Origin of the sequence: Sphingomonas sp. 2378 (assembly GCF_038084995.1) — a bacterium.
Classification (GTDB): Bacteria; Pseudomonadota; Alphaproteobacteria; order Sphingomonadales; family Sphingomonadaceae; genus Sphingomonas.
This window is the reverse complement of record NZ_JAXCMJ010000005.1, coordinates 55,656-166,504: the sequence shown is the minus strand read 5'-3', so window position 1 is coordinate 166,504 and position 110,849 is coordinate 55,656. Positions and strand designations below refer to the sequence as shown.

98 protein-coding genes, 2 tRNA genes and 2 other RNA genes are annotated in these 110,849 nt (G+C 67.4%); 53 read left to right on the top strand and 49 right to left on the bottom strand.

Annotated elements, in window-relative coordinates; translation table 11 throughout:
- Window positions 1–165: 165 nt before the first annotated feature.
- Window positions 166–621 carry a GreA/GreB family elongation factor gene (locus SM191_RS04730; protein WP_341505193.1) on the bottom strand — a complete coding sequence of 152 codons (456 nt, stop codon included), beginning with the start codon at window positions 619–621 and terminating at the stop codon, window positions 166–168.
- Window positions 622–831: 210 nt separating this feature from the next.
- On the opposite strand from SM191_RS04730, the gene SM191_RS04725 reads away from it, so the two are divergent.
- The gene (locus SM191_RS04725; RefSeq protein WP_341505192.1) at window positions 832–2,574 is read left to right on the top strand and encodes a DEAD/DEAH box helicase; all 1,743 of its coding nucleotides are present in this window, start codon (window positions 832–834) and stop codon (window positions 2,572–2,574) included.
- A 154-nt stretch (window positions 2,575–2,728) separates the two neighbouring features.
- On the opposite strand, the gene SM191_RS04720 is transcribed toward SM191_RS04725, so the two are convergent.
- The 4 genes from SM191_RS04720 to SM191_RS04705 form a co-directional block, all read right to left on the bottom strand.
- Window positions 2,729–3,946, bottom strand: coding sequence for a dihydroorotase (locus tag SM191_RS04720; RefSeq protein ID WP_341505191.1), 1,218 nt, complete (start codon window positions 3,944–3,946; stop codon window positions 2,729–2,731).
- Window positions 3,943–4,926 (bottom strand): aspartate carbamoyltransferase catalytic subunit, encoded by a 984-nt coding sequence (locus SM191_RS04715; protein WP_341505190.1) that lies wholly within the window; start codon window positions 4,924–4,926, stop codon window positions 3,943–3,945. The genes SM191_RS04720 and SM191_RS04715 overlap by 4 nt, the downstream gene beginning before the upstream one ends.
- 190 nt (window positions 4,927–5,116) lie before the next feature.
- Window positions 5,117–5,581: a Holliday junction resolvase RuvX gene (ruvX, locus tag SM191_RS04710; protein WP_306999446.1), complete on the bottom strand. Its 465-nt coding sequence runs from the start codon at window positions 5,579–5,581 to the stop codon at window positions 5,117–5,119.
- A complete protein-coding gene (locus tag SM191_RS04705) occupies window positions 5,578–6,684 on the bottom strand; it encodes a DUF3089 domain-containing protein (RefSeq protein WP_341505189.1) in 1,107 nt (368 codons plus the stop codon). Before SM191_RS04705 ends, ruvX begins: the two co-directional genes overlap by 4 nt.
- A gap of 138 nt (window positions 6,685–6,822) precedes the next feature.
- Between SM191_RS04705 and gatC the strand changes: the two genes are divergently transcribed.
- The 4 genes from gatC to gatB are packed head-to-tail and all read left to right on the top strand — an operon-like array spanning window position 6,823 to window position 10,479.
- On the top strand, window positions 6,823–7,110 hold the full coding sequence (gene gatC / locus SM191_RS04700) for an Asp-tRNA(Asn)/Glu-tRNA(Gln) amidotransferase subunit GatC (RefSeq protein WP_037568622.1): 288 nt from the start codon (window positions 6,823–6,825) through the stop codon (window positions 7,108–7,110).
- Entirely contained in the window at window positions 7,110–8,591 is a 1,482-nt protein-coding gene (gatA, locus tag SM191_RS04695; RefSeq protein WP_341505188.1) for an Asp-tRNA(Asn)/Glu-tRNA(Gln) amidotransferase subunit GatA, read from the top strand. The genes gatC and gatA overlap by 1 nt, the downstream gene beginning before the upstream one ends.
- Window positions 8,585–9,001, top strand: coding sequence for a hypothetical protein (locus SM191_RS04690; protein WP_306999452.1), 417 nt, complete (start codon window positions 8,585–8,587; stop codon window positions 8,999–9,001). Before gatA ends, SM191_RS04690 begins: the two co-directional genes overlap by 7 nt.
- Window positions 8,998–10,479 (top strand): Asp-tRNA(Asn)/Glu-tRNA(Gln) amidotransferase subunit GatB, encoded by a 1,482-nt coding sequence (gatB, locus tag SM191_RS04685; RefSeq protein WP_341505187.1) that lies wholly within the window; start codon window positions 8,998–9,000, stop codon window positions 10,477–10,479. The genes SM191_RS04690 and gatB overlap by 4 nt, the downstream gene beginning before the upstream one ends.
- Window positions 10,480–10,823: 344 nt before the next feature.
- Here the strand turns inward: gatB and SM191_RS04680 are convergent, their stop codons facing one another.
- The gene (locus SM191_RS04680) at window positions 10,824–11,066 is read right to left on the bottom strand and encodes a hypothetical protein (RefSeq protein ID WP_341505186.1); all 243 of its coding nucleotides are present in this window, start codon (window positions 11,064–11,066) and stop codon (window positions 10,824–10,826) included.
- Window positions 11,067–11,077: 11 nt separating this feature from the next.
- Window positions 11,078–11,236 carry a hypothetical protein gene (locus SM191_RS04675; protein WP_341505185.1) on the bottom strand — a complete coding sequence of 53 codons (159 nt, stop codon included), beginning with the start codon at window positions 11,234–11,236 and terminating at the stop codon, window positions 11,078–11,080.
- 122 nt (window positions 11,237–11,358) lie between these two features.
- Between SM191_RS04675 and SM191_RS04670 the strand changes: the two genes are divergently transcribed.
- The 7 genes from SM191_RS04670 (at window position 11,359) to SM191_RS04640 (ending at window position 18,531) form a co-directional block, all read left to right on the top strand.
- Window positions 11,359–11,443 (top strand) — tRNA-Leu (locus SM191_RS04670).
- 60 nt (window positions 11,444–11,503) lie between these two features.
- Window positions 11,504–13,162: a trigger factor gene (gene tig / locus SM191_RS04665; RefSeq protein ID WP_341505184.1), complete on the top strand. Its 1,659-nt coding sequence runs from the start codon at window positions 11,504–11,506 to the stop codon at window positions 13,160–13,162.
- Between the two features lie 296 nt (window positions 13,163–13,458).
- Entirely contained in the window at window positions 13,459–14,391 is a 933-nt protein-coding gene (locus tag SM191_RS04660; protein WP_341505183.1) for a glycosyltransferase family 2 protein, read from the top strand.
- A gap of 122 nt (window positions 14,392–14,513) precedes the next feature.
- Window positions 14,514–15,203, top strand: coding sequence for an ATP-dependent Clp endopeptidase proteolytic subunit ClpP (clpP, locus tag SM191_RS04655; protein ID WP_306999463.1), 690 nt, complete (start codon window positions 14,514–14,516; stop codon window positions 15,201–15,203).
- 111 nt (window positions 15,204–15,314) lie between these two features.
- A complete protein-coding gene (clpX, locus tag SM191_RS04650; protein ID WP_306999465.1) occupies window positions 15,315–16,586 on the top strand; it encodes an ATP-dependent Clp protease ATP-binding subunit ClpX in 1,272 nt (423 codons plus the stop codon).
- A gap of 93 nt (window positions 16,587–16,679) precedes the next feature.
- Entirely contained in the window at window positions 16,680–17,276 is a 597-nt protein-coding gene (locus SM191_RS04645; RefSeq protein WP_341505182.1) for a GNAT family N-acetyltransferase, read from the top strand.
- 127 nt (window positions 17,277–17,403) lie between these two features.
- Window positions 17,404–18,531 (top strand): calcium:proton antiporter, encoded by a 1,128-nt coding sequence (locus SM191_RS04640; protein WP_341505181.1) that lies wholly within the window; start codon window positions 17,404–17,406, stop codon window positions 18,529–18,531.
- Between the two features lie 178 nt (window positions 18,532–18,709).
- Here the strand turns inward: SM191_RS04640 and SM191_RS04635 are convergent, their stop codons facing one another.
- Window positions 18,710–20,467, bottom strand: a complete 1,758-nt coding sequence (locus SM191_RS04635) for a M1 family metallopeptidase (RefSeq protein WP_341505180.1) — start codon at window positions 20,465–20,467, stop codon at window positions 18,710–18,712.
- 135 nt (window positions 20,468–20,602) lie between these two features.
- Here SM191_RS04635 and lon point away from each other — a divergent pair, with 135 nt between their 5' ends.
- From lon to SM191_RS04620, 3 genes are all read left to right on the top strand, one after another.
- The gene (gene lon / locus SM191_RS04630; protein WP_341505179.1) at window positions 20,603–23,032 is read left to right on the top strand and encodes an endopeptidase La; all 2,430 of its coding nucleotides are present in this window, start codon (window positions 20,603–20,605) and stop codon (window positions 23,030–23,032) included.
- A 211-nt stretch (window positions 23,033–23,243) separates the two neighbouring features.
- Window positions 23,244–23,516, top strand: a complete 273-nt coding sequence (locus SM191_RS04625; protein ID WP_267435307.1) for an HU family DNA-binding protein — start codon at window positions 23,244–23,246, stop codon at window positions 23,514–23,516.
- Window positions 23,517–23,577: 61 nt separating this feature from the next.
- A tRNA-Val gene (locus SM191_RS04620) sits at window positions 23,578–23,652 on the top strand.
- 516 nt (window positions 23,653–24,168) lie between these two features.
- Here the strand turns inward: SM191_RS04620 and SM191_RS04615 are convergent.
- The 6 genes from SM191_RS04615 to SM191_RS04590 all read right to left on the bottom strand — a co-directional run bounded on the left by SM191_RS04615 (window position 24,169) and on the right by SM191_RS04590 (window position 30,211).
- Entirely contained in the window at window positions 24,169–25,206 is a 1,038-nt protein-coding gene (locus SM191_RS04615) for a c-type cytochrome (protein ID WP_341505178.1), read from the bottom strand.
- Entirely contained in the window at window positions 25,203–25,781 is a 579-nt protein-coding gene (locus tag SM191_RS04610) for a cytochrome c oxidase assembly protein (protein ID WP_341505177.1), read from the bottom strand. Before SM191_RS04610 ends, SM191_RS04615 begins: the two co-directional genes overlap by 4 nt.
- Window positions 25,778–26,155: a hypothetical protein gene (locus SM191_RS04605; protein ID WP_306999479.1), complete on the bottom strand. Its 378-nt coding sequence runs from the start codon at window positions 26,153–26,155 to the stop codon at window positions 25,778–25,780. Before SM191_RS04605 ends, SM191_RS04610 begins: the two co-directional genes overlap by 4 nt.
- A complete protein-coding gene (gene ctaD / locus SM191_RS04600; RefSeq protein WP_341505176.1) occupies window positions 26,152–28,662 on the bottom strand; it encodes a cytochrome c oxidase subunit I in 2,511 nt (836 codons plus the stop codon). The genes SM191_RS04605 and ctaD overlap by 4 nt, the downstream gene beginning before the upstream one ends.
- Complete coding sequence (gene coxB, locus SM191_RS04595) at window positions 28,659–29,627, bottom strand: cytochrome c oxidase subunit II (RefSeq protein WP_445949806.1); 969 nt, start codon at window positions 29,625–29,627, stop codon at window positions 28,659–28,661. The genes ctaD and coxB overlap by 4 nt, the downstream gene beginning before the upstream one ends.
- Before the next feature lie 71 nt (window positions 29,628–29,698).
- Window positions 29,699–30,211: a TspO/MBR family protein gene (locus SM191_RS04590; RefSeq protein WP_341505174.1), complete on the bottom strand. Its 513-nt coding sequence runs from the start codon at window positions 30,209–30,211 to the stop codon at window positions 29,699–29,701.
- A 258-nt stretch (window positions 30,212–30,469) separates the two neighbouring features.
- Between SM191_RS04590 and SM191_RS04585 the strand changes: the two genes are divergently transcribed.
- From SM191_RS04585 to SM191_RS04575, 3 genes are read left to right on the top strand one after another with little or no spacing between them, the layout of a single operon-like run.
- Window positions 30,470–33,058, top strand: coding sequence for a PAS domain-containing hybrid sensor histidine kinase/response regulator (locus tag SM191_RS04585; RefSeq protein ID WP_341505173.1), 2,589 nt, complete (start codon window positions 30,470–30,472; stop codon window positions 33,056–33,058).
- Window positions 33,059–33,097: 39 nt separating this feature from the next.
- Window positions 33,098–33,838 carry a hypothetical protein gene (locus SM191_RS04580; RefSeq protein ID WP_341505172.1) on the top strand — a complete coding sequence of 247 codons (741 nt, stop codon included), beginning with the start codon at window positions 33,098–33,100 and terminating at the stop codon, window positions 33,836–33,838.
- A 32-nt stretch (window positions 33,839–33,870) separates the two neighbouring features.
- Window positions 33,871–34,566, top strand: a complete 696-nt coding sequence (locus SM191_RS04575; protein WP_306999492.1) for an HAD family hydrolase — start codon at window positions 33,871–33,873, stop codon at window positions 34,564–34,566.
- Between the two features lie 25 nt (window positions 34,567–34,591).
- On the opposite strand, the gene SM191_RS04570 is transcribed toward SM191_RS04575, so the two are convergent.
- Entirely contained in the window at window positions 34,592–35,527 is a 936-nt protein-coding gene (locus SM191_RS04570; RefSeq protein ID WP_306999494.1) for a cell wall hydrolase, read from the bottom strand.
- Between the two features lie 114 nt (window positions 35,528–35,641).
- Entirely contained in the window at window positions 35,642–38,065 is a 2,424-nt protein-coding gene (locus SM191_RS04565; protein ID WP_341505171.1) for a TonB-dependent receptor, read from the bottom strand.
- Window positions 38,066–38,239: 174 nt separating this feature from the next.
- Here SM191_RS04565 and SM191_RS04560 point away from each other — a divergent pair, with 174 nt between their 5' ends.
- Complete coding sequence (locus SM191_RS04560; RefSeq protein WP_341505170.1) at window positions 38,240–39,910, top strand: alkaline phosphatase D family protein; 1,671 nt, start codon at window positions 38,240–38,242, stop codon at window positions 39,908–39,910.
- A gap of 21 nt (window positions 39,911–39,931) precedes the next feature.
- Here SM191_RS04560 and SM191_RS04555 read toward each other — a convergent pair whose 3' ends face one another.
- Window positions 39,932–40,681 carry an AcvB/VirJ family lysyl-phosphatidylglycerol hydrolase gene (locus tag SM191_RS04555; protein ID WP_341505169.1) on the bottom strand — a complete coding sequence of 250 codons (750 nt, stop codon included), beginning with the start codon at window positions 40,679–40,681 and terminating at the stop codon, window positions 39,932–39,934.
- Between the two features lie 440 nt (window positions 40,682–41,121).
- Here SM191_RS04555 and SM191_RS04550 point away from each other — a divergent pair, with 440 nt between their 5' ends.
- Entirely contained in the window at window positions 41,122–44,424 is a 3,303-nt protein-coding gene (locus SM191_RS04550) for a glycosyltransferase (protein ID WP_341505168.1), read from the top strand.
- A 141-nt stretch (window positions 44,425–44,565) separates the two neighbouring features.
- Here SM191_RS04550 and SM191_RS04545 read toward each other — a convergent pair whose 3' ends face one another.
- The 3 genes from SM191_RS04545 to SM191_RS04535 are packed head-to-tail and all read right to left on the bottom strand — an operon-like array spanning window position 44,566 to window position 46,986.
- On the bottom strand, window positions 44,566–45,891 hold the full coding sequence (locus SM191_RS04545; protein ID WP_341505167.1) for a sensor histidine kinase: 1,326 nt from the start codon (window positions 45,889–45,891) through the stop codon (window positions 44,566–44,568).
- Window positions 45,892–45,899: 8 nt separating this feature from the next.
- Complete coding sequence (locus SM191_RS04540) at window positions 45,900–46,589, bottom strand: winged helix-turn-helix domain-containing protein (protein ID WP_267435591.1); 690 nt, start codon at window positions 46,587–46,589, stop codon at window positions 45,900–45,902.
- Window positions 46,558–46,986 (bottom strand): hypothetical protein, encoded by a 429-nt coding sequence (locus tag SM191_RS04535; RefSeq protein WP_341505166.1) that lies wholly within the window; start codon window positions 46,984–46,986, stop codon window positions 46,558–46,560. The genes SM191_RS04540 and SM191_RS04535 overlap by 32 nt, the downstream gene beginning before the upstream one ends.
- 322 nt (window positions 46,987–47,308) lie before the next feature.
- Here SM191_RS04535 and mprF point away from each other — a divergent pair, with 322 nt between their 5' ends.
- A complete protein-coding gene (mprF, locus tag SM191_RS04530) occupies window positions 47,309–49,891 on the top strand; it encodes a bifunctional lysylphosphatidylglycerol flippase/synthetase MprF (RefSeq protein ID WP_341505165.1) in 2,583 nt (860 codons plus the stop codon).
- Window positions 49,892–50,023: 132 nt separating this feature from the next.
- On the opposite strand, the gene SM191_RS04525 is transcribed toward mprF, so the two are convergent.
- A complete protein-coding gene (locus tag SM191_RS04525; protein ID WP_341505164.1) occupies window positions 50,024–51,055 on the bottom strand; it encodes a N(4)-(beta-N-acetylglucosaminyl)-L-asparaginase in 1,032 nt (343 codons plus the stop codon).
- Between the two features lie 353 nt (window positions 51,056–51,408).
- Here SM191_RS04525 and SM191_RS04520 point away from each other — a divergent pair, with 353 nt between their 5' ends.
- The gene (locus SM191_RS04520) at window positions 51,409–54,504 is read left to right on the top strand and encodes a TonB-dependent receptor plug domain-containing protein (protein WP_341505163.1); all 3,096 of its coding nucleotides are present in this window, start codon (window positions 51,409–51,411) and stop codon (window positions 54,502–54,504) included.
- Between the two features lie 189 nt (window positions 54,505–54,693).
- On the opposite strand, the gene SM191_RS04515 is transcribed toward SM191_RS04520, so the two are convergent.
- From SM191_RS04515 to SM191_RS04505, 3 genes are read right to left on the bottom strand one after another with little or no spacing between them, the layout of a single operon-like run.
- Window positions 54,694–55,635, bottom strand: coding sequence for a Gfo/Idh/MocA family protein (locus SM191_RS04515; protein WP_341505162.1), 942 nt, complete (start codon window positions 55,633–55,635; stop codon window positions 54,694–54,696).
- 5 nt (window positions 55,636–55,640) lie between these two features.
- Window positions 55,641–56,270, bottom strand: coding sequence for a 2-dehydro-3-deoxy-6-phosphogalactonate aldolase (locus SM191_RS04510; protein WP_341505161.1), 630 nt, complete (start codon window positions 56,268–56,270; stop codon window positions 55,641–55,643).
- Window positions 56,267–57,157, bottom strand: coding sequence for a 2-dehydro-3-deoxygalactonokinase (locus SM191_RS04505; protein WP_341505160.1), 891 nt, complete (start codon window positions 57,155–57,157; stop codon window positions 56,267–56,269). The genes SM191_RS04510 and SM191_RS04505 overlap by 4 nt, the downstream gene beginning before the upstream one ends.
- Before the next feature lie 435 nt (window positions 57,158–57,592).
- Between SM191_RS04505 and mqo the strand changes: the two genes are divergently transcribed.
- The 3 genes from mqo (at window position 57,593) to SM191_RS04490 (ending at window position 61,355) form a co-directional block, all read left to right on the top strand.
- The gene (gene mqo, locus SM191_RS04500; RefSeq protein ID WP_341505159.1) at window positions 57,593–59,308 is read left to right on the top strand and encodes a malate dehydrogenase (quinone); all 1,716 of its coding nucleotides are present in this window, start codon (window positions 57,593–57,595) and stop codon (window positions 59,306–59,308) included.
- A gap of 412 nt (window positions 59,309–59,720) precedes the next feature.
- Window positions 59,721–60,215: a GAF domain-containing protein gene (locus SM191_RS04495; protein WP_306999524.1), complete on the top strand. Its 495-nt coding sequence runs from the start codon at window positions 59,721–59,723 to the stop codon at window positions 60,213–60,215.
- Between the two features lie 144 nt (window positions 60,216–60,359).
- A complete protein-coding gene (locus SM191_RS04490) occupies window positions 60,360–61,355 on the top strand; it encodes an RcnB family protein (RefSeq protein ID WP_341505158.1) in 996 nt (331 codons plus the stop codon).
- A gap of 112 nt (window positions 61,356–61,467) precedes the next feature.
- On the opposite strand, the gene SM191_RS04485 is transcribed toward SM191_RS04490, so the two are convergent.
- Entirely contained in the window at window positions 61,468–62,730 is a 1,263-nt protein-coding gene (locus SM191_RS04485) for a M20/M25/M40 family metallo-hydrolase (RefSeq protein WP_341505157.1), read from the bottom strand.
- A gap of 169 nt (window positions 62,731–62,899) precedes the next feature.
- Here SM191_RS04485 and SM191_RS04480 point away from each other — a divergent pair, with 169 nt between their 5' ends.
- Complete coding sequence (locus SM191_RS04480) at window positions 62,900–63,157, top strand: hypothetical protein (protein ID WP_341505156.1); 258 nt, start codon at window positions 62,900–62,902, stop codon at window positions 63,155–63,157.
- Window positions 63,158–63,340: 183 nt separating this feature from the next.
- On the opposite strand, the gene SM191_RS04475 is transcribed toward SM191_RS04480, so the two are convergent.
- The 6 genes from SM191_RS04475 to SM191_RS04450 form a co-directional block, all read right to left on the bottom strand.
- The gene (locus SM191_RS04475; RefSeq protein ID WP_341505155.1) at window positions 63,341–64,201 is read right to left on the bottom strand and encodes a manganese catalase family protein; all 861 of its coding nucleotides are present in this window, start codon (window positions 64,199–64,201) and stop codon (window positions 63,341–63,343) included.
- 31 nt (window positions 64,202–64,232) lie between these two features.
- A complete protein-coding gene (locus SM191_RS04470; protein WP_306999534.1) occupies window positions 64,233–64,754 on the bottom strand; it encodes a ferritin-like domain-containing protein in 522 nt (173 codons plus the stop codon).
- A 26-nt stretch (window positions 64,755–64,780) separates the two neighbouring features.
- Window positions 64,781–65,638, bottom strand: a complete 858-nt coding sequence (locus tag SM191_RS04465) for an SDR family oxidoreductase (RefSeq protein WP_306999536.1) — start codon at window positions 65,636–65,638, stop codon at window positions 64,781–64,783.
- A gap of 75 nt (window positions 65,639–65,713) precedes the next feature.
- Entirely contained in the window at window positions 65,714–66,538 is an 825-nt protein-coding gene (locus SM191_RS04460) for a hydrolase 1, exosortase A system-associated (protein ID WP_341505154.1), read from the bottom strand.
- Window positions 66,526–67,221, bottom strand: a complete 696-nt coding sequence (locus SM191_RS04455; protein ID WP_341505153.1) for a hypothetical protein — start codon at window positions 67,219–67,221, stop codon at window positions 66,526–66,528. Before SM191_RS04455 ends, SM191_RS04460 begins: the two co-directional genes overlap by 13 nt.
- Window positions 67,218–67,466, bottom strand: coding sequence for an acyl carrier protein (locus tag SM191_RS04450; protein WP_341505152.1), 249 nt, complete (start codon window positions 67,464–67,466; stop codon window positions 67,218–67,220). Before SM191_RS04450 ends, SM191_RS04455 begins: the two co-directional genes overlap by 4 nt.
- Before the next feature lie 424 nt (window positions 67,467–67,890).
- On the opposite strand from SM191_RS04450, the gene SM191_RS04445 reads away from it, so the two are divergent.
- The 12 genes from SM191_RS04445 to SM191_RS04390 all read left to right on the top strand — a co-directional run bounded on the left by SM191_RS04445 (window position 67,891) and on the right by SM191_RS04390 (window position 83,423).
- The gene (locus SM191_RS04445) at window positions 67,891–69,381 is read left to right on the top strand and encodes an AMP-binding protein (RefSeq protein WP_341505151.1); all 1,491 of its coding nucleotides are present in this window, start codon (window positions 67,891–67,893) and stop codon (window positions 69,379–69,381) included.
- Complete coding sequence (locus SM191_RS04440) at window positions 69,378–70,604, top strand: pyridoxal-dependent decarboxylase, exosortase A system-associated (protein WP_341505150.1); 1,227 nt, start codon at window positions 69,378–69,380, stop codon at window positions 70,602–70,604. The genes SM191_RS04445 and SM191_RS04440 overlap by 4 nt, the downstream gene beginning before the upstream one ends.
- A gap of 90 nt (window positions 70,605–70,694) precedes the next feature.
- Complete coding sequence (locus tag SM191_RS04435; RefSeq protein WP_267435567.1) at window positions 70,695–71,333, top strand: XrtA/PEP-CTERM system exopolysaccharide export protein; 639 nt, start codon at window positions 70,695–70,697, stop codon at window positions 71,331–71,333.
- A 12-nt stretch (window positions 71,334–71,345) separates the two neighbouring features.
- Window positions 71,346–72,857, top strand: a complete 1,512-nt coding sequence (locus SM191_RS04430) for an XrtA system polysaccharide chain length determinant (protein ID WP_341505149.1) — start codon at window positions 71,346–71,348, stop codon at window positions 72,855–72,857.
- A gap of 62 nt (window positions 72,858–72,919) precedes the next feature.
- Window positions 72,920–73,888, top strand: coding sequence for an AAA family ATPase (locus SM191_RS04425; RefSeq protein ID WP_306999553.1), 969 nt, complete (start codon window positions 72,920–72,922; stop codon window positions 73,886–73,888).
- Window positions 73,885–75,603, top strand: a complete 1,719-nt coding sequence (locus SM191_RS04420) for a hypothetical protein (RefSeq protein WP_341505148.1) — start codon at window positions 73,885–73,887, stop codon at window positions 75,601–75,603. Before SM191_RS04425 ends, SM191_RS04420 begins: the two co-directional genes overlap by 4 nt.
- Window positions 75,604–75,622: 19 nt before the next feature.
- Window positions 75,623–76,978 carry an ExeA family protein gene (locus tag SM191_RS04415; RefSeq protein ID WP_341505147.1) on the top strand — a complete coding sequence of 452 codons (1,356 nt, stop codon included), beginning with the start codon at window positions 75,623–75,625 and terminating at the stop codon, window positions 76,976–76,978.
- Between the two features lie 4 nt (window positions 76,979–76,982).
- Entirely contained in the window at window positions 76,983–77,840 is an 858-nt protein-coding gene (locus tag SM191_RS04410) for an XrtA system polysaccharide deacetylase (protein WP_341505146.1), read from the top strand.
- Window positions 77,837–78,874, top strand: coding sequence for a FemAB family XrtA/PEP-CTERM system-associated protein (locus SM191_RS04405; RefSeq protein WP_341505145.1), 1,038 nt, complete (start codon window positions 77,837–77,839; stop codon window positions 78,872–78,874). Before SM191_RS04410 ends, SM191_RS04405 begins: the two co-directional genes overlap by 4 nt.
- Entirely contained in the window at window positions 78,871–80,031 is a 1,161-nt protein-coding gene (locus SM191_RS04400) for a TIGR03087 family PEP-CTERM/XrtA system glycosyltransferase (RefSeq protein ID WP_341505144.1), read from the top strand. The genes SM191_RS04405 and SM191_RS04400 overlap by 4 nt, the downstream gene beginning before the upstream one ends.
- Window positions 80,028–81,533, top strand: coding sequence for an exosortase A (xrtA, locus tag SM191_RS04395; protein WP_341505143.1), 1,506 nt, complete (start codon window positions 80,028–80,030; stop codon window positions 81,531–81,533). The genes SM191_RS04400 and xrtA overlap by 4 nt, the downstream gene beginning before the upstream one ends.
- A gap of 6 nt (window positions 81,534–81,539) precedes the next feature.
- Window positions 81,540–83,423, top strand: a complete 1,884-nt coding sequence (locus SM191_RS04390; protein WP_341505142.1) for an XrtA/PEP-CTERM system amidotransferase — start codon at window positions 81,540–81,542, stop codon at window positions 83,421–83,423.
- A gap of 52 nt (window positions 83,424–83,475) precedes the next feature.
- Here SM191_RS04390 and SM191_RS04385 read toward each other — a convergent pair whose 3' ends face one another.
- From SM191_RS04385 to SM191_RS04370, 4 genes are all read right to left on the bottom strand, one after another.
- Window positions 83,476–84,462, bottom strand: coding sequence for an alpha/beta hydrolase (locus SM191_RS04385; RefSeq protein WP_341505141.1), 987 nt, complete (start codon window positions 84,460–84,462; stop codon window positions 83,476–83,478).
- Window positions 84,463–84,570: 108 nt separating this feature from the next.
- Window positions 84,571–84,717: a hypothetical protein gene (locus SM191_RS04380; RefSeq protein ID WP_306999568.1), complete on the bottom strand. Its 147-nt coding sequence runs from the start codon at window positions 84,715–84,717 to the stop codon at window positions 84,571–84,573.
- Entirely contained in the window at window positions 84,717–85,766 is a 1,050-nt protein-coding gene (locus SM191_RS04375; protein WP_341505140.1) for a 1,9-bis(guanidino)-5-aza-nonane synthase, read from the bottom strand. Before SM191_RS04375 ends, SM191_RS04380 begins: the two co-directional genes overlap by 1 nt.
- A gap of 184 nt (window positions 85,767–85,950) precedes the next feature.
- Window positions 85,951–87,186, bottom strand: coding sequence for a type III PLP-dependent enzyme (locus SM191_RS04370; RefSeq protein ID WP_341505139.1), 1,236 nt, complete (start codon window positions 87,184–87,186; stop codon window positions 85,951–85,953).
- A 195-nt stretch (window positions 87,187–87,381) separates the two neighbouring features.
- Here SM191_RS04370 and SM191_RS04365 point away from each other — a divergent pair, with 195 nt between their 5' ends.
- The 3 genes from SM191_RS04365 (at window position 87,382) to mtgA (ending at window position 89,308) form a co-directional block, all read left to right on the top strand.
- Complete coding sequence (locus tag SM191_RS04365) at window positions 87,382–88,290, top strand: threonine ammonia-lyase (protein WP_445949808.1); 909 nt, start codon at window positions 87,382–87,384, stop codon at window positions 88,288–88,290.
- The gene (locus tag SM191_RS04360) at window positions 88,290–88,454 is read left to right on the top strand and encodes a hypothetical protein (RefSeq protein WP_341505137.1); all 165 of its coding nucleotides are present in this window, start codon (window positions 88,290–88,292) and stop codon (window positions 88,452–88,454) included. The genes SM191_RS04365 and SM191_RS04360 overlap by 1 nt, the downstream gene beginning before the upstream one ends.
- A 179-nt stretch (window positions 88,455–88,633) precedes the next feature.
- Window positions 88,634–89,308, top strand: a complete 675-nt coding sequence (mtgA, locus tag SM191_RS04355; RefSeq protein ID WP_341505136.1) for a monofunctional biosynthetic peptidoglycan transglycosylase — start codon at window positions 88,634–88,636, stop codon at window positions 89,306–89,308.
- Between the two features lie 188 nt (window positions 89,309–89,496).
- Here the strand turns inward: mtgA and SM191_RS04350 are convergent, their stop codons facing one another.
- The 8 genes from SM191_RS04350 to SM191_RS04315 all read right to left on the bottom strand — a co-directional run bounded on the left by SM191_RS04350 (window position 89,497) and on the right by SM191_RS04315 (window position 95,129).
- Window positions 89,497–89,748 (bottom strand): hypothetical protein, encoded by a 252-nt coding sequence (locus SM191_RS04350; RefSeq protein ID WP_341505135.1) that lies wholly within the window; start codon window positions 89,746–89,748, stop codon window positions 89,497–89,499.
- Window positions 89,749–89,822: 74 nt separating this feature from the next.
- Window positions 89,823–90,146 carry a YbaB/EbfC family nucleoid-associated protein gene (locus SM191_RS04345; RefSeq protein WP_056434009.1) on the bottom strand — a complete coding sequence of 108 codons (324 nt, stop codon included), beginning with the start codon at window positions 90,144–90,146 and terminating at the stop codon, window positions 89,823–89,825.
- 1 nt (window position 90,147) lies between these two features.
- The gene (locus SM191_RS04340) at window positions 90,148–91,827 is read right to left on the bottom strand and encodes a DNA polymerase III subunit gamma/tau (RefSeq protein WP_341505134.1); all 1,680 of its coding nucleotides are present in this window, start codon (window positions 91,825–91,827) and stop codon (window positions 90,148–90,150) included.
- A 327-nt stretch (window positions 91,828–92,154) separates the two neighbouring features.
- Window positions 92,155–92,252: signal recognition particle sRNA small type (gene ffs, locus SM191_RS04335), an RNA gene on the bottom strand.
- Window positions 92,253–92,322: 70 nt separating this feature from the next.
- Window positions 92,323–92,619 (bottom strand): hypothetical protein, encoded by a 297-nt coding sequence (locus tag SM191_RS04330; protein WP_306999587.1) that lies wholly within the window; start codon window positions 92,617–92,619, stop codon window positions 92,323–92,325.
- A gap of 97 nt (window positions 92,620–92,716) precedes the next feature.
- Window positions 92,717–93,022, bottom strand: a complete 306-nt coding sequence (locus SM191_RS04325) for a 2Fe-2S iron-sulfur cluster-binding protein (RefSeq protein ID WP_341505133.1) — start codon at window positions 93,020–93,022, stop codon at window positions 92,717–92,719.
- Window positions 93,019–94,080 (bottom strand): cysteine desulfurase family protein, encoded by a 1,062-nt coding sequence (locus SM191_RS04320; protein WP_341505132.1) that lies wholly within the window; start codon window positions 94,078–94,080, stop codon window positions 93,019–93,021. The genes SM191_RS04325 and SM191_RS04320 overlap by 4 nt, the downstream gene beginning before the upstream one ends.
- Window positions 94,077–95,129: a cysteine desulfurase family protein gene (locus tag SM191_RS04315; RefSeq protein ID WP_341505196.1), complete on the bottom strand. Its 1,053-nt coding sequence runs from the start codon at window positions 95,127–95,129 to the stop codon at window positions 94,077–94,079. The genes SM191_RS04320 and SM191_RS04315 overlap by 4 nt, the downstream gene beginning before the upstream one ends.
- A gap of 110 nt (window positions 95,130–95,239) precedes the next feature.
- Here SM191_RS04315 and SM191_RS04310 point away from each other — a divergent pair, with 110 nt between their 5' ends.
- A complete protein-coding gene (locus tag SM191_RS04310) occupies window positions 95,240–95,896 on the top strand; it encodes an alpha/beta hydrolase (RefSeq protein WP_341505131.1) in 657 nt (218 codons plus the stop codon).
- Between the two features lie 69 nt (window positions 95,897–95,965).
- Here SM191_RS04310 and SM191_RS04305 read toward each other — a convergent pair whose 3' ends face one another.
- The 4 genes from SM191_RS04305 to SM191_RS04290 all read right to left on the bottom strand — a co-directional run bounded on the left by SM191_RS04305 (window position 95,966) and on the right by SM191_RS04290 (window position 99,857).
- Window positions 95,966–96,661: an aspartate/glutamate racemase family protein gene (locus SM191_RS04305; protein WP_341505130.1), complete on the bottom strand. Its 696-nt coding sequence runs from the start codon at window positions 96,659–96,661 to the stop codon at window positions 95,966–95,968.
- A 48-nt stretch (window positions 96,662–96,709) separates the two neighbouring features.
- Window positions 96,710–97,933: a flavin monoamine oxidase family protein gene (locus SM191_RS04300; protein ID WP_341505129.1), complete on the bottom strand. Its 1,224-nt coding sequence runs from the start codon at window positions 97,931–97,933 to the stop codon at window positions 96,710–96,712.
- 2 nt (window positions 97,934–97,935) lie between these two features.
- The gene (gene rpoH, locus SM191_RS04295) at window positions 97,936–98,841 is read right to left on the bottom strand and encodes an RNA polymerase sigma factor RpoH (RefSeq protein WP_007404166.1); all 906 of its coding nucleotides are present in this window, start codon (window positions 98,839–98,841) and stop codon (window positions 97,936–97,938) included.
- 68 nt (window positions 98,842–98,909) lie between these two features.
- Window positions 98,910–99,857 (bottom strand): RluA family pseudouridine synthase, encoded by a 948-nt coding sequence (locus tag SM191_RS04290; protein WP_341505128.1) that lies wholly within the window; start codon window positions 99,855–99,857, stop codon window positions 98,910–98,912.
- A gap of 17 nt (window positions 99,858–99,874) precedes the next feature.
- On the opposite strand from SM191_RS04290, the gene SM191_RS04285 reads away from it, so the two are divergent.
- The 9 genes from SM191_RS04285 (at window position 99,875) to rnpB (ending at window position 107,517) form a co-directional block, all read left to right on the top strand.
- Window positions 99,875–100,327 (top strand): M67 family metallopeptidase, encoded by a 453-nt coding sequence (locus tag SM191_RS04285; RefSeq protein ID WP_341505127.1) that lies wholly within the window; start codon window positions 99,875–99,877, stop codon window positions 100,325–100,327.
- Window positions 100,324–100,968 (top strand): histidine phosphotransferase family protein, encoded by a 645-nt coding sequence (locus tag SM191_RS04280; RefSeq protein WP_341505126.1) that lies wholly within the window; start codon window positions 100,324–100,326, stop codon window positions 100,966–100,968. Before SM191_RS04285 ends, SM191_RS04280 begins: the two co-directional genes overlap by 4 nt.
- 63 nt (window positions 100,969–101,031) lie before the next feature.
- Entirely contained in the window at window positions 101,032–103,359 is a 2,328-nt protein-coding gene (locus SM191_RS04275) for a chemotaxis protein CheA (RefSeq protein WP_341505125.1), read from the top strand.
- Window positions 103,356–103,784, top strand: coding sequence for a chemotaxis protein CheW (locus SM191_RS04270; protein WP_306999608.1), 429 nt, complete (start codon window positions 103,356–103,358; stop codon window positions 103,782–103,784). The genes SM191_RS04275 and SM191_RS04270 overlap by 4 nt, the downstream gene beginning before the upstream one ends.
- A gap of 84 nt (window positions 103,785–103,868) precedes the next feature.
- Complete coding sequence (locus SM191_RS04265; RefSeq protein WP_341505124.1) at window positions 103,869–104,234, top strand: response regulator; 366 nt, start codon at window positions 103,869–103,871, stop codon at window positions 104,232–104,234.
- A gap of 38 nt (window positions 104,235–104,272) precedes the next feature.
- The gene (gene cheB, locus SM191_RS04260; RefSeq protein WP_341505195.1) at window positions 104,273–105,340 is read left to right on the top strand and encodes a chemotaxis-specific protein-glutamate methyltransferase CheB; all 1,068 of its coding nucleotides are present in this window, start codon (window positions 104,273–104,275) and stop codon (window positions 105,338–105,340) included.
- A gap of 2 nt (window positions 105,341–105,342) precedes the next feature.
- Window positions 105,343–106,227: a CheR family methyltransferase gene (locus SM191_RS04255; RefSeq protein WP_341505123.1), complete on the top strand. Its 885-nt coding sequence runs from the start codon at window positions 105,343–105,345 to the stop codon at window positions 106,225–106,227.
- 66 nt (window positions 106,228–106,293) lie between these two features.
- Window positions 106,294–106,983, top strand: coding sequence for an N-acetylmuramoyl-L-alanine amidase (locus tag SM191_RS04250; RefSeq protein WP_341505122.1), 690 nt, complete (start codon window positions 106,294–106,296; stop codon window positions 106,981–106,983).
- A 152-nt stretch (window positions 106,984–107,135) separates the two neighbouring features.
- Window positions 107,136–107,517: RNase P RNA component class A (rnpB, locus tag SM191_RS04245), an RNA gene on the top strand.
- A gap of 51 nt (window positions 107,518–107,568) precedes the next feature.
- On the opposite strand, the gene SM191_RS04240 is transcribed toward rnpB, so the two are convergent.
- Both SM191_RS04240 and SM191_RS04235 read right to left on the bottom strand, forming a co-directional pair.
- Entirely contained in the window at window positions 107,569–108,207 is a 639-nt protein-coding gene (locus tag SM191_RS04240) for a carbonic anhydrase (RefSeq protein WP_306999617.1), read from the bottom strand.
- Window positions 108,204–109,784, bottom strand: coding sequence for a SulP family inorganic anion transporter (locus SM191_RS04235; RefSeq protein WP_341505121.1), 1,581 nt, complete (start codon window positions 109,782–109,784; stop codon window positions 108,204–108,206). Before SM191_RS04235 ends, SM191_RS04240 begins: the two co-directional genes overlap by 4 nt.
- Window positions 109,785–109,969: 185 nt before the next feature.
- Between SM191_RS04235 and SM191_RS04230 the strand changes: the two genes are divergently transcribed.
- A complete protein-coding gene (locus tag SM191_RS04230) occupies window positions 109,970–110,509 on the top strand; it encodes a J domain-containing protein (RefSeq protein WP_341505120.1) in 540 nt (179 codons plus the stop codon).
- Complete coding sequence (locus SM191_RS04225; RefSeq protein ID WP_341505119.1) at window positions 110,506–110,802, top strand: (2Fe-2S) ferredoxin domain-containing protein; 297 nt, start codon at window positions 110,506–110,508, stop codon at window positions 110,800–110,802. Before SM191_RS04230 ends, SM191_RS04225 begins: the two co-directional genes overlap by 4 nt.
- The last annotated feature ends 47 nt before the right edge of the window (window positions 110,803–110,849 follow it).

The following is a 110,849-nucleotide window of genomic DNA, read 5'->3' as shown; positions in this document are numbered from 1 at the left end:
ACGCGGACGGTTACGATGGCGCATGACCTGGCCGCGATACGCTCCCCTCCCGCCTGCGGGAGGGGGTGGGGGAGGGCAGGCCAAGGGTGGTGGTCTCGGTGAGACTTCTTTCCCTCCCCTCGATCCCCTCCCGCCTGCGGGAGGGGAGGAAGAAGACCGTGTGCCCTACCGAACGTCCACGACCGCCACCGCGTCCGCTTTCCCGCCGAAGGCCACCGTCTCGCCGGCCATCGCACCCATCAGCGCGCGGGCCAGCGGTGCGGCATAGGCGATCCGGTCGTGCGCCGGATCGGCTTCGTCATGGCCGACGATGGTCAGCGTGCGGGGCTGGCCGTTCAACCGGATCGTCACCACGCTGCCGATCCCGACCTCATCCTCGGCAGGCGCGGGCGCGGGTTCGGCGGTGGCGGCGCGGGTATTCCAGTAGCGGAGTTCGCGTTGCAGTCGCGTCCGCTCCTCTTCCTCCGACGCGGCGGCCAGCGCGGCCTCCACCTCGGCGACCTTGGCGCGCGTCAGTTCGCCTCCGCGCGGGGTGACCCAATTGGGGCCGGGCGGGATGGGCAGTTCGAACTTGGGTTCGAGATGCTCCTCATCGGATTCGCGGCGAAAGGCGACACTCATCGGGGATCAACGTTCATGGACATGGTGCGGGTCCATGACGGGCGGTGCGGTTCGCCGCAAGCACGGCTTGAGTTTTCCCCCAGTTGGTGTAAAGGGCCACGCTTTCACGGAACGCAAATATTCACCCGTGCCGCATGGGTGTATCCGCCAGCCGAGAGGGATGGGTCCCTTGGTTCGGCGGTACGCGCTCCTTTTTCTGTTGGAGTCCCCATGCCTTTTTCTGCCTTGCCGCCGGTCCTGTCGGCTGCTCTCTCCGCGCGTGGCTATAGCGCACCCACCCCCGTCCAGGCCGCCGTCATCGAGGACGACGCGCAGGGCCGCGACCTGATCGTGTCCGCCCAGACCGGCTCGGGCAAGACCGTCGCCTTCGGCCTCGCCATGGCGAGCGAATTGCTCAGCGGCGGCGATCACCTGCCCCAGCCGGGTGCGCCCATGGCGCTGGTCATCGCGCCGACCCGCGAACTGGCATTGCAGGTCAGCCGCGAACTGGAATGGCTCTATGCCGGTGCCCGTGCCCGCATCGCCACCTGCGTCGGCGGCATGGACGCCTCGCGCGAACGTCGCGCGCTCAGCCATGGCACGCACATCGTCGTCGGTACGCCGGGCCGTCTGCGCGACCATCTGGAGCGCGGCGCGCTCGACCTGTCGTCGCTGAAGTTCGTCGTGCTCGACGAGGCGGACGAGATGCTCGACATGGGTTTCCGCGAAGACCTGGAGCAGATTCTCGACGGCACGCCCTCCGAGCGTCGCACCTTGCTGTTCTCGGCGACCATGCCGCGCCCGATCGTGCAGCTTGCCAAGCGTTACCAGACCAACGCCAAGCGGATCGAGACGATCAGCGAGGATAAGGGCCATGCCGACATCGCCTATCAGGCGGTGACGGTCGCGCCTGCCGATATCGAGGCGGCGGTGGTCAACCTGCTGCGCCTGCACGAAGCCGAAGTGGCGATCCTGTTCTGTGCCACCCGCGACAATGTCCGTCACCTCCACGCCAGCCTGGTCGAGCGCGGCTTCTCGGCGGTGGCGCTGTCGGGCGAGCATTCGCAGAATGAGCGCAACCATGCGCTCCAGGCATTGCGTGATGGCCGCGCGCGCGTCTGCGTCGCGACCGACGTGGCGGCGCGCGGTATCGATCTGCCCGGCCTGACGCTGGTGATCCATGTCGAAATCCCGCGCGATGCCGAGGCGCTTCAGCACCGCTCGGGCCGTACCGGTCGCGCGGGCCGCAAGGGCACCGCGATCCTGATCGTGCCGTACCCGCGCCGTCGCCGGGTCGAGGGGATGCTGCGTGGCGCGCGGATCGATGCCGAGTGGCGTCGCGCGCCGACGCTGGAGGAAATCCGCGAGCAGGACCGCGAGCGCCTGCTCGCCGCGCTGCTCGCCCCGGTCGAGGTGGACGAGGGCGATCGCGAACTGGCGACCCGTTTGCTCGCCGAAAAATCCCCCGAGGATATCGCGGCGGCGTTGGTCCGTTCGCACCGCGCCGCGCTGCCCCAGGCCGAGGAACTGGTCGAGGGCGATGCTCCGGCCCCGCGTGAGCGTCGCGAAGGCTTTGACGACACCGCCTGGTTCCGCATGAGCGTGGGCCGCAGCCAGAATGCCGATCCGCGCTGGCTGTTGCCGCTGATCTGTCGTCGCGGTCACATCACCCGCAACGAGATCGGCGCGATCCGCATCCAGCCGAACGAGACGCTGTTCGAAATCCCCTCTGCGCTGGCGTCGCGCTTCGTGGCCGCGCTGAAGCGGACCGAGGCGGATCATGCCGAGGACGATATCGCGATCGAGCAGGCCGACGGCCCGCCCGCCGGTGGTTCGGGCCATGGCGGTCCGCGTCGTGGTCCGGGCGGTGGCAATCGTCCGATGGGCGGTCGCCCGGCGGGCGGCCCCGGCGGCCCGCGCCGCTACTCGCCGCGCCCCACCCAGGGCGGCTCCCGCGGCCCGCGTCGCGGTTAACCCTTAATTCCTCCCCAAGCTGGGCTTGGGGAGGGGGACCGCCGGGCGTCAGCCCGGTGGTGGAGGGGCGGGGGCCTATCGCTGGTGTTGCAATGCCCCACCACCACGCCCTGACGGGCGCGGTCCCCCTCCCCATCGGAGATGGGGAGGATTTTTAGTGGATTTCCCGCCCGGCCTTCCACAGCCGCAGCGCGCGGCCCTGGACCGGGAAGCCATCGAACGGCGTATTGCCCGCCGAGGCGAAGGCGTCGCCCGACACCATCCATGGCGTCTCGGCATCGAACAGCATCAGGTCGGCGGGCTTGCCCGGCTCCAGCGTGCCGGTGTCGAGGCCGAGTATCTTGGCCGGGTGGCTCGCCAGCAGCGCGAACAGCCGGGGCAGGCTGATCCGCTCGTCGCGCACCAGCATCAGCGCGAGCGGCAGCAGCGTCTCCGCCCCCGCCATGCCCGCTTCGGCATCGACGAAGGGCAGGCGCTTGGCTTCCGGCCCATGCGGATCGTGGCCGGAGCCGATCACATCGACCGTCCCGTCCGCGATGGCGGCCAGCGCCGCCTGCCGGTCGCTCTCGTCACGCAAGGGCGGGGAGAGGCGGGCGAAGGTGCGGAAATCGGTGATCGCGATGTCGGACAGGTGGAGATGGGCGGGCGTGATCCCGCACGTCACCTTCACGCCGCGCCGCTTGGCCGCGCGGATCAGCTCGAAGCCCGCCGCCGTCGTCACCTGCCGGATATGCAGCGTCGCGCCCGTCTCCTCCGCCAGCATCAGGTCGCGGGCGATGGCGAGCGACTCGGCGATGGCGGGGGCCGATGGCAGGCCCAGGCGGCTGGCCGTCTCGCCCTCGGTCGCGACCGCATCGGCGGCAAGGCCACCATCCTCGGCATGGGAAATGACGGTCAGGCCCAGATCGCCCGCATAGGCGAGAACCCGGTGCATGACGCCCGAATCGGCGATCCAGCCGCGCCCGGTGCCGACCGCCTTGGCACCCGCCGAGACGCACACCGCCATTTCGGCGAGGTCCGTGCCTGCCAGTGATCGGGTCGCCGCCGCGATGGGGTGAATCCACAGGTCCGGCCGCCCGATCAGCGCGGCGCGCTGCACCACGCCCGGATCGTCGAGGACCGGCGACTGGTCGGGCATCAGGCCGATGCGCACGATCCCGCCCGCGCGACAGGCGGCGCGGTCGACCTTGAACACGCCCAGATCGACGATGCCGGGGGCGAGCATCTTGCCGCCGCAGTCGATGACCGTCGCGCCTTCCGGCACGTCGCCGGTACCGGTTATGACGCCGTCCTCGACCAGCAGGGCTTTGCCCGTGATCTCGCCACCTACCGGGCAGATCAGCGTGGCACCCGTAAAGGCGGTGATGCTCATGCCCAGCCCTCCAGCTTGCGAGCCCTTCGGGTCAGTACGTCCAGGCACGCCATGCGCACCGCGACGCCCATCGCCACCTGCTCGGTGATCGCCGATTGCGGGCCGTCGGCCACGTCCGAGTCGATCTCGACCCCCCGGTTCATCGGGCCGGGATGCATGACCAGTGCGCCGGGCTTGGCGCGCTTCAACCGTTCGGCGGTAAGTCCATAGCGCATCCGATATTCGCGCGTGGAGGGGATATAGCCGCCCGCCATCCGCTCATTCTGGACGCGCAGCATCATGACCACATCGGCATCCTCGATGGCTTCGTCGAAATCGGTGAAGGGGGTGACGAACATCCGCTCGATCCCCTTGGGCATCAGCGTCGAGGGCGCGCAGACCCGCACCTCTGCGGCCAGCGCGGTGAGGGCGAGAATGTCCGAGCGCGCGACCCGGCTGTGCAGGATGTCGCCGCAGATGACGATCTTCTGCCCCGCGACGCTGCCCCGGCGGCGGCGGATGGTCAGCATGTCGAGCAGCGCCTGCGTCGGATGCTCGTGCCGCCCGTCGCCCGCGTTCAGGACCGGGCAGTCGACCTTGTCGGCGATCAGGCGGACCGCGCCGCTCGCCATGTGGCGGATCACGATCACATCGGCGCGCATCGCGTTCAGCGTCATCGCCGTGTCGATCAGCGTTTCGCCCTTCTTCACGCTCGACTGCGCCGCGTGCATGTTGACCACGTCGGCACCCAGGCGTTTCCCTGCGATCTCGAAGGACAACAGCGTGCGCGTCGAGTTCTCGAAAAAGGCGTTGATCTGGGTGAGGCCCGCCAGCCGCGTGTCGGGCGTGTCGGTCGCGCCGCGATCGAGCCAATGTTCCGCCTCGTCGAGCAGGAACATGATCTCATGCGGTTGAAGGCCGTCGATACCGGTCAGATGCCGGTGCGGGAAAACGGCGCCACCCTGAATGAGCGTGCCGGGGCGATGATCCGAGGTCTGCATTAAAGCCGCCGGGTAGCGAGCGGAAGGAGAGTCGGCAACCCAATTCCTCCCCAAGCTTGCTTGGGGAGGGGGACCGCCGGGCGATAGCCCGGTGGTGGAGGGGCGAGGGGCTTGGCGAGCGTTGTCTGCCCCTCCACCGTCGCTGGCGCGACGGTCCCCCTCCCCATCGTAGATGGGGAGGAATGGGAGGTCAGGCCATCACCAGCGCGTCGATGGCGGCTTGCAGGATGTGCGCGGCGGCGAGGTTGTCGATGCGTTCGGCGCGTTTGGCGCGGCTCATATCCTGTTCGATCATCGTGCGTTCGACCGCGACCGTGGACCAGCGCTCGTCCCAGAGCAGGATCGGCCCTAAGTCCGCACAGTTGCGCGCGAAGGCGCGGGTCGATTGCGAGCGCGGGCTCTCGCTGCCGTCGAGGTTCAGGGGCAGGCCGATGACCAGCCCCTTCACCCCCTGTTGCGCGATCATCGCGATCAGTTGTTCCTTGTCGTGCGTAAACTTGGTCCGGCGGATCAGCGTGGCGGGGCTGGCGAAGCTCCACCCGGCATCGCACAAGGCGGTGCCCACGGTCTTGGTCCCGACGTCCAGCCCGATCAGCCGCCCGCCGGAGGGGAGGGCGGTGCGGAATTCGCTACGGTCGGTGGTGATCAGGCTCATCGAAAGGCTTTCAAACGGCGCTCCGCATCGGCGCGGACATTCGCCCAGAACAGGCTGTAGTCATAGACGTGGTAATTGTTGCCGGGCAGAACATAGGGCCCGACATTGGGGCCTTCGCCGATGGTCAGGATACCGCGACCTTCGCATTTGGCGGGGACCTTGCCCGCGACGATCGCGGCCGTCTTGAGATCGGCGGAGGGGAAGAGCGTGCCCAGATTGGCGGTCGCGGGGGCCTCGCCGCCGGGCGTGCCGGTCAGCGGGTTGGTGCACAGCATCGCGCTGTCCTTACGGGGCGCGCCGGTATAGCCGTTGGTCTTGTCGAACACGTCGAGGATCAGCGACGGGTCGGCGGGCTCGCCGAAGCTCTGCCAACTGAGGATGCAGCCGGTCTGGTCCGCGCGCTCGCAGGCGGGAAGCCCCATGGCGGGCAGGTCGGCGGTCATCGAGATCGGCCAGCCCACGACATAGGCCGCGACGATCCGCCGCTTGAGGCCGGCGTCCCTGGCCACCCGTTCGGTCAGCAGGCGTGACAGGTGCAGCGCACCCTGGCTGTGCCCGGCCAGGATCAGCGGGCGTTTGGGATCGACCTGAGCCAGAAAGGCGGTGAAGGCCGCATCCACGTCGCGATACGCCAGGTCGAGCGCGCGCTCGGCGTCCGCCACGCTGGTCAGGAACGCGCCGAACGTCGCCTGGCGATAGCGCGGGGCCCAGATGTCGCCCGCCCCGTTGAACGCGCTCGCCTGGCCACGCAGGAACAGTTCGGCGCGGGCATTGGTGTCGGGATCGTCGATCGGCGCGTTCCAATGCGCCTTGTTGATGTAGGAGGTCGGGTGGATGAAGAAGACCGCCGCCCCCTGACCGGGCTGGCCGGGCGTATAGCCGGTCGGGGTCCATAGCGCGGGATTGCCGGGCAGGTCGGGCCGCGCCAGCCACATCACGCGCCGCTTGTAGAGTTCGGCCGGGGGCGCGGCCTGTTCGCGGAACGACTCGGACGGCACCGTCGACCAGCGGAGCAACTGGTTGCCGAACAGCCGATAGGCGAAGGCCGCCGCGATCGTCAGCACGATGAGCGCCGCCACGACATAGAGAAATTTGCGCGCCAAATCATCACTCCGTTGTGCGGTGCAGCAAAATGGAGAAGCCCGCAATTGCTATCCATGATGCTCCACTTGCCCCCATTGCAATCGCCCGGACGGCAAAAGCGTTGCGCGAAGCCGCGCGGCGATGCTAGCCGCAAATCCATGTCCGTAGATACCGCAACCGTGAAGAAGATCGCGAGCCTGGCCCGCATCGCGATCACCGAGGAGGACGCGACGCGTCTCGCCCCCGAACTCGGCAACATCCTGGGCTGGATCGAGCAACTGGGCGAGGTCGACACCCAAGGGGTCGAGCCGATGACCGCGGTGATCCCGAACCAGCTTCGCCTGCGCGACGACGTCGTCAATGACGGCGGCATCCGCGACCTCCTCATGCAGAATGCGCCGCAGGCCGAACATGGCTTCTTCACGGTGCCCAAGGTGATCGAATAATGACCGACCTGACAACGCTCGGCATCGCCGCCATCCGCGACGGCGTGCGCGACGGCCAGTTCAAGGCGCGCGAAGTCGCCGAGGCCTTCAATGCCAAGGTCGCGGGCGCGCGGGCGCTCAACGCTTTCCTGGTCGAGACGCCCGAGCACGCCCTCGCCGCCGCCGACGCGGCGGACGCGGCCCGTGCGGCGGGTGAAACCCTCAGGCCGCTGGCGGGCGTGCCGATCGGCATGAAGGACCTGTTCGCGACCAAGGGCGTCGCGACCACCGCCGCCAGCAAGATCCTGGAAGGCTTCGTGCCGCCCTACGAATCGACGGTTTCGCAGAATCTGTGGAACGCCGGTGCGGGGATGCTCGGCAAGCTGAACCTCGACCAGTTCGCCATGGGCTCGTCCAACGAGACGAGCGCGTTCGGCAATGTCATCTCGCCCTGGCGGCGTCCGAACGACACGGCGGCGCTCGCCCCCGGCGGGTCGTCGGGCGGTTCCTCGACGGCGGTGTCGGCGGGGCTGGCTCCCGGCGCGACCGGCACCGACACGGGCGGCTCGATCCGCCAGCCCGCCGCCTTTACCGGCATTTCGGGCATCAAGCCGACCTATGGCCGCTGCTCGCGCTGGGGCACGATCGCCTTCGCCTCCTCGCTCGACCAGGCGGGGCCGATGGCGCGCGACGTGCGCGATTGCGCGATCATGCTGGAGGCGATGGCGGGCTTCGACGCCAGGGACGCGACCTCGCTCAAGCTCGACGTGCCGAACTGGGAAGCCGCGCTGTCGGCGGACCTGAAGGGCAAGCGCGTCGGTGTGCCCAAGGAATATCGCGTCGACGGCATGCCCGCCGAGATCGAGTCGCTCTGGCAGCAGGGCATCGACTGGCTGCGCGATGCGGGGGCGGAGATCGTCGAGGTTTCGCTTCCCCACACCAAATACGCGCTTCCGGCCTATTACATCATCGCGCCCGCCGAGGCGTCGTCCAACCTCGCCCGCTATGACGGCGTGCGCTACGGCCTGCGCGACCTGCCCGAAGGGGCGGGGTTGCAGGACATGTACGCCGCGACCCGCGCCGCCGGGTTCGGCGACGAGGTGAAGCGTCGCATCTTGATCGGCACCTATGTGCTGTCGGCGGGCTTTTACGACGCCTATTACACCCAGGCGCAGAAGGTCCGCACGCTGATCGCCCGCGATTTCGAGCGGGCGTTCGGTGAGTGTGACGTGCTCCTCACCCCGACCGCGCCCTCGGCGGCGTTCGCGCTGGGCGAGAAGCAGGCCGATCCGCTGGCCATGTACCTCAACGACGTGTTCACGGTCCCCGCCTCGCTGGCCGGGCTCCCCGCCATGTCGGTGCCGGGCGGGCTGGACAAGGACGGGTTGCCGCTCGGCCTCCAGATCATCGGCAAGCCGCTGGACGAGCAGGGCGTTCTCAACGCCGGGCTCGCCATCGAGCATCGCGCGGGCTTCACCGCCCGTCCGCAGGCCTGGTGGTAAGCGACCGCGTCTTTGCAACCCGCAACATCGCCGTGTTGCGGGAGGCGCAGGGCGCCCTGAACGTCGCGTTCGGGGCGATCCTCAGCGCCTATGTCGGCGTGTCCCTGAGTAATATCGACAATCACCCCTTCGACCATCACATGCTGGCGCGGTTCTTCCTGGGCGTGGCGGGCTTCATCCTGTGCCTGTGCGTGGGCAACAGTGTGATCCTGCGCGGTGAGTTTCGGCTCGGCATCGCCTTTCTGATGCTGGGCGCGGGGGCGGCCTATATCGGGCTGATGGAGGCGCGGCATCTCGGCTTCGAAACCGCGATCCTGCGCATCCTGTCGACTTGCTGGATCGTCGCGCTGCTGGGCAGCAACGCCGTTCTGACGGCGATCAACTATCTTCATCATCGAGATCGAACATGAGCGAATATCGCATCCAGGGCGCGACGGGGGAATGGGAGGTCGTGATCGGCCTGGAAGTCCATGCCCAGGTCACCACCAACGCCAAGCTGTTCTCCGGCGCGGCAACCGCGTTCGGCGCGGAGCCCAACACGCAGGTGTCGCTGGTCGATGCCGCGATGCCGGGGATGCTCCCCGTGCCCAACATGGAGTGTATCCGCCAGGCGGTGCGCACCGGCATGGCGATCGATGCGCAGATCAACACATGGTCGCGCTTCGACCGGAAGAATTACTTCTACGCCGATCTGCCGCAGGGCTATCAGATCAGCCAGCTCTACCACCCGCTGGTGGGTGAGGGCGCGATCGAGATCAGCCTGGACGAGAAGAATCCCGACGGCCCCACCAAGTCGATCGGCGTCGAGCGTATCCATGTCGAGCAGGATGCGGGCAAGCTGATGCACGATCAGCATCCGACGCGCTCCTATGTCGATCTCAACCGCTCGGGCGTGGCGCTGATGGAGATCGTCAGCCGCCCCGACATGCGTTCGCCCGCCGAAGCAGGGGCTTACTTGCGCAAGCTGCGCGCGATTCTCCGATATGTCGGTTCGTGCGACGGCAATATGGAAGAAGGCTCGATGCGCGCCGACGTGAACGTGTCGGTCCGCAAGCCAGGCGACGAGTTCGGCACCCGCACCGAGACGAAGAACGTCAACTCGGTCCGCTTCGTCATGGCCGCGATCGAATATGAGGCCAAGCGCCAGGTCGCGGTGCTGGAGGATGGCGGCAAGATCGTCCAGGAAACCCGCCTGTTCAACGTCGAGAGCGGCACCACGCGGTCGATGCGGTCGAAGGAAGATGCGCATGATTACCGCTACTTCCCCGATCCCGACCTGTTGCCGCTGGAACTGACCGACGCCTTCCTCGAGGAATGCCGCGCCAGCCTGCCCGAACTGCCCGATGCCAAGCGGCGGCGGTACGAAGCGCTGGGTCTGACCCCGTATAATGCGGGCGTGCTGACCGCCGAGGTCGAGACGGCGCGCTGGTTCGATACCCTGCTGGACGCGCTGGAAGGCTCGCAGGCCAAGCCCGCCCAGGCGGCGAACTGGGTCGCGGCCGAACTGTTCGGCGCGCTCAACCGGCTGGGCAAGGACATCACCGAGAGCCCGGTCAGCCCTGCGCAGGCGGCGGAACTGCTGGCGCTGGTCGCGGACGGCACGTTGTCGGGGAGCCTGTCCAAGCAGGTGTTCGAGATCATGCTGGAAACCGGCGACGGTCCGAACAAGATCGTCGAGGAACGTGGCCTCAAGCAGACCAGCGATACGGCTGCGATCGAGGCGGTGATCGCCGAGGTTCTGGAGAAGAACCCCAACCAGCTCGGCCAGTATCGCGGCGGCAAGGAAGCGTTGTTCGGCTTCTTCGTCGGTCAGACGATGAAGGCGATGGGCGGCAAGGCCAATCCGGCGGTGGTCAACGACCTGTTGAAGAAGGCATTGGCGGGCTGATCCAGCGCCACTCCCCCTTCCGCAGGCGAGTTTCAGGTCGGTCCTGCCCCCGGCATGACCTAAATGATGCGGGGCATCGTCTACCAGAAACTGGGGTCGGGGGGACGGCAGGGTGTCTCGCAGAGGGCGTGGTCTGTGGCGTTCCCTCCCCCTCCCCCATCCCCTCCCGCCTGCGGGAGGGGCGTGCTTGGGACGAGCGATTGACGCCTTGGTGAGCTTTTGCCTGAGGCTACGAGCGGCCTGCGGTAATCTTCACGCCTCACCCCATGCATCTCCCCTCCCGCAGGCGGGAGGGGATGGGGGAGGGCAACGGTGTCTCACCGAGCCCAACCCCTGATCAAACCCTATTGCGCGTCCAGATCCTGGTTGCGCACCACGCCGCCGGTCCCGCCGACGCCGTCATGCTCGCCGGTATCGGTAAACGTCACCGGCTCCTCGCCGCCCTCGCCACTCTTTACCGCGTCGGAGCGCGCCTCCACCGCCTGTTCGATATCGCTGCGCCCGTCCTCGCGCGGCGGGCTGTCCGGGTTGGTTTCCGGCGCTTCGACCGGCGGGCTGTCGGGATGGTTTTCGGGATTGGTCGCCATGATGGCTCCTCTCAAATCTGAAGCGGCTGCTGCGTGCCGGGGGCGCCCGGGCCCACGCCGGGGGCGGGCTGGTCGATGTCGGGGCCGGGCGGCACGATTTCGGGCGGGGGCGTATCGGGCTGCGCGGGCTGGGTCGGCTGCGGGCTTTCGGGCGGGGGCTGGGTCGCCATTCTCGCTCTCCAAATGATGCTGGGGAGGGGATAAACGCATGGGCGCGAGCGATGTTGCCTGTTGTCCCTTGCCGAAGCCGCCCATGGTGATATAGACGCGCGCCCATCGGCGGTGTCCTCGTGCGGGCGTGGCGGAACTGGTAGACGCGCTGGATTTAGGTTCCAGTATCGTAAGATGTGGGGGTTCGAGTCCCTTCGCCCGCACCAGTCCCCGGTCAGGAACGGGGCGACAGCCACACGGAATTTCTCCAGATTGAAGGCCTTTAGATGCAGACTGTCGAGACGCTGAACGAGGGGCTGAAGCGCGCCTACACGCTCACCATCACCGCCCAGGATATCGAGGGCAAGGTCGATGCCGAACTGAAGCGCATCGCGCCGCAGATGAAGATGCCCGGCTTCCGCCCCGGCAAGGTGCCCGCGAACCTGGTTCGCAAGATGCACGGCCCGGCGCTGCTCCAGGACGCGCTGAACACCGCGTTGCAGGAAGGCGTGCAGTCGCTGATCGCCGAGCAGGGCCTGCGCCCCGCGATGCAGCCGCAGGTCGAACTGGCCGAGGGCTATGAGCCCGGTCAGGACGCCAAGCTGACCGTCACGCTCGAAGTCCTGCCGCAGGTTCCGACCCCCGCGATCGACGCGCTGAAGCTCGACCGCCTGACCGTGCCGGTCGCCGACGAGGCGGTGGACGAGCAGTTGCAAAAGTTCGCCGACCAGCAGAAGCGCTGGGACGATGCGGGCGACAAGGCCGCCGAGCAGGGCGATCAGGTCACCGTCGATTTCGTCGGCAAGACCGCCGACGGCGTCGCCTTCGAGGGTGGCTCGGGCGAAGACATGGCGGTCGAGATCGGCGGCGGTCGCCTGATTCCCGGTTTCGAGGACCAGCTTGTCGGCGTGAAGGCCGGTGAAGAGAAGCAGATCTCGGTCACCTTCCCCGAGGACTATCCCGCCAAGGACCTGGCCGGTTGCCCTGCGACCTTCGACCTGACGATCAAGTCGGTGAAGACCGCTGGCGAGGCCAAGATCGACGACGAAATGGCGAAGAATCTGGGCCTGGAAAGCCTGGAGCAACTGCGTGGTCTGCTCAAGGGGCAGATCGAGCAGGAGCATAACGGCCTGACCCGCACGTACATGAAGCGCAAGCTGCTCGACCAGTTGGCCGATGGTCACGACTTCGAAGTGCCGCCGTCGATGGTCGAGGCCGAGTTCTCGCAGATCTGGGCGCAGCTCGAGCATGAAGCGACCCATGAGGAAGACCCCGAGGCCGCCAAGGCCGAGATGGAGAAGGAGCGCGACGATTATAAGAAGATCGCCGAGCGCCGCGTCCGTCTGGGCCTGCTCCTCTCGGAAATCGGTCAGGCGAACGGCGTCGAAGTGACCGCGCAGGAAATGAACCGCCTGATCGCGCAGGCCGCGCAGCAGTACGGCCCGGAAGATCGCCAGCGCTTCATCCAATATGTCCAGCAGGAGCCGATGGCCGCCGCGCAGCTTCGCGCGCCGCTCTATGAGGACAAGGTCGTCGACTTCCTGTTCGGCAAGGCCGAGATCACGGACCGCGAGACGACCCGTGAGGAGCTGGAAGCCGCGATCGAGAGCGAGGACGGCTTCGCGACCGGCACGCACGTCCACAATCATGATCACGACCACGATCATGACCACGGCGCGAAGAAGCCTGCCAAGGCGAAGGCCAAGAAGGCCGACGTGACCGAGGACGCGGCTTCGGACGCCGCCACCGAGGACGCGCCGAAAAAGGCGACCCGCGCCAAGAAGGCGGCGGCTCCGGCCGAGGGCGAAGCGGAAGCGACCGAGGAATCCGCTCCGGCCAAGAAGCCGCGCGCCAAGAAGGCTGCCGCTCCGGCGGAAGGCGAGGCCGAGGCGGCCGAAGCCCCCGCCAAGAAGCCGCGCGCGAAGAAGGCCGCTCCGACCGAATAAGGTCGGTGCCGGACTTCGGTTCGTGACGAACAGGGAAGGGCGGTCGCGCGAGCGGTCGCCCTTCCTGCGTTAATGCACATCATCCCCGATACGGGAAGGGGGACCGCCGCGAAGCGGGGGTGGAGGGGGTGTGCGGCAAGGGGGCTCCCGTGGGGCGCTCCCCCTCCACCATCCTGCGGATGGTCCCCCTCCCCGTGCCGGGGAGGATAGGGCTGTCCCGCCCGGCCATGATGGCGCATAGGGAATTTGGGTTGTGACGGGGGGCCGGATCGCCCGCCTTTGGACGAGGATAGGTTGTGAACGAACCCCGGATCGCGGTGCTGTTGCCCTGCTATAATGAAGAGGCCGCGATCGCGCAGACCATTGCGGGGTTCCGCGCCGCGCTGCCCTCCGCCACCATCTATGTCTATGACAATAACAGCCGCGATCGCACGGTAGAGGTGGCGCGGGCGGCAGGCGCCATCGTCCGGTCGGAGCGCATCCAGGGCAAGGGCGCGGTGGTCCGCCGCATGTTCGCCGATATCGATGCCGACATCTATGTGATGGCGGACGGCGACGCGACCTATGACGCCGCCTCCGCGCCCGATCTGGTGCGGCGGGTGATCGAGGAGCAGCTCGACATGGTGGTCGGCCAGCGGATCAGCGAGGCCGAACTCGCCTATCGCCGTGGCCACCGCTTCGGCAATGCCATGCTGACCGGGATGCTCGCCAAGCTGTTCGGGCGCAGCTTCACCGATATCCTGTCGGGTTACCGCGTCTTTTCGCGCCGCTTCGTCAAGAGTTTCCCGGTCCTGTCGGTCGGCTTCGAGATCGAGACCGAGATCAGCGTCCATGCGCTGGAGTTGAAAATGCCCTGTGCGGAGATCGCCACCCCCTATTATGCGCGGCCGGAGGGCTCGGCGTCGAAGCTGTCCACCTATTCGGACGGATGGCGTATCCTGCGCACCATCCTGAAACTCTATCGGATCGAGCGGCCCATGTGGTTCTTCGGAGCGATCGCCGCGCTGTTCGCAGGGCTGGCGGTGCTGCTGGCGGTTCCGCTGATCCTGACCTATCTCGACACGCATCAGGTGCCGCGCTTCCCGACCGCGATCCTGTCGACCGGGCTCATGCTGCTGGCGGGGCTCAATCTTTTCACCGGCCTGATCCTCGATACGGTGGTGCGGGGACGGCAGGAGGTACGGCGGCTGGCCTATCTCGCATTGCCCGCGCCGGGCAACGGTCGCTGATCGGATTTTCGCGGCGGAAAGCCATATTCGCTGCACGGCACCATCCTGGGGTGTCGCCGGGGCTTGAATATGCGCGGCCATCACGCGACATAGGGGCTCTTCTGGGCATAAGAGAGATTTCCATGCACAATCCGTTCGAGACCGGCGATTTCGCGAGCCCGCTGGCACATGCTGGCGTCGGGCTGCGGCAGACGCAGGCCGGGCTGGTTCCGATCGTCATCGAACAGTCGAACCGCGGCGAACGGTCGTTCGATATCTTCAGCCGCCTGCTTCGCGAGCGCATCATCTTCGTCACCGGCGGTGTCGAGGACGGCATGGCCTCGCTGATCTGCGCGCAGTTGCTGTTCCTTGAGTCGGAAAATCCGAAGAAGGACATCTATATGTACATCAACTCGCCGGGCGGTGTCGTTACGGCGGGCATGGCGATCCATGACACGATGCAGTATATCCGTCCGCGCGTCGGCACGCTGTGCATCGGCCAGGCCGCCTCGATGGGCAGCTTCCTGCTCGCCGCCGGTGAGCCGGGGATGCGCGTGGCGACGACGAACAGCCGCATCATGATCCACCAGCCTTCGGGCGGCGCGCAGGGCATGGCGGCGGATATCGAAATCCAGGCGCGCGAAATCCTGCGGATGCGGCATTTCCTGAACACGCTGTACGCCAAGTACACCGGCAAGCCGCTCGAGGAGATCGAGCGCGCGATGGACCGCGACAAGTTCATGAGCTCCGAGGAAGCCAAGGAGTTCGGCCTGATCGACCAGGTGTTCGACAAGCGTCCGACCCCGGCCGACGACGCATCGGCCGCCGCATAAGACGGGTCGTTCAGCATGAACGGTTTATTTCGATTGTGACTTTATAGGGGTGCGGTACGATGCGCACCCCGGCAACGGTAGCGCACTATTATCGGGTGCGAGAGGTGATTGATGGACAAGGTGAGCGGTGGCAACTCGAAAAGCACCCTCTATTGCTCGTTCTGCGGCAAGTCGCAGCACGAGGTACGCAAGCTGATCGCGGGGCCGACCGTCTTCATTTGCGACGAGTGCGTGGAGCTGTGCAACGACATCATCCGTGAGGAGACCAAGTCCGCTTTGGTGTCCAAGAAGGATGGTGGCGTGCCGACGCCGCAGGAAATCTGCAACGTGCTCGACGACTATGTCATCGGGCAGAAGCAGGCCAAGCGTGTCCTGTCGGTCGCGGTGCACAACCACTATAAGCGCCTGAACCACGGCGCGAAGGGTGCCGATGTCGAACTCGCCAAGTCGAACATCCTGCTCGTCGGCCCGACCGGCTGCGGCAAGACGCTGCTGGCGCAGACGCTGGCGCGCATCCTCGACGTGCCCTTCACCATGGCGGACGCGACGACGCTGACCGAAGCGGGTTATGTCGGCGAGGATGTCGAGAACATCATTCTCAAGCTGCTCCAGGCGTCGGATTACAATGTCGAGCGGGCGCAGCGCGGCATCGTCTATATCGACGAGATCGACAAGATCAGCCGCAAGGCCGAGAATCCCTCGATCACCCGCGACGTGTCGGGCGAGGGCGTCCAGCAGGCGCTGCTCAAGCTGATGGAAGGCACGACCGCCAGCGTTCCTCCGCAGGGGGGGCGCAAGCATCCGCAGCAGGAATTCCTACAGGTCGACACGACGAATATCCTGTTCATCTGCGGCGGCGCGTTCGCGGGGCTGGAGAAGATCATCGGTGACCGTTTGCAGGGCAAGTCGATCGGCTTCGGTGCCTATGTCGCGGCGCCCGAGGAGAAGCGGACCGGCGAATATCTGCGCCAGACCGAACCGGAGGATCTGCTGAAGTTCGGCCTGATCCCCGAATTCGTCGGCCGTCTGCCGGTCATCGCCACGCTGGAAGACCTCGACATCTCGGCCCTGGTCAAAATCCTGTCCGAGCCGAAGAACGCGCTGGTGAAGCAGTATCAGAAGCTGTTCGAGATGGAGAATGTCGAACTCGACTTCACCGACGACGCGCTGACCACCGTCGCCAAGAAGGCGATCGAGCGCAAGACCGGCGCGCGGGGGCTTCGTTCGATCCTGGAGGCGATCCTGCTCGACACCATGTTCGACCTGCCCGGCATGGACGGAGTGGACGAGGTGATGGTCGACAAGGATGTGGTCGAAGGCCGCAAGGAACCGATCCGCGTCTATGCCGAAAAGGCGAAGAAGAAGGATGACGCGGCGGCCTGATCGCCTTCGTGATCCGGTATCCGCAAGACGGGCGTTCCCCATGGGGAGCGCCCGTTTTTCGTGGAAGTGCTTTTCGCGTGAAAGGATGGGCGCATGGTGACGATCCGCGATGCGGTGAACGACGACCGGGCGGCGGTCGCGGCGATGCTGGGCCGTGCTTTCGCCGATGATCCGGCCATGTCCTACATCTTCCCCGATCCGGTCGAGCGGCCACGGCGCTTGCCACGCCTGTTCGCGCTGCTGTTCGACGGCGATGGGGTGGGGATGCGGTTGATCGGCGGGGCGGCGGAGGCAGGCACTTTCTGGCGTCCGCCCGGACAGGCCGAGCTGCCGATGACCGTGATGCTTCGACAGTCGCTCCCGATGCTCGCCGCCTTGGGCATGGCGTTGCCGCGGGCGTTGCGGCTTGCCCATGCGATCGAGGCGCATTTCCCGAGCGAGCCCTTTTGGTATCTCCACATCGCCGGGGTCGATCCGGCGCGTCAGGGGCAGGGGCTGGGGGGCGCATCGATCCGCGCGGGGCTCGCCCGGTGCGATGCGTCGGGATTTCCGGTCTATCTGGAGACGGCGACCCAGAGCAATGTCGGGCTGTACGCGCGATTGGGTTTCGAACTGATCGGCGGGTGGTCGGTGCCCAAGGGCGGGCCGCGCTTCTGGTCGATGATCCGCCCGGTAGGTCGGCAAGGATGAAGGGAGCGGCGATGTTGCCGAACCGCAACGAATTTCGATCGGCGAGGGAGCCAATGGCGTGTCTGACGCATTGGCATAGCGGGAGCGTCACCGCCCCCATTTCACGACAAGGGAGGCCCGATCAGCAATGAGCGAACCCGACGCCATCGTCACCCCCGGACAAAAGCGCGCCCTGCTCCAGCGTCTTTTGATGCCCTGGTGGACCCTGGTGTTTCCCGTACTGGGGCTGCTTGCCATCGCGATATCGCTCTACAAGATGGGCACCGTCGGGGTCGTCGTCGCCGCCATCATCCTGTTCGGATGCGTGCTGTCGGCGGTCCATCAGGCCGAGGTCGTCGCTCACCGTGTGGGCGAACCGTTCGGCACGCTGGTCCTCGCGGTCGCGGTGACGGTGATCGAGGTGTCGCTGATCGTCAGCCTGATGCTGTCGGATGCGGGCGACGCCTCCAGCCTGGCGCGGGATACGGTGTTCGCGGCGATCATGATCATCCTCAACGGGATCGTCGGCCTGTGCCTGCTGGCGGGTGGGGTGCATCATGGCGAGCAGCGCTTCTCGCTGCGGGGCGCGAGCGCGTCGCTCAACGTGCTGACGGCCATGGTCGTTTTGTCGCTGGTGCTGCCCAATTACGTCTCGTCCGCGCCGGGGCCGACCTATGCCATGTCGCAACTGATCTTCGTCGCGATCGTCAGCATCATCCTCTACGGCACTTTCGTCATGGTACAGACGGTCCGGCATCGCGAATATTTCCTGCCCGCCGATGAGGATCTGCCCGCCGATGCCCATGCGGAGCCGCCGACCAATGCGGCGGCCTGGGCCGCGTTGGGGATGTTGCTGGTTGCGCTGGTGGGCGTGGTGCTGCTTGCCAAGGGATTGTCGGGGATCGTCGAGGCGGCGATCCTGAACGCCGGGCTGCCGCTCGCCATCGTCGGCGTGGTGATCGCCGCGCTCGTCCTCGCGCCGGAAAGCCTGGCGGCCTATCGCGCCGCGAAGCGGAACCGGTTGCAGACCAGCCTCAACCTGGCATTGGGATCGGCGCTGGCGACGATCGGGTTGACCATTCCGGCGGTGGCGATTGTGTCGCTGACTTTGGGCCTGCCGCTGGCGCTGGGGATCGGGGCGAAGCAGATGATCCTGCTGGTCCTGTCGCTGTTCACGATCACGCTGACCTTGGGCAATGGGCGGACCACCGTGCTGGGCGGCGCGGTGCATCTGGTGATCTTCGCGGCCTATCTGTTCGTGACGGTGGTGCCGTGATTCCTCCGCCCCGTTCAGCCTGAGCGCAGTCGAAGGCCACGCTGCAACCGTGGCCATCGGCGCTTCGACAAAGGAACCCCCTCGGCCTTCGACTTCGCTCAGTCTGAACGGGGGTGGGGGCCATATCCCAGCTTTCGTTCGCGCCGGGCGAAGTCGAAGCGCACGGAATGCTCGCTCCTCAGTTCGCCTTCTTCTTCGCCGCCTGTTCCGCCTTCCAGGCTTGGACCTGCTCGATCGCGACCGAGCGCTTCAGGATCTTCGACCAGGGATCGACGACGACATGCGCGCCCTCGGGCACCGTCAGCGTGCCGGTGCCGTTCGACATCGGCAGCGTCTCGATCCGGTCACCGACCATCACCTCGACCGGCAGGGGGAAGGGCCCGCCGCCGGGCACCGTCCAGGTCAGGGTCAACCGGTCACCCGCCCGCGTCTCCACGATCTCGGGCAGCGCCGCCTGGCGGAGATAGACGTCGAAGAACCAGCCATAGTCCTTGCCCGTGACCTGCCGGACGAACCCCTCATATTCCTTGGTCGACCCATAGCGTGGGCTGAAATTCCCCGGCCTGGGATCGGTGCGGCCATAGACGGCGAGGCGGGTGACGTCCCAGAACGCCTTGTCCCCGATCAGGTTGTGCAGGGTGTGGAGCATCCACGACCCCTTCATATAGATGTCGAGACCCGGTCCGCCCTTGGCCGCTTCATAGACATCCTGTTCGGTCATGCTGTGGTCGTGGACGATGGGGGACTTGTTGGCGATCTGCCCGCGCTGCGCATCCATCATCACCGCATAGCGCGCCTCGCCCTCGCGCCAGCGACCGTAAGAAGGCTGCATATAGCTGCCATAGCCCTCGTGCAGCCAGAAATCGTCCCAGTCGACATTGGTCAACTGGTTGCCGAACCATTCATGGCTGAACTCATGCTGGAACAGCCAGTCGAACCCCTCAGGCGCCTTGGCATATTCATTGCCGTACGCGTTGATCGTCTGGTGCTCCATGCCCTTGTGCGGGGTCTCGACCACGCCCAGCTTCTCGTCGCCGAAGGGGAAGGGGCCGATGGTCGACTCGAAGAAGTCCAGTGTCGGCGCGAATTCGGCGAACAGGGCCTCCGCCTTCGTCTTCTCGCCCGGCAGATACCAGTAGAACATCGGGATCGTGTTGCCGAAGCGGCTCTTGTACGTTCCCTCGACCACGTCATAAGGCCCGACATTCAGCGCGATGGCATAGGTGTTGGGATGCTTGGCGCGCCAGTTCCAGCGTGTCCGCCCATCGGGTAGCGTATCGACGCCCAGCAGCACGCCGTTGGACGGGGCCTTCAACCCCTTGGGCACGGTGATGTGCAGCGTCACCACGCCCGGCTCGCCCATCGGATAGTCGAGGCAGGGCCAGAACAGGTCGCAGCCATAGCCCTGTGTCGTGGTGGCGAACCAGGGGCGACCATCGGGTGTCCTGGCCCAGACGACGCCCGTGTCCCAGGGCGCACGGACCGCGACATGGGGCGTGCCGCCATAGGTGATCTTGGCACTCACCCTTTGCCCCGCGCGAAGCGGGCGGGGCAGGGTGATGACCAACTTTCCTTCGGGGTTGCTCCACTGGGCGGGCTTCAGCGCCTTGCCGTCGATCAGTATCGCCTTGACCGGCAAATTCTTGTCGAGATCGATCACCAGTCGCGCGAGCGGAGCCTTGGCGGTGAAACCCAGCACCGCAACGCCGTTCAACTCCTGCGTATCGGGCAGCACCTCGAACGACAGGTCGGCGCGGTCGAAGCGCATGGCGAGTTGTTCGGGCGGTCGCACGCCGCCCGACACCATCGTCTGCGCGGTCAGTGGCGGTTCGCCCCTGGCCGGTAACGCCTTGCCATTTTGGGCGTTCGTCGGCGCGACGGCGCAAAGCGCGGTGGCGGCGAGCAGGGCGGCGGCGACATTCCGTATACGATTCATCGCCAATGTGTCGCGCAACGGCTCGGGCTTGGCAAGCGCTCGGGTGTCGGCTTGTCGCAGCGGGAATTGATGGATCGGCAACCCTCCCCATATATAGTCCTGAAGAGGCCCCGATCAGGGCCGACCGGAGTTTGCATGAACCAGTCCTATCCCGTCCTCCCGCTGCGTGACATCGTCGTCTTCCCGCACATGATCGTCCCCCTGTTCGTCGGTCGCGACAAATCGGTCGCGGCGCTGGAAGCGGCGATGGCGGCGGACAAGGAAATTTTCCTGGTCGCCCAGCTTGATCCCGCCGAGGACGATCCCGCGCGCGAGGATCTGTACGAGATCGGCGTGACCGCCACCGTCCTGCAACTGCTCAAGCTGCCCGACGGCACGGTCCGTGTGCTGGTCGAGGGCAAGACGCGCGGGCGTCTGGACCAACTCGACGAATCGGGCGCATTCCTGACCGCCACGATCGACGCGACGCCGGTGCCCGAAGACGAGGCCGCGCTCGAAGAGCAGGACCATGACGTCAAGGCGCAACTCGCCGCGCTGATGCGCTCGGTGGTCGACCAGTTCGAGAATTACGCCAAGCTCAACCGCAAGCTGCCCGCCGAAACCGCGGTGCAACTGGCGGAGATCGAGGATGCCTCGCAACTCGCCGATGCGGTTGCAGCCAACATCTCGGTCAAGGTCGCCGACAAGCAGGCGCTGCTGGTGGAAACCGATCCGGCCAAGCGGCTGGAGATGGCCTATGCCCTGATGGAAGGCGAACTCGGCGTCCTTCAGGTCGAGAAGAAGATCAAGAGTCGCGTCAAGCGCCAGATGGAGAAGACGCAGCGCGAATATTATCTCAACGAACAGTTGAAGGCGATCCAGCGCGAACTGGGCAATGAGAGCGAGGACGGTGACGGCGACGAGATCGCCGAACTGACCCAGAAGATCGCCACGCTCAAGCTGTCCAAGGAAGCGCGGACCAAGGCGACGGCCGAACTCAAGAAGCTGAAGACCATGGCGCCGATGAGCGCCGAGGCGACGGTGGTGCGCAATTATCTCGACGTGCTGCTCGGTCTGCCCTGGGGCAGGAAGTCCAAGGTCAAGAAGGACATCGCGGCGGCGCAGGCGATTCTGGATCAGGATCACTATGCGCTGGAAAAGGTGAAGGACCGGATCGTCGAATATCTGGGCGTCCAGGCGCGCACCAACAAGCTGAAGGGGCCGATCCTGTGCCTCGTCGGCCCGCCGGGCGTCGGCAAGACCTCGCTGGGTCAGTCGATCGCCAAGGCGTGCGGGCGCGAGTTCATCCGCCAGTCGCTGGGCGGCGTGCGCGACGAAGCCGAGATTCGCGGCCATCGCCGGACCTATATCGGCTCGCTGCCGGGCAAGATCGTGACCAATTTGAAGAAGGCCGGCACAGGCAATCCGCTGTTCCTGCTCGACGAGATCGACAAGCTGGGCCAGGATTTCCGCGGCGACCCTGCGTCGGCGCTGCTGGAGGTGCTCGACCCCGAACAGAATGCCAAGTTCAACGATCACTATCTGGAGATCGACATCGATCTGTCGGACGTGATGTTCGTATGCACCGCGAACACGCTGAACCTGCCCCAGCCTCTGCTCGACCGTATGGAGATCATCCGTCTGGAGGGCTATACCGAGGACGAGAAGGTCGAGATCGCCGAGCGTCACCTGATCGCCAAGCAGGTCGAGACGCACGGCCTGAAGGACGGCGAGTTCACGCTGACGCAAGGTGGCCTGCGCGCCCTGATCCAGCGCTACACCCGCGAGGCAGGCGTGAGAACGCTGGAGCGTGAGATCGCGCGTCTCGCCCGCAAGGCGCTGCGCCAGATCCTGGAGGGCAAGGCGACCTCGGTGACGATCACGCCGGACAATTTGCATGAGTTCGCGGGCGTCCAGAAGTATCGCCACGGCCTGTCCGAACAGGAGGATCAGATCGGTGCGGTCACCGGCCTCGCCTGGACCGAAGTGGGTGGCGAATTGCTGACCATCGAATCGGTGACGGTGCCGGGCAAGGGGCAGGTGAAGACCACCGGCAAGCTGGGCGATGTGATGAAGGAGTCGGTGCAGGCCGCCTTCAGCTTCGTCCAGGCGCGCAGTCCCAGCTTCGGGATCAAGCCGTCGCTGTTCCACCGCAAGGACATCCATATCCACCTGCCCGAAGGGGCGGTGCCCAAGGATGGTCCGTCGGCGGGCATCGGGCTGGTCACCTCGATCGTCTCGACGCTGACCGGCATCGCGGTGCGCAAGGATGTGGCGATGACCGGTGAGGTGACTCTGCGTGGCCGCGTGCTGCCGATCGGCGGGCTGAAGGAAAAGCTGCTCGCGGCGTTGCGCGGTGGGATCACCACCGTCCTCATCCCACAGGAGAATGAGAAGGATCTGGCGGATATCCCCGCCAATATCCGCGAAGGGTTGAAGATCGTGCCCGTGTCGCATGTCGACGAGGTGCTTCGTCTGGCACTGGTCGGCCCGCTGGAGGCGATCGACTGGACCGACGCCGACGAACTGGCGGCGCTGCCGCCCGCCGCCATCCCGGCGGTCGCGGGGGCCGAACGCCACCATTGATCGTCGCGAGGGCAGGGCCATCCGGCGTAAAGGCGGATGGCCCTGTCGGCGATTGTCACACGATTGTCACGGTCGGGCGCTTAGCGGGTGTTTCGTGCCGGGCACGACAACAGTTTGACAGCGGACGCAACAACGGCATTATCGATCCTTTAAGGTTTGAGCGGCAACCGAGTCCGTCTGACTAATCTTTGGGTTCACAGGGGGTTATGGAATGAACAAGCAGGAGCTGATCGCTACCGTCGCCGATTCTTCGGGCCTCGCGCGTGGGGATGCGATCAAGGCTGTGGAGGCCGTGTTTGAGTCGATCACCGCCGCGCTCAAGAAGGGCGACGAGGTTCGCCTGGTCGGCTTCGGCACCTTCTCGGTATCCCAGCGCAAGGCCTCGACCGGTCGCAATCCCCGGACCGGCGAACCGATGACCATCAAGGCGTCGTCGCAGCCCAAGTTCAAGCCGGGCAAGCTGTTGAAGGACTCGGTCAACTAATGTGATTTTTTGGGCTGGACAGGCGGCGACACGCCGCCTAAAGGCCCGTCCTCCGGTTACCGGGCGCGTAGCTCAGCGGTAGAGCACACCCTTCACACGGGTGGGGTCACAGGTTCAATCCCTGTCGCGCCCACCATCCTTTCTCGCCGATCGGGCGATGACATGAGGATGGTGATCAGGTCGTTTTCATCGCTATCGGCGGTATGTGGGGTAGGGCAACCTTGCTCCTATGGCGTCCATGCCATCCCCCCGTCAGACAAGGGGGAGAGCGGATCAATATTCGTTTTCGCGCAGAGGCGCGGAGAACGCAGAGAGATATTGCTCACGCGGCAGCGCGTCTCATCGACTTCTGGATAGCGAAGAACAAACCGCTGTTGCCTCAGGCGCAACCCCTCTGCGTCCTCCGCGCCTCTGCGCGAAAACGAAGAGGGCCGGGGTCTTCGCTTGAACCGCTAGGTCCGCTCGACATTCCCTCATTCCTCCCCTGCAAGGGGAGGTGGCAGGTCGAAGGCCTGACGGAGGGGTGTCGCCCTTTCGATAGCGGAACACCCTCCACCATGCGCGGCGTGGTCTCCCTCCCCTTACATGGGAGGAGTGAAGCCCGTTCTGCCTGGACGCAGGTCCGCGATCGGCTCCCCGCCAAAAACCGCGCTTACATCCTGGCGTCGGTATCCCCCGCCAGATAGCGTGCGATCGGGTCGATCATGTCCTTCGGTATGCGGCGGGCGATGACGGGCATGGTCGCGTGGCTCTTGCGCGCGTCCACCACATTCTTGTCGCCCTGCCAGTGGCGCAACCGCGCGGCGATATAATCCGCGCGCTGACCGGCCAGGACGGGATAGGGCTTGCCGGGCGTGTGACAGCTGACACAGGCGGGCAGTTGCTTGTCCGGCAGCCCCCGCTCGACGATCCGCGCCGCCGCCGGGTCGCCCGAGGGCGCGCCTCCCAGGCCCGGCATCGCGGCGAAGCGGCGTGCGGCGGCCTCCATCCGCGCCGGCTCCATCCGCATGGCCACCTGCTGCATCACCGCGCTCGACCGGCGCCCATCGGCATAGCCACGCAGCGCCGCCAGCAGATATTCGGGGCTCTGTCCGCCCAGGATCGGAATGTCGGGCGCGCCGCGACCGCGTCCGTCGGTGCCATGGCATCCGGTGCAATTGTCCGGATCGACCGCGGGCGAGGCTTCGGCGACCAGCGCCCGGTACTGAGCCGGGGTCATGCCGGGCAGGCGACGGACGAAGGCGACCATGCGGCGTACCTCGTCGGGGCGGTCTTGCACGGCCCAGGCGGGCATGCCGGTATATTTGACGCCGTGCTGGAGGATCCAGAACAGCTGCTTGTCGGTCCATTGGCGCGCATTGATCGCCAGATCGGGCGCGGGCGGGGTCGCGGCCTGCATCACCGGCGCGGGCTTCTGGCCGGGCGCACCGTGGCAGACCGCGCAGGCATTGGCGAAATGGCCTGCGGCGCTGACCAGGCCGCTGCGGTCGGCGGGGTCGTTGGGCGCGGTCAAGGCGGCATGGGTCCGCACCGAATTGCGCATCGCCCAGTGCAGGAACCAGTCGGTGATCGCCCAATGCCCGCTCGACGCGGCAAGGCTGATCACGCCCGACCAGGCGACCGCCATGCCCAGCGCGGCCAGGCCTAGGATGGTGGCGATCACGCGCTTCCAGGTGATACGGATGGTCATGCGCGCGCCTCCGGTCGGGTTTGGAGCAGGCGGCCGAGCATCGCCAGCCCGCCGCACAGATAGGCGATGCCGCCGACCAGCAGCATGACCACGCCCGCAATCTGCTGGTCCTGCAACGCGCCCGCGCCGTGATGGCTGTAGAGCGGGCGCGGGGCGAGGCCGATCAGCGCGCCGAGCAGGGTCATATGCATCGATGTGACCAGCAGTGCCGCCACCCCCGCCGCCCGGTGCCGGGGCGCGAGCACCGCCGACCAGAGCAGCAGCCCGGCGACAAGGAAACTGGCCTGCTCGACCACCAGCCACAGCGGCGCATGATCGGCCAGCCGCCGCAGCGCGGGGACGTGCCAGCCCCAGACGATCACCGCCTCCACCAAAGCGGCAACCATCGGCGTGGCGAGGCGCGGCCAGTGACGGGTGGGGTCGAGGCGGCTGTCCTGGATCGCCAGCGCGAGCAGCGGCGCGGCCACCGCCACCGCGATCATGTGCGCGACCATATGGCCGGTCATGCCTTGGCCGCTCAGTGCCCAGCCAAAGGCGAGCAGGGTCAGGCCCGCGAGGAGATAAGCCCGCTTCACCGGCAATCGCCCAGCACCAGGACCGGCATCGCGGTGAATATGACCGCGACGAAGCTCAATCCCGCGAGAAGGAAGGTCGAATAGGCGAGGAAGCGCAGCCGATCGACATCGGTGCCCTCATTATGCGGTGGCGGGTCGCCGGGGCCGCGCGATTGCTGCCACGCGATCACGCCCGAGGCGACGATCACGACCAGCGCGACGACCGTCCCGATGGCGAAGGCGGTGGGGAAGAGCGCCCATTCGCCGATCCGCTCGCACGAGATCGCCGCCCACAGATAGGAGAAGAGAAAATGCACCGCCCAGGTCGTCGGCGGCACGATCAGCGTCCATAGCGTGACCCGCAGCCGGTGGGCGCCTTTCAACCAGCGCTTCATAGCCCCGTCTCCGGAAACAGGCCGACGGTCAGATAGGCTACGACAGCGGTCAGCGCGAAGAAGTGCAGATAGACGGTGATGTTGCGGATGTCGGCGTCATGGCTCGGCGTCATCCTGCCCGCGATGCTTCGGGCCAGCGTATAAAGCTGCATGATCGCGGCGACGGCGGCATGGACCACGGTCCAGACGACCAGCACCCAGACGATTGCCGGATAGACATTGGCCTTCGGATCGAGCCCTTCCAGACAGGCGAGCCCCGCGAACAGGCTGGCGATCGCCATGCCCGCCCCGAGCAGCAGCAGCGCGCGGGACGGCATGATCCCGCCGCGACGATGGACCTCGCGCGCCGCCAGCGTCGCCGCCCAACTCGCCAGCGACAGGGCCAGGGCGAAGAGCGGGCCGCCGCTGCCCGGCCCGTCGAACCCGGCGCCGAAATCGGGATGGATCGTCCAGTAGAAATAATAGCCGAAGACGAGGCCGGAAAAGGCCGTCGCGTCCGCCATCATCGTGATGAACATCGCCCACCAGCCCGGCGCGGCGGGCCCGGAGATATAGAGCGGCAGGCGCATGCCGTGACCGATCGGCTTTTCGGGTTTCTCGGGGATTTCCGCGGTGTCCCACAACCACCAGAGGATGCAGGCCAAGGTCACCACGCCGCCCAGGGCCGCGATCAAGTATAGGTGATAGGTGGTCAGGATGAAGACGCTGCCCAGCGCGACGGCGGTCAGCATCGGCTTGACGCTGGGCGTGCCAAGCCGGATCACCGAGACGGGCTTGCCGTCGAGGACCGAGGTAATGATCGTCTCGCGGCGACCTTCCTCGGCGTCGGCGAGGAAGAAGCGGCCCTCATCGACCTTGGCGACGAAATCCTTCTGGTCCCAGATCGGATAGCGGCTCTCGACCAAAGGCACCGAGCGGATGCCCCAATCCTCATCATCCGGCTTGGCCAGCCATTCGAGCGTGCCCGCATTCCACGGATTGCGCGGCGCCTTGGTACGGGTCGGCGACAGGGCGAGGTCGATGACCAGCACGGCGACGCCCGCCGCGAACATGTAGGAGCCCAACGTAGAGGCCAGGTTGAGCCAGCCGATGTTCAACTCGGCAGGATAGGTGAAGACGCGGCGCGGCATCCCCTCCAGTCCCGACAGATGCATCGGGAAGAAGGTCAGGTTGACGCCGACGAACATGATCCAGAAGGCGGTTCGCCCCATCCGGTCGGACAGCTTCTTGCCGGTGATGAGCGGCCAGTAATAATAAAGGCCGCCGAACAGCGGCAGCAATGTGCCGCCGATCAGCACATAATGGAGGTGCGCGACGATGAAATAAGTGTCGTGTGCCTGCCAGTCGAAGGGCGCCACCGCGACCATCACGCCGGTCAGCCCGCCGATGACGAAGATGGCCAGGCTTCCGCTCGCATAGAGCAACGGCGTCGACCATTTCACCTTGCCAGCCCACAGCGTGGCGATGAAGGCGAAGATCTGGACCCCGGTCGGGATGGCGACGGCCTCGGACGCGGCGGAGAAGAAGGCGAGGCTGATCTTCGGCAGGCCAGTCGCGAACATATGGTGCACCCACAGCCCGAACGACAGGAAGGCGGTGCCCACGGCCGCGAGCACGATCCACGGATAACCCAGCAGGTGCCGCTGCGCGAAGGTCGGGATCAGCATCGCGAACAGGGCGATGGAGGGCAGGAAGACGATATAGACCTCCGGGTGGCCGAAGATCCAGAACAGGTGCTGCCACAACAGCGGATCGCCCCCGCGCGCGGCGTCGAAGAAGGGCCAGTCGAGCAGCCGCTCCATCTCGAACAACAGGTCGCCCGCGATCAGAGGCGGAAAGGCGAACAGGATCATCACCGCCACGACCAGGATATACCAGGCATAGAGCGGCATCAGGTTCAGCCGCATCCCCGGCGGGCGGCATTTGAGCACACCGACGATCAACTCGACGGCGGCGGCGACCGACGACACCTCGATGAAGGAAAGCCCCAGCATCCAGATATCGGCGCCCAGGCCCGACAAATCGGTGCGGGTGGTCAGCGGCGGATACATGAACCAGCCGCCATCGGGCGCGGCGTTGAAGAAGATCGAGCCGCCGACGAACACGCCGCCGATCAGGAAGCTCCAATATCCGAAGGCCGACAGGCGCGGGAAGGGCAGGTCGCGTGCGCCGAGAAGTTGCGGCAGCAGGATGATCGACACTGCCTCGAACATCGGGACGGCGAACAGGAACATCATCATCGAGCCGTGCAGCGTAAACAGCTGGTTGAAGGTGTTCGCCGACACCAGGTCATTGTCGGGCACCGCCAATTGGGTGCGCATGATCAGCGCCAGCACGCCGGCGAACAGCATGAAGCCGAACGCGGTCAGCGTGTACCAGACGCCGACCCGGTTGTTGTTGACGTCCGTCCAGCGCAGGAACAGCCCGCTGGGCGGCTTCCAGACGGCGCGCAGCCGCTCTTCCTGGGCGGCGCGAAGGGCAGGGTCATCCTGGGCGTGGAGGCTCATTTCAGACCCTGAAGATAGCGGGCGAGGGCCAGCGCCTCGGCATCCGACAATTGGGGGAAAGAGGGCATGCGCACGCCCGGCTTGGTCTTTTCGGGATGACGGATGAAGTTCGCGACGTTGGCCTCCGTCATCGGCAGGATGCCCGCCGCCAGCGTCCGGCGCGATCCGAAATGGGTGAGGTCGGGGCCGATCCGGGTGGGCGGCGTCACTCCGGCGATGGCGTGGCACCCGGAACAGCCATTGGTCGCGAACAGCCGAGCTCCGGCACTGTCGACGGCCCGGGCGGGACGCGCCTGCTGGGCGAGCCATGCATCGAAGGCGGCGGGCGGCATGGCGATGACGTCGAACGCCATCAAGGCGTGGGACAATCCGCAGAACTCGGCGCATTGGCCGCGATAGCGACCGGGCTTGTCGGCGCGGACGACCAGGCTGTTGATGCGGCCGGGGATCATGTCCATCTTGCCCGCCAGCCCCGGTATCCAGAAGCTGTGCACCACATCACCCGCGCCCAGGCGAAAGGCGACCGTACGACCGGTCGGGATACGAATCTCATTCGCACCCAGGACGGGAGCGCGACCCGGTGCCTGATAGGCGACGCGCCACCAGAATTGCTCGCCATCGACCGCGACCTTCAGGTCGGCGGGCGCGACCGGCCGGGGCCGCATATAGGGTAGCGAATAGGCGAGCAGTCCCAGCAGCACGATCGTCGGTATGACCCCGCCCAGCCACAGGACCAGGCGCATGCCCTTCTCATGTCCGATCGCCCCTTCGGGCGCACGGACGGCATGGCGCATCAGCAACGCGACCGCCCCCGCGATCACCACCGCGCCGACCAGCATGATGATGAAAAGGTGGCGAATATCCGCCGCATCCGCCCCGAACGGGGCCAGGGTCGATTGATGCGTGTTGCATCCCGCCAACAAGGCGGCCGTCCCGACGACGATGGCTGTGCTCATCCCCCGCATGGCCAACAAACGTTGCCATGGTGGAATGGTTCACCTTCCCTTCATCGGAAATTCATGTCCGAAACAAAATGTCACGTTTGCGGATTGCGCCGCCAGACCTCACCCGCGAGCACCGTGGCGAAGCCCAGCCAGGCGGCCAGCGGCATGACGCTGAGGGCGGCGGGACGGTCGATCTTCCAGGCGGTGGCCGCCAGCGCGGCGGTACCGGCGGCCATCGTCCCGGCGGCGGCGGTGCTGGTGCCGATCCGCCGTTCGCGGAAGAAAAGCTCGGTCCAGCCGCCGATCATCGCGCTGTTGCCGAGCCAGAGCGCGACCGCCGTATCGCGCCGGGGCGAGGAGGGCTGGCGAAGCAGTCGGTAGCCGCCGACCGCCGCCAGGCTTTCGAGCACCGGCCAGACCGCACCGAACACCTTGTCTGGCGGGGTGAAGCCAGGCTTGTCGAGCCGTCTGTACCAATGCCGGATGCGTGGGTGAGACGGATCGGGCGCATTGCGCCGCCCGACCAGTGCACTCAACCCCAGCACCGCCGCCGCCACGCCGCCCGCCATCCATGGCGACAGCCCCGTCTTCGTCTTGCCGTTCATCGCGAACCCTCTCGATTGCGAGGGGGATAACGGTTCGACCTCATTCCTGTTCAGCGGCGGCGCGATTTGTCGGCATTGGCATCGGCGGATCGAGCGCCGCGATCGCCAGCAACGACAGGCCCAATATGCGTCGGTTTCGCCGGGCGATTTGCTATCCTGGATCAAGGCCATTTGGCCGATTTACCTGCTATCCGTACTTTTGCGGTAGGATGGCGACCGCTGGCGCGTGGCCGCGCCTTGTTGCAGAAATGGACGATAGTGGACTCCTCCGCATTTGAATTCCTGAAAGGCGTTTCGGGGCAGGTGGTCGATGAGATCATCGCGTTCGACTGGGCGGCGACCTCGCTGGGCGCGCCGGGGCAGTGGCCGGTCGCGCTGCGGTGCCAGGTGGCGACGATGCTCGCCTGTCCCGCGCCCATGTATCTGGTCTGGGGCCCGGATCTGATATCCTTCTACAACGATGCCTATCGCCCGATCCTGGGTTATCGCGCGGCGACCGCGATGGGCACGCCGTTCCGCATCCTGTGGGGCAGCATCTGGGACGAGATCGCGCCTTTGGTCGACCAGGCGCTGTCGGGCGGCGTCGCGCGGGTCACGGACATGCGGCTGGACCTGGCGCGCGAGGGGAAGCCCGAGGAAAGCTACTGGACCTTTTCCTATTCGCCGGTCTTCGACGATCGCGGCACCATCGCGGGCATGATCTGCGTCACCGGTGAGACGACCGCGCGCGTGCTGGCCGAACGACGCCAGCAGGAGGCGGACGAACGGCTCGACCTGGCGCTCAGTTCGGGTGCGCATGTCGGCATGTGGGACTGGGACGTGGTCAACGACTCGGTGCGCTCCGATGGGCGCTTCGCGGCGATGTACGGTGTCGATCCGGTCGCCGCCGAGGCGGGCATGCCGATCGCCGAGTTCTTCCAGGGTATCCATCCCGAAGATCGCGCGCGGGTGGAGGCGGAGATCGGGGCCGTCCTCGCGGGGGCGGCCGATGGGAGCGAGGGGGCGGGGCGCTTCGTCTCGGAATATCGGCTGGTCCAGTCCGACGGCTCGGTCCACTGGGTATCCGCGCGGGGACGGTGCATCGTCGATGAGACCGGGCGCTGCGTGCGCTTCCCCGGCGTCAGCTTCGATATCACCGACCGGGTCTGTGTCGAGCTTCAGTTGCGCGAGAGCGAGGCTCGCGCGCGTCTGAATGCCGAGCGGGTGCAGCTCGCGCTGGAGGCGGGGGCGATCATCGGCACCTGGCTATGGGACCTGCCGAACGATCGCTTTACGGTGGACGAGCCGTTCGCCCGTAATTTCGGTCTCGACCCCGCTCTGGGGCATGAGGGGCTGAGCCTGGCGCAGGTGGTCGAGACGGTCCATCCCGACGATCAGGCCGGCCTTGCCGAGGCGATCGCCGAGGCGATCGCGCGCGGCGGTCCCTATGCCCATCAGTATCGCACGCGGCGTCATGACGGTCGCTATCACTGGCTGGAGGCGAATGGCCGGGTCGATCACGCGCCCGACGGCACGCCGCTGCACTTTCCCGGCGTGCTGATCGATGTCGGCGCCCGCCGCGCGCTGGAGGCCGAGCGCGACCATGCCATCGCGGAACTCCGCGCGCTGACCGACCAGTTGGAACAGCGCGTCGCCGACCGCACCGCCGAGCTGATGCGTGCAGAGGAAGCGTTGCGGCAAAGCCAGAAGATGGAGGCGGTGGGCCAGTTGACCGGTGGGTTGGCCCATGATTTCAACAATCTGCTGGCGGGTATTTCCGGCTCGCTGGAACTCATGGCGCTGCGCCTGTCGCAGGGGCGGACGGGGGAGCTCGACCGCTATATGGACGCGGCGCAGGGGGCGACGCGGCGGGCGGCGGCGCTGACCCACCGGCTGCTGGCCTTTTCGCGGCGGCAGACGCTGGCCCCGCGCGCGACCGATATCGGCGCGCTGGTCGCGGGCATGACCGACCTGATCCGCCGCACCGTGGGGCCGGGCATCACGCTGGAGACGAAGGGCGCGGATGATCTGTGGACCGTGCTGGTCGATGCGCCGCAACTGGAGAATGCGCTCCTCAACCTGTGCATCAACGCGCGTGACGCGATGCCGGATGGCGGGCGCATCACGATCGAGATGGTGAACCGGCGGCTGATCGGCGACAATGCGCGGTTCGGCGATATACCGGACGGCGAGTATCTGGCGTTGTGCGTGACCGATACCGGCATCGGCATGACCCCGGACGTAATAGAAAAGGCGTTCGACCCCTTCTTCACCACCAAGCCCCTGGGGCAGGGGACCGGGCTGGGGCTGAGCATGATCTATGGTTTCGCCAAACAGTCGGGCGGGCAGGTTCGCATCCATTCGACTCCCGGCATGGGGACGACCGTGTTCCTCTATCTGCCCCGCTACGACGGACCGGCGGAGCAGGAGGACACCGGCACGACCACCGCGCTCGACGGTCCCGCCGGGTCGGGCGAGACGGTGCTGGTCGTCGATGACGAGGCGACCGTTCGCCTGATGATCGTCGATGTGCTGCGCGACATGGGCTATCAGGTGATCGAGGCGGCGGACAGCGCGGAAGGGCTGGCGATCCTGCGATCGTCGGTGCGGATCGATCTGCTCGTCACCGATGTCGGCCTGCCCGGCGGGATGAACGGACGCCAACTGGCCGAAGCGGCGCGGGAATTGCGACATGAATTGAATGTCATGTTCATCACGGGCTATGCGGAGGGCGCGGTGCTGAACAGCGGCCATTTGTCGCCGGGGATGCAGTTGCTGACCAAGCCGTTCACCGTGGACGCGCTGGTCACGGGGATACAGGCCGCGATAGGCGCGGCCGCGCGGCGGTACGAACCCCACGCCCCCTGAACCCTTCGCGGTCCCGGTCCGGATCGCGTGCGGCACCGCATGACGATGACGACCGGGAGTTTCGAGACGATGAAGACCAGCCGCCTGGCCCTTTCCCTATTGGGCACGAGCCTGTTCGCCGCCGCCCCGGCGCTGGGCCAGGAGGGGCCGGATATTCCCGAGCCGATGGTGTTCGACATGATCCGCCCGCTGACCGCAAAGGCGGGCGAGATCGAGGTCAACGCGCTGGCGCAGCGCGACCTGACCGGCCCGCGCGGCGAACTGGAATGGGCGCCCGAGGTCGAATGGGCGGTGGCCGATGGCTTTGCGGTCGAGCTGGAACTGCCGCTGATCGACAACCGAGTCGTCCAGTACAAGATGGGGCTTCAGGGCAAGCTGGGCACGATCCGGGGCGGACGCGGGGTGCATGGGGTCCAGTATCTGGGACTGCACGATCGCGAGGCGGGGGGATGGACCTCCACGCTTCTCTGGCTGCTCGGCAACCGCTTCGGCGAGCGGTGGAGCACCATGACGATGATCGGCGTCGGCGACGTGACCCTGCGCGAGGGGAATGAGACGGGGATGATCGTCAACCACTCCACCTTCTACGATCTGAACCGCGACACGGTGCTGGGGTTGGAGGTCAATCGCCAGAATGGCGAAGGCGCCTACTGGCTGTTGATGCCGCAAGTCCACCGCGCGCTCGGCAAGCTGGGCGTGCAGGGCGGCGTCGGGGCGGAGAAGGGGCGGGGCGAGCGGTTCCGGCCGCGGCTGGGATTGCGAATCATCCGCGAACTGTGATGGGAGAGCCGTCGCCTCGTGGGAGACAGGATATGGCCGTCGAATTGATCTGTCTGGATGCCGACGACACGCTCTGGCACAATATGCGCCATTTCGCGGAGACGGAGGAAGCGCTGGTCGGCCTGCTCGCCCCCTTTGCCGAAGCGCGGGTGGCGCGGGCCACGCTGGAATCCTGCGAGGCGCGCAACCTGCGGCTCTACGGTTACGGCGCCAAGGGCTTCACCTTGTCGATGATCGAGACGGCGGTCGAACTGGCGGGGCCGACCCTGCCGACCGAACTGGTCGCGCGGCTGCTGGAGGCGGGGCGGCAGTTGCTGGCGCATCCGGTCGAACTCCTCGACGGGATCGCCGACACCATGGCCGCGTTGGCGGAGCGCGGGCGGCTGGTGCTGGTGACCAAGGGCGACCTGCTGCACCAGGAGGCGAAGCTGGCGGCATCGGGCCTGGGCGAGCATTTCGCCGATGTCGCGATCGTCAGCGACAAGACGCCCGACACCTTCCGCCGGATCTTCGCGCGCCACGACGTCGCGCCGGAGCGGGCGGTGATGGCGGGGGATTCGATGCGCTCCGACATTTTGCCCGCGCTGGAGGCGGGGGCCTGGGCCGCCTATATCCCGCAGCCGCTGGCCTGGAGCCATGAGGCGGGGCGGACGCCGACCGACCATCCCCGCTTTCGCCAGTTGGAACGGCTGGGGGACTTGCCGGACTGGATCGACGCGATCGGGTGACGGGGGCGTCCAGTCCGGGCGATCCTCAGCTGGGGTCGTGTTCTTCCCCGACGACGACACCGCGCGCCACTTCGGGACCGTCATGCGAGAAGCCGTTGCGATGGATGCGCACGCCCGCCGTCGTCACCGGGACGCTGGTCGCCACCGCCGCGACGGGGGCGGTGGCGGCGACGCCTTCGGTGACCGCCTGTTCGCCGCGATGAATGGTCACGCCCCCCACCGTCTCGACGCCCGCCACCGGCGCGGCGGCCAGCATGGCGGGGGCGGGGACGGGGATGCTTGGCTCGACCCCCGCATAATCCTGGCGGAAGGACAGGTCGCGCTCCAGCGCGCCCTTCCAGCGATAGAAGATATGGCTGCCGATCGCGCCGATCCGGTTCAGGCTGGGCGCCCACCAGGGCAGCACGTAATTGGCGTGATAGAAGGTCGCGGCCCCCACCGGGGCATAGACCATGCCCGCCAGCGCCGCCTGCGCCACGGCGGCGGCGCGGGCCCAGGCGGCGGGCTCGCGCGGGTGGAGCATCGATCCGTCGCAGGTGAAGCTGAACTGGCAACCCGTCGAGCGCTCCGATCCCTGATAGACGACGCCGCAGATGCTTTTGGGAAAGGCGCGGTCGCGCACGCGGTTGAGGACGACCTGCGCCACCGCGCGTTGCCCGTCGATCGGTTCGGAGCGGGCTTCGTAATAGATGGCGGCGGTCAGGCATTCGGCGGCGCGCGCGGCATCCTGCGCCGAGCGGGCGATGCCGGAAAAGGCCGGGGCGGCCGCCATCTCGATCGGGGTATTGCCGGTCAGCGTTTCGGGCAGGTCGCTGTCGGGCACGTCGAGCGCGAGCTGGCGCAGCAGAGTCCGCGCGGTCGGCGGCGGCACGTCCAGCGTCAGCCGGGCGGGCGGATGCCGCGACGGGGTGCACGACGTCGCGATCGCCAGCGTCGCCACCAACATCAACCAGCGCAGCACGTTCTTCCTGTTCCCAACCCGTTGCCCCATGACGGCGCATTACCGGATTGGGGGTTAGGAAGCGGTTAAGTCACCGAAAACGGACATATCCCCTGGAACGCGTCCGTTCGTCGGCTATCGGAAGCGCGCGCCCAATTCCACGCCGTAGAAACGCGGCTCGCCCGCGATATAGGTCGGCGCGCTGAAGGTGCCGCCGGTGTTGCCCGCATCGATCAGATAGCGCTTGTTGGTCAGGTTGCGCGCGAAGCCGCCGACATGGAAACCCCCGTCCGCCCCGAACTCGACGCCGGCGCGCAGATTGACCAGCGTATAGCCGCCCTGCGAGATCGCCTCGCTATTGGGCAGCTCGAAATAGACCTTGGACCGATAGGTGGCGCTGGGCGTCGCATAGAAGGTCGCGGAGGACCCCAGCGGCACGCGCAGCGTCGCGCCGCCCGAGGCGGTCGTGTCGGGTTGCAGGCGGAAACGATTGCCCGCGAACACGCCATTGGCCGGCTCGTCGGCGATGCCGCCATCGATATAGGCGAAGCTGCCAAACAGGCTGAGCCAGCGCTGCACCGCCCAGTTCGCCTCCAGCTCGACCCCGACATTGTTCGCCGAGCCCGCGCTGCGCGTCACGGTCCGTCCGCCCTCGAAGACGGTGACCTGGAAGCCCTTATACTGCTGATAGAAGACCGAGGCCGCGCCGCTGAACGCGCCGATCCGCCCCTTGATGCCGCCTTCGTAATTCCACACGTCTTCCTGCGGCACGATCTGAAGCCGGGGGATCGCGCCCGAATTGGCGATGGTCAGCGGCACGATCCGCTGGGCGTCGAGCTGTACCACGGGCGAACGGCGGCCCTTGCTGACCGTCGCATAGACGTTCACGTCGCCGCCCAGCCGATAGAGCGCGTTGAAGCGCGGCAGGATCGCGGCATAGCTGCGTTGCGCCTCGAAGACCTGTCCCTTGGTATTGGCCGCGCCCAGCAGGCTGGTGAACAGCCCCGCCGCCGCCAGCAGGCGGCTGTCCGGCATGACATTGCTATAGCCCGAGCGGCGATCCTCGATCAGCACCCGCGCGCCCGCCGTCAGTTCCAGCGCGGGGACGGGAATCCAGGTCGCGTCGGCGAACATCGAATAGGTGTTGTTGCGACCGAAATTGGTGAAGCTGGCGCTATAGGGCACCATGGTCGCCGTGCCGCGCGACAGGATCGCGGTGGCGCGGGTGCCGGTTATGGTGCCGTCGGGCGCGACGCAGGCGGTGCCGGTCGGCAGGCCCGCCGCGCCAAGCAACTGTCGCACCGGTGCGAAGTCGGTCGCGGTCGAGCAGGCGAGATAGGTGCCTTCCTCGGTCGAGAAGGGCACCCGCTGCTGCCCGTTTTCGAAAAAGGCGTTCCACCCGATCGAGGCGCGGTAATGCGCGCCGTCGAAGGCGAAGCGGCTTTCATGGCTCCATTGGTCGCCCTTGGCGTCCTCGCCGAACTCCAGATACCAGGCGGGGCCGCCATCGGCGTCGAAGATTTCCAGCGCGTCGAATCGGCGATAGCCGTTGACCGTGGTGAAGGTGATGCCCGGCGCGACATCGACCGCGACCGTCAGGTTCGCGTCATAGACGTTGCGGGTCAGCCCCAGCTTGCGCCGCCCCAGCACCTCGGCGGAGAAGGGCGAGCCCGACAGTTCGGCATAACCATAATCGCCGGTCTGCCCGCCGGTGGGGGCGAAGACGCGGCTCTTGAACGCGGTGCCCGGATTGCGCTGTCCGTCATAGGTCAGGACGAGGTCGGCGGTGACCGAGCCATTGGGCCGCCAGCGCAGCGACCCGCGCACCCCGCGCTGGTCCTGCCCGTTCAGATCGTCCTGGTCGACGCGCCCCTGATTCTGGTTGGGCACATCGGGATTCCCTGCGATATTGCGGACATAGCCGTCGCGATATTTATAGGCAAAGGCGATCCGGCCGGCCAGCGTCTCGTTGCCCGCATTCAGATAGCCCGACACCTGCGTCCGGTTGAAATTGCCATAGGAGGCGATGAGGCCGCCCTCGGTTCCGGCCTTGGGATGCGCGGAGACGATGCTGATCGCGCCGACCGCGGCGGCAGTGCCGAACAGGGTTGCCTGCGGGCCCTTCACCACCTCGATCCGCTCGATATCGTATAGGTCCTGATAGGCGCCGCGCGTCCGGCTGATGTCGATGCCATTATAATAGAGCGTCACCCGCGCGCCCTGCTGCGCCGAGCCGGAATCCGAGGTGATGCCGCGAATGACGAAGCCCGGATTGTTCGCGCTCTGCTCCTGGATTTGCAGGCCGGGGATATATTGCGCGACCTCGGCCAGCGAGTTGACGCCCAGATTGGCCATGCGTTCGCCCGACACTGCGCTGACGGTGACGGGCACGTCCTCGATCCGCTGCTCGCGCTTCTGGGCGGTGACGATCACTTCGTCGTCGCGGGCGTCGTCCTGTGGCTGGATCATCGCCTGCGCCCAGGCCGCCTGTGCGAACGCGGTCGGCGAAAGGCTCGTCAAAAGCGCGGCCAGCGTCATGCGGCGCATGGTCGAAGTCATATCTATCCCCGGCTATTACCCTGTTTGCCAGCCGCTTAGGGGAAAGGGATTACCGGTTGGTGTCCATCACGCTGCGGATTTGTGACGGTCGGCGCCGGTGTCGTCGAACCGTCATCCATTCGCCATGGCGCTGTCGTGCGGAGCCTCTAGCCGTCCGGGCGAAAGGACCCGATGATGACGATGATGAACCGACGCCGCGCGATCGCCCTGATGGGAAGCGGCGCGACGCTCAGCCTGCCCGCGACGATCGCCGAGGCGGCCGAGCCCTCGGCCCGTTTCGACCATGGCGTGGCCAGCGGCGATCCGGCCGCCGATGGTGCGATCCTGTGGACCCGCGCGACCCCGGCGGAGGGGCAGGGGGGCGACGTCCCGCTGACCTGGCACGTCGCGCCGATGGAGCCGGGCGAGGCAGTCGGCCTGCGCACGGGCCGGGTGACGGCCCGCGCCGCCCGCGACTTCACCGCCAAGGTCGAGGTGACGGGGCTGCGCCCCGGTCGCGATTATCGCTATTGGTTCGAGACGGCGAAGGGAGAGCGTTCGCCCGAGGGGCGTTTCCGCACCCTGCCGCGCGGGCGGATCGAGGACGTGGTGCTGGCCGTCGTCTCGTGCCAGCTTTATCCCGGCGGGCTGTACAACGCCTATGACGCGATCGCGCGGTCCGAGCGGCTCGACGCGGTGCTGCATCTGGGCGACTATATCTATGAATATGGCGCGGAGGGTTATGGCGCGGAGATCGGGCGCAAACTGAACCGCCTGCCCGAACCGGCGCATGAGATCCTGTCGCTCGCCGATTATCGCGCGCGTCATGCCCAGGTGAAGCGCGACCCCGACATGCAGGCCGCGCACGCCCGCGCCGCCTTTATCTGCGTGTGGGACGATCATGAGGTCGCCAATGACGACTGGATCGGCGGCGCGGAGAACCATGATCCCAAGACCGAGGGGGACTGGGCCAAGCGCAAGGCGGCGGCGATGCAGGCCTATTTCGAATGGATGCCGATCCGCGACCCGCGCCCTGGCCAGCCCTGGGCCGCGATCAACCGCAGCTTCGACTTCGGCGACCTGGCGACGCTGGTGATGGTCGAGACGCGGCTGCTCGCCCGGTCGAAGCAGGTGACGGCCAAGGGCGATGTGCTCGAGCCGTCCGAATATGCCGCGATGATGGCCGAGCGTGCGCGGCCTGAGCGCGAATTGCTGGGCGCGGGGCAACTCGACTGGATCGAGCGGACGCTGGCCGCCTCAATCGGGGCGGGGCGTCCGTGGCAGGTGATCGGCAACCAGGTGGTGATGGCGCGGGTCGACGGCCCCGATCTGGAAAAGCAGATGGGGGCGGAGGGTTATGCGTCGCTGATCGCGCCGCTGTCTCCGGCGATCCGCGCGCAGCTGACGGCGGCGCAGGCATCCTATCGCGCGGGGCTGCCGATGAACTTCGATAGCTGGGACGGCTATCCCGCCGCGCGCGAGCGGCTTTACGCGGCGTTCCGGCGGGCGGGGAGCCATCCGGTGGTCCTCTCGGGCGACAGCCATGCCGCCTGGGCCAACGACCTGTATGACGACCAGGGCGCGCTGGTCGCGGCCGAGTTCGGCGCGACGGCGATCACCAGTCCGTCCTGGGGGGCACTGTTCCCCGGTATCGGCCGCCAGATCGCCGAGGCCAATCCGCGCAGCGTCCGCTTCTGCGATCAGGACGCCAAGGGCTATCTCCACCTGACCCTGACCCGCGACACCGCGACCGCGCGGTTCATGACCGTCTCGACCGTCATGGCCAAGCCCTATGCGGAGGCCTGTGTCGCGACCTGGCGGACGCGCGCGGGCGGGACGGCCCCGATCGAGAGCGTGACCGCCTGATCCCGTACCGGCCTTTCCCCGTCAATCCGGCTTGGCGGGGAAGGGCCGACCGCGCACCGCCGCCAGCACATGGGCGTTCAGCGTGGCGTCGTCATGGTTCAGATAATGGCCGCCCGGCATGGCGACGACATGCGCATCGGGCAGCTTGAGGAGCGGGCACAGGCTGTCCGGTTCCTCGACGCCATAGATGCAGGTGACGGGCAGCCAGTCGAGCGTGCGGGCGGTGGTGATCGCCATGCTGTCGGGCCGTCCCATATAGGCGATGCCGGAGGGGTCGGAGCGGAAATAGGCCGTCTTGCCCGGCACCACCAGCACCAGTGCCGACACCCGCGCGCGCAGGTCGGCGGGCAGTTTCGCCAGCCCGGTCTGCAACATGTCCGCGCCATAGGACTGGCCGAGCAGCACCAGCCGCCGCTCGCCCGCTTCCCGCGCGGCACGGCGTACCAGATCGGCGATCAGCGCATCGACCTGCCCGCGCGTCCGGCGCTCGCGGAACAGGACGGGGGAATTGACGCCCAGCACGGCGATTCCCCGGGCGCTCAGGTGCCGTGTGACAACCCCGCTCATGCCATAGCGCAGGCCCATATCCCCCGACAGCGACAGGACGAACACCGGCTGCATCCGCCCCGCCGCCGGATAGCGGGTGAACGGGTCGCGGTCGAAATAGCTGCCCGAATAGAGGAGGATGGAAAGTCCGGCCACGATGACGAACAGGATCGCGGCGAGATAACGGCGATAATGGCGGCGAAGATGGGCCAGGCGAACGGACATGCCTCATCCTAGGGCCAATCAACATTCATGCTACTCCTTCCTTCCTCTCCCCTGGATAGGGGAGAGGGTTAGCGGAGCTTGCCAGCCTGCTGGCTAGCGCAGCTTGGGTGAGGGGTCGAGCGAGCCGCAGGCTCGCGCGCCCACCCGTCACCCAGCTCCGACTAAGCCTTTGCTGTACAAAGACTAAGTCTGCGCAACCCTCTCCCCTCTACGAGGGGCGAGGGAAGAGAAGGCCATATCGGAATGTCGATCGGTCCTAATCCCGCCGCCCGCCCGCTGTCGCGAGCCGATCGAAGCGCCGATAAGAGCGGTCATGAAAAATCTGTAATGTCACGATCACGCGCTCTATGCGCGCGATCTGCCATCGGCGACAGGGTGCAGACATGGGATGGCTGGTGGCCGTCGTCCGTGTCGATGACCAGACGTAAGGAATACCGTCCGTGACCAACCCGATCTTCTTTGACCCGACCGGTCGCCGGGGCGCGTGGGCGCGGCGCAGCGTCGGGGTGCTGATCTTGGCGGTGGTGATCGCGGCGATCGCCTTTGCCACGACGCTGGTCGCGGTGCCCAATTCGGGCGTGCTGCCCTTGCCCTTCGCACGCCGCCAGGCGATGACGCTGGAGCCGACCGCGCAGTTGAAGGGGCGGCGCGGTGAATGGCTGCCGCGCAAGGCGGCGGCGCCGGGCCATACCCCGCTGACCATCGCCTTCTACACGCCGGGTAACGATTCCGCGCTCGCCTCGGTCCATGCGCATATGGGGCAGATCGACTGGCTGGTGCCCTCGCTGATGAATGTCGCGGGTCCCAAGGCCGAATTGCAGATCAGCAACGATCCCAAGCTCGCCAGTCTGTTGTCGCATGCGGCCAAGCCGCCGCGCCTGTTGCCGATGGTGCAGAATCTGGGCGCCGACGAATGGGACGGCCAGGCGATCGCGCGGATCATCGCCAGCCCGGCGGCTTCCGAGAAGCTGGCGACCCAGCTTGGGGACTCGGTGACGGCCAATCGCCAGTCGGGTCTGGTCATCGACTTCGAGAACCTGCCCGCCAGCGCCATGGCGCGCTATCCGCGCCTGCTGCAACGGATCAAGGCGCATCTGCCCAAGGGGGCGGTGCTGGCCGTCACCGTTCCCTCGGAGGATGACGCATGGCAGCTAAAGCCGATCGCCAGGGTCGTCGATCGCGTCATCCTGATGGCCTATGACGAGCATTGGCAGAGCGGCACGCCGGGCCCGATCGCATCGCAGCCCTGGTTCCTCCAGGCGAGCCAGAAGGCGTTGCGCGAGGTGGGTCGCGACAAGCTGATCGTCGCGCTCGGCAGCTATGCCTATGATTGGCCCGCCAAGGGGCCGGCGGATGCCAAGTCGATCGAGGAAGCCTGGCTGATGGCGCATGACAGCCAGGCACAGGTGACGTTCGACCCGGCCAGCGGCAATGCGGGCTTCGCCTATGACGAGGATGGCGATCATCACACCGTCTGGATGCTCGACGCCGCGACGAGCTGGAACCAGCTCCAGGCGCTGAAGCATCTGGGCATCGACGATGTCGCCTTCTGGCAGATCGGCACCGAGGACCCCGGCCTGTGGGCCGACTTCGCCGCGTTCCGCAGCACCGCGCGCGGCGTCATCCCGCGGCTGAACGCGATCGCCTCGCCGTTGAACGTCGATGTCGAGGGGCCGGGCGAAATCCTGCGCATCACCGCCCAGCCGACCGAGGGCGCGCGCGCCCTGCAATATGACAAGGACGGGATCATCCGGGGGGAGGTCTATCGAACCTATCCGACACCCTATGTCGTGCAGCGGGCGGGCGCGCTGGACAAGACGATCGCACTGACCTTCGACGACGGGCCGGACGCCGAATGGACGCCCAGGATCCTCGACGTGCTGGAGCGGGAGCATGTGCCCGCCACCTTCTTCGTCATCGGCGAGAATGCGCTTCAGCATCCGCAACTGCTGCGCCGGATCGTCGCGGACGGCAGCGAGATCGGCAACCACAGCTACACCCACCCCAATATGGCGACGGCGGGCGAGCGGACGATCAAGCTGGAGCTCAACGCGACCAAGCGGCTGATCCAGGCCTATACCGGGCGTTCGACCACGCTGTTCCGCGCGCCCTATTTCGGGGACGCGGAGCCGACCACGGCGGACGAGATCGGACCCGCGCTGATCGCGCAGAATCTGGGCTATACGGTGGTCGGGCTGCACGTCGATCCCAATGACTGGCAGACGCCGGGCACCGACAAGATCGTCCATGAGGTGATCGAGCAGGTCCACGGCGCGACGCCCGACAATTCGGCCAATGTCGTCCTGCTGCACGATGGCGGCGGCAACCGCGAGCAGACGGTCGAGGCCTTGCCCCGCATCATCGATACGCTGCGCGCCGAGGGCTATCGCTTCGTCCCCGCCTCGCAACTGGTTGGGGTCAGCCGCGATCAGGCGATGCCGCTGGTCGAGGGGAAGGACCTGCTGGCGGTGCGGACCGACGTGGCGATCTTCGTCGTCCTGGCGACGCTGTCGGCGGGGCTGGCCTGGCTCTTCTATCTCGCCATCGCGCTGGGCATCGCGCGGGCGGTGGTCATGGCGGGGCTCGCCTGGTTCCAGGGCCGCCGGTCCAAGCCGGTGCCGCCCGAATATACCCCCAGCGTCTCGGTCATCATCCCCGCCTATAACGAGGAGCGGGTGATCGCCCAGTCGGTCGCGCGGGTGCTGGCCAGCGATTATCCGGGGCTTCAGGTGATCGTGGTCGATGACGGGTCGAGGGACGCGACCAGCGCGGTGGTGCGCGAGGCCTTCGGCGAAGAACCGCGCGTCCGCCTGCTGACCCTGACCAATGGCGGCAAGGCGGCGGCGCTGAACCGCGCGCTGCGCGACGCGACCGGCGAGGTGGTGATCGCGCTCGACGCCGATACCCAGTTCGAGCCGGAGACGATCGCCAAGCTCGCCCGCTGGTTCGCCGATCCGAAGCTGGGCGCGGTGGCGGGCGATGCGCGGGTGGGCAACCGGGTCAATCTGGTCACCCGCTGGCAGGCGGTCGAATATATCACCGCACAGAATCTGGAGCGGCGCGCGCTGGCCGGTTTCGACGCGATGACGGTGGTTCCGGGTGCGGTCGGCGCATGGCGACGCGCGGCGCTGGACGCGGTCGGCGGCTATCCCGAGGATACGCTGGCGGAGGATCAGGACCTGACCATCGCGATTCAGCGGGCGGGCTGGCGCGTCACCTACGACCCGCGCGCGGTCGCCTGGACCGAAGCGCCAGAGAGCTTCCGCGCGCTCGCCAAGCAGCGCTATCGCTGGGCGTTCGGGACGCTGCAATGCCTGTGGAAGCACCGTGCCGTGCTGCGCACCGGGCGACCCAAGGGGCTGGCGCGGGTCGGCCTGCCGCAGGCGTGGCTGTTCCAGATCCTGTTCGCCGCCATCTCGCCGCTGATCGACCTGTCGCTGATCCTGTCGATCATCGGCACCTCGGTCCGCGTGGCGCAGCATGGCTGGGCGCAGACGCATACCGATGTGTTCCAGATGGGGGCCTATTGGCTGGTCTTCACCTCGGTCGACGTGCTGTGCGGATGGATCGCCTATCGGCTGGACGGCAACCGGGTGCGTTACCCGGCGCATCTGCTGGTCGCGCAGCGGCTGGTCTATCGCCAGATCATGTACTGGGTCGTGCTCCGCGCGATCAGCTCGGCGATCGGCGGGTGGATCGTCGGCTGGGGGAAGCTGGAGCGCACCGGGAATGTCGGGGCGTAAGGCGTAGGGGATTGCCCCTCCACCATCCTTCGGATGGTTCCCCTCCCCAAGCATAGCTTGGGGAGGAATGGGGTTTCCCAAATCCTCCCCATCTTCGATGGGGAGGGGGACCGCCCGGCGCAGCCGGGTGGTGGAGGGGCGTCACCCCAGCGTCATCCGCACCACCAGACCCGGCGTGTTATCCTCCAGCGCCAGCGACCCGCCGTGCAGATGCGCCACCGCGCTGGCGAGCGACAGGCCCAGCCCTGCGCCGCTTTCGGTCCGCGCGGCGTCCAGTCGCCCGAACCGCTTGAGCGCCTCCTCGCACCGTTCGGGGGGAATGCCGGGGCCGTCATCGGCGACGGTCAGGACGGGACCGGGCTCGACCCGCACCGTGATCAGCCCCGCACCATATTTCAGCGCATTGTCGATCAGGTTCGCGACCGCCTGACCCAGCAGCTCCCGGTGGACCGTCGCGACCAATGTCTCCGGCCCCTCGGCGCGGATTGTCATGCCGCGATCCTCGGCCAGCGGCTCGAACATGTCGGCGACGTCGCGGATCATCTCCGCCAGATCGGTCTGGACGAAGGCGTCGCGGCCCAGCCCGGCTTCGGCGCGGCTGATGCGCAGCGCGGTGTCGAGCATGGCGAGCAGCCGGTCCCCTTCGTCCAGCGCGCGCGCCACCGCGATCCGCGCATTCTCGTCCCGGCACTCCGCCATCGCCCGGTCCAGCGTCGCGCGCAACCGGGTCAGCGGCGAGCGCAGGTCGTGCGCCAGTCCGTCGGTCGCGACCTTCAGTTCCGTCATCAGCAGGGCGATGCGGTCGAGCATGGCGTTGACCGCCTGTGCCAGCGAGTCGAAGGCATCGTCGCCGCCATTGCGCTGCACCCGGCGCGACAGGTCGCCGCCCGCGACCGCATGGGCGGTGGCGACCGTGCCTTCCAGCCGCGCCTCGATCATCCGCGCGGCGGCCCAGGCGGCGAGCGCGGCGAGGACGATCGCGGCGGCCATGCCGACCGCCATCGCCTCTTCCATCGCCAGCGCGACGCGCAACTCGCTTTCCACGACATGCCCCGCCAGCATCCGCGATCCGTCGGGCAGGCGGGTGGCCATCACGCGCATCCGCTCGGGCTGCGAATGGCCGATCCGGAAAATCTCGATGGTGGCGACACCGGGGGCCGGGACATTGGGCGGCCAGTCGGCGATGTTGCCCGCCACGAAACGCCCGCGCGGATCGGTGAGCAGGATGACCGACTGCGGCAGGCGATCGGTGTTCAGCCGCCGGTCGACTGCCGCGCGCACCGCCGCCTGGCCGCCGGTCGCCCACATGCCCGACAGTTCGTCGCGCAGGTCGCTGGCGGCATCCTCCGCCTGTGCCGCGATCTCGCTGCGAGTCAGGTGGCGGACCATGGCGACCATCGCGCCCGCGCCGACCAGTTGCAGCGCGAAGACCAGCAATGCGAAGCGCAACGTGGTCGAACGGAGCATGACGGGCGCTATTTCTCGACGCCCAGCTTATAGCCCGAACCGCGCACGGTATGGAGCAGGGGGCGGGCAAAGCCCTCGTCGATCTTCTTGCGCAACCGGCTGATATGCACGTCGGTGACGTTGGTGTTGGGATCGAAATGGAAATCCCACACCCCCTCCAGCAACATGGTGCGGGTCACGACCTGATCGACATGCTGGAGCAGATATTCCAGCAGGCGATATTCGCGCGGTTGCAGGTCGATCGACTTGCCCGCCCGCCGCACCCGGTGGGCGAGCAGGTCCATCTCCAGATCGTCGCACACCAGCTTGGTCTGCACCGCATTGCCCGTCGTCCCGCCGCGCCGGATCAGCAGGCGGACCCGCGCCAGCAATTCGGCGAAGACGAAGGGCTTGGTCAGATAATCGTCGGAGCCGGATGTCAGCCCCGCGACCCGGTCCTCGGGCGAGGACAGGGCGGACAGGATCAGCACCGGCGATTCGATCCCGGCGGCGCGGATCGCGGCCAGCACCGACATCCCGTCCATGCCGGGCAGCATCCGGTCCAGGATGATGCAGTCATAGGTGCCGTCCGTGGCATGGAACAGCCCGTCGCGCCCATTGGCGGCATGATCGATCAGGAAACCTTCTTCCCGCAACCCGTTGGCGATATAGTCCGCCGTCGAGCGATCATCTTCGATCAGCAAAATCCTGTTGGCCACGCAATCCTCCCGACCCGCTCCTTAGCAGCGTGATCGTGATGAGGCCATGGTCGCGCGCGACCCGCAGGCGCACCGGCGCATCGCCGCTTCGCGACGCTTCCTCGCGCAACAGCGAGAAGGATGTCGCGGGCCGGTCGTCGATCGCCAGTACGGTGTCGCCGACCCTTAGCGGTGGCTTGACCGCGGCGGCGGTGCCGTCGTCCACATCGCTGCGCAGGCTGGTGACGACCAGGCCGGGGCGATCCGCAGCGGCGGGGGCGAAGGTCGCGCCGTACAGCATCGATGGCGTGCGAGGACCCGCGTGAAGCGGCATATGCCCGACGAGCAGCGCCATCGCAGCCCCGCCGACAAGCGCGGCCAATCCCGCGCCCCAACCGACGATCCGCAGGCCCTTCACCGGAACGGCCGCCCGACCACGCGGCGCGCATGGGGCGTCACGGGCACGGCGTCGGGGGCAGCGGGCATGGTCGATCCTTTCACGCTGTCCTCTTAATCTTAACCACATAAGCGAAGGGTGGGCGAAGCATGACGCTTCTGTCATCAAGGCCCGTTTCACCGGCATGACGAACTTGTCATGCGACCGTAAGGCGGCGAGGGCGGTGCCGGTTCTATGCCGCGCCCGCCACCGCCAAAAGAATTGGACGATCGAAAAAGATGCGCGTGAGCGGGGAGAATATGACGGGCGACCCCAGCGTGACGGTCGCGACGGGTTGGGCGTCGTGACGGACACGGTCCGCCCGGTGCCGTTGCTCGATCGGGTCGTCGCCTATGCCCGGGCGCGGCGCGGCTATCTGGCGGTCGGGGCGGTCGTGCTGCTGGTCGCGCTGGGCCTGTCGGCGCTGCATCACCTGACGCGGCAGATCAGGCTGGCCGATGTCCGGTCGGCCTTCTACGCGATCGATCCGCAACAGATCGCCCTGTCGGTCGCCTTCACTATCGCCAGCTATGTCGCGCTGACCTTTTACGACGTGATCGCACTGCGCGTGATCGGGCGGCCGCAGCGCTGGCGGACCGCCGCGATGGCCTCCTTCACCAGCTATACGCTCAGCCATAATCTGGGGCTGGCGCTGCTGACCGGCGGGTCGGCGCGCTACCGCGTCTATGCCGCCGCCGGGCTGGACGGGCCCGACATCGCGCGGGTGATCGCCATCGCCAGCGCGACCTTCTGGTTCGGGGTGTTCAGCGTCACCGGGCTGGGCCTGCTCTTCCATGAGGGGCCGATCACGCTCGAAGCCTTTGTGCTGGGGCAGGGGATCGTCCGCTGGCTGGGCGGCGCGGTGGTGGCGGGGGCGCTGCTGCTGATCCTGCTCTGCGCCTTGCGGCCCGGACAGCGTGTCGGCTGGCGCGCCTGGAGCGTGCCCTTGCCGACCCCAGCGCAGGCCGTAGCGCAGATCGGCATCGCCACGCTGGACCTCACCTGTGCCAGCGCGGCCCTGTTCGTGCTGTTGCCGGGGGCCTCGCCCGAACTGCTGCCCGCCTTCATCCTGGCCTATGCGCTGGCGATCATCGTCGCCTTGGTCAGCCATGTGCCCGGCGGGATCGGGGTGTTCGAGGCGGTGGTGCTGGCGACCGTGCCCGCCAACCGGACCGAGCTGTTCGCCGCGCTCATCGCCTATCGCGTCCTCTATTATCTCGCGCCGCTGGCGCTGGGTATCGCGCTGCTGGCGTGGGACGAGGCGCGGCGGCGGCCGATCAAGGCGTTGCGCGACATTCGCCGGGTACTGCTGGGCGTTGCGCCGACCCTGCTCAGCGCGGCCTGTTTTGGGGGCGGGGCGATCCTGCTGCTCTCGGGGTCGCTGCCCGCCATTCCGCAGCGTGTGCATCAGCTTGTCCATATCGTGCCGCTGCCCTTTATCGAGGCGTCGCACTTCGCCGCCAGCCTGGTCGGCACCGGCCTGCTGCTGCTCGCGCCGGGTCTGTACCGGCGGCTGGACGGGGCGAGCCTGGCGGCGCGGGCTCTGCTCGTCGCGGGGGCGGTCTTCTCGCTGGCCAAGGGGATCGATTATGAGGAGGCGGCGGTCTGCCTGACCATCGCGCTGCTCCTCCAGATGAGCCGCCGCGCCTTCTACCGGCGGACCTCGCTGGTCGCGCGGCCGCTGTCGCCCGCCTGGTTGTTCAGCGTCGCGGTGGTGATCGTCGGCACCGGCTGGATCGGCTTCTTCGCCTATAAGCATGTCGATTATCAGGAAGCCCTATGGTGGCGTTTCGCGCTGTCGGACGATGCCTCGCGCTTCCTGCGTGCGGGGCTGGGCGTTGCGGTGATGCTGGCGGCGGCGGGGCTGTGGCGGCTGTTCCTGGCCGCGCCGCAGGGGGAGGCGGATCACCCGGCGATGGAACGGGTGCTGGCGGTCGTCGAACAGGCCGAGCGGACCGATGCCGCGCTGGCGCTGCTCGGCGACAAGCGTTTCCTTTTCTCTCCCGAAGGCGACGCCTTCGTCATGTATCAGGTGCGCGGCAGCAGTTGGATCGCGATGGGCGATCCGGTCGGCCCGCGTGCCGCCTGGGCCGATCTGTTGTGGCAGCTTCGCACGCTGGCCGATGCGGCGCAGGGGCGGTTGCTCCTATACCAGATCACCCCCGATGCGCTGGAGGTCGCGATCGAGATGGGGCTCCAGATCATCAAATATGGCGAGGAGGCGCTGATCGACCTGGGCGGCTTCGCGCTGGAGGGCGGGCGGATGCGCGGCCTGCGCCAGACGCTCAACCGCTTTCGCACGCGCGAGAATGCCAGCTTCGCCATCGTCCCCGCCGCCCAGGTGCCCGCCATCCTGCCCGAACTGAAGTTCGTGTCCGACGACTGGCTGGCGGCCAAGGGACATGGCGAGAAGGGGTTCAGCCTGGGGCGGTTCGACCCCGCCTATCTGGCGCTGACCGATTGCGCGGTGGTGCGGGTCGAGGGGCGGATCGTCGCCTTCGCCAATATCTGGAAGGCGGGCGATCGCCGCGAATTGTCGGTCGATCTGATGCGCCATGTCGAGGACGCCCCCGGCGGGGTGATGGACTATCTGTTCGTCGAGTTGATGCTGTGGGGCCGGGCGGAGGGCTATGCCCGGTTCGCGCTGGGGCTGGCGCCGCTGTCAGGCGTCGGCGGGCGGCGGATGGCGCCGACCTGGGCGAAGGTCGCGGCGCTGGTCTTCCGCCACGGGGAGCGCTTCTACGGCTTTCGCGGGTTGCGGGCGTATAAGGAGAAGTTCCAACCCGAATGGGCGCCGCGCTATATCGCGGGGCCGCGGGGGCTGGGGCTGGTCAAGGCGCTGCGGGATCTGAACGCGCTGATTGCCGATGGGGGTGAGGACCTCTGATCCTCCCCGATACGGGGGAGGTGGCAGGCCCAAGGCATGACGGAGGGGGGCTTCCTCATAGGACATCCCTCGCGGAGAGCCCCCTCCACCACCGCTTCGCGGCGGTCCCCCTCCCCGTGCCGGGGAGGAGATTCAGGCCCTGAACAGCGACGGTGCCTTTTCCACCCGTGTCCTGCCCGCCGCGTCGGTCACCGCATAGGTAAAGCCCGGCAACAGGCAGAACGCCCCGATCCGGCCGCCCGTATCCATCGCCAGGAAGCCGACCTGCACGCCCTTGATCGCATCGCCGCGTAGCGAAGCGATGTGCCTCGCCGCTTCCTCGCATGCCGCCTGCGGAGACAGCCCGTGCCGCATCGACGCGACGACGCGGGCGGTGCCGACGGTGCGCGTCACTTCCTCGCCCAGTCCGGTCGAAGTCGCGCCGCCGACGCCGCGCTCGACATACAGGCCCGATCCGACCTGCGGCGAGTCCCCGACCCGCCCGCGCATCTTGAACGCCATGCCGGAGGTGGTGCACGCCCCCGCCATCCTGCCCTGCGCATCGCGAGCGAGCATCCCGATCGTGTCATGGTCCAGCGCGCCGCCCGGCGTACCCGGACGGCCCGCGCCGTAAGTGCCGGTCTCGCTATTGGCGACGGGGCGGTAATTCTGGGTCTTCAGCCAGTCGCGCCACGCCTTTTCCGCCTCGGGCGTCAGCAGCTTGACCTTGGGAAAGCCCCGGTCGCGGGCGAAGCGGGTCGCGCCTTCGCCGACCAGGAAGGTGTGCGGCGTATGCTCCATCACCGCGCGGGCGACCGAAATGGCGTGGACCGTATCCTCCAGCGCCGCGACCGCGCCGACCCCGCCCGCATCGTCCATGATGACCGCGTCCAGCGTGACATGCCCGTCGCGGTCGGGATAACCGCTATAGCCCACCGAATGGTTGTTCGGATCGGCCTCGGGCACCTTCACGCCCGCCTCGACCATGTCGATCAGCGATCCGCCCGCCCGGCCCGCGGCAAAGGCCGCGTCGTTGGCGGGGGCGCCGAAGTCCCAGGTCGACACGATCGTCGCGCGCGCGCCTGCCGCTTGCGCGAAGGCGCGGGCAGGGGCCGCCGCCCATCCCGCACCGATCCCGGCGAGCGTCGCCATGCCGCCCAGAAATCCCCGCCGTCCGTCCTGCATTCGCCTGCTCCCCCAATATGCCGTTCCGGGCACGTGACATCGGGCCCGATTGTGCGCGGGGATTACGAAGCCCGCAAGCCCGCCGACAAAACCTATGTGGGACCAATAACCCGAATCAGGTACGTCCCCTTCGCGAAGGAACGTCGGCGCGGCTGCCATATCGTGTCGAAACATTGCCAGATCGATGCTCAGATCACTGAAATCGTTTGAAATTGTGTCTTTATGGTTACACCGCTCGGATAATGTCGTGATGGGTGTTGCATAGGTATGCATTAGGTATTGACCTAATACGACAAAACAATTGTCCTTTCCCCGCACCCGGCAGGTCATCAGCCGGGACGAAGGGGAGACGTATGAGAATCCAGCAGTCCGCATCATGGTTGGCCCTGTCGGCCGCGTCGATGATGCTCGCCGCGCCCGCCATCGCGCAGCAGGTCGGATCGACCGCCACGCAGGACGAGGGTACCGACAGCCGCGACCGCGACACCACGCTGAGCGCCGATGCCGCCGCCACCCGGTCTGCCGCGATCACCGGCACGCCGCAGGCCAGCAGCGGGGGCGAGGTGATCGTCACCGGCACCCGCATCACCCGGCCCAATCTCGCATCGGCCGCGCCGATCACCTCGGTCACGCGCCAGGACATCCAGGCCCAGGCCCCGCTGAACGTCGAGGAAGTGCTGAACCGCCTGCCGCAGGTCGCACCCGACGCCCAGTCCAACTATGCCGATTCCGACGGTCGCCAGCGGATCAAGCTGCGCAGTCTGGGCTTCGAGCGGACGCTGGTGCTGGTCGATGGCAAGCGTCTGGGCACCCAGAACGGCCAGGACACCGGCATCATCCCGGCCACCCTGCTGGAGCGCGTCGACGTGCTGTCGGGCGGTGCCTCGTCGGTCTATGGCTCGGACGCGATTTCGGGCGTGGTCAACTTCGTCCTGCGCAAGGATTTCGAGGGGCTTCGCCTCGACGGCAATTACAATTTCTACAACCATAACAACACCAGCAACATCGTCACGCCGATCGCCACGGCGGCGGGCTTCAGCAGCCCGCGCGGCCTGACCAATGACGGTGGTCGTGCCGACCTGACGCTGACGGCGGGCAAGAAGCTGTTCGACGGCCGCCTGAACGTGTCGGGCTTCGTCAACTACCGCCAGGCCGACCTGGTCCAGAACGGCGCGCGTTCCTATGCCGCCTGCCCGATCGCGCAGCTGACCAAGGACTCGGCGCTGTCCTGCTCGCCGCTGTCGACCTATTCGCGCAGCGGTTTCGTGTCGCCCTTGTCCGGTCCCAACGCGAACGCGCAATATGTCAACAATCCCAACGGCGACCGTGGCTTCGTTCCCTTTGGTCCCGGTGCGGGCAATGCCGCGAATGGCTATGACGACGTGTCCTTCCAGCGCGCCAACGAGCGCTACACGGCGGGCGGCTTCGTCAACTTCAAGATTTCGCCGGAAGTCGAGATCTATGGCAACGGTATCTGGTTCCGCGACACCTCCGAGAACCCGACCCCGCGCCGGGTCTATTCCTACACCGTGGCGGGCACGACGCCCTATCAGGTGAATTGCGACAATCCCTTCCTGTCGGGCGGCCAGGCGGGTGCGCTGGGTTGCGCGCCGGGCAGCACCGGCTTCGTGCCGCTCGACGTGCGCTATCGCTTCGACGGGCAGCCCGCCCAGGCGGACCGCTTCGTCAACATGGGCTTCCGTGCGACCGGCGGCGTCCGGGGCAAGATCGGCGAGGCTTGGTCCTATGACATTGGCGGCGTCTATGCCCGCAACCAGCAGGAGTGGTATCTGGGCCCGACGTCGCAGAACGACCGGGTCAACCGCTCGCTGAACGTCGTCAACGTCAACGGCGTGGCCACCTGTCGCTCGGTCATCGACGGCAGCGATCCCAACTGCATCCCCTTCGATGCGTTCCGCGCGGGTTCGGGCAGCAATGCGCTGACCAACTATCTGTTCACCAGCGGCGCGACGGGCCTTCGCCGCCAGGTGACGCAGTTGTTCGACGCCATCGCGGTGGTGAACGGCGACCTGACCACCTATGGCATCAAGACGCCCTGGGCGGATGACGGTCTGGCCGTGTCGCTGGGCACCGAATATCGCAAGGATCGCCTGATCTCCGAAGCCGATGCCGGTTTCGTCGCGCAGTTCGGCAACCAGGACGCACGGCTGAGCCAGGATGTCTGGGAATCGAATATCGAGCTCCAGGCGCCGCTGGTCCAGAACAAGCCGTTCGCGCATCTGCTCCAGACCAATGGCGGCTTCCGCGTCTCGAAGTACAGCTCCAACCCCAAGACCTTCTCGACCTGGAAGATCGAAGGGCTGTACGCGCCGGTTGCGGACATCACCTTCCGCGCCTCGTACAACAAGGCGCAGCGCGCGCCGACGGTGATCGAGATCCGGCAGGCGACGCAGATCAACTATGGCCGCAACACCACGCTGACCGACTTCTGCGCGCCGGTGTCGCGCACGCTGCCGGACGGCACCGTCACCACCACGCCGCTGGGCTCACGCGAGCTGTGCAGCAAGACGGGGCTGGCGGACAATCTGTACGGCAGCACCTCGCTGCTCTGCCCGACCGAGGGTTGCACGACGCGCTCGGGCGGCTTCACCGCCGATCCGGAAACCGCCTACACCCTGACCTTCGGTCTGGTCGTGAAGCCAAGCTTCATTCCCGGCCTGGTCTTCTCGGCGGACCGGTATCAGGTGCGGATCGTCAACTCGCTGGGCTATAACGGCGCGGACTATTATCTGCAGGGCTGTCTGGCGTCGAACGGCGATCCGTTCTTCTGCAACGGCATCGTTCGAGATCCCACCACGGGGTCGATCGGCAACGCGCCGGCGGGCAATCCCACGGCCGGTTTCGTGCGGCAGGGGACGACCAACTATTACCGCACGCTCGCTAATGGCTGGGACTTCCAGGGTCAGTATTCGCTGGACCTGAACGGGGCCGGTCGCCTGGACTGGGGCTTCAACGGCTCGCTGTCGACGCTGGCCGGTGGGCAGGACTCGCCGCTGCGGCTTCAGTATAACTGCGCGGGTTACTTCTCGAACGGGATTTCGTGCGGACAGCTGGTTCCGAAATGGGCGCACACGCTGCGCACCACCTGGACGACGCCGGACCGGACGTTCAACGCCTCGTTCAACTGGCGCTATACGGGCTCGCTGACCACCGCGAACAATTCGGGCAACCCCGATATCGGCGGCACGCCCGAGCGGTTCCAGAACACGTTCGCCCGGATCGCGCCGCAGAGCTATTTCGACCTGGCGCTGACGTGGAATGTGGCGCGCAAGTTCGCGTTCCGCATCATCGCGAACAACCTGTTCGACAAGACGCCGCCGATCATCCCGAACTCGTATCAGGTCGCCCTGTCGCGGACCAACACCGCGCCGCAGCGTTACGACGCGCTGGGCCGCCAGATCGCGATCGGGACGACGATCAACTTCTGACCTTCCCCCCGGCGGAGTGTTTCGACGCTCCGCCAATCCCTGAACTGAGAAGGCCGGTCGTCCCTGGGGACAACCGGCCTTCTTTTTTTGGGCGGGGCGTGCACTTCGACTTCGCTCAGTGCGAACGGGGTTCGAGGATATCCCAGCCTCCGTTCAGCCTGAGCGAAGTCGAAGGCTACGGGACTGCGGTCACTCCACGAAGGCTTCCACCTCCCGCCGCTTGCCGCGCATGAAGGCGTCGGCGACATGGCGAAGCGGCGCGATATCGACGTCCGAGCGCCCGCCTTGCACCAGTTCCGCGAAACGCGCGTAAAGGCCGGGATATTCCCCGTGCAGCCCTTCCTCATGGTGCGGCGTCGAGCCGTCGGGCAGGGTCAGCACCGCGCCGCCCTCGGCCAGCTTCAGCGTGCCGTCCTCGGTCTCGACGACGATGTCCCAGCTCTGATGGCCTTCCTGCCGCCAGTCGAGGTCGAGCGTCACCGGCGTGCCCGAGGTCGTGCGGAAAGCGACATCGGCGGCGATCGGCGCATCGCGATTGGCCGGGAAGTCCAAGGTCGCGCGCTCGATGAAGAAGGGTTCCGGCATGATATGCGTCGCGATCGACAGGGCGTTGATGCCCGGATCGAACACGCCGAAGCCGCCGGCTTCCCAAATCCAGGCCTGACCCGGATGCCATTGGCGAACATCCTCGCGCCAGGTGATCGCCGCCGAGGTGACTTTGCGGGCAGACAGCCATTCGCGCGCGGGCTCGACCCCCAACGCATAGCGCGAGTGCCAACTGGCGAAGAGGGTGACGTTCGCCTTGGCCGCCAGTTCCTCCAGCACCGCCACTTCGGCCAGCGTCGCGCCCGGCGGCTTTTCGAGGAAGACGTGCCAATTGCTCGCCAGCGCGGCGGCGGCGATGGTGTGGCGGACCTGCGGGGGCGTGCAGAGCGCCACCGCGTCGACCTTCACGTCGCTCTGCGCGAGTTCGTCGATGTCGTGGAAATGCGGCACGCCCTCGACCCCGTTGGGCGAGCGACTGACGGTCGCGACCAGCTCGAAGGCCGGGTTGCCCGCGATGGCGGGGACATGCTGGTCATGGGCGATCTTGCCCATGCCGACCAGTGCGAGACGGATCGTGTCGGTCATCGGTATCAGCGTGCCTTTTCGACATAAGCGCGCGCCGACACGGCGACATCCGCCGCCGGCTTGCCCGCGCGATAGAGGTTGGAGCCCAGGCCGAATCCGTCCGCGCCGTGGGCGCGCCATTCGGCCATGTTGTCGGGCGTGATGCCGCCGACCGCCAGCACCGCCACGTCGCGCGGCAGGACGGCCCGCTGCGCCTTGAGGAAGGTGGGCGATGCGCCCTCGGCCGGGAACAGCTTCAGGCCATGCGCACCCGCCTTCAGCGCGGCGAAAGCTTCGGAGGGCGTGAAATAGCCGGGGAGCGAGATCAGCCCTTGCGCGACGCTATGCGCGATGACCTCGATATCGGTGTTGGGCGATACGATCAGGGTGCCGCCCGCCGCCTTCACCCGATCGACCTGTTCGGTGGTCAGCACGGTGCCGGCACCGACGATCGCCCTGTCCCCGACATGCGCGGCGATCGCGGCGATGCTGTCATACGGATCGGGCGAGTTGAGCGGCACCTCGATCAGGGTGAAGCCCGCCTCGACCAGCGCATCGGCGACCGGGATCGCCTCGTCGGGCGTCAGGCCGCGCAGGATGGCGACCAGCGGGCAGGCGGCGAAGGCCTTGGCGAAAAGGCTGGCGGGGTCGGTCATGACAAATGCTCCCGAATGGCGTGAAGTCCGGCGAGAAAACCGGCATGGCTGTCGAGCGCGACGACGGTGCAGCCGCGCGCCTCGATCCCGATGGTGTAGAGGTCGGCCAGAAGACCGCTGGACAAAAGATGGACCGGGTGGCCCGCCATATCCGGCACCGCGCCGATATCGCTGCCGATCAGCAGGCCGCTGGCATAGGCGGCGGCATCCTCCGCCGCGATCCGCCCGAGCAGGACCGAGGCGCGCACCCCGAACAGCGCGGCGGTCAGGTCGCACGCGCCGCTGCCCCGCGACAGGCCGTCGCGAAAGGCCGGGCCGTCCGCGACGGGACCGTCGAGCATCCCCGCGAGGATGCCATGGCCCTTGACCAGCGCGAACAGCTCACCGGTCATGGTGGTCGCGAAATCGGTGATCCGACCGCCCTCGGTACGGACCCATTTGTTGTGCGTACCCGGCTGCGCGAACAGCGCATCGGCGGGGGCCAGCCCGGCGGCGATCGCGCCCAGCACCTGCACCTCCTCACCGCGCATCACATCGGCGCGGGTGTCGGTCAGCAGCGATACGCCGGGGACGATGGTCACGTCATGCTCGGCGATCCGCGTCGCCGCCCGTGCCAGGGTCGGCAGGTCGGCGGGGGCGGGGACATAGGCGGCCTCGCGCCAGCCGCGCGTCGAGCCGACCATACCCGCCGCGATGATCGGCAAGGGGCCGAACCGCATCCGGATCGCCGCGATCTCCCCGGGATAATCCTCCGGCTGCATCGCCAGCACACCGCGATCGTCGCGCACCGTATCCAGCATCGCGCCGTCATCGGCCAGAACATAGACGCGACGATTGGTCGTGCCCCAGTCGATCGCGATATAGGCGGGCGTCATGTCTGATGGCACGGTGGGCACGGCCTCTCCAAAATTTTTTCTAGCGCGATTTGTAGGACAATAAAATCATGCGCGCAAGCAGGCTCGGGCAGGCGGCCCCGCGCTTTTTGCCCTATGGGGTGGGATAGAGACCATGCCGGGAATAATGCGGATCATTCGCTTGAATTGCCCTTGGTCGATCCCGATACTGGTTAAAGCATTGCGCCGACAAAGGTGCGGATGACGCGATCGTCGGGATATGGACACCGCGTCACGGCCCGCTATGCGGGCGATCAAAGATATCGAATGCAATATCGAGGCGAGGATGATGAGGCCGGGCACGGCCGCATTCCGCCCTGCGTGTCGGTGGCGGAACGCGACGCCCGAATGACATCAACCCCATGGCGGGGCCCGCGCGACATGTCTGGCGCCGGGTCGTCCCGGGGCGGTAGCGAAAAGGCGTCTGACATGCGGAATGACAATCAGAAGCGGGGCGAGGGCCCTACGGGTGCGGCGCGCGAGGGGATCACTCGCCGTGCGATGATGGGCTCGGCGCTGGCGGCGGGCAGCGCGGCGGTCGCGCCCTTCGCGGCGGAAGCGGCAGGGTCTGAGCATAAGGTCGATGTCCTGCTGATCGGCGGCGGGATCATGAGCGCGACGCTGGGCGTGATGCTGCGCGAACTGGAGCCCAACTGGACGATCGAGCTGGTCGAGCGGCTGGACAAGGTGGCGGAGGAAAGCTCCAACGGCTGGAACAATGCGGGCACCGGCCACACGGCCTTGTGCGAGCTGAACTATACGCCGGTGAACGAGGCAGACGGCCGGGTCGAGATCAAGAAGGCGATCGAGATCAACGAGCAGTTCCAGGTCACCCGCCAGTTCCTGAGCCATCAGGTCCGCACCGGCGTGCTGAAGAACCCGCGCAGCTTCATCAACTCCACCCCGCACATGAATCTGGTGTGGGGCGACGAGAATGTCGCCTTCCTCCAGAAGCGTCATGCCGCGCTGCTGGCCAGCCCGCTCTTCTCGGGCATGGAGTTCACCACCGATCCGCGCCAGATCGCCCAGTGGGTGCCGCTGATGATCGAGGGGCGCAAGGCGGGGCAGAAGATCGCCGCCACCCGCTCGGTGCTGGGCACCGATTGCGAATGGGGCGAGGTGACGCGCCAGTATATCCGTGCGCTCCAGGGCCAGCCCGGTGTGACCCTGACCACCGGCCATGAGGTCCGCTCGCTTGAAAAGAACGCCGACGGTACGTGGCGCGTGACCGCGCGTGACCGCAAGACCGACGAGAAGCGGATCATTACCGCGCGCTTCGTGTTCGCGGGCGCGGGCGGCGGCGCGCTGCCCATCCTCCAGAAGTCGGGCATTCCCGAGGGCGACGACTATGCCGGTTTCCCGGTCGGCGGCTCGTTCCTGGTCACCGAGAACCCCGCCATCGCCAGGCGGCACATGGCCAAGGTCTATGGCAAGGCGACGGTCGGCTCGCCGCCCATGTCGGTGCCGCATCTCGACACCCGCTATCTGAACGGCAAGCAGGTGCTGCTGTTCGGCCCCTTCGCCACCTTCTCGACCAAGTTCCTCAAGGAAGGGTCGTATTTCGACCTGCCCAAGTCGGTGACGCTCGACAATTTCCGCCCGATGCTGGCGGTCGGCTGGGACGAATTCTCGCTGGTCGAATATCTGGCCGGGCAGCTGATGATGAGCCAGGAAGACCGGATGAACGCGCTGCGGGAATATTTCCCCAACGCCAAGGACGGCGACTGGCGGCTGTGGCAGGCGGGGCAGCGGGTGCAGATCATCAAGCGCGATCCCGAAAAGGGCGGCGTGCTGAAGCTGGGCACCGAGATCGTCGCGTCGAAGGACGGATCGATCGCCGCGCTGCTCGGTGCGTCGCCGGGTGCCTCGACCGCGCCGTCGATCATACTCAACCTCATCAAGAAGGTCTTCCCCGACCGTCTGGCCACCCCGGCCTGGCAGGCCAAGATTCGCGAGATCGTGCCGAGCTATGGCACCGCGCTGAATGAGGATCGCGACCTGCTGGCGCATGAATGGTCCGCGACCGCCGAAACGCTGCAACTGGCGCTCGCGCCGCCGCCGGTCAGCGCGCCTACGGTTACCGAAGCGCCCCGTCCCGAAGCGACGCGGGTCAGCCCCAACCGGCATCCCGATCTGGCGCTCTGATCGGCGCGAACCCCTGCCTCACGGGAGCTCGGCTTTCGCCGGGATGGCGTGACGGGTTTGTCTGAGGCCGGATCGGCATTCAGATATGCCCTTCTTTTCCCTCGCCCCTCATAGAGGGAGAGGGTTGCGCAGACTTGGTCTTTGCGAGAGCAAAGGCTTAGTCGGAGCTGGGTGAGGGGTGGGCGCGCGGAGCGCGCGCGAGCCTGCGGCTCGCTCAACTCCTCACCCAAGCTGCGCTAGCCAGCAGGCTGGCAAGCTCCGCTAACCCTCTCCCCTGTCCAGGGGAGAGGGAAGCAGCAGTATGAATGTCGATTATTCCTGACGATTCCCGTCGGCGCGACGATGCCGCGTGGAACGTCAAAAAGATCGTCCGGGGATGACGGGCGGCGCGCTTCATCCTACATCACCGCCCATGTACCAGTTTGACATTGCCGCCGGATCGAAGGCGGAGCTTTATCATGACCTTCACGCCGCGCTCGACGCGCTGACCGCTGGCGAGCAGGATGCGATCGCCAACATGGCCAATGCCGCCGCGCTGATCGGCCAGTATCTGCCCGACCTCAACTGGTCGGGTTTCTATCGAATGGTGGAGGGTGAACTCGTCCTGGGGCCGTTCCAGGGCAAGGCGGCGTGCATCCGCATCGCCGTGGGCAAGGGCGTGTGCGGCACGGCGGTCGCCACCGGGCGGACGCAGCGCGTGGCCGATGTCCATGAATTTCCGGGCCATATCGCCTGCGACGCGGCCAGCCGCTCCGAACTGGTCGTGCCGATCGTTCATGACGGGCAGGTGATCGGGGTGCTCGACCTCGACAGCCCGGTGCCGGGACGCTTCGATGCGGAGGATCAGGCGGGCTGCGAGGCCCTGATGACGCTCCTGGCCCCGCGACTGGCCGCCGGTCCCCGCTGATCCACCTGACCCGATTCGGGACGCGCGGCGACGCTATCGGTAGCGTCAGGGCGCTGATATCAAAGCGTGTTTCGGCAAAGGCGTTTCCCGTGACGTCCTTGTCATGATTGTCCTTGTCATGATCCAGGGGAACAGGCTCTCGCCATGCGGAGAACGTCGCATCTGATCGCCGCGTCGACCACCATGTCGATCGCCTTGATGCTGAGCACCCCGGCGGCCGGTCAGGCTGGCGCGCGCTATCCGCGCCCCGATACCGGGGCGTCTCCCATTGCCTCGACGCGGCCGGTCGTCACGACCAGCACGGTCGGCACGCCCCCGCCGCGCGCGGCCCGCTGGGGCAGCCGGATCGGCGGGCGCTGGTGGGGTGGTGCCAATGCGCCGGGCGGCTGGTCGGCCTATCGCCGTCCGATGCGCGGCATGGTGGTGCCCGCCTATTGGAACGACCGGCGCTTCGTCGTCGAGGATTGGGCGAGCTATCCGCTGCCGCAGCCGCCGGTCGGCTATCGCTGGTCGCGCTATTATGACGATGCGATCCTGATCGACTCGCGCGGTGCGGTCTATGACAGCGTTCCGGGGGTGGACTGGGACGGCAGCGGAGCGCCCGCTTATGCCGGTGCGGGATATCCGCCGCCCAGGCCGCCCGCCCGTCGCGACGACGGACTGGGCGGTGCCGCGATCGGCGCGGTCGCGGGCGGTGTCGCGGGCCATGTGGTCGCGGGGCAGGGCAACAGGCTGGGCGGTACCTTGATCGGGGCGGGTGTCGGCGCGGCGGCGGGCTATGCCATCGACCGGGCGGAGGATCGGCGGCGCGCCATGCCGCCGGGGCATGACGATTACGGAGCCCCCGATTACGCCTATCGCGACGATGACGCACCGCCACCGCCACCGCCGCCACCCGCCATGGGACGGCGCATCGTGACCCGCGACGGTACGACCGTGACCACCACGACGACCGTCGGCACGCTCGCATCGGGCGAGCCGGGTTACTTTGATGGAGGTTATTATTATCCGGCTCCCACCACGACGACGGTTGTGGTACAGGGGGCACCGGTTACCACGACAACGACAACCACCACGACGGAGACGGTTCGATCCGCGCCGCGCCGGATGCGCGCGCGGGGTCGGGTGGTGCGTCGCTAACGCTCTCCCCCAGGGGGGATTTCAACCCGAGAGACGCCGGGTTGAAAACCGGGATGCCGCCCCGTCCACTCCCTCGGGGCGGCATCCCAATTCATCGCATTGGTTAACCCGATTAACGCCCGCCGAAGGTGACGAGGCTTTCGGCACCGTTCGCCGCCACGGCGGAGACGCCGATGAAATGATCGTCGACCGGGATCTGGGTCAGCAGCGTCTTCGTCTCGGTCACGTCGCGCGACTGGGTCCAGTCTGGCGCATCGTTGCGCCGCCAGTGCACGCGGTAGCGGACCGCGCCCGGCACCGCCGCCCACTCCACCTGCGTATCGCGCGACAGCGCGCCGCTGATCGTCACCTTGTCCGGGGCGGCCGGGGCGGCGGCGAGGCGGGCGAGGGTGGCGATGTTGATCGCCGTCACCTTCGCGAGGTAGGGAAAGTCCATCTTGTCGATGGTGTCGCCGAACGCGGTGGTGCCTTCCTTGCGCAGATCCTGATGCTGCGCGTTCCAATCCTCGTTCGCGACCGAGAAGCGGACGGCGGGATAGCCGAGCTTGAGGAACGGTTCGTGATCGCCGCCGCGCCCGAAGCGGTCGGGCCGCCGGTCGAGAAACACGTCTAGCCCGCCCAGCTTGTCCGCCACCCCGTCGATCGCCTTGGCCAGCGCGCGGCTGGGCCCGTCATCCTCCCCGCCATTGCCGCGCCGCTGCATCTGCTGCGGCAGGTCCTCGGACGAGCGGATGCCTTCGGAAAAGACGCGGACCCAGCGCGCCTCCCGCACGCCGCCCTGGCCCACCGTGTTGCCGACGATATCGTTGTTGAGCATCGCCGACACCCGCCAGCCCCGCGCCTTCACGGTATCGGCGAGCAGCGTCGCGCCCCATAGCCCCTGTTCCTCGCCCGAGAAGACGGCATAGACGATGGTCGCATCGAATTGCTGCTTCGACAGATGCCGCGCCGCTTCCAGCACCAGCGCGACGCCCGACGCATCGTCATTGGCCCCCGGCGCGTCGGAGGTCGCGTCCATCACATCGGTAACGCGACTGTCGATATGCGCGCCCACGATGACCACGCGGCCCGGATCCCGCCCGCGCTGGATGCCCAGCACATCCTCGACCATCACCCCGTTCGGCGCGCGCGGGCCGGTGAAGCGGCGATTGATCCGCTCGACGCTGATGCAGCCGTCGCACCCTTGCGCGATCGTCTCGAACTGCCTGGCCGTCCAGTCGCGCGCCGCGCCGATGCCGCGCTTGGGATCGGTGGTGGTGAAGGCGGTATGCCGCGTGCCGAAGCCGACCAGCGCCTCGACATCGGCCTTCAGTCGGGCGGGGGAGGGCGTGGCGGCGGGCGTCGCGGCAGCGGCGAGGAGCAGGGGAAGGATCATCGCATCAGACTGGCCGAGCGAGGCGGGGGAGGCAAGTGCCGGATGGTGTCGGAGCGATCCACCCCCGCCACGGATGATGGCATTAAGTAACTGACATACATCGATTTGTGGAGAAGCCTAAGGGGTGCCCGCGTTGCCCGAAGACCTATCTCATCGACGAGGGATCATCATGAACGCCAAATCCGTCAGCCTGGGCCTCGGCCTGTTCTCGCTCGCCCTGGGGGCGGCCGAACTCTTCGCATCGCGGCGCATCGCGGACCGCCTCTCCGTCCCCGGTGGGAGCGGCACCGTCAAGGCCTATGGCGTGCGCGAGCTGATGGCGGGCGTCGGCCTGCTCCAGGCCCCGGCCCATTCGGCGCGGGTGTGGAACCGGGTGGCGGGCGATCTGCTCGATCTGGGGACGCTGGCCGTATCGGCCCGACGTTAGCCAAAGGAACGGGCCGTGTGGGGCGCGATCGGCTTCGTGGTCTTCGCTACCGCGCTGGACCTGCTGACCGCGCGGGCGTTGGACCGGACGACGGGCAAGACGATGCCGGTCGGGGCCTGATACGAAGACCGCCCCGGGCCATGCGGCCGGGGCGGTTCGATCCTCCTCGCGCCGGGGAGGATTTTACAGTCTCTCGCCGATCTGCTCGGCCTGGGCGCTGCTGTCCGGGCGGGCGGGGCCGAGTACGGGTTCCTCGCCCATCGGTTCGTTGCGGAACACGGTGAACTCGCCCTTGCCGTCGACGCTCGGCCCCTTGGTCCAGCGGCCTTCCGGATAGGTGCCGTCGACCGAGGTGACGAAGAAGTCGTAATTATGCTCCTGGCTCTCCTGCGATTGCGGGAAGGAGTTGGGGATGGGGAGCGACGCCTGTTCGCCCAGTTCCTCGATCACCGCCAGCCACTGCTCCTGGTGCATGGTGTCGCGCGCGATCATGAAGTGCAGCATGTCCTTCATGCCCTGATCATGCGCGGCGTTGTAGAGGCGGGTGGCCAGCACACGCCCGGTGCTCTCGGCGGCGACGTTGCAATACATGTCGGCGGCGACGTTTCCGCTGGCATAGATATGGCTCATGTTGAATGGGATACCGTCCGAATCCACCGGCTGTGCGGCCAGGCCGGTCGACAGGATATGCTTGTGCAGTGCGCCCTCGATCGCGTGACGCGCGCTGCCGCCGCCCATCACCGCGCCGACGATGCCGTCCGCCGCGCCCTCTTCCTGAAGCGAGGCGGGTGCCTTGTCGAGATTGAGCGCGACCGCGGTCGCCAGCATCTCGATATGCCCGATCTCCTCCGTGGCGGTGTGGAGCAGCATGTCGCGGTACTTCGGCGTCGGCGCACGATTGCCCCAGGCCTGGAAGAAATATTGCATGCAGACGCGGATCTCGCCCTCCACGCCGCCGATGGCCTGTTGCAACATGCGTGCGAACAAGGGGTCGGGGCTCTCGCAGCGGACTGGATATTGCAGGCGTTTGTCGTGATAATACATGATTGGCCTCGCGTGGTCGGTGGTGTGGGGATCAGTGGCTGGCGGTTTCGCCCGCCGCGCGACGTTCGAGGTAGCGGCGGGTCAGCGCGGCGTTGTTGTCATCGACCCAGGCCGCCATCGCGAGTTCCTCGTTCAGCGACTGGGTGAGCAGCGGCGTGGCGCTGCCGAAGCCGCCGACATCGGCGATGGTGATGAGCGATTTGTAGCTGGCCGCCTCGAAATTCTCGAAAGCGAAGTTCGCGAAGCTGTTCTTCAGGATTTCGTCCGGGGCGAAGGTGTGGCCCAGCGCCGCCATATTGCCCGAGAAGGTCAGCGCCGCGTCCTTCAGCAGCGAGCGGCTCTCGTTGAAGCCGTCCAGGATATCCTCCAGCCGGACGATCTGCTGCTCGGTCTCGCCCCGGTGCATCCGCAGATGATCGGCGACGTCCGGATAATTGGACAGATGGTCGAGTTGCCGGTCGATCAGCGCCAAGGCCTGATGCTCGACCGCGTGCGCGTTCTTCAGCCCGGCGACGAAGACCGCCGCGACGACGTCATTGGGTAGGGATGCCATGGATCATCGCTCCTTGCGTTTCAGGGTCAGAGGAAGGGGGTGCCGCCGGTCACGGGAATGGTCGCGCCGCTGATGTAGCTGGCCTCGTCGCTGGCCAGCATCACATAGGGGGGCGCGAGTTCGGCGGGTTGCGCGGCGCGGCCCATCGGCGTCTGCTCGCCGAAGCTCTTCACCGCCTCGGGCGGCATGGTGGAGGGGATCAGCGGGGTCCAGACCGGCCCTGGCGCCACCGCATTGACCCGGATACCCCGCTCGGCCAGCATCTGCGCGAGGCCAGCGGTGAAATTGTGGATCGCGCCCTTGGTCGTCGCATAGGCGAGCAGTTGCTGGTTGGGCTTGTCGGCGTTGATCGAGGTCGTGTTGATGATCGACGCCCCCTCGCCCATGTGCGGCAGCGCGGCCTTCACCAGATAGAACATTGCGTGGATGTTGGTGGCGAAGGTGACTTCCCACTCCTCGTCGCTGATGTCCTCCACCGCCTGGAAGCTCGCCTGGTGCGCGGCGTTGTTCACGAGGATATCAACCCGGCCGAAGGTCTGGACCGCGCGCTCGACAATGGTGCGGCAATGCGCCGGATCACTGACGTCGCCGGGGATCAGCAGCGCGCTACGCCCGGCCTGTTCGACCAGTCGCTGGGTCTCGGCGGCATCCTCGTCTTCCGACAGATAGGAGATCACGACGTCCGCGCCTTCGCGGGCAAAGGCGATGGCGACGGCACGGCCGATGCCGCTGTCCGCGCCGGTGATGATCGCCTTTTTGCCGGTCAGCTTGCCATGGCCGATATAGCTATGCTCGCCATGATCGGGGCGCGGGGTCATCGCCTCGGTCTCGCCGGGCATGTCCTGCTGCTGTTCGGGCTGGGGTGGGGTAGGGCGTTCGTTCATGGACCGTCTCTCCTCGCCCGGTCCAATGGGCAGGGCGAGGAGGCGTTCCGGTAAAAAGCGTTATCTTAAAACGTATTAGTCGGTATTTTGGGGTTCCGTGGACCCATCGCGCCAGCGGCTCGCCCCGTCCGATACCGGGCCCGACAAGCGCGCGAGGATGGCTCGCTCCAAATGGTCGAGCGCGTCTGCGTAGCTGTGCGAGTCCGTCGGCAGCGCTTCGATCGCAAAGGCCTGTCCGCGCGCGGCGGCGCGGAAGGCGACGCCGGTCGCGTCCCCGCGCGCGATGACGATCGCCGCGTCCGTTCCCCAGCCCGCGATCGCGCCCAGCAACGGCGCGGCGGTCTCGTCGAGCGGGGCGGGGGGCGCGGCGATCTTGGTCAGTCCCTGGCGCAGCTTGGCGAGGTCGACCGCCCCGCGTGCGAGCCGCAGCCATTCGGCGGGATCGGCCAGCTTGCGCGCGTAATGGCGGCGGATCGCGGCGGCGGGGGGCAGGGGATCGGGCTCGTCCGACAGCCAGGGGTTCGACAGCAGTACGCCATCCAGCCCCGCCGCCTGCCCGAACATGGCGAGCGCGGCGGCGGCGTCGCAATTGCCGAAGCCGATGATCCGGGTGCAGCCGGCGCTTTGGGCGAAGGCGGCGACGGCAGCGGCGATATCGGGGCCGCTCGACTCCCAGCCGCCATTGGTGCCTTCGCTATCGCCGACGCCGCACCGGTCGAAGCGGAACACCGGATAGCCCCGCGCCGCGATCCGCGCCGCCAGCATCGCCTGGCCGCGATGCGCGCCCATGCGCGGCTCGTTCCCGCCCGAGACGATCAGCAGGCCGGTATCGCCGTCCGCTTCGTCCAGCGTGCCGAGCAACGTCGCCCCGTCGCAGGGAAAGGCGATCAGCCTTCGCATGATGCGATCCACTCCGCGATATCCTGCGCCAGCGTGGCGGCCAGTTCCGGGTCTTCCTGCGGCTCGGCACGGCGCCAGGGGGGGACGGCGTCGATGGTACGATCGGCGGGAGCGCGGTCGTGGCCCAGCCGCACGACCCGGCGCGGCACGCCCGGCTGGTCATAGGGCTCGGCCCCCGCCAGTTCCGCCAGGAAATGCGGCGAGACGCGATTGCCCGCGATGCGAACCGGAGACTCCGCGCCGAACAGCCCATGTTCGTTCCCCCGCAGACCCGCCGCCGCGCGCAGGCGGATCACGTCGCGCAGCACCGCCTCGCCCGTCATCGGCGCCAGATGCCAGCGCCCGGACAATAGTCCGAAGCTATCGACCAGCGTACCCGCCCGGATCGACACGCCGTAACAGCGCCGGTCGCCCAGCGTGTCGGCGGCGGCCTCGTGCGCCTGACGCCATTGCAACAGGGTCGCTTTCTCGGTGTCGATCAGGCTCTCGCCCGTCCCCGGCCAGTCGGGCAACGCACCGCCGATACCGTGATCGGCCAGCCGCCGCAGTATCGCCACCGCCAGCGCGCGCGTCCGGTTCGCCTCTTCCCAGAAGGGCAATGCGACCAGCACGACCGGTCCCTGGGCCGGGCCGAAGCGCAACATCGCCTCGCGCCCGCCGGGCCAGTCATAATGGTCGATCAAGCGGGTGCCTTGGCGCTGGCGAAGGCGACGAGCTGGCCGAACGTCTCCAGCATCTCGCCGTCCACTTCGTCATCCTCGATCAGGATGCCCAGGCGATCCTCCAGTTCGGTCAGCACGCCCGCGATGGCCATTGAATCCAGCTCGGGCAGCGCGCCGAACAGCGGCGTATCGGCGCGAAAGCTCTCCACGCGCTCCTGCGACAGCCCCAGCACATCGGCCAGCACGCCGCGTACCGTCGCCTCCACATTTCCGCTCGCCTGGAGTTCCAAACCCTGTCGCCTTGCTGTTCGTGTCTTGGCGACAGCGTTAGAGCGGCAGCGCGCGTTGGGCAACCGAGCTGTGCGGAGGGCAGGGGCGGCTCCCGATGGCGTCGGAACGGTAAGCCCGCCGCACGCGAAGCCCCCTCCCGCAGGCGGGAGGGGGTTGGGGGAGGGGACGCCGTGTGTGGCGGAGTGCGTCGGTCGGTTGTCTGGCGTTGGGGTGAGGGTGCGGGGTTATGGGGCGATGGCAGGAGACCCAGGCCCTCCCCCGGCCCCTCCCGCCTGCGGGAGGGGAGTTGAGGGGTCATCCGCCGCGCGCGAAGCCGCCTCCATACGCGCGGACGGACCTCACCTCATCCCACACCCCCATGCGCTCGACTTTATCCCCCGGCGCCATGTAAATGGCCCGATGACCCTCGATCCGACCGCCTATCCGATCGACCATGTCCTGCGCGGCGCGGGCGATGCCCCTGCGTTGATCGAGCGTGACGCGGCCCTGACCTTCGCCGCGGTCGAGGATGCGGTCGGGCGGCTGGCGGGGTGGCTCGCGGGGCTGGGCTTCGCGCCGGGCGACCGGGTGGCGAGTTGGTTGCCCAAGACCCGGGCCGCCGCGCTGATGCCGCTGGCCGCGCCGCGCGCCGGGCTGGTCCATGTGCCGGTCAATCCGTTGCTCAAGCGCGCGCAGGTCGCGCATATCCTGGCCGATAGCGGGGCGGCGATGCTGCTCACCCATGGCCCGCGCGCAGCGACGCTGGAGCCGGGCGATCTCGCCGGGGGCGTCCGTCTGTTCACCGAGGTGGGGGAGGGCGACGCGCTGCCCCGGTCCGCCGCCGATCCCGATACGCTGGCGGCGATCCTCTATACTTCGGGCTCCACCGGGCGGCCCAAGGGGGTGATGCTGAGCCACGCCAATCTGTGGTTCGGGGCGATCTCGGTCGCCGAGTATCTACGACTGACGCCCGACGACCGGGTGCTGGCCGTCCTGCCCTTCAGTTTCGATTATGGGCAGAACCAGCTTTTCTCGACCTGGGCGGCGGGGGGCGCGGTCGCGCCGCTCGACTATCTGACGCCGCGCGATGTGGTGAAGGCGGTGGCGCGGGTCGGCGCGACGACCCTGGCGGGGGTGCCGCCGCTCTGGACCCAGTTGCTGGCCAGCGCCTGGCCGGAGGAAGCCATCGCGCCGATCCGCCGACTGACCAATTCGGGCGGGGCGCTGACGCCGCGACTGGTGCGGGGCTTGCGGGAGCGTTTTCCGGCGGCGGACCTCTATGCCATGTACGGGCTGACCGAGGCGTTCCGTTCGACCTATCTGGCCCCCGCGCTGATCGATGCGCATCCCGATGCGATCGGCCGGGCGATCCCCTTTGCCGAGGTGATGGTGCTGCGCCCCGATGGGATGCGCGCCGCGCCGGGCGAGCCGGGGGAACTGGTCCATGCCGGGCCGCTGGTCGCGCAAGGCTATTGGCGCGATGCGGAGCGGACGGCGCAGCGCTTCCGACCCGCGCCGGGCTGGCCCCGCGCCGTCTGGTCGGGCGATACGGTGGTGGAGGGGACGGACGGCCTGCTCCGCTTCGTCGGGCGCGATGACGAGATGATCAAGGTCGCGGGCAACCGGATCAGCCCGCAGGAAGTGGAAGAGGCGGTGCTTTCCGGCGGCGAAGCGCGCGAGGCGGTGGCGATCGGCGTGGCGGACGAGGCACAGGGGCAGGCGATCGTCGTGGTGCTGGCGGGCGATCCCGCCCAGGAACCCGAATTGCGCGCCCGGTTGAAGCGCGACCTGCCCAATTTCATGCAGCCCGCCCGGTTCGCGTGGCGCGAGGAACTGCCGCGCAACGCGAACGGCAAGCTGGACCGCGCCGCGCTGCGCCGGGAACTGCTCGACAAGGATATGACGCGATGAAGCCGATGGGCCCCATCCCCCCCGAATTCGCCGTTCAGCAGGGCGCGCTGACCATCGCCGGGCGCAGCGCGGAGGATTGGATGCGCGGGCGTGACGGTCCGCTCTTCGTCTATGATCCCGCCATCGTCGCCGGGCGGGTCGCCCGGTTTCGGGCCGGTTTTCCGTCGATCGACCTTCATTATGCGATCAAGGCCAATCCGTTTCCGCCGCTGCTGTCGGTCATGGCGGAGATGGTGGACGGGTTCGATGTCGCCTCGGCGGGCGAACTGGCCAAGGTGGCGGGGTTGGGCAAGCCGGTCAGCTTCGCCGGGCCCGGCAAGCGCGACGCGGAACTGACCGCCGCGATCCGGGGCGGCATCACCCTCAATCTGGAATCGGAGGGCGAGGCGACCCGCGCGCTCGCCATTGCCGAGCGGCTGGGGATACGGCCGCGCCTTGCCGTCCGGGTGAATCCCGATGTCGAGTTGCGCGGATCAGGGATGAAGATGGGCGGGCGGCCTTCGCCCTTCGGCATCGATGCGGAGCGGGTGCCCGCGCTCGTCCGGCATCTGGTCGCGGGCGGCGCGGACTGGCGCGGTTTCCACATCTATGCGGGCAGCCAGGCGCTCGACCCGCAGGCGATCATCGATACGCAGGCCGCCACCATCGCGCTCGCCGCGCGGCTGGCGGAGGCGGCGGGGCAGGCGCCGCCGCTGGTCAATCTGGGCGGCGGCTTCGGCGTTCCTTACTTTGCGGGCGACACGGCGCTCGACATCGCGCGGGTGGGTGAGGCGCTGGAACAGGCGCTGCACGCGCGGCCCGCGATCCTGGCCGACAGCCGTTTCGCGATCGAACTGGGCCGCTGGCTGGTCGCCGAGGCGGGGGTCTATCTGGCGCGCGTCATCGACCGGAAGGAGAGCGGGGGCGAGACGTTCCTGATCCTCGAGGGCGGGCTCAACCATCAATTGGCGGCGAGCGGCAATTTCGGTACCGTCGTCCGTCGCAACTATCCGCTGGCGCTGGCTCATGTGATGGGGGCGGAGCCGGTGGAGACGGTGTCGGTGGTCGGTCCGCTCTGCACCCCGCTCGACCGGCTGGGCGACCGGGTGGCGTTGCCGTCCGGGCGGGTCGGCGATATCGTCGCGATCTTTCTGGCGGGGGCTTATGGCGCCTCGGCCAGCCCCGCCGCGTTTCTGGGCCACCCCCCCGCCGGGGAAGAGATGGGTCCGTTCGCAAGGGCATAACGCTCTGTTCACCTATTGGGTGTCATAGCGGACCATGCGCAATTTGCCTTTCGTGACCTGTGGCGCGGAAGGTTCAGGAGACTTGTTCGCATGGCTTGGTTCGCCCGTCCCCTTCTGCTCGTCGGCTTGGCCGCCTCGACGCTGACCGCCTGTTCGACCGGCGGCACCAAGGCCGAGCTGCCCTCGGCCGGCTATGTCGCGCGCAAGGAGCAGCCGGGCGAGGAATATGTGATCGGCCCGCTCGACACGCTCAACATCTTCGTGTGGCGCAATCCCGATCTGTCGACCAAGGTCCAAGTACGCCCCGATGGCCGCATCACCACGCCGCTGGTCAACGACATGCCCGCCGTGGGCAAGACGCCCGCCATGCTTCAGGAGGATCTGAAGAAGGCGCTGTCCGAATATGTCTCCAACCCGATCGTGTCGGTGATCGTCGAGAATTTCTCGGGCACCTATAGCCAGCAGGTGCGGATCGTCGGCGCGACCGAAAAGCCCGCCGCCATCCCCTACCGCGCCAACATGACGCTGCTCGATGCGATGATCGCGGTGGGTGGGCTGAACCAATATGCGGCGGGCAACAAAGCGAAGCTGGTGCGGACCGACCGCGCGACCGGCAAGCAGCAGGAATTCGCGTTGCAGATCAATGACCTGTTGAGGAAGGGCGACTCCAGCGCCAATGTCCGGCTGGAACCCGGCGACGTCATCATCATCCCCGAATCGATGTTCTGAGGTCGATCGCCGGTGTCGAGCATTCAGGACGAAATCCGCATCGCGATCCATGCCATATGGATACGCCGCTGGCTGGCGCTGGCGGTGGCGTGGACCGTGTGCATCCTGGGATGGCTGTTCGTCGCCCAGATCCCCAGCAAATATGAATCCCGCGCGCGCATCGCGGTCCAGAATTCGCAGATCCTGCCCGACGGCATGACCAACGGCCAGCCGAACGACATGGATTCGGTCGACCGGGTGCGCCAGACGCTGATCTCCGCAATCAACCTGCAAAAGGTGGTGCGCGGCACCGATCTGGCCAGCACGGTGTCGAGCGATGCGGATGTCGCCGCGCGCGTCTCGTCGCTGGCGCAGGCGATTAAGATCGAGAACCAGCAGGACACGATCTTTCAACTGACCGTGACCCAGTCCAGCCCCAAGCTGGCGCAGCAGGTCGCGCAGAAGCTGATCGACATCTTCGTCGAATCCAATCTGGTCGGCGATCGCAACAACACCAACCAAAGCCTCGCCTTTCTCGACAAGCAGTTGAACGACCGGCAGAAACAGCTTGAGATTGCGGAGGCGCGGCGCGCGCAATATCAGAACCAGTTCCTGGGCGGGCTGCCGGGGACGGGCTCGGTCGCGGACCGGATCGGTCTGGCCCGCTCGCAAATGGCGCAGGTGGACAGCGATCTGGCCGCCGCCCAGTCGAGCTTCGCGGCGGTGCAGGGGCAGTTGGCGGGCACCCCGCGCACGGTGAGTGAAGGCGGCGGCGTCGCCGTCAGCCCGGCGCGCGCGCGGCTGGCGGCCATTCAGGGCCAGCTCTCCGACGCACGGGCGCGGGGCTATACCGAGAACCATCCCGATGTCGTCGCGCTGAAGAACCAGTTGTCGGCGGCGCAGGCGGCGGTCCGCGCCGAACCGGCGGGCGGCGCGGCGGGGGGGCAGCCCAATCCGCTCTATATGTCGCTCCAGTCGATGGCGGCGGAGAAGCAGTCGCAGCTCGCCAGCCTGAAAATCCGCAAGTCGCAGTTGCAGAACGATCTCGACCGACTGAACGCCAGCCTGTCCGGCGATCCCGAGGCGGTGGCGGCGCAGGGCGCGAACGACCGCGATTATCAGGTGCTGAAGGACAGCTACGACCAGTTGCTTCGCCAGCGTGAACAGGTCGCGCTGCGCGGACAGGCGCAGAACCAGACGGATGCGATGCGCTTCACCCTGATCGACCCGCCGACCTATTCCCGCGCGCCGACCGCGCCCAACCGCATGTTGCTGCTGAGCATGGTCTTCGCGGCGGGACTGGGGCTGGGCATCGGATCGGCCTTCGCCCTGTCCAAGCTGCGCCAGACCTTCACCACGCCCCAGTCGCTTCAGCGCACGATGGGCCTGCCGGTGATCGGCGCGATCGGCGAAGTGGTGACGCGTGGGCAGGCGACGGCGCGGGCGCAGCGGATGAAACTGTTCCTTGGCGGGACGGCGGCGCTGGGCGGGGCCTATGTCATGGTGCTGGCGATCGAGCTATTACAACGGGGAATGGCCGCGTGAACGGAAGCGTGAAAACCCCCAAACCCCGCCGGGAACCCTCGCTGCTCGAAAGAGCGGCGAACGTGTACGATCTCCGCACCTATATGCGCGGTCCGATCCCGGACGAGTCCAGGGCGGAAGTCGTGGAGGATGCACCGGCGGCGGACGTCGCGCCCCACGAGCCGGTCGCTCCGCCGTCCATGGCGCCGGTCGAATTGCCTGCATCGCTCAGCGCCATTCCCGCCGAGTTCCTGGCCCAGCCGGGCGACGAGGAGTTTCTGGCGAGCGAATATGATCCCGGCTTTTCCGACGTCGCGATGGTCGATCGCGCGATGCTGGCGGAAAACGGGATGATCGTCCCCGGCGCGCCGATCGGTCCGCTGGCCGAGGAGTTCCGGCTGGTCAAACGCCAGCTCATCATCACCAGCCAGCGGCTCGTAGCGGGCGGCGAGGGCGACAGGGCGCGCGTCGTCCTGGTCTGTTCGGCGCGGCCGCAGGACGGCAAGACCTTCTGCTCGGTCAACCTCGCTCTGTCGCTGGCGGCGGAGCGGGATACCGAGGTGCTGCTGGTCGATGCCGATGTGGCCAAGCCCGACGTTCTGGCCCGGCTGGGGCTGGCGGAGGGGCCGGGGCTGCTCGACGCGCTGGACGACGGCAGCATCGATGTCGAGTCGCTGGTGATCCCCACCGACGTCCCGCATCTGTCGGTCCTGCCCTGCGGCACGCGGACCGCCAGCGATACCGAATTGCTGGCCTCCGCCAGGACCCGCACGGTGGTGCAGCGGCTCTTGTCCGCCAATCCGCGTCGCCTCATCATCTTCGACTCGCCGCCCGCGCTGGCCGCGTCGCCCGCCTCGGTGCTGGCGATGCTGGCGGGCCAGGTGATGATGGTCGTCCGCGCCGACCGCACGCCGGAAAGCGAAGTGTCGGCGGCCGTCGCGCTGCTCGATGCGTGCGAGCATATCCAGCTCGTCCTGAACAGCGTGGCCTTCGTCCCCGGCAGCCGCCGGTTCGGCTATTACGGCAAATATGGGAAGGACGGCGCACTGTGATCCTTCGCCGCTTCCTTCTGGCCGGTGTCGCATGCGGGGTGGCGGCATCGCCGACCGCGCTCGCGGCACAGGTTCGGGATGGAGCGGTCGCGCCCGGCGGGGGAATGGCGGCGGGCGGGGCGGACCCGGCCCAGGCGGGTTCGGCACCTGGCGGTGCCGTCGCCAATGCCGCGCCGTCCGCCCGCCGCGCGCGTATCACCCCCTATGTCGAGGTCGGGCAACTGCTGAGCGCCGATCTCAATCGCGGCGATGTCGTGACCTATACGACGCTGGCCGCCGGGGTGAATGCGGCGGTGCAGACCGCGCGGGCCGAGGGGCAGATCAGCTATCGCTACGAACATCGCATCGGCTGGAGCGACCGCGCGGGTAGCGGCGATGTGCATAGCGGGCTGGCGCGTGGCAGCTATCGCCTGACCCGCGATCTCAGCGTCGAAGGCGGCGCACTGGCGACCCGCAGCCGCGCCGATATCCGGGGTGCAGCGCCCGGCGTGCTGGTCGGCGATATCGGCAATATCTCGCAAATCTACACCGCCTATATCGGCCCGTCGCTGGTAACGCAGGCGGGGCCGGTGCAGATCGGGGCCAATTACCGGCTGGGCTATACCCGGGTCGATACGCCGGGGCTGAGCGGCCTCGCTCCGGGCCAGCCGCGGCTCGACTATTTCAGCGACAGCGTGAACCAGCTCGCGACGTTCAGCGCGACGGCGCGGCCCGGTGCGGTCGCCCCTGTCGGCCTGTCTTTCAACGCTGCCTATGACCGCGACGATGCCGGGCAACTGGCCCAGCGTTACGAGGGGTGGTTCGTGCGCGGCGACGTGCTGAAGCCGATCTCGCCCTATGTCGCGCTGACCGCCGGGGTCGGCTATGAACGCATCGAGACCAGCCAGCGCGACCCCGAACGCGACGCCGCCGGTCGTCCGCTGGTCGACAGCCGGGGCCGTTTCATCACCGATCCCGACGGTCCCCGCCGCATCGCCTATCGCACCGACGGGGTCTATTACGACGCGGGCGTGATCTGGCGGCCTGATCGCCGTACCTCGGTGGAGGGGCATGTCGGCGAGCGTTACGGATCGCTCAGCCTCACCGGGCTGGCGCGCTATCAGGCGTCTCGCGGCGTCGTGATCCAGGCGGCGGTCTATGACGGTATCCAGACCTTCGGGCGGCAGCTTCGCAACGGCCTGTCCAATCTGCCGACCGACTTCATCGAGACGCGCGACGCCTTTGGCCAGCAGTTCAACGGATGCGTCTTCTCCGCCACCGGCACGACGCCGGGCGGGTGCCTGAACGACGTGCTGCAATCGGTGCAGACCTCGGTCTACCGCGCGCGGGGGGCGGATGCGACGATCGCCATGTCGCGCGGGCGCTCGACGCTGGGCTTCGGCATCGGCTATGCCAATCGGCGGCTGTTCGCGCCCGAAGGATCGCCCGGCATCATCGTCTATGGCGCCGAGGACGAGAGTTATTACGCACAGATTTTCTTCGCCCATGCGCTTGGCCTCCATTCGGGGCTTAACGTGAATGGCTTCGTTAACTATTACGCCAGTAGGTTGGCGGGGGCCGAGGACGTGGTATCGCTGGGAACGACCGCCAGCTATTACCGCAACTTCGGTCGGCTCGGAACAACCGCGTCGGTAGGATTGTATCATTTCACGGTCGGCGACCTGACCAATGCCCTGTCGGCACAGGCCCTGATCGCCGCGAGATATCAATTCTGACCGGCCGAAAGGCACGATGATGTACGAGACCCATTTCGGTCTGGGCGAACGCCCGTTTCAACTGACGCCGGACCCGCGTTTCTGGTACGAGACCGCGACCCACGGCAAGGCGATGGCCTATCTGGGCTATGGCCTGGCGCAGGGTGAGGGCTTCATCGTCATCACCGGCGATGTCGGCGCGGGCAAGACGACGTTGGTCGGCCATCTGATCGAAACGCTCGACCCCCGGCGGTTGAAGGTGCTGCACATCGTGTCGACGGCGGTCGAGCCGCACGATCTGCTCCGCGTCCTGGCCGAACAGCTCAACGTCGATGCGCAGGGGCTGACCAAGGCGTCGCTGCTGTCCGGCATAGAGCGCGCGTTGCACGGCGTGGCGCGCGACGGTCGTCGCATCCTGCTGATCGTCGACGAGGCGCAGGCGTTGCCGCTCGGCTCGCTCGAAGAATTGCGCATGTTGTCCAACTTCCAGGCGGGCGGCCATGCGCTGCTCCAGATCCTGCTGGTCGGACAGCCCGAATTTCGCGAACGCCTGCTGGGTTCGGCAGCGGTCGAACAGCTTCGCCAGCGGGTCATCGCCATCCACCATCTGGACCCGATGGAGGCGGACGAGGTCCCCGATTACATCGCCCATCGCCTGGCGGTCGCGGGCTGGACCGGCCGCCCCGATTTCGCCGCCGATGCCTTCGACGCGCTGTACGCCGCGTCGAACGGCGTGCCGCGCCGCCTGAACGTGCTGGCGGGGCGCGTGCTGCTGCAAGCCGCGATCGAGGGGATCGAACTGATCGGCCAGGACACGGTCGAGAGCGTCGCCGCCGACATGGCTGCCGATATGGGCCGCGATCGCCTTTCCACGCTTCCCCCAACCGATGCCACTATCCCTGCGATCGAGGAACGTCCGATGAATGGCGCGTCGACGATGAAGTCCTTCAAGCTCAATGGTGCCACCGTTCATGTCGCGACGGACGGCAGCATGCGGTCGGCGATATTCGGCAATGGTCATGCGGCGATGCCGGTCCGCGCGGGCGACCCGATCCAGCGCACGCCCGTCACGCCGCAGGCCGAAGCGCCGCGCCACCGCGTCGTCGCGCCGCCGCCCGCACCGGAACCCGTCTCGCTTCGCCCCAAGCCCCAGGTTCAGGCAGAGCCCGAACCTCAGGTCGAGCCTGTCGCCGAAACCCCTGCCGCTACTTCGTCGGTCGCCGCGCTGGAAGACCGAGTCGCACAACTGGAAACGCGGCTGGCGCAGCAGGAAGCGGCGCTGCGCCGGGTCCTGACCCTGCTGGTCGAATGGTCGGAGATCGACAATCGGGGCGGTGACGCCCGCCGGGAAGACGTCTCCACCATCCGACCGGGGGCGTGGGGCCATGCCGCCTGAGGGCATGACCGACACCCGTCAACCGATCAACGGCATGTCGGTGGATGTCGAGGAATGGTTTCAGGTCGGCGCGTTTGAAAAGACGATCGACAAGGCGGACTGGGATCGCCTCGACAGCCGGGTCGAGGCGAATACCGATGCCGTGCTGTCGCTGTTCGCCGAGACGGGCACGCGCGCGACCTTCTTCACGCTGGGTTGGGTCGCGCATCGCCACCCTTCGCTGATCCGCCGCATCGTCGATGCCGGGCATGAGATGGCGAGCCATGGCTGGGACCATCAGCGCGTCTTCACCATGACCGCCGACCAGTTTCGCGCCGACTTGGCCCGCGCGCAGGTGGCGATCGAGGATGCGAGTGGGCAGGCCGTCACCGGCTATCGCGCGCCCAGCTTCTCGATCGACCGCCGCACGCCATGGGCGCATCCGGTGCTGGCCGAGGCGGGCTATCGTTATTCCTCCAGCGTCGCGCCGCTTCGCCACGACCATTATGGCTGGGCGGAGTCGCCGCGCTATGCGTGGCGACCGGTGGCCGATTCCGACCTGATCGAGCTGCCGGTGACGGTCGCGCAGTTCGGTCAGCGGCGGCTGGCGACGGGCGGGGGCTTTTTCCGGTTGCTCCCGGCCAGGCTGACCGATGTCGCGGTCGGGCAGGTCCAGCGCGACGCGCACGGCGCGATCTTCTATTTCCACCCCTGGGAAGTCGATCCCGGCCAACCGCGCGTGGCGAACGCGCCGCTGCGCTCGCGCATCCGCCATTACAGCCGCCTGGGCGCGATGGCGGGCAAGTTGCGGGGGTTGCTGACCCGCCATGACTGGGGCCGGGTTGATCAGGTCGCGGCCGAGGAAGCGGCGCGCCTGGCATGAGCGCGGGCGGCCCGAATATCCGCGTCGCCGATCTGGCGCGCGAGACGGAATGCGCGCGGATCGATGCCTTCGTCATCGCGCAGGCGGAGGGAACGCCCTTTCACCTGACCGGATGGCTGAAGGCGGGGGCGGCGGGCTGCGGACAGACGGCGCATTACCTGATCGCGGAAGATGGCGAGGGTGCGATCACCGGCGTCCTGCCGCTCAGCGAAATCCGATCGCCCTTGTTCGGGGCGGCGATGGTGTCGACGGGCTTCGGTGTCGATGGCGGTGTGCTGGGCGGGCATGGCGATGCGCTGGCCGATGCGGCCTGGGCGCTGGCGACAGAGCGCAAGATCGGCTCGGTCGAGTTGCGCGGCGGGCCGGTTCCCGATGGCTGGACGGCGGATGCGGACAGCTATCTGGGCTTCGTCCGCCCCTTGGCGGCGGATGACGAGGCCGAGTTGAAGGCGATCCCGCGCAAGCAGCGGGCCGAGGTGCGCAAGGCGCTGTCGCAGGAACTGGAGGTGGTGACGGGCCGCGATCCGGCGATGCTGGCCGAGCATTACCGCATCTATGCCGAGTCGGTCCGCAACCTGGGGACGCCGGTCTTCCCGGCCCGGCTGTTCCGCGAGGCGGTGGCGCGGCTCGATGCCGATGTGCTGACCGTGCGGCACGGGGGACGGGCGGTGGCGAGCGTGCTGAACCTCTATCATGGCGGCACCGTCTACCCCTATTGGGGTGGGGGGACGCAGGCGGCGCGGGGGCTTCGCGCTAATGACATGATGTATTTCGCGCTGATGCGCCATGCCCGCGCGCGGGGCTGTCACAGCTTCGATTTCGGTCGCTCGAAGGTTGGGACGGGCGCGGCGGCGTTCAAGAAGAATTGGGGGTTCGAGGGGCGGCCGCTGGTCTATGCCAGCCGCAGCGCGACGGGGCCGCGCGCGATCAATCCGCTCGACCCCAAATATGCGCTGATGATCGCGATGTGGAAGCGCCTGCCGGTCTGGGCGGCACGGCTGGCGGGGCCGCCGATCGCACGGGGCCTTGGGTGAGGGACCTGCTGTTCCTGGCGCACCGCGTGCCCTTTCCTCCCGACCGTGGCGACAAGATCCGCAGCTATCACGTCCTGCGGCACCTGGCGCGCGAGTGGCGCGTGCATCTGTACGCCTTTGGCGAGAGCGAGGCGGACTTGGATCCGCCGCCCGCGTTTCGCGACCTGCTGGCGAGTTGCCATATCGTCCGCCGGACCAGGTCGATGCCGGTCGCGGCGATCCAGGCGCTGGCGAAAGGCGAACCCATCTCGCTCCCCGCCTTCGCGCATCCCGACATGGCACGCGCGGCGGCGCGGGTGCGGGCCGATCACCGGATTGCAGCGACCTACATCTTTTCCGGCCAGATGGCGCAGTATCGCGGGCCCGAGCCGACGGTCATGGACATGGTCGATGTCGACTCCGCCAAATTCGCCGCCATGGCGCCAAAGGCCCGTTGGCCGATGCGCGCGATGCTGACGCGCGAGGCGAAGCGGCTGGGTGATTATGAGCGCCGGGTTGCCCGCGAGGTCGATGCGACGCTGTTCGTCAGCGAGGCGGAGGCGGCGCTGTTCCGCGCGGGCGGCGGGCAGGGGCGGATCGTCGCCATCGAGAACGGGATCGACGCCGCGACCTATGACCCCGATGCGATCCGCGAGCCGCGTTCGGACGAGCCCCTGATCGTCTTCACCGGGCAGATGGACTATCGCCCCAATATCGACGCGGTGACGCGCTTCGCCACGCGCATCCTGCCGCTGGTCCGCGCCGCCTGCCCGTCCGCGCGGTTCGCCATCGTCGGACGCGCGCCGACCCCGGCGGTGCGGCGTCTGGCGGGGGAGGGGGTGATCGTCACCGGCGAGGTGCCCGACACCCGCCTCTGGCTGGCCCGCGCGCATGTCTGCGTCGCGCCGCTGGACCTGGCGCGGGGTATCCAGAACAAGCTGCTGGAGGCGATGGCGATGGCGCGGCCCGTCGTCGCCTCGACCGCGGCGGCGGAGGGGATCGACCATGGCGGCACCATCGCGGTGGCGGAAGGGGATCGCGACTTCGCCGACCGGGTGATCGCCGCGCTGAACGGCCCCGCCGACAATGGCGCGGCGCGCGCGCGGGTGCTGGCCCGCTATGACTGGGCGGCCCGTCTCGCGCCGCTGGACCTGTTGCTGAAGGATGTGGCGGCGTGACACTGGGGGAGCGGATGAAGCCGGGGCGCTGGACCTGGCATCTGGTGCTGCTGGGCGCGGCGGCGCTGGCGGTGCTGTTCCTCTTCCGGCGCGATGCGGCGCATCTGGTCGATATCTGGTGGACCAGCACGACCTATGGCCATTGCCTGTTCATCGGCCCGGTCGTCGGCTGGCTGATTTGGCAGCGTCGCGCGGAGCTGTCGCAATTGACGCCGGTCGCCTGGTGGCCGGGGCTGTTGCTGGTCGCGGGCGGCGGGTTGCTCTGGCTGCTGGGCGAGTCCGCCACCGTCGCGCTGGTCCGGCAATTGGGGCTGGTCGGGGTGATCGAGGGACTGGTCGTCACCCTGCTCGGCCCGATGGTCGTGCGGGGGATGCTGTTCCCGCTCGCCTATGCCTGGTTCCTGGTGCCGTTCGGCGCGGAACTGGAAAAGCCGCTCCAGCAGATCACCGTGTCGATCGTCATGCCCCTGCTCGACTGGAGCGGTATCCCCGCCTCGGCCGACGGCGTGCTGATCCATGCCGGACGCTATTGGTTCGAGGTGGCGGAGGCCTGTTCGGGGTCGAAATTCGTCCTCGCCATGGTCGCCTTCGCCGCGCTGGTCGCCAATCTGTGCTTCAAGTCGCCCTGGCGGCGCGCCATATTCATGATCGTCTCGCTGATCGTGCCGGTGCTCGCCAATGGCGTGCGCGCCTGGGGGACGATCTTCGCCGCCGACAAGACCTCGATCGAGGTGGCGGGGGGCGTCGATCACATCATCTTCGGCTGGGTGTTCTTCGCGATCGTGATGGCGGCGGTGCTCGCGATCGGATGGCAGTTCTTCGACCGCTCGCCCGACGATCCCGCCTTCGATCCCCAGAGGCTGTCGGCCAGGCCGGGGCATCGGACCGACCCGTTGCTGGCGGCGGCGCTGGCGGTGACGATCACCGCCCTCTATCCCAGTTGGAGCGGCTTTGCCGGATCGCGCACCGCGACACTCCCCGCCCGGATGGCACTGCCCGATGTGCCGGGCTGGAGTCCGGCGGAGCAGGTCAGCGTGTGGCGGCCCTATTATCCCGGCACGGATGCGGTGCTGATGCGCAGCTACAAGGACGCCGACGGGCATCAGGTCGATCTGGCGGTCGCGGTCTTTTCCCGCCAGCGCGAGGGGGGCAAGCTGGGCGCGTTCGGCACCGGTATCCTGCACGAGGACGATCGCTGGATCCGCGTCGCCGATCTGGGCCGGATCGCGGGCGGCGACGGGGTGCGGCTGATCACGACCGGGTCGAACGGCCAGCAGGTGCAGCGCGACGTTGCGACCTGGTACCGGATCGGCGATAGGCTGACCCCGGATATGCGAGGCGTGAAGATCGAAACGATGAAGGCCCGCCTGCTGGGCCAGCGCCAGACCGCGGTGGCGATCCATGTCGCGAGCGAGGGGGACGATCCCGCCGCGATCCAGGCCTTTGTCCGCGCACTCGGCCCGGTGGATGCGTTCGCCGACCGGCTGACCGGGGCACGCTGACCGCGCATGTGCGGGATCGCCGGTCTCTTCCACCCCGCCACGCCCAAGCCGGTCGATCCCGCCCGGTTGCGGGCGATGATCGGGGCGCAGGCGCATCGCGGCCCGGACGGGCAGGGGATATGGACCGCGCCGGGCGTCGGCTTCGCCCATGCGCGGCTGTCGATCATCGACATCGAAGGATCGCCCCAACCGATGGTCGAGGACGAGGTCGCCGTCTGCTTCAACGGCGAGATCTATAATTACCGCGAATTGCGCGAGGAATTGCGCGCGCGCGGCGCGGTGTTCCACACCGATGGTGATACCGAGGTGTTGCTGCATGGGTGGCGGCACTGGGGGCCGTCGATGCTCCACCGGCTGGTCGGTATGTTCGCCTTCGCCATCCACGATGCCAAGGCGGGATCGCTGTTCCTGGCGCGTGACCGGCTGGGGGTGAAGCCGCTGCACTGGGCGGAACTGCCCGATGGCGCGGTTGCCTTCGCCTCCGAGATGAAGGGGGTGCTGGCGCATCCGCTGTTCCGCCGCCGACCGGATATCTGCGCGGTCGAGGATTATCTGGCGCTGGGTTATGTGCCCGACGATGCCAGCATCGTCGCGAGCGTCAACAAGCTGGCCGCCGGGCATTTCCTGTTGATCGAACGCGGGCGGGGCATTCCCCGGCCGCGCCTGTGGTGGGACGTGGACTTCTCCCATCGCGAAAACGGCACGGCGGCGCAACTGGGCGAGGGGCTGCTCGACCGGATGCGCGAGGGGGTGACCAGCCGGATGGTCGCCGATGTGCCGCTGGGCGCGTTCCTGTCGGGCGGGGTGGACAGCTCGGGCGTCGTCGCGCTGATGGCGGAGGCGTCCCCGCGCGCCGTCCGCACCTGCACCATCGGCTTCGAGGAAGCGGGCCATGACGAGCGCGGCTATGCACAGGCGATCGCCCAGCGCTTCGCCACCGACCATGTCGAGCGGGTGGTCCGGGCGGACGATTTCTCGCTGATCGACACGCTGGTCGCGCAGTTCGACGAGCCCTTTGCCGATGCCTCCGCGCTGGCGACCTATCGGCTGTGCCAGTTGGCGCGCGAGCATGTGACGGTCGCGCTGTCCGGCGACGGCGCGGACGAGGCGCTGGCTGGCTATCGCCGCCATGTCTTCCATGCGGGCGAGGAGCGGGTGCGCGGTCTGTTCCCGGCGGATCTGCGCGCCGGGCTGTTCGGGACGCTGGGCCGTTTTTACCCCAAGGCGGATTGGGCACCGCGTCCGCTCCGCGCCAAGACCACGCTGCTCGCGCTGGGGATGGACGGGGCGGAGGCCTATGCCCGCGCGGTCGGCGTCACCAGTCCCGAATGGCGGGCGCGGTTGTTCTCGAAGGAAGCCAAGGCGGCGCTGGGCGGCCACCGCGCCGAGGATCGCTATGTCGCCGCGATGCGCGCTGCTCCCGCGCGCGATGCGATCGACCGGGCGCAATATGCCGACCTGAAGATCTGGCTGCCCGGCGATATCCTGACCAAGACCGACCGCACCTCGATGGCGGTCGGGCTGGAGGCGCGGGAGCCGCTGCTCGACCACCGGCTGGTCGAATATGCCGCGCGCCTGCCCGCCGCGATGCGGATACGCGGTGGCCAGGGCAAATGGCTGATGAAGAAGGCGCTGGAGCCCTATCTGCCGCGCGACATTCTCTATCGCCCCAAAATGGGGTTCGTGACGCCGATCAGCGCGTGGTTCCGGGGCGCGCTGGCCGAGGACGCCGCGCGGCTGGAGCATAGCGGCCTGCTGCGCGAGACGGGATGGTTCGAGCTGGCCGAACTGGGGCGGATGGCGGCGGATCACCGGGCGGGGCGGGCGGATCATGGACGCACGCTGTGGCAGATGCTGATGCTGGAGCGGAGCCTGACGCGGTTGTTCTGAGGGGAGCAATTCCCGCCCTCCGCTCAGCGCGAACGGAGGATGGGATAGGGCATCACCCCTTCAATGACTGCGTGATCCAGCGATTAAACAGATCCGGCCACAGTCGTTCGGGCGACCCCTCGGGCGCACTCAGCGCGCCGAAGCCATGGCCGCCGCGCTCGAAGAAATGCGCCTCGACCGGCACCTTTGCCGTGCGCGCTTGGGTCAGCACGTCGAGCGACTGGTCGATCGGCACCAGCCCGTCATCGACCGCATGGACCAGGAACAGCGGCGGCGTGCTCGCGTCGATCCGGCGCGGCGTGTCGTAGCGGGCCTTGGTCGCTGCGTCGGGATCGGGTCCGAGCAGATTGTCGCGCGACCCGGCATGGGTGGTCGGGGTCGACAGGCTCGCGACCGGATAGATCAGGCCCGAAAAGCGCGGCTTCGCCGATTGCCGGTCGGCGGCGTCGATGGCGGCATAGACTTTGTCGTCATGGCCGACCGTCAACGAGGCGGCGAGGTGCCCGCCCGCCGAAAAGCCGACAATGCCCAGATTGGTCGCGTCGATGCCATAGCGCCCGGCATTGGCACGGATCAGCCGCATCGCACGCTGCGCATCCTGAAGCGGCACGTCGGCCTGACGGTCCCAGCCTTCCGAGGGCAGGCGATAGGACAGGGCGAACACCGTGATGCCATGCGGATTGAGCGTCCGGGCGACGTCGATCCCCTCATTCTGGATCGACACGAAGCCATAGCCGCCACCGGGGATGGTCAGGACCGCGCGACCATCGGGACGTTCGGGGCGGAAGACGGCGACGATCGGGTCGGCGGTGCCGCGCAGCCACAGATTCTGCTGTCCGGCGGGGCCGTTCATCGAGGGATTGGGGGTGGGCATCTTGGCCCGGGCCCCTGGCGGGCGGCCGGGCCAGAGCGCGAAATGTTCGGCAGGAGGCCAGGGCGTCATCGCTCCGGCGGTGGTCGTGGGCGTGGCTTGCGCGGTCGCCCGTGTCGTCAGCGGTGCTGCGGCCATCGCCCCGATCAGGGTGCGTCGATCGATCACTGTCTTCCCCTCCGTATCGCGCATGGCAGCGCTATGGCGTGGAGGGTGCCGGGGCGCGGCGGGCCAGGCAAGTGAAAAGGGCGGAACCCTTCGGTCCCGCCCCCTCACTCAATGACCGTATTTCTTGATCCCGCGACGGCGCAGCTTTTCGCGCTTGCGCCGACGCATATAGGGGATCGCGAAGGCCACGACCGACAGCAACACTGCCCCAATAATTAGATAGGCAAGCTGCTCTCGTTCAAGAAACTCTAACATCAGTCGAAAATCGCTCCCCAACGACGCTTGGCGCGCTCACGCCAATGGCCGCGATGATAAGCGTCCGAGGCAAGGAGCGGCATGACAGAACCAGCTTCGGCGAATACCATCTGTTCGAGGGTCGTGTCCACCTTGCCCCAGCTCGCGGCTTCCTTCAGCGTCGAAGACGAGCAGGCGCCGTCGCGAACATCGGCGACGGTGATCTGCACCGCGTACTTGTGCATCTCGACATCGTCATGGCCCAGGATTTCGGCGCAAACCACCGTATCCTGGATGAAATTCTTGGGAACGCCGCCGCCGATCATCAGCAGGCCGGTGGTGCCGGCCTTGATCTTGATATCCGTTAATTCGCGGAAATCGGCGATGGCATCGAGCACCATATAGGGCTGATTATTTTTCATCCGCTCGACCTGATGCTTCACCAGACCGAAGCCCGCCGACGAATCGACGAATGCCGGGCAGAAGATCGGCACGTCATGCTCATATGCCAACTTGACGAGGCTGTTTTCTTTCTTTCCGTGTTCGGACAGATACTTGCCCATTTCACGGATGAACGCACGGCTCGAATAGGGCTTCGGCTCCAGCGAGTCGGCGATCTTGCCGATCGTGTGGTCGCAATCCTGAAGCTGCTCTTCGTCGATATAGGTGTCGTAGATGCGGTCGATGTAGAGCGAACGCAGCGTGTTGTCGTCCGGCACTTCCAGCGCCTGATAATGCTTGTGGCCCAGGCCCTCGAAGAAATCCATGTCGACGATCGACGCGCCGGTCGCGACCACGCCGTCGATCATGTTCGAGCGGAGCAGCTCGGCATAGAGGTCCATGCAGCCGCCCGCCGAGGTCGAGCCCGCGATGACGAGGAAGATCGAGCAGTCCTTGTCGGCCAGCATCTGGTTATAGATGCCCGTCGCGCGCGCCAGGTCGCGGCTGGTGAAGCTCATCTTGCCCATCGAATCGATGATCGGGCGGGCGTCGAACTTGGTGATGTCGATATGCTCGACCACGCTGGAGAGCAGCTCGGCCTTACGGTTGTCGTTGATCGTGTCGGTCATGATGGTTCCATCATCATCGAGAAGCCGCCGTCGTTATTGGGGACGCGGTAACCCGGCTGGCCCGGACCTGCGGCATGCGCGGGACCGGAATGGGAAGGGGCCTTATCGCGGTGAACGCCGCAATGCCACCCCATTCCCCTCCCGCCGAAGCGGAAGGGGATAAAGGCGTGCTAAAGTCGCTGGGTTACAGCTTGACGACGTTGGCGGGCAGGGCCTGCTCGACATCGTCGCGATAGACCGAGAGCATGGGCTCGTCGTCGGTCGTCACGAACTCGGCGCAACCGAAGCCGTTGAACTGGGTGCGCATGGCCTGGCCGTAGGCGCCCAGCATCCCGATCTCGAAATAATCGCCGGTGTTCGTGTCCGCGGGCAGCGGGAACGGACCCTGCATATAGTCGAGATCGTCGCAGGTCGGGCCCCAGAAGCTGAAGTCCATGTCGCGCGCGTCCGAGTCCGGCTCGCGCAGCAACTGGACCGGATACTTCCACCCGATATGCGCCGCATCGAACAGCGCGCCATAAGCACCGTCGTTGATATACAGTTCGTTGCCGCGGCGACGCTCGACGCGCACCACGACGGACGAATACTCCGCGCACAGCGCCCGACCCGGTTCGGCCCAGAGTTCGGCCGAATAGGACACCGGCAGGCTCTCGAACGCGCGGTGGATCGTCTCGAAGAAACGCTCCAGCGGCGGCGGGGTCATGCCCGGATAGGCCGAGGGGAAGCCGCCGCCGACATCGATCACGTCGACGGTCACCGCCGCCGCGACGATCGCCGCGCGCACCCGCTCCATCGCCGCCGAATAGGCGTCGGGCGTCATGGTCTGGCTGCCGACATGGAAGCAGATGCCCAGCGCATCGGCGACCTGGCGGGTCGCGATCAGCAGATCCTTCGACTCTTCCAGGCTGACGCCGAACTTCGAACCCAGGCTCAGCTTCGCATATTCCGACGACACGCGCATGCGGACGCACAGGGTCAGGTCCGTCGCGCCCTTGGTGGCGCGGACGATCTTGTCCAGTTCTTCCAGGCTGTCGAGCGAAAAGGTGCGGACGTCGTGGGTGAAATAGGCCTCGGCGATCGCCTCTTCCGATTTCACCGGATGCATGAAGCAGCAGACGGCCTGCGGGACGACCGACTTCACCATCCGCACTTCCGCGATCGAGGCGGTGTCGAAATGGGTGATGCCATTGTCCCACAGGATCTGGATCAGATCCGCGGACGGATTCGCCTTCACCGCATACATCGGCCGACCCGGAAACTTCTCGACGAAGAATCGGGCGGCGCGCGCAGCGGCGTGCGGGCGAAGCAGCGTGACCGGATCAGCCGGGCGACGCTTGGCGATGTCGATGCCGCGCTCCAGGTTGGAGGGGACGGCGGTCGAGTGGGCAGCTAGCCCCAGCGCGCGATGATTCTGGTGCAACTCAAGGGACCTCCAATTGCCTGACGGCATACGGTGACAAAAAGCTGCCTTGCGGTTGGAAGTCCCATGGGGCAGCGGAGGCGCGAAATAGGGTCCGCTTTTTCGAATGTAAAGCGGTAGAAAGGGCGTCGGAGATAAAAAGTGACAATCTTAAGACAGCCGACAAAAGCAGGGGTCCGCGACGCGGCCGAAAAGATCGCGCGCGTGTTGTCGTCATCGCCAATTTTCCCTTTTTCTATCAATGGGAAAGCGGTGGTTTTCAAGGCGGAATGCTTGCAGCCCATCGGTGCGTTCAAATTGCGCGGCGCGTGGCATCGGTTGACCGCATTGGACGCGCAATCGCGGGCGCGTGGCGTCGTCGCCTTCTCTTCGGGCAATCATGCGCAGGGAATCGCCTGGGCCGCGCGGCGGTTGGGAATCGCCGCGACGATCGTGATGCCCGCTGACGCGCCCCCCTCCAAGCGAGAGGGCACCTTGGCACTGGGAGCGGAGATCGTAGACTACGACCGCGCGACCGAGAGCCGGGAACTGATCGCCCGCCGACTCGCCGAGGCGCGGGGCGCGACGCTGGTGCCCAGCTTCGATGACCCCTGGGTGATCGAGGGGCAGGGCTCGGCCGGGATCGAGGCGGCGGCGCAGATGGCCGCGCTCGGGCTGGGCGTGCCGGGACATGTCGTGACGCCCTGTGGCGGCGGTGGGCTGGCGGCGGGGCTGACCCTGGCGCTACCCGACGCGAAGGTGACGGTGGTCGAGCCCGAAGGCTGGGACGATATGCGCCGCTCGCTGGAGGCGGGGTGGATCGAGCCGGTCGGGGACAATCCGCCGCCGACCGCCTGCGACTCGCTCCAGACGACGCGCGTGTCGCCGCTGACCTTCGAGGTACTGGCGCGGCGCGGGGCGGAGGGCGTCGCGGTCAGCGAGGCGGAAGTCGCGGCGGCGCAGCGCTTTGCGGCGGAACGGTTGCGGCTGGTGGTCGAGCCGGGCGGGGCGGTGGCGCTCGCGGCGCTGCTGGCGGGCAAGGTCGCGGTAGAGGAGGGGATGCTGGTCATCCTGTCGGGTGGTAATGTCGACCGTGCCGCCTATGCGCGGGTGCTGGCGGGCTGATGGAGGGGATCGCGCAGGCCGCGCCGGGGATCGCGATGCTGGCTGCCTTCGCCTGTGTCGCCGGCGGAGTCTTCACCATCCGACGCGGGGATCGGTCGAAGGGGGCGCTGATGCTGGTGATGGCGGTGGTGCTGGTGGGGAATGTCCTGATCTGGACGATGTAGCGATCCTCCCCGGTACGGGGAGGTGGCAGGGCGTAGCCCTGACGGAGGGGGGCTTCCCCAGGGGACATGGCTTGCCGCACGCCCCCTCCACCACCGCTTCGCGGCGGTCCCCCTCCCCGTGCCGGGGAGGATCGTTGAGGGAAGTGACCTCATCACCAAACCCCGCTAAGACCCACCCTATGTTCCGCATCGCTCGCTGGGCCCTGAAGGCCGTGCTCGCCTTTGTGATCCTCAGTGTCGTCTGGGTCGGCATCTATCGCTTCGTGCCGCCGCCCTATACCTTCACCATGCTGGGCGACGCGCTGGGCGGGCATGAGGTGACGAAGGACTGGATGCCGCTGTCCGAGATGGACCCGGACATGGCGCGCGCCGCCATCGCGGGTGAGGATGCGCGCTTCTGTTCGCATCATGGCTTTGATTTCAAGGCGATGGCCAGCGCCGCCTATCGCAACGCCGAGGGCGGCCGGATCCGGGGCGGTTCGACGATCAGCCAGCAGACCGCGAAGAACGCCTTTCTGTTCCAGGGCGGCGGCTATGTCCGCAAGGCGTTCGAGGCGTGGTTCACCTTCCTGATCGAAACGCTGTGGGGCAAAAGGCGGATCATGGAGGTCTATCTCAACATCGCCGAGACGGGGATCGGCACCTATGGGGCGAATGCCGGGGCGATGCGCTATTTCGGGCATGACGCCTCGCACCTGTCGCCCACGGAAGCGGCGCGGATCGCGGCGGTGCTGCCTTTACCGAAGAAGCGGGCGGCGGTGGCGCCGACCGGGTTCGTGCGGCGGCATGGCAATGTGATCGCGCGCTATGTCGGCGTTGTGCGGCGGCAGGGATTGGATGCCTGTATCCGGTAGGGGGCGGTCTCGGTGAGACACCTTTCCCTCCCCCATCCCCTCCCGCCTGCGGGAGGGGTGTGCCTGGGGTGGGCGATCAGTTCAGCCAACGCATCGCAGGCGCATGACGCCCGCCAGGTAGCACGCCCCTCCCGCAGGCGGGAGGGGATGGGGGAGGGCCTCGCCACACGCGACGAAGCCCCAATCCATTACTTCCCGTCACCCGAAATCGCGTCGCCCGCCTTCTTGGCGGTATCGCCGACGCTCTGGGCCGCCGAGGTCACGGCCGCATCGCGCCGGTTCTCCGCGCCACCCCGGCTGAACAGATAGAAGCCACCGATCAACACCGCGACCAGCAGGACGATCGCGATCGCCATGCCGCCACCGCCGCTGCGACGCTCGATCACTGTGGTATGGGGCTGCTGATTGCCATAGGTTTCGGTCACACGTTCGTCGGCCATGACATTCCCTCCTCTTATGGTGAGGCCAGCAACGTCATGACCGCGATACCGTTCCACAAGCGCCGGAAAGCGGATCAGAAGGGCAGCTTGAACCCCGGCGGCAGCGGCAGGCCGCTGGTCATCTTGGACATTTCGCTGCCCGAGGCCGCATCCGCCTTGGTGCGCGCGTCGTTGATCGCGGCGGCCAGCAGATCCTCCAGCATCCCCTTTTCCGACGGCTGCATCAGCGAGTCGTCGATGGTGATTCCGATGATCCGGCCCTTGGCCGATGCCTTCACCTTGACCAGACCGCCGCCGGAGACGCCCTCGACCTCGATCGTGTCGAGATTGGCCTGCGCCTTTTCGAGTTCGTTCTGGACGTTCTGGGCCATGGCCAGGATTTCGTCGAGATTCTTCACATCATGCTCCGTTCATACTGCGTTTGCCGGGCCATTCCATGAGTTCGGCCTCGGGGAAAGCCTCGCGGGCGGCGCGGACCATGTCCGATTCCCACGCGGCGGTCTTGATCGCTTCCTCGGCCGCCATCTGCTGTTCGTGCAGCGTGGGTTGGCCGGGCATGTCCTCCATCGTGATGCGCCAGACCTGGCCGGTCGCGGATTTCAAGGCCGCCACCAACTCGCTCAGCGTATCGGTCGCGATGGGGCGTGATCCGCTGAACACGACCTCCGGTGGGGCATAACGCACGAGACGCGCGCCGTGGCGCAACCGCGCCGCCAGCGCCAATTGCCCCATATCGTCCAGCCGGTCGATCATCGCGACGAAGCTGTCGGGCAGCTTGGGCGGCTCGGGCTCGGCGGGTGGCGGGGGAGGGGCGAGGGAGACCGGAGCGGGCGTGGGAGCCGCCTGATGCGTCACCGCGGGAGCAGTCGGGGCGGAGACGCCGCCATCGCGAATCTGCCGCGCCAATTCACCCGGATCGGGCAGCGTCGAGGCATGGATCGCGCGGAGCAGTGCCATTTCCGCCGCCTCGATGGGCAGGGCGGCGCGCGCGACCTCGTCATGCCCCTTCAGGAACAATTGCCATAACCGGTGCAGCGCCGGGAAGCTGAGCGACCCCGCCCATTCCTCGCGCGCGGCCCGCTCCTCCAGCGGCTGGGCGGCGTCAGGCGGCGTGCCGACCTTGGTCAGGGTGATGCCGTGCACCGTCTCCAGCAAGGACCGCAGCACCGATTGCGGGTCGACGCCATAATCATATTGCCGCCGAAGCGACGCCAACGCCCCCGCGCCGTCGCCGTTCAGGATCAGCCCCAGAAGGTCGCGCACCGCGCCGCGATCCGACAGGCCCAGCATCTCGCGCACCGCCGCCGCCGTCACGCCGCCGCCCTCCAGATCGGCATGGGCGATCGCCTGGTCCAGGATCGACAGGCCATCGCGCGCCGATCCTTCCGCCGCGCGGGCGACCAGCATCAGCGCCTCGTCCTCGGCGGTGACGCCTTCCTTGACGCAGATGTCGGCGAAATGCGCGGCCAGCTTGTCCGCCGTGATCCGCCGCAGGTCGAAACGCTGGCAGCGCGACAGGACGGTGATCGGAACCTTGTTCACTTCCGTGGTGGCGAACAGGAACTTCACATGGGCGGGCGGTTCCTCCAGAGTCTTCAACAGCGCGTTGAAGGCGTTCTTGGAGAGCATGTGGACCTCGTCCACGATGTAGATCTTGAATCGCGCCGACACGGCGGCATAGCGCGACGCCTCGATGATCTCGCGCACGTCGTCGACGCCGGTATGGCTGGCGGCGTCCATCTCGATCACGTCGATATGGCGGCCCTCGGCGATGGCACGGCAGGGCTCGCACTGGCCGCAGGGGGTGATGGTCGGGCCGCCGGTGCCGTCGGGGCCGACGCAGTTGAGCGCCTTGGCGATCAGTCGCGCGGTCGAGGTCTTGCCCACCCCGCGCACGCCGGTCATCAGGAACGCATGGGCCAGCCGGTCGCGCTTGATCGCATTGCCCAGCGTCTGGACCATCGCGTCCTGCCCGATCAGCGCGTCGAAGGTCTGCGGCCGGTATTTGCGCGCGAGGACACGATACGCCTCGGGCTTTGCAGGCTGGGGCGGTTCGCCCAGGTCGAACGAATCAGCCATGCCGGGGCCGGGAGATCGGGGTGTTGGAAAGCATCGCCGACCAACATAGGCGCTCCGACCCGCGCCGTCAGGTGGAATCGTAATAACCGTCAGTAGCGTCAGTACCGGCAGCGCCGTCATCCCAGCACCGTCATTACCGTCATCCCAGCGAAGGCTGGGATCTCTCACGAGCGGGCCAGCACACGGTGAAAGGCCCCAGCCTGCGCTGGGGCGACGGAAAAATTATGCATTATCGTCATCCCAGCGAAGGCTGGGATCCCTCACGAGCGTGGCCAACACACGACGAAAGGCCCCAGCCTGCACTGGGGCGACGAATGTCTAATGTCGGAGGGTGGGAGCCGGGACGACCCGCAGCGAAATCGTTGCGGCTGCTTCCGTCAGGACCTGACCGGGTTGGCGATGACTACGTCCGCCCGACTCCCGCCGCGCATATGGCGAAACGGGGCCGGGGGATCAAGTCCTTATCCCACCGGCCCCGTCGGTCATGTCATCGCCTCAGCGACGGAAGCACTGGCGTTGCGGCCCGTTCCAGGTCCGCACCCAGCGGCAGGTCACGCGCGGACGGCCATAGCCGCGCCAGCCCGGACCACGCTCGTAACCGCCGCGATGCCAGCCGGGGCCACGGTCCCAGCCACGTCCGCGATCCCAACCCGGTCCGCGATGGGGCCCGCCCGGCCCGCGATCCCAGCCGGGGCCCCGGCCCCAGCGATCATGCGGCGCGGCTTCGGCGGGGGCGGCGGCGATGCCGCTGACAGCGATCAGACCGGCGCCCAAGACAGCAAGAAGTTTCATAACGCTTTACTCCCGGTGGACCCGCCCTTCGGCGAGCATGGGAGAAGAATGCCGAATCGCCGATGATTGCGTGCTGAACCAACTCGTTATCGGGTGTTCAGGGAAGCCGGGCGGTCAATCCGTCCAATCGGTCGTCCATGACGATCTGGCAGGCGAGGCGGCTGAAGCGCGTGGCATCGGGCACCAGATCCAGCATATCCTCCTCCTCGGGCGAGGGCGGGGCGAGGCGGTCGATATAGGCCGGATCGATCAGCACATGGCAGGTCGCGCAGGACATTTGCCCGCCGCAGGTGCCCTCCATCGGCTGGCCCGCCCGTTGTCCGGCGCGGAGCAGCGTCTCGCCGGGCGAGGCCTCGGCGGGGAGGGCATGACCGTCGCGGCCGATGAAGCTCAGGGCGATCACGGACGCTGCACCTTGGCCGCCGTCACCAACTGGTCGAGGGCTTGGAGCAATTCGGCCTCCGTCGTGTAGCGCCCGAAGCCCAGCCGGATCGAGGATTTCGCCTGCGCGCCGTTCAGGCCTAGCGCGGTCAGGACATGGCTGGTCCGTCCCGATCCGCTGGCACAGGCGCTGCCGGCGGAAAAGGCGATGTCGCGGCAATCGGACATGAGCCGCGCCACGTCCAGCCCTTCGCGACGGACGTTGAGGTTGCCGTGATAGCGCCGGGTGGTCGAGCCGTTGACCGTCCAGTCCGGGCCGAGCCGCTCCACCGCCAGCGTCCACAACCGCTCGACATGCACGCGATCCGCCTCGGCGTGCGTCGCCATCAGCCTCGCCGCCGCGCCGAACCCGGCACAGAGCGCGGGGCTGAGCGTGCCCGAACGCCCGCCCTCCTGATCCCCGCCATGAAGCAGCGGGGGCAGGGTGATGCCGTCGCGCATCCACAATGCGCCGATACCTTTGGGGCCATGGATCTTGTGCGCCGACAGCGCGACCAGATCGACGCCATCGGGAATGGCGATCCGGCCATAGCCCTGCACCGCGTCGCACAGCATCCAGGCACCTACGCGATGGGCGTCTTCGGCCAGCGCCGCGATGGGCTGGATCGTGCCGATCTCGTTGTTGACCAGCATGGCGGCGACCAGAGCCGTGCCCTCCGCCATGGATTCCGGCGTGACCAGACCCTCGCCATCGACCGGCAGCACGGTCAACGGTCGTCCGGGCGCGCGTGCGGTGTCGAGAACGGCGGCATGTTCGATGGCGGTGGTGACGATGCCGCCGCTCACGCCCTTGATCGCCCAGTTGAGCGCCTCTGTCGCACCGCTGGTAAAGACCACCCGCCCGCCCGTGGGGAGTAGCGCCGCCACCTGATCGCGCGCCACCTCCACCGCTGCGCGCGCCTGTCTTCCGGCGCGGTGGGGGGAATGGGGATTGGCATGACCCTGTTCCAGCCAGGGGAGCATCGCCTTCAACGCTTCGGGGGCGAGCGGAGTCGTCGCCTGGTAATCCAGATAGATCACGCCGCCTCCACCCGCTGGCCCCGCGATATGGCGCGCCAGGCGGTGACGAAGCGGTCGACATCCTCGCGCGTCGTGGTCCGGCCGAAGCTGACCCGCACCACCTCGCGCCCCGCCTCCACGCTCCAGCCTAGGGCGGACAGGACATGGCTGGGCTTCAGGCTGCCGCTGGCGCAGGCGCTGCCCGCCGATACCGAGATTTGCGCGAGATCGAACTGGATCAACTGTGCGGCGGAGGGCTTGCCGGGCATATGATAGCTGGCGATGGCGGGATGGCGGCGGCTGGCGTCCGCGACGACGATCCCGCCCGAACGACGGATCGCATCGTCGAGGTGCGCGCGCAGGTCGCAATGATCCGGCTCGGGCTCGGCCAGCGCGGCGGCATAGCCCAGCACGCCCGGCATATTCTCGGTGCCGGGGCGATAGCCGCGCTCCTGCCCGCCGGTGGGGGCCAGCAGGCTCAGGTCGCGGACCAGCAACGCGCCGATCCCCGGGGGCCCACCCCGCTTGTGCGCCGACAGGGCGACGAGGTCGGCATGGTCAATCACCTCCGGGTCGGCCCCCGCAGGCATTTGCGCGGCATCGACCAGCAGGATGTGCCCGGCGGCGTGAATGACCTCCGCAAGTTGCGCGATGGGCTGGCGCATACCCGTTTCGCTATTGGCCCATTGCACCGTCACGACCGCGCGGGGGCCATCGAGGTCGGGCAGGCGCAGCACGCCATCGGCCCCGACCGGCATGACGATCGCCTCCGGGGCGGCGCGCAGCACCGCGTCGTGATCGATCGCGCCGACGAAGCGCCGCTCCGCCATCGTGCGGGTCAGCGCGATGGACAGGGATTCGCTCGCCCCGCTGGTGAACAGGATGTCGTGCCGCCAGCCCAGCGAACGGGCGATGCTTCCGCGCGCATCCTCCAGCGCGCGCTTGGCGGCACGCCCTTCGGCATGGGGGGAGGAAGGGTTGGCCCAGATCGCGCAGCCCTCCGCCAGCGCGGCGCGGGCCGCGTCGGTCATCGGGGTGGTGGCGGCATGATCGAGATAAAGACGGGACAGGGTTCGTTGCCTAGCTGGAATGATCGAACAATTGCGAAAATGACGCTTCGGCCTATATAGCGCAACGTTCCGGGTGCTCCACCAGCGCCCTTCCAGATCGGCGAGTTTTGATGCCCGAAGTCATTTTCCCCGGCCCCGAAGGCCGCCTCGAAGGCCGTTTCGCTCCCGCTCCGCGTCCGCGCGCGCCCGTCGCGATGATCCTGCACCCCCATCCCAATGCGGGCGGCACGATGAACAACCGGATCGTGCAGGAACTCTACAAGACCTTCCAGCGGCGCGGCTTCGCGACGCTGCGCTTCAACTTCCGGGGTGTGGGCAAGAGCCAGGGCACGTTCGACAACGGTATCGGCGAACTGTCCGACGCGGCCTCGGCGCTCGACTGGGTGCAGAGCTTTCATCCGGAAGCGTCGACCACCTGGATCGCGGGCGTCAGCTTCGGCGCGTGGATCGGGATGCAGTTGCTGATGCGCCGCCCGGAGATTCGCGGCTTCATCTCGGTCGCGCCGCCCGCCAACATGTACGACTTCACCTTCCTGGCGCCGTGCCCCTCCTCGGGCATCATCATCCAGGGCGAGGGCGACGAGGTCGCGACCCCGGCGGCGACCCAGAAGCTGGTCGACAAGCTGCGCACCCAGAAGCACATCACCATCCACCACGACACCATCCCCAAGGCCAACCACTTCTTCGAGCATGAGATGCCCGAGCTGATGGGGTCGGTGGACCGGTATCTGGACATGCGGCTGGACCCGAACTCGCCGATCCGGTGAGGGGGAAGACCTCGCGATAGCGAAAGGGCCTCGGCGGAAATCGGGGCCTTTTTCGTGTGTGGGGCTCGCTCAGTCGGTCAGTGCCATGTCGATGGCCGCCTGGGCATGCAGCGCGGTCGTATCGAAAATGGGCACCGGGCTGTCGTCGGGGCCGATCAGCAGCATGATCTCGGTGCATCCCAGGATGATCGCTTCGGCACCCTGTTCGACCAGGCGTCCGATGACCGTCCGATAGGCTTCGCGCGACGATCCCAGCACTCGGCCTGCGACTAGTTCATCATAGATCACCCGGTGCACCGTTGCCCGGTCGGCGGCATCGGGAATGACGACGTTCAGCCCGTGTCGATCCGCCAGTCGCCCCTTGTAGAAATCCTGCTCCATGGTGAAGGCCGTGCCGAGCAGCCCCACGGTGCGCAGGCCCGCCGCCTTGATCCGCTCCGCCGTCGGATCGGCGATGTGCAACAGGGGAATGGCCGTTGTCGCCTCGATGGCGGGTGCGGTCCGGTGCATGGTATTGGTGCAGATCACCAGGAAATCTGCACCGGCGGCCTCCAGCCTTTGCGCGGCATCGGTCATGCGCGCGGTCAGGCCGGCCCAGTCGCCTTTATGCTGAAGTGCCTCGATCTCGGCGAAGTTGAAGGACCAGAGCAGGCACGAGGCGGATGCCGTCGGACCCAGCCGCTCACGAACGCCCTGATTGATAAGGCGATAATATTCGGCCGAGCTTTCCCAACTCATGCCGCCCACCAATCCTATCGTCCGCATCCGCTTATCCTATGGCTGTCGCGAGCAGGATAGAGGGATGGGCCGAACTCACAAGGCGGGATGGATGATCAGGCGCGCTGCCGCCACGCCCGTCTCATAAGCCCCGTGCGCGGTCGAGAAATCATCGCGCGAACAGGCCTCGCCCGCGAAGAACAGGCGGTCGTCGACCGGTTGGGCCAGCGCTTGGCGCGCCTTGGTGTGGCCGACCTTGGCATGGCTGTAACTGCCGCCGATCAGCGGTGCATGCCGCCAGCGTGTTGCGTCCAGTGGGGTAAGCCGCCGTCGCCAGTCGCTGCCGAGCAATCTGACCAGTTCGTCGATGGCGAATTGCGCCGCCGCGTCGTCTTCCTCCAGCGCTTCGGCGCAGGGACCGCCGAAGAAGCTCTCGATAATCGGCCAGCCGAAGGGCGATAGGCGGTGGCTGGCGGTGCAGTGGGAATGCGGATTGCCGGTCAGATGCGCATGGGCGGGCCAGGGCAGGGGGCCCTCGACCGACAGGAAGACCTTGTCCGCGATGCCCAACGGCAGCGCGGCGGCGGCCTCCTGCTTGGCGGGCAAAGGCGGGTCGAAGGTGAGCTTGCCTTCCGCCAGCACCGGGGTGGGAACGGCAATAACGACATGCTCCGCCTCAAGCGTACCCCGGGAGGTTTCGATGCGGATCGTCTTGCCGCGATGGTCGATCCGGCTCGCGGTCACGCCGGTGCGCACCGGCATGTCGCTCGCATGGTTCACGATGACCGTGCCATAGCCCTCGACCACGGCCCAATTATCGTCGGTGGCGGCGTTCTCATAGGCCGCCCAATCGTGCAGCGACACTTGGGCGAGCGATGCGCCATTGGCATAGCCGGAGATGGCGTCGATCATAGGCCGCCACGGATCGTCCGCCGCCACAAAATCGGACAGCGGTCGGTCGGGCCCGTCGAGTGCGGTCATGGCGGCTTCCTCGAACCGGGCATGAGCCTCGCCCGAGGCGCGTTTCTCGTCGGGGGAAAAGCCCAGGTCGTTCCACTGGACCTGCCAATTGGGGGAGCGGCGGTCGATGGTGAAGCCCGCCTGCTCGGCGATGGCGGTCCATGGGTTGCGCTTGGCCGAATGGAGCCAGCCACAGCCATGATCGACGACATGGCCCGTGGGAAGGCGTACGCTGCGCGCCCGTCCGCCCAGCCGGTCCGCGGCTTCGATCAGCAGGACATCCCACCCCGCCTCATGCAGCGTCCGTGCCGCCGCGATCCCGGCCGCGCCGCCGCCGATGACGACGGTGCGGCCGGTCATGCTCAGGCGGCCGCCAGCAGCCGCTTCTCACCGGCGATACGCATCATCGCCTTTTGCAGCTTCTCGAAGGCGCGCACCTCGATCTGGCGGACGCGCTCGCGGCTGACGCCGTAAACCTGGCTCAGTTCTTCCAGCGTCTTGGGATCGTCGGTCAGGCGACGTTCGGTCAGAATATGCTTTTCGCGATCGTTCAGGTCGTCCATCGCGCTGACCAGCATGTCGTGGCGGACATCCGCCTCCTGCTGCTCGGCGACGACCGAGTCCTGAAGCGGCGCGTCATCGGCCAGCCAGTCCTGCCACTGGCCCTCGCCATCCTCGCGCATCGAGACGTTGAGCGAGGTATCGCCCCCCATCGCCATGCGGCGGTTCATGCTGATGACCTCGTCCTCGTTGACGCCCAGATCGGTGGCGATCTTGGTCACGTCCTCGGGCCGCAGGTCGCCGTCCTCGAACGCGTCGAGCTTCGACTTCATCCGGCGCAGGTTGAAGAACAGCTTCTTCTGCGCCGCCGTGGTGCCCATCTTCACCAGGCTCCAGGAGCGCAGGATATATTCCTGGATCGAGGCGCGGATCCACCACATGGCATAGGTGGCGAGGCGGAAGCCGCGATCCGGCTCGAACTTCTTCACGCCCTGCATCAGGCCGATATTGCCCTCCGAGATCAGCTCGGAGGTGGGCAGGCCATAGCCGCGATAACCCATCGCGATCTTCGCCACGAGACGCAGGTGCGAGGTGACGAGCTGGGCCGCCGCCTCGGGATCGCCATGCTCCTGAAAGCGCTTGGCGAGCATATATTCCTGCTCCGGGGCAAGGATCGGGAATTTCTTGATCTCGGCCAGATAGCGGTTGAGCGACTGCTCCCCGCCGAGCGCAGGAATCGTCGCCGGGACGTTGCTGCCTTTTGCCATGATCCTTATCTCCCTTTCTGGAGCTTCATTCCGTCTGGCCCGTCGCTCGGGCGCGAGGCGGTCTTCTGCTATACGTGAAGCCGACTGAACAGTTCCTGCATATCGGCGGGCATCGGGCTCTCAAACGCCAAAGCGTTACCGCTTATAGGATGAATAAAGCCCAGATGCGCCGCGTGCAGGGCTTGGCGCCGGAAATCGAGCGATTCGAGCAGGGCTTTTTGAGCACCCTTTGTTCTACCATAGACCGGATCGCCCAGCAAGGCGTGACCCAGCGACTGCATATGCACCCGCACCTGATGCGTGCGACCCGTCTCCAACCGGCATTCGACCAGCGCGGCGTTGTTCAGTTTTTCAATGGTGCGATAATGGGTGACGGCGCGCTTGCCGCTCTGGACGATGGCGACCTTCTTGCGGTTGAGCGGGCTGCGCGCGAGCGGTGCGTCCACGGTGCCGTCGGCGGGACGCGGGATGCCGCCGGTGATCGCGCGGTAGCGGCGGTCGATCGAATGCGCCGCGAACTGCTTGGCGAGCCCTTCGTGGGTACGGTCGGTCTTCGCCGCGACCATCAGGCCGGAGGTGTCCTTGTCGATCCGGTGGACGATGCCCGGCCGAGCGACGCCGCCGATGCCCGACAGCGACCCGCCGCAATGATGGAGCAGCGCGTTGACCAAAGTCCCGTCGAGATTGCCCGCCGCCGGATGCACGACCAGCCCCGCGGGCTTGTCGATGACGATCAGATGCTCGTCTTCATAAGCGATGACGAGCGGGATATCCTGCGCTTCGTTATGCGCCGGGGTCGGGGCGGGCACGGCGACCTGAAAGACGTCGCCCGCCGCCGCGCGCTTGGCGGGGTCGCGGGCCATCGTGCCGTCGCGCGTCACCGCGCCGCTGGCGATCAGCACCTTCAGCCGTTCGCGCGACAAAGTCGGCACCGCATCGGCCAGCGCGCGGTCCAACCGCCAGCCGTCCGCTGTGGGCGCGATCCGCGCATCGATGATGGAAACCCCCCGGTCCATGGCCTAGTAAATTGGGCATGACCGTAACGATTTCAAGCGACGCTCTGGATTTGATCGACAAAAGCGCCGCCGCCTCGCCCGATCGCGAAATCTGCGGACTGCTGCTCGGCGAGGGGGATCATATCACCGCCGCCATGCCGTGCGCCAATGTCGCCGCAGAGCCGTGGCACCGGTTCGAGATCGATCCCGCCGCGCTGATCGCCGCGCACCGGGCGGCGAGGAGCGGCGGTCCGGCGGTCGTCGGCCATTATCACTCGCACCCGACCGGGCTGGCCGAACCGTCGCCCCGCGACGCCGCCGATGCGGTGCCGGACGGCTCCATCTGGCTGATCGCGGGCGGAAATGGGGTCACCGCCTGGCGCGCGGTGGTGGCGGGTCGGCGTCATGGGCGGTTCGATCCGCTCGACCTTGCTTGCGTCGATGGGACAGCCGCGCCACAAGGGCCCTATTCGTCGAAGGATTTTGCATGACCGTCAGTTCGGTGGATTTCGCGAGCCTGTTGTGTTCGCGACTGTGCCACGATCTTCTGTCGCCGGTGGGGGCGCTCAACAACGGGCTGGAGCTGCTCGCTGACGAGACCGATCCGGCGATGCGCGAACGCTGCATGGAATTACTGGCGGACAGCGCGCGCGCCTCGGCCAACAAGCTGAAATTCTTTCGCCTGGCCTTCGGCGCGGGTGGCGGCTTTGCCGACCGGGTCGACATGGGCGAGGCGAAGGCGGCGATCGAGGGGCTGCTGGTCGACAATCGCCGCACGACGCTGGGCTGGCTGGTCGAGCAGCCCAGCCTGCCCAAGCCCGCGGTCCGCATTCTGATGAACCTGGCGCTGATCGCGACCGAGGCGCTGGCGCGCGGCGGCACCATCGACATCGGCGCGGAGGCGGGGCGCGAGGCGATCGAGATCGCGATCCGGATCGAGGGGCCGCGCATCCTGCTCGATCCCGAAATCCGCCGGACGCTGATGGAAGGGCAGGGGACCGAGCCGCTGGCGTCACGCACCGCGCCCGCCTTCTTGGTCCATACGCTGACCACCGAGCATGGCGGCATGACGCTGGTCACCGAACCGGCCCCCAATACCATGATCCTGGGGGCGGCGATCCGCGCGGGGTAAACACCCTTTTAATCTTGTAGCGGCATGAGGGGGGTGAGACTTTTCGCGCGCCCTCGGGGAATCATGGACGACCTGCTACAGGAATTCATTGCCGAAACCCGTGAGACGCTGGAGGCTCTGTCGGGCGAGATCGTCGCGTGGGAGGCCGCCCCCGCCGACCGGGCACGGCTGGATGCGATCTTCCGCTTCGTTCATACCGTGAAGGGAAGCTGCGGCTTTCTCGACCTGCCGCGCCTGGCCCGACTCAGCCATGCGGCGGAGGATGTGCTGGCCGCCGTGCGCGATGGCGAGCGGGTGCCGGACACCGCGCTGGTCGATGCCGTGCTGGCGATCGTCGACCGGATCGGTGCGATCGTTGAGGCGATCGCGGCGGGCACGCCCCATGACGACTCGGACGATGTCGCGCTGATCGAGGCGCTGTCGCAAAAGCCGACCGCACCGGTCGCCCCGGTGGCGCGCACCGTCGCCGCGCCGCGCATCGCACCGCGCAGCGTGCGGCTGAACGTCGATCTGCTCGACCGGATGATGAGCGGCATGTCGGACATGGTCCTCGCCCGCAACGAACTGGCGCGGCGGCTTCGCGACGATGTGCTGGACCCGCGCGTCGAGGCGGCTCTGGACCGGCTGTCGCTGACCGTCGCCGACATGCGCGACACGGTGACGCGCAGCCGGATGCAGACCGTCGACGGCCTGTTCTCCGCGCTGCCCCGCATGGTGCGCGACGTGGCGGCGGAATTGGGCAAGGCGGTGGCGCTGCGCATCGAGGGCGCGGATGTCGAGCTGGACCGGGAGATGATCGAGATGATGCGCGACCCGATGGTCCATATCATCCGCAACGCGATCGACCATGGCATCGAGCCGCCCGCCGAACGCCGCCGCCTGGGCAAGCCGCCGACCGGCCAGATCCGGGTCAGCGCGCGCCAGTCGGGCAACCAGATCCTGATCGAGGTCGAGGATGACGGCGCCGGGATCGACGTCGCGCGCATCGCGGCCAAGGCAGTGGCGGGCGAACGCCGCACCGCCGCCGAGGTGGCCGCGATGACCCCGGCGGAAAAGCTGAAGCTGATCTTCGAGCCGGGGCTGTCGAGCCGCGACACCGTGTCCGCCACCTCGGGTCGCGGGGTCGGGATGGACGTGGTCCATGCCAATATCGAGCATGTCGGCGGTCGCGTCGCGCTCGACAACCGGCCGGGGCAGGGGCTGACCATCACGGTCCAGGTGCCGCTCACCCTGTCGATCATGTCGACCATCGTCGTGTCGGTCGGCGACCAGCGCTTCGGCATCGCGCGCCAGACGATCGAGGAGATCGTGAAGGTGCGGGGGGATCAGGTGCGGATCGATCCCGTCGGCGACATTCGCATCGCCACGGTGCGCGGGCGTCGCCTGCCCATGCTGCCGCTGGGGCCGTTCCTGGAACTGGGGCGGGGCGATCCGGCGACGCTGGTGATCGTCGCGACCCGCGACGGCGATTATGCGCTGGGCGTCGACGATGTGCTCGATACCGAGGAAGTGGTGGTGAAGCCCGCCGCGCCCGCCGTGATGGCGACCGGGCTCTATGCCGGACAGACCCTGCCCGACAGCGGCCTGCCGATGCTGCTGCTCGATGGCGGTGGGCTGGCGCAGGCGGCGGGCTTGCGCTTCCAGCGCGCGGCAATCGCCGCCGTCGCCGAGGTCGAGGAGGAATCGGATGCCCCGGCCTTGCTGTTCGAGGATCTGGACGGCATGTACCGCGCCATTCCGCTGGGCGCGATCGACCGTGTCGAAAAGGTCGCCGCCGATTCCGTGCACTATCTGGCCGGGCGGGGCCGACTGGTGGTGGGCGAGACGACGATCGCGCTTCACCATAGCGACGCGGTCGCCCCGACCGATCTGGCGTCGGGCGGCGAGGTCGAGGTGATCCGCCTGACCGATGGCGAGACCGAATGCGCCTATGCCATTCGCGGCGCGCTGGAGATCATTCAACTGCCCGCCGAGATCGCCCCAGCCGCCGGTGCGGGACCGATATTGGGGATCGCGGTGTGCGATGGGCGACCGATCGAGATTCTCGATCCGCTCGCGCTGTTCCTCGACACCGCAGCCGTCGGGGAGGGGGAGCGTTCGCCGCTCTGCCTGCTCGACGGGGCGGGGGCGGCGTGGATGGACCGTTTCCTCCGCCCGGTGCTGGAGGCGAACGGCTATCGCTGCGTCCTGCAACCGCCCAAGGACGAAGCGCCCGCCGTGCGGCTGATGATGGAGGACGATGCGGCGCCGGGCGAGGCTTTGGGGGCGCCCGTGGTCCGGTTGCGGCGGGAGCGGGACATGGCCGCCGACCCGGACAGCATCTATCGTTACGACCGGTCCGCGCTGATCGCGGCGGTGGCGGGCCATGCCCGGCGTGGAGATGGCCGATGACCCTGTTCCTGATCGCCAGCATCGCCGGGCAGGGCGTCGTCTTCGACGCCGATCAGGTCGACTCGGTGGTCGATATCGGCGATGTCGTGGCCGTGCCCCGCGCCGAGCCTTCCGTCCGGGGGCTGACCGCGCTCCGCAGCCGGGTCGTCACGGTGGTCGATACCCGGCGCGCGCTGGGGCTGGAGCCGATGCCGCCGCATGTCCGCCGCGCGGTCATCACCCGGCAGGACGGCCATTATTACGCGATGCTGGTCGACGCGCTGGAGGATATCGAGACGTTCGAGACCAGCCCGATGCCGCATGTCCCGCCCGGCGGCGGTGCCTGGTCGCGCGCGGCGAACGGCATGGTCGTGCGCGACGGCGAGCCGTTGCTGATCCTCGACCTGTCCCGGCTGGTCCCGCATCCCACGCCGATCCTGGCATAGCGGATTAACCCGCCTGTTACCTTTCGATCGCTATCAACACGGCCTGGGTCCCGGCTGGACCGCAGTAGTAGCAAGGCGTGCCGCATGAAAACCTGTCTCGTGGTCGATGACTCCAAGGTGATCCGAAAGGTTGCCCGGCACATATTGGAAACGCTGGACCTTCAGGTGCGCGAGGCCGGGGACGGTCGCGAGGCGTTGGCGGCGTGCCTGGAATCGGTGCCCGACGTCATCCTGCTCGACTGGAACATGCCGGTGATGAGCGGCATGGATTTCCTGCGTGCCCTGCGCGAGGCCAATCTGCCGCAGCGTCCGCGCATCGTGTTCTGCACCACCGAAAACGGCATGGCGCATATCCGTGCGGCGATCGATGCCGGGGCGGACGAATATATCATGAAGCCGTTCGACCGCGACACGCTGGAAAGCAAGCTCCAGCTCGTCGGTATGATCTGACCCCGGCGAAGCCGATGGCGCCTGGGGATCATAGCGGCATGGTGCCGCCCGCCGCGCCAGGGGCTTTCCCCCTCGCGCGGCGTGGGGGGGCGACGCGCATCCTGATCGTCGACGATTCCGCCGTCGCGCGCGCCCTGATCGCCCGTCAGATCGAGCCGCATGCCCGGTTCGCGGTGGTCGGCGCGGTCAGTCATGTCGATGCCGCGCTCGCCTTTCTGGCGTCCGATCGCGCCGACATCATCCTGCTCGACGTCGCCATGCCGGGCATGGACGGGATCACCGCCTTGCCCAGCTTGTTGGCGGCGGGACAGGGGGCGCGGATCATCATCGTATCCTCCTCCACCCCTACCGGCGGCGCGGCGGCGGTGCAGGCGCTGGCGCACGGGGCGGCCGACACGCTGGTCAAACCCCGGCCGCAGGGGCTGTCCGACTTCGCCCAAGCCCTGCTCCACAAGCTCGACGCGCTTGCGCTGTCCGATGAGCGTGCCGCACCGCTACCCAGTGTGCCGCTGCTGCCCATCGGTCATGCCCGGCCGGAGATCATCGCGATCGGCGCGTCGACCGGCGGTATCCATGCGCTGGCGCAGTTGCTGGCGCCGCTTCCCGCCACGATGACGGTGCCGATCGTCGTGACGCAGCATCTCCCGGCCTCCTTCATGCCCTTTTTCGCGGCGCAACTGACCGCCGTCGCGCGCCGTCCCTGCGACGTGGCGGAGGACCGGATGCGCGTGCGGCCCGGTCGGATCATCGTCGCGCCGGGCGATGCGCATATCACCTTCATCCCGCTGGCCGATGGCGGTGCCGCGATCCGATTGCGACACGACCGGGCGAGCAGCGGCTGCCTGCCCTCGGTCGATCCGATGTTCGCCTCCATCGCGGAGGTTTGGGGAACGCGCGCCTGGGGGATCGTCCTGACGGGCATGGGGCGCGACGGCATGGAAGGCGCGCGCGCGCTGAAAGCGGCTGGGGGGACGATCATCGCCCAGGACCGCGAAAGCTCGGTCGTATGGGGCATGCCGGGTGCGGTCGTGTCCAACGATCTGGCCGACATCGTCCTGCCGCCCGGTGCGATCGGCACGATGATCATTACCGGGGCGATGGCCTGACCATGCCGGGTGCTTTCTGCCCTCCCGCCCTTGCCGAGCGTTCCGCGACGCTCCCCGCCGCATCCGGACAGGCGCTGGCCGTGCTGGCCGCCCTGCTGGAGGCGCGGACGGGCCAGCAGATCGTCAGCCATCGCTCGATGCGGGTCGATACGGTGTTGCTGCCGCTGATGCGCGAACGGCATTGCGATACGCTCGACCAGCTGGTGTCCGCCATGCTCGACGGGCGCGATGCTTCGCTCGCGGGGCGGGTGGTCGATGCGCTGGTCAATGGCGAGACATCCTTCTTCCGCGACCCGCATGTGTTCGATCATGTCCTGGCGATCGTCGCGGAGGTGGAACGCAGCGGTCGGCGACCCCGTATCTGGAGCGCGGGCTGTTCGTCGGGGCAGGAGCCGCTGTCGATCGCGATGCTCTTTGCCGAGCGGTATCAGGCATCGGGCATGGCGGTGCCCGAAATCGTCGCGACCGACGTATCCGAAGCGGCGCTGGCCCGGGCGCGGAGCGGCTGCTTCACCCAGTTCGAGGTGCAGCGTGGCCTGCCGATCCGCCAGATGGTCCACTGGTTCGAAGGGCGGCCCGGCAACGAATGGGCCGTCCGGCCCGAATTGCTGCGGCATGTCAGCTTTCGCCAGATGAACCTGGTGTCCGACCCCGCGCCGGGCGGCCCGTTCGATCTGGTGCTGTGCCGCAACGTCATGCTCTATCTCGCCCCCGAGCCCAAGCGGCGCGCCTTCCAGACCATCGCCGACGCGATGCGGCCCTCCGCCGGACTGATCCTGGGCGCGGGCGAGACGGTGATCGGCCAGACCGACCTGTTCCAGCTCGCTCCCGTCGGGCGCGGGGTGTACGAGAAATGTGTCGCGGACGATGCCCTTCGCCGCGCATGAGGGCGTATCCTTGCGACCGCGATGCCGCTAACAGGGGCGGCGAACGGAGGTCGTTCAGGAGGTTGCATGACGATCGTCGAAACGCCGTCACCCAATTTCGACGCGCGAACCCTGCCCATCACGATGATCGTATTGCACTATACGGGAATGCAGGATGCCGAGTCCGCGATCGCACGGCTGTGCGACCCGGAGGCCAAGGTATCCTGCCACTATCTCGTCACCGAGGACGGCACCGTCCTGCGCCTGGTCGATGAGGAGAACCGGGCCTGGCATGCCGGACGCTCGCACTGGCGTTCGATCGAGGACGTCAATTCGGCGAGCATCGGGATCGAGATCGTCAATCCCGGCCATGACTGGGGCTATCGTCCCTTTCCCGACGAACAGATCTCGGCGGTGATGGAACTGGTCGCCGACATCCAGAAACGCCATGGCATCACGCGGGGCAATATCGTCGGCCATTCCGATATCGCCCCCGCCCGCAAGCGCGACCCGGGCGAGTTGTTTCCCTGGGGCGCGCTGGCCCGGCGACGTCTGGCCCTGCCGCGCCCGACCAAGAATTTGATGGACCCGATGTGGACCGAGGCGGGCTTCTGCCTGGCGCTGGAGCGGTTCGGCTATGACGTGACCGACCGGATGGCGGCGATCATGGCGTTCCAGCGGCGCTTCCGCCCCGAACTGATCGATGGAGAGATCGATGCGGAGTGCCGGATGATCCTGCTCGCGCTGTTGCTGCCCCGGCCGCAGGGGGATGATTGAGGGCGGGGCGTGGGCTTCGACTTCGCTCAGCCCGAACGGAGCGAGGGGCTGGATACCGAAATCCGTTCAGCCTGAGCGAAGTCGAAGGCCACGCCCCACCGTCCACACAAACCCCTTGCCCTCCCCACCAATCCGTCTACATCGCCCAGCAGTCAGAGGGCCGGGCGGCCGCGGCCTCGGGAAACCGGGGGCGAGGAAAGTCCGGGCTCCACGGAACATCGGTGCCGGGTAACGCCCGGCGGGGGCGACCCCAGGGACAGTGCCACAGAGAGCAGACGGCCACGGCCTCGGCCAGGTCAGGGTGAAAGGGTGCGGTAAAAGCGCACCGCGGTCCCGGTAACGGGAACGGCATGGCAAACCCCACCGGGAGCAAGACCGAATAGGGATGGCATGGCGCGAAAGCGCCGGGGTGTGTTCCCACCCGCCATCCGGGTTGGTTGCTTGAGGCGATGTGCAAGCATCGTCCTAGAAGAATGGTCGCCCATCCGGCTTTGCGCCGGTGGACAGAACCCGGCTTACAGGCCCTCTGGCTCATTCCCATCCACCGCGCGCCGCACCGTTACGGCGCGCGCGCAGGATCGCGGATCACATCAGAACCTTGTCCGGTCGCGCCAGCGCGTCGAGATCGGTGGTCGCGTCGATTTCCAGCAGGGTTTTGATATGCCCGTCGCGAATGTCATAGACCCAGCCGTGGAGCCATAGTTCCCGACCCGAAGCGAACGCCTTCTGGATGGTGTCGAGCCGGGCGAGGTGGCGGAGCTGCTCCATCACGTTCACCTCGACCAGCCGGTTGACCTTGGCCTCCTGGTTCGGCTGAGCGTCGATTTCGTCGCGGTGGCGGTGGAGCACGTCGCGGGCATTGGCCAGCCACTGATCGACCGGCCCCTCCGTCCCGCCGTCGAGTGTGGCGAGCACCCCGCCACAGCCATGATGGCCGCACAGGATGACGTGCCGCACTTCCAGCACGTCGACCGCATATTGCACGACCGACAACAGGTTCAGGTCGTCGTCATGGACCAGATTGGCGATGTTGCGGTGCAGGAACATGCCGCCCGGCGGCGTCATGGTCAGTTGTTCGGGCGTCACCCGGCTGTCGGAACATCCGATCCAGAGGAAGTCGGGTTTCTGCCCCGCGGTCTGGCGCTGGAAGAAGTCGGTCTTCTCCTCGAGCAGTTCGGCGGCCCAGGCCTTATTGGCGAGCAGGAGTTGCTTATATTCCCTCATGCGTAGCGCACTCCCGTCGAAGGGGCCTTGATCATCGGCGCGGTCCGTTCCGCGACGTCGCTGCGCACGATCACGTCGATCCCGCGATACTCCGCGCCTTTGATGAAGGCGTTGATGATGTCGATATTGTCGAGATCGACATAGGAGGTCGAGGACAGGTCGATCAGCAGGTTGGCGCCGTCCGGCACCTTGGCCAGCGACTTCTGCAACTCATATTTGTGGATGAAATACAGGTTGCGCCGCGCCCGGATCAGGCAGTCCTCGTCGTCGGAAGCGAAGGTCAGCGCCGGGCGGAAATTGCGCGCCACGACGAAGACGAAGCCGACGGCCAGACCCACCACGATCCCGATCAGCAGGTCGGTGCGCAGGATCGCCAGGATGGTGACGATGAACGGGATGAACTGGGTCCAGCCCTGCTTGTACCGCTCGGTGAACAGCTTGGGCTTGCACAGCTTGTAGCCGGTGGCGATCAGCACGGCGGCGAGCGCGGCCAGGGGGATCTGGTTCAGCACCACCGGAATCAGCGCGACCGACAGCAACAGCCAGGTGGCGTGGAGCATGGTCGACAGCTTGCTCTCCGCGCCCGCATCGACATTGGCCGAGGAGCGGACGATGACCGAGGTGACCGGCAGGCCGCCGAGCAGGCCGGAGACGATGTTGCCGCCGCCTTGCGCCATCAATTCCCAATTCTTGTCGGTCGTGCGGCGGCGCGGGTCGAGTTCGTCCACCGCCTTGACGCTGAGCAGTGATTCCAGGCTGGCGACGATGGCGAGCGTGATCGCGGTCGTCCATACCGCGCCGGTGCCGATCGCGGTGAAGTCGGGCAACTGGAACTGGCCGACGAATTCCGACGCGCTGCCCGCGACCGGCACCTGCACCAGATGCCCGCCCGCCAGTTGCCAGTCGGGACGCACCGCGCCCAGGATGATGTTGCCGACGACGCCGATCACCACCACGACCAGCGGGCCGGGCAACAGGCGCAGCGGACCCTGCTTGGGCTTGGCATGATCCCACCAGAACAGGAAGGCGAGCGAGATCGCGCCGATCAGTACCGCACCGGGAGCGATATCGCGGCTGACGCTGGCCCACAGGTCGGTGAAGGTGTTGCCGCCCGCGCGGCTGGCATATTCGAAGCTGCCCTCGAAATCGCCATCATAGCCGATGGCATGGGGAATCTGCTTCAGGATCAGGATCAGCCCGATCGCCGCCAGCATCCCCGTGATGACCGAGGAGGGGACGAACTCGGCCAGCACGCCCGCGCGAGTCAGGGAAAAGCCGAGTTGAAGCACACCCGCCAGCGTCACGGCGAGCAGGAAGACCTGGAAACTCGGCAACCGCTCGATCGCCTCGAACACGATGACGGTCAGCCCTGCGGCGGGGCCGGATACCGACAAGGGCGATTTGGAGAGGAAGCCGACGACGAGCCCGCCGACGATCCCGGCGATCATGCCCGCGAAGGGCGGCGCGCCGGAGGCGACCGCGACGCCGAGACAGAGCGGCAGCGCGACGAGCGCCACCACGATCGAGGCGGGCACGTCCGCTCTAGCGGTAGCCAGGAAGGAACGGTTTTGGGCCACGGCGGCTCCTGACTCGCTTGCGTCCGCATATGTCCGGTACGGACATGAATATATGATGACCGATAATTCATGAACGAGTGGCTGGCCGCCGGTCAAGCGTTTCCAAGTGCCATTTTCACAGCCGTTCCGGGAAAGCATTCGCCTCTATGCTTGCGCCCGCGCCGAAGTCGCTTAAATCGAGCGGCGTGGCGCGTTCTACTACCCGATCCAACGACTGGGGCTTTCCTCGCTGGCGCAGCTATGGCGCGGCGCGGGAAGCCCAGCCCGTGCGAATCTGCGACCGGCATGGCTGCGACCAGCCGGGCAATTGTCCCGCGCCCAAGTCGCCGAACAGCCCCGACCGCTGGTATTTCTGCGAAACCCACGCCGCCGAATATAATCGCGGCTGGGACTATTTTCAGGGCCTGAGCGCCGAGGAAGCCGCCGCCCGCGAAGCATCGGAGCGTCGGACCAGCGCGGGCTATGCGCAGTCCAAGCATCAGGCCTGGGCGGGGCCGGGTGACGGTAGCCGTTCACGCGACGAAATGCGCGCGCTCGACGCGCTGGGGCTGGAGCCGGATGCCGAGTTCGACCTGATCCGCGCGACCTGGCGCGGGCTGGCCAAGGCGAACCATCCCGACATCCGCCCCAACGACCCCGAGGCGGCGACGAAGTTCCAACAGGTTCAGGCGGCCTATGAAGTGCTGCGCGCCGCCGAGGAGCGGCGGAGCTGGAAGCCCGAATGATCCGCCGCGCCAAGGCGGAGTGGGAAGCGACGGTCCTGGTTTGCGGCAAATGCTCGAAAAAGGTCGGCGGCGGGTTCGGGCCGAAGGGCAAGACGCCATTGGCCAAGGCGCTCAGGCGGATGTTCGGCAAGGGGCGCAAGGCGTCGGTCGGGGTGATCGAAACCAAGTGCCTGGGGCTGTGTCCGAAGAATGCGGTGACCTTAGTGGACGGGCGTCGGCCGGGGGAGTGGCTGGTCGTGACGCCGGATGAGGATGTCGAGGCGATCGCCGCGCGGTTGGGGCGGGGGGCTTAAGTTACGTGGGTTAGTCTCGGTGAGACTCCAAACCCTCCCCCATCCCC

Coding starts and splice junctions, on each gene's coding strand:
- SM191_RS04730 (WP_341505193.1), bottom strand. CDS start 621: ATGAGTGTCGCCTTTCGCCGCGAATCCGATGAGGAGCATCTCGAACCC.
- SM191_RS04725 (WP_341505192.1), top strand. CDS start 832: ATGCCTTTTTCTGCCTTGCCGCCGGTCCTGTCGGCTGCTCTCTCCGCG.
- SM191_RS04720 (WP_341505191.1), bottom strand. CDS start 3,946: ATGAGCATCACCGCCTTTACGGGTGCCACGCTGATCTGCCCGGTAGGT.
- SM191_RS04715 (WP_341505190.1), bottom strand. CDS start 4,926: ATGCAGACCTCGGATCATCGCCCCGGCACGCTCATTCAGGGTGGCGCC.
- ruvX (WP_306999446.1), bottom strand. CDS start 5,581: ATGAGCCTGATCACCACCGACCGTAGCGAATTCCGCACCGCCCTCCCC.
- gatC (WP_037568622.1), top strand. CDS start 6,823: ATGTCCGTAGATACCGCAACCGTGAAGAAGATCGCGAGCCTGGCCCGC.
- gatA (WP_341505188.1), top strand. CDS start 7,110: ATGACCGACCTGACAACGCTCGGCATCGCCGCCATCCGCGACGGCGTG.
- gatB (WP_341505187.1), top strand. CDS start 8,998: ATGAGCGAATATCGCATCCAGGGCGCGACGGGGGAATGGGAGGTCGTG.
- SM191_RS04680 (WP_341505186.1), bottom strand. CDS start 11,066: ATGGCGACCAATCCCGAAAACCATCCCGACAGCCCGCCGGTCGAAGCG.
- SM191_RS04675 (WP_341505185.1), bottom strand. CDS start 11,236: ATGGCGACCCAGCCCCCGCCCGAAAGCCCGCAGCCGACCCAGCCCGCG.
- tig (WP_341505184.1), top strand. CDS start 11,504: ATGCAGACTGTCGAGACGCTGAACGAGGGGCTGAAGCGCGCCTACACG.
- clpP (WP_306999463.1), top strand. CDS start 14,514: ATGCACAATCCGTTCGAGACCGGCGATTTCGCGAGCCCGCTGGCACAT.
- clpX (WP_306999465.1), top strand. CDS start 15,315: ATGGACAAGGTGAGCGGTGGCAACTCGAAAAGCACCCTCTATTGCTCG.
- SM191_RS04645 (WP_341505182.1), top strand. CDS start 16,680: ATGGTGACGATCCGCGATGCGGTGAACGACGACCGGGCGGCGGTCGCG.
- SM191_RS04640 (WP_341505181.1), top strand. CDS start 17,404: ATGAGCGAACCCGACGCCATCGTCACCCCCGGACAAAAGCGCGCCCTG.
- SM191_RS04635 (WP_341505180.1), bottom strand. CDS start 20,467: ATGAATCGTATACGGAATGTCGCCGCCGCCCTGCTCGCCGCCACCGCG.
- lon (WP_341505179.1), top strand. CDS start 20,603: ATGAACCAGTCCTATCCCGTCCTCCCGCTGCGTGACATCGTCGTCTTC.
- SM191_RS04625 (WP_267435307.1), top strand. CDS start 23,244: ATGAACAAGCAGGAGCTGATCGCTACCGTCGCCGATTCTTCGGGCCTC.
- SM191_RS04615 (WP_341505178.1), bottom strand. CDS start 25,206: ATGACCATCCGTATCACCTGGAAGCGCGTGATCGCCACCATCCTAGGC.
- SM191_RS04605 (WP_306999479.1), bottom strand. CDS start 26,155: ATGAAGCGCTGGTTGAAAGGCGCCCACCGGCTGCGGGTCACGCTATGG.
- ctaD (WP_341505176.1), bottom strand. CDS start 28,662: ATGAGCCTCCACGCCCAGGATGACCCTGCCCTTCGCGCCGCCCAGGAA.
- coxB (WP_445949806.1), bottom strand. CDS start 29,627: ATGCGGGGGATGAGCACAGCCATCGTCGTCGGGACGGCCGCCTTGTTG.
- SM191_RS04590 (WP_341505174.1), bottom strand. CDS start 30,211: ATGAACGGCAAGACGAAGACGGGGCTGTCGCCATGGATGGCGGGCGGC.
- SM191_RS04580 (WP_341505172.1), top strand. CDS start 33,098: ATGACGATGACGACCGGGAGTTTCGAGACGATGAAGACCAGCCGCCTG.
- SM191_RS04575 (WP_306999492.1), top strand. CDS start 33,871: ATGGCCGTCGAATTGATCTGTCTGGATGCCGACGACACGCTCTGGCAC.
- SM191_RS04565 (WP_341505171.1), bottom strand. CDS start 38,065: ATGACTTCGACCATGCGCCGCATGACGCTGGCCGCGCTTTTGACGAGC.
- SM191_RS04560 (WP_341505170.1), top strand. CDS start 38,240: ATGACGATGATGAACCGACGCCGCGCGATCGCCCTGATGGGAAGCGGC.
- SM191_RS04555 (WP_341505169.1), bottom strand. CDS start 40,681: ATGTCCGTTCGCCTGGCCCATCTTCGCCGCCATTATCGCCGTTATCTC.
- SM191_RS04545 (WP_341505167.1), bottom strand. CDS start 45,891: ATGCTCCGTTCGACCACGTTGCGCTTCGCATTGCTGGTCTTCGCGCTG.
- SM191_RS04525 (WP_341505164.1), bottom strand. CDS start 51,055: ATGCAGGACGGACGGCGGGGATTTCTGGGCGGCATGGCGACGCTCGCC.
- SM191_RS04520 (WP_341505163.1), top strand. CDS start 51,409: ATGAGAATCCAGCAGTCCGCATCATGGTTGGCCCTGTCGGCCGCGTCG.
- SM191_RS04515 (WP_341505162.1), bottom strand. CDS start 55,635: ATGACCGACACGATCCGTCTCGCACTGGTCGGCATGGGCAAGATCGCC.
- SM191_RS04510 (WP_341505161.1), bottom strand. CDS start 56,270: ATGACCGACCCCGCCAGCCTTTTCGCCAAGGCCTTCGCCGCCTGCCCG.
- mqo (WP_341505159.1), top strand. CDS start 57,593: ATGCGGAATGACAATCAGAAGCGGGGCGAGGGCCCTACGGGTGCGGCG.
- SM191_RS04495 (WP_306999524.1), top strand. CDS start 59,721: ATGTACCAGTTTGACATTGCCGCCGGATCGAAGGCGGAGCTTTATCAT.
- SM191_RS04490 (WP_341505158.1), top strand. CDS start 60,360: ATGCGGAGAACGTCGCATCTGATCGCCGCGTCGACCACCATGTCGATC.
- SM191_RS04485 (WP_341505157.1), bottom strand. CDS start 62,730: ATGATCCTTCCCCTGCTCCTCGCCGCTGCCGCGACGCCCGCCGCCACG.
- SM191_RS04480 (WP_341505156.1), top strand. CDS start 62,900: ATGAACGCCAAATCCGTCAGCCTGGGCCTCGGCCTGTTCTCGCTCGCC.
- SM191_RS04475 (WP_341505155.1), bottom strand. CDS start 64,201: ATGTATTATCACGACAAACGCCTGCAATATCCAGTCCGCTGCGAGAGC.
- SM191_RS04470 (WP_306999534.1), bottom strand. CDS start 64,754: ATGGCATCCCTACCCAATGACGTCGTCGCGGCGGTCTTCGTCGCCGGG.
- SM191_RS04465 (WP_306999536.1), bottom strand. CDS start 65,638: ATGAACGAACGCCCTACCCCACCCCAGCCCGAACAGCAGCAGGACATG.
- SM191_RS04460 (WP_341505154.1), bottom strand. CDS start 66,538: ATGCGAAGGCTGATCGCCTTTCCCTGCGACGGGGCGACGTTGCTCGGC.
- SM191_RS04445 (WP_341505151.1), top strand. CDS start 67,891: ATGACCCTCGATCCGACCGCCTATCCGATCGACCATGTCCTGCGCGGC.
- SM191_RS04440 (WP_341505150.1), top strand. CDS start 69,378: ATGAAGCCGATGGGCCCCATCCCCCCCGAATTCGCCGTTCAGCAGGGC.
- SM191_RS04435 (WP_267435567.1), top strand. CDS start 70,695: ATGGCTTGGTTCGCCCGTCCCCTTCTGCTCGTCGGCTTGGCCGCCTCG.
- SM191_RS04415 (WP_341505147.1), top strand. CDS start 75,623: ATGTACGAGACCCATTTCGGTCTGGGCGAACGCCCGTTTCAACTGACG.
- SM191_RS04410 (WP_341505146.1), top strand. CDS start 76,983: ATGACCGACACCCGTCAACCGATCAACGGCATGTCGGTGGATGTCGAG.
- SM191_RS04405 (WP_341505145.1), top strand. CDS start 77,837: ATGAGCGCGGGCGGCCCGAATATCCGCGTCGCCGATCTGGCGCGCGAG.
- SM191_RS04390 (WP_341505142.1), top strand. CDS start 81,540: ATGTGCGGGATCGCCGGTCTCTTCCACCCCGCCACGCCCAAGCCGGTC.
- SM191_RS04380 (WP_306999568.1), bottom strand. CDS start 84,717: ATGTTAGAGTTTCTTGAACGAGAGCAGCTTGCCTATCTAATTATTGGG.
- SM191_RS04375 (WP_341505140.1), bottom strand. CDS start 85,766: ATGACCGACACGATCAACGACAACCGTAAGGCCGAGCTGCTCTCCAGC.
- SM191_RS04360 (WP_341505137.1), top strand. CDS start 88,290: ATGGAGGGGATCGCGCAGGCCGCGCCGGGGATCGCGATGCTGGCTGCC.
- mtgA (WP_341505136.1), top strand. CDS start 88,634: ATGTTCCGCATCGCTCGCTGGGCCCTGAAGGCCGTGCTCGCCTTTGTG.
- SM191_RS04350 (WP_341505135.1), bottom strand. CDS start 89,748: ATGGCCGACGAACGTGTGACCGAAACCTATGGCAATCAGCAGCCCCAT.
- SM191_RS04340 (WP_341505134.1), bottom strand. CDS start 91,827: ATGGCTGATTCGTTCGACCTGGGCGAACCGCCCCAGCCTGCAAAGCCC.
- SM191_RS04330 (WP_306999587.1), bottom strand. CDS start 92,619: ATGAAACTTCTTGCTGTCTTGGGCGCCGGTCTGATCGCTGTCAGCGGC.
- SM191_RS04310 (WP_341505131.1), top strand. CDS start 95,240: ATGCCCGAAGTCATTTTCCCCGGCCCCGAAGGCCGCCTCGAAGGCCGT.
- SM191_RS04305 (WP_341505130.1), bottom strand. CDS start 96,661: ATGCGGACGATAGGATTGGTGGGCGGCATGAGTTGGGAAAGCTCGGCC.
- SM191_RS04300 (WP_341505129.1), bottom strand. CDS start 97,933: ATGACCGGCCGCACCGTCGTCATCGGCGGCGGCGCGGCCGGGATCGCG.
- rpoH (WP_007404166.1), bottom strand. CDS start 98,841: ATGGCAAAAGGCAGCAACGTCCCGGCGACGATTCCTGCGCTCGGCGGG.
- SM191_RS04290 (WP_341505128.1), bottom strand. CDS start 99,857: ATGGACCGGGGGGTTTCCATCATCGATGCGCGGATCGCGCCCACAGCG.
- SM191_RS04285 (WP_341505127.1), top strand. CDS start 99,875: ATGACCGTAACGATTTCAAGCGACGCTCTGGATTTGATCGACAAAAGC.
- SM191_RS04280 (WP_341505126.1), top strand. CDS start 100,324: ATGACCGTCAGTTCGGTGGATTTCGCGAGCCTGTTGTGTTCGCGACTG.
- SM191_RS04275 (WP_341505125.1), top strand. CDS start 101,032: ATGGACGACCTGCTACAGGAATTCATTGCCGAAACCCGTGAGACGCTG.
- SM191_RS04270 (WP_306999608.1), top strand. CDS start 103,356: ATGACCCTGTTCCTGATCGCCAGCATCGCCGGGCAGGGCGTCGTCTTC.
- SM191_RS04265 (WP_341505124.1), top strand. CDS start 103,869: ATGAAAACCTGTCTCGTGGTCGATGACTCCAAGGTGATCCGAAAGGTT.
- cheB (WP_341505195.1), top strand. CDS start 104,273: ATGGTGCCGCCCGCCGCGCCAGGGGCTTTCCCCCTCGCGCGGCGTGGG.
- SM191_RS04255 (WP_341505123.1), top strand. CDS start 105,343: ATGCCGGGTGCTTTCTGCCCTCCCGCCCTTGCCGAGCGTTCCGCGACG.
- SM191_RS04250 (WP_341505122.1), top strand. CDS start 106,294: ATGACGATCGTCGAAACGCCGTCACCCAATTTCGACGCGCGAACCCTG.
- SM191_RS04240 (WP_306999617.1), bottom strand. CDS start 108,207: ATGAGGGAATATAAGCAACTCCTGCTCGCCAATAAGGCCTGGGCCGCC.
- SM191_RS04225 (WP_341505119.1), top strand. CDS start 110,506: ATGATCCGCCGCGCCAAGGCGGAGTGGGAAGCGACGGTCCTGGTTTGC.